Source organism: Lederbergia galactosidilytica (genome assembly GCF_017873565.1).
Classification (GTDB): domain Bacteria; phylum Bacillota; class Bacilli; order Bacillales; family Bacillaceae_C; genus Lederbergia; species Lederbergia galactosidilytica.
Genome location: NZ_JAGGKH010000002.1, coordinates 1 through 115,343, shown reverse-complemented (window position 1 = coordinate 115,343; position 115,343 = coordinate 1). Strand labels below are relative to the sequence as shown.

107 protein-coding genes, 3 pseudogenes, 1 riboswitch and 2 other annotated features are annotated in these 115,343 nt (G+C 35.7%); of the genes and pseudogenes, 49 read left to right on the top strand and 61 right to left on the bottom strand.

Annotation, left to right across the window (positions count from 1 at the left end):
- Window positions 1-165 precede the first annotated feature (165 nt).
- Window positions 166-1,506, bottom strand: a complete 1,341-nt coding sequence (locus J2Z23_RS02455; RefSeq protein WP_209973147.1) for a hypothetical protein — start codon at window positions 1,504-1,506, stop codon at window positions 166-168.
- Window positions 1,507-1,864: 358 nt separating this feature from the next.
- Between J2Z23_RS02455 and J2Z23_RS02450 the strand changes: the two genes are divergently transcribed.
- The gene (locus J2Z23_RS02450) at window positions 1,865-2,140 is read left to right on the top strand and encodes a CotD family spore coat protein (protein ID WP_057988961.1); all 276 of its coding nucleotides are present in this window, start codon (window positions 1,865-1,867) and stop codon (window positions 2,138-2,140) included.
- A 148-nt stretch (window positions 2,141-2,288) separates the two neighbouring features.
- On the opposite strand, the gene J2Z23_RS22870 is transcribed toward J2Z23_RS02450, so the two are convergent.
- Window positions 2,289-2,465: a DUF8096 family protein gene (locus J2Z23_RS22870; RefSeq protein WP_476629902.1), complete on the bottom strand. Its 177-nt coding sequence runs from the start codon at window positions 2,463-2,465 to the stop codon at window positions 2,289-2,291.
- A 749-nt stretch (window positions 2,466-3,214) separates the two neighbouring features.
- On the opposite strand from J2Z23_RS22870, the gene J2Z23_RS02445 reads away from it, so the two are divergent.
- The 8 genes from J2Z23_RS02445 to J2Z23_RS02410 all read left to right on the top strand — a co-directional run bounded on the left by J2Z23_RS02445 (window position 3,215) and on the right by J2Z23_RS02410 (window position 12,169).
- Entirely contained in the window at window positions 3,215-3,481 is a 267-nt protein-coding gene (locus J2Z23_RS02445; RefSeq protein WP_064467958.1) for a hypothetical protein, read from the top strand.
- Window positions 3,482-3,638: 157 nt separating this feature from the next.
- Complete coding sequence (gene miaA / locus J2Z23_RS02440) at window positions 3,639-4,601, top strand: tRNA (adenosine(37)-N6)-dimethylallyltransferase MiaA (protein ID WP_057988957.1); 963 nt, start codon at window positions 3,639-3,641, stop codon at window positions 4,599-4,601.
- A gap of 28 nt (window positions 4,602-4,629) precedes the next feature.
- Complete coding sequence (gene hfq / locus J2Z23_RS02435) at window positions 4,630-4,857, top strand: RNA chaperone Hfq (RefSeq protein WP_057988954.1); 228 nt, start codon at window positions 4,630-4,632, stop codon at window positions 4,855-4,857.
- A 403-nt stretch (window positions 4,858-5,260) separates the two neighbouring features.
- The gene (spoVK, locus tag J2Z23_RS02430; protein ID WP_057988952.1) at window positions 5,261-6,202 is read left to right on the top strand and encodes a stage V sporulation protein K; all 942 of its coding nucleotides are present in this window, start codon (window positions 5,261-5,263) and stop codon (window positions 6,200-6,202) included.
- Window positions 6,203-6,667: 465 nt separating this feature from the next.
- Window positions 6,668-7,918 (top strand): GTPase HflX, encoded by a 1,251-nt coding sequence (hflX, locus tag J2Z23_RS02425; protein WP_238456114.1) that lies wholly within the window; start codon window positions 6,668-6,670, stop codon window positions 7,916-7,918.
- A 47-nt stretch (window positions 7,919-7,965) separates the two neighbouring features.
- A complete protein-coding gene (locus tag J2Z23_RS02420; protein ID WP_420798608.1) occupies window positions 7,966-9,198 on the top strand; it encodes a methionine gamma-lyase family protein in 1,233 nt (410 codons plus the stop codon).
- Window positions 9,199-9,330: 132 nt separating this feature from the next.
- Complete coding sequence (gene glnA, locus J2Z23_RS02415) at window positions 9,331-10,665, top strand: type I glutamate--ammonia ligase (protein ID WP_057988947.1); 1,335 nt, start codon at window positions 9,331-9,333, stop codon at window positions 10,663-10,665.
- A gap of 1,318 nt (window positions 10,666-11,983) precedes the next feature.
- A complete protein-coding gene (locus tag J2Z23_RS02410; protein WP_209973145.1) occupies window positions 11,984-12,169 on the top strand; it encodes a hypothetical protein in 186 nt (61 codons plus the stop codon).
- A gap of 49 nt (window positions 12,170-12,218) precedes the next feature.
- On the opposite strand, the pseudogene J2Z23_RS22160 reads toward J2Z23_RS02410, so the two are convergent.
- Window positions 12,219-12,456: pseudogene (locus J2Z23_RS22160) on the bottom strand (hypothetical protein).
- The gene (locus J2Z23_RS02405) at window positions 12,431-12,631 is read right to left on the bottom strand and encodes a hypothetical protein (RefSeq protein ID WP_209973143.1); all 201 of its coding nucleotides are present in this window, start codon (window positions 12,629-12,631) and stop codon (window positions 12,431-12,433) included. Before J2Z23_RS02405 ends, J2Z23_RS22160 begins: the two are co-directional and overlap by 26 nt.
- Before the next feature lie 453 nt (window positions 12,632-13,084).
- On the opposite strand from J2Z23_RS02405, the gene J2Z23_RS02400 reads away from it, so the two are divergent.
- On the top strand, window positions 13,085-13,486 hold the full coding sequence (locus J2Z23_RS02400; RefSeq protein WP_057995736.1) for a hypothetical protein: 402 nt from the start codon (window positions 13,085-13,087) through the stop codon (window positions 13,484-13,486).
- Between the two features lie 128 nt (window positions 13,487-13,614).
- Here J2Z23_RS02400 and J2Z23_RS02395 read toward each other — a convergent pair whose 3' ends face one another.
- On the bottom strand, window positions 13,615-13,845 hold the full coding sequence (locus tag J2Z23_RS02395; RefSeq protein WP_238482582.1) for a CotD family spore coat protein: 231 nt from the start codon (window positions 13,843-13,845) through the stop codon (window positions 13,615-13,617).
- A gap of 510 nt (window positions 13,846-14,355) precedes the next feature.
- On the opposite strand from J2Z23_RS02395, the gene ppc reads away from it, so the two are divergent.
- Together ppc and spoIIP are read left to right on the top strand one after the other, a co-directional pair.
- The gene (gene ppc / locus J2Z23_RS02390) at window positions 14,356-17,106 is read left to right on the top strand and encodes a phosphoenolpyruvate carboxylase (protein WP_057988940.1); all 2,751 of its coding nucleotides are present in this window, start codon (window positions 14,356-14,358) and stop codon (window positions 17,104-17,106) included.
- 390 nt (window positions 17,107-17,496) lie between these two features.
- Window positions 17,497-18,387 (top strand): stage II sporulation protein P, encoded by an 891-nt coding sequence (gene spoIIP / locus J2Z23_RS02385; RefSeq protein ID WP_238456118.1) that lies wholly within the window; start codon window positions 17,497-17,499, stop codon window positions 18,385-18,387.
- A 71-nt stretch (window positions 18,388-18,458) separates the two neighbouring features.
- Here the strand turns inward: spoIIP and lexA are convergent, their stop codons facing one another.
- Window positions 18,459-19,082 (bottom strand): transcriptional repressor LexA, encoded by a 624-nt coding sequence (lexA, locus tag J2Z23_RS02380; protein ID WP_057988935.1) that lies wholly within the window; start codon window positions 19,080-19,082, stop codon window positions 18,459-18,461.
- 164 nt (window positions 19,083-19,246) lie between these two features.
- On the opposite strand from lexA, the gene yneA reads away from it, so the two are divergent.
- From yneA to J2Z23_RS02350, 6 genes are all read left to right on the top strand, one after another.
- Complete coding sequence (gene yneA / locus J2Z23_RS02375) at window positions 19,247-19,570, top strand: cell division suppressor protein YneA (protein ID WP_057988933.1); 324 nt, start codon at window positions 19,247-19,249, stop codon at window positions 19,568-19,570.
- A gap of 12 nt (window positions 19,571-19,582) precedes the next feature.
- A complete protein-coding gene (locus tag J2Z23_RS02370; RefSeq protein WP_057988931.1) occupies window positions 19,583-20,242 on the top strand; it encodes a YneB family resolvase-like protein in 660 nt (219 codons plus the stop codon).
- Between the two features lie 92 nt (window positions 20,243-20,334).
- Window positions 20,335-20,574 (top strand): DUF896 domain-containing protein, encoded by a 240-nt coding sequence (locus J2Z23_RS02365; protein WP_057988929.1) that lies wholly within the window; start codon window positions 20,335-20,337, stop codon window positions 20,572-20,574.
- Between the two features lie 165 nt (window positions 20,575-20,739).
- Entirely contained in the window at window positions 20,740-22,746 is a 2,007-nt protein-coding gene (gene tkt / locus J2Z23_RS02360; RefSeq protein WP_057988926.1) for a transketolase, read from the top strand.
- Between the two features lie 340 nt (window positions 22,747-23,086).
- A complete protein-coding gene (gene sirA, locus J2Z23_RS02355) occupies window positions 23,087-23,524 on the top strand; it encodes a sporulation inhibitor of replication protein SirA (RefSeq protein WP_057988924.1) in 438 nt (145 codons plus the stop codon).
- A gap of 78 nt (window positions 23,525-23,602) precedes the next feature.
- The gene (locus tag J2Z23_RS02350; RefSeq protein ID WP_057988922.1) at window positions 23,603-23,821 is read left to right on the top strand and encodes a YneF family protein; all 219 of its coding nucleotides are present in this window, start codon (window positions 23,603-23,605) and stop codon (window positions 23,819-23,821) included.
- A gap of 284 nt (window positions 23,822-24,105) precedes the next feature.
- Here the strand turns inward: J2Z23_RS02350 and J2Z23_RS02345 are convergent.
- Together J2Z23_RS02345 and J2Z23_RS22155 are read right to left on the bottom strand one after the other, a co-directional pair.
- Window positions 24,106-24,791, bottom strand: a pseudogene (locus J2Z23_RS02345) (Tn3 family transposase); the annotation flags it as partial.
- A gap of 2 nt (window positions 24,792-24,793) precedes the next feature.
- Window positions 24,794-24,919, bottom strand: coding sequence for a DUF4158 domain-containing protein (locus tag J2Z23_RS22155; RefSeq protein ID WP_165589666.1), 126 nt, complete (start codon window positions 24,917-24,919; stop codon window positions 24,794-24,796).
- 156 nt (window positions 24,920-25,075) lie between these two features.
- On the opposite strand from J2Z23_RS22155, the pseudogene J2Z23_RS02340 reads away from it, so the two are divergent.
- The 5 genes and pseudogenes from J2Z23_RS02340 to J2Z23_RS02320 all read left to right on the top strand — a co-directional run bounded on the left by J2Z23_RS02340 (window position 25,076) and on the right by J2Z23_RS02320 (window position 30,359).
- Window positions 25,076-25,640 (top strand): annotated as a pseudogene (locus tag J2Z23_RS02340) (recombinase family protein).
- A gap of 63 nt (window positions 25,641-25,703) precedes the next feature.
- Window positions 25,704-26,666: a helix-turn-helix transcriptional regulator gene (locus tag J2Z23_RS02335; RefSeq protein ID WP_057988920.1), complete on the top strand. Its 963-nt coding sequence runs from the start codon at window positions 25,704-25,706 to the stop codon at window positions 26,664-26,666.
- 74 nt (window positions 26,667-26,740) lie between these two features.
- Window positions 26,741-27,373, top strand: coding sequence for a type 1 glutamine amidotransferase family protein (locus tag J2Z23_RS02330; protein ID WP_057988918.1), 633 nt, complete (start codon window positions 26,741-26,743; stop codon window positions 27,371-27,373).
- A gap of 231 nt (window positions 27,374-27,604) precedes the next feature.
- The gene (locus J2Z23_RS02325) at window positions 27,605-27,829 is read left to right on the top strand and encodes a hypothetical protein (RefSeq protein WP_128738525.1); all 225 of its coding nucleotides are present in this window, start codon (window positions 27,605-27,607) and stop codon (window positions 27,827-27,829) included.
- 1,819 nt (window positions 27,830-29,648) lie between these two features.
- On the top strand, window positions 29,649-30,359 hold the full coding sequence (locus J2Z23_RS02320) for a cytochrome c biogenesis CcdA family protein (RefSeq protein ID WP_057988913.1): 711 nt from the start codon (window positions 29,649-29,651) through the stop codon (window positions 30,357-30,359).
- A gap of 76 nt (window positions 30,360-30,435) precedes the next feature.
- On the opposite strand, the gene J2Z23_RS02315 is transcribed toward J2Z23_RS02320, so the two are convergent.
- Entirely contained in the window at window positions 30,436-30,864 is a 429-nt protein-coding gene (locus J2Z23_RS02315) for a DUF2621 domain-containing protein (RefSeq protein WP_057988911.1), read from the bottom strand.
- 170 nt (window positions 30,865-31,034) lie between these two features.
- Between J2Z23_RS02315 and J2Z23_RS02310 the strand changes: the two genes are divergently transcribed.
- Window positions 31,035-31,229: a hypothetical protein gene (locus tag J2Z23_RS02310; RefSeq protein ID WP_057988910.1), complete on the top strand. Its 195-nt coding sequence runs from the start codon at window positions 31,035-31,037 to the stop codon at window positions 31,227-31,229.
- Between the two features lie 150 nt (window positions 31,230-31,379).
- Here J2Z23_RS02310 and J2Z23_RS02305 read toward each other — a convergent pair whose 3' ends face one another.
- A complete protein-coding gene (locus J2Z23_RS02305; protein WP_128738527.1) occupies window positions 31,380-31,595 on the bottom strand; it encodes a hypothetical protein in 216 nt (71 codons plus the stop codon).
- Between the two features lie 261 nt (window positions 31,596-31,856).
- Between J2Z23_RS02305 and J2Z23_RS02300 the strand changes: the two genes are divergently transcribed.
- The 3 genes from J2Z23_RS02300 to J2Z23_RS02290 all read left to right on the top strand — a co-directional run bounded on the left by J2Z23_RS02300 (window position 31,857) and on the right by J2Z23_RS02290 (window position 33,992).
- Window positions 31,857-32,615 (top strand): 3D domain-containing protein, encoded by a 759-nt coding sequence (locus J2Z23_RS02300; protein WP_057988906.1) that lies wholly within the window; start codon window positions 31,857-31,859, stop codon window positions 32,613-32,615.
- A 98-nt stretch (window positions 32,616-32,713) separates the two neighbouring features.
- Window positions 32,714-33,118 carry a general stress protein gene (locus J2Z23_RS02295; protein ID WP_057988905.1) on the top strand — a complete coding sequence of 135 codons (405 nt, stop codon included), beginning with the start codon at window positions 32,714-32,716 and terminating at the stop codon, window positions 33,116-33,118.
- A 229-nt stretch (window positions 33,119-33,347) separates the two neighbouring features.
- Entirely contained in the window at window positions 33,348-33,992 is a 645-nt protein-coding gene (locus J2Z23_RS02290) for a lytic transglycosylase domain-containing protein (RefSeq protein WP_057988902.1), read from the top strand.
- A gap of 40 nt (window positions 33,993-34,032) precedes the next feature.
- On the opposite strand, the gene J2Z23_RS02285 is transcribed toward J2Z23_RS02290, so the two are convergent.
- A complete protein-coding gene (locus J2Z23_RS02285; RefSeq protein WP_057988901.1) occupies window positions 34,033-34,296 on the bottom strand; it encodes a GlsB/YeaQ/YmgE family stress response membrane protein in 264 nt (87 codons plus the stop codon).
- A 394-nt stretch (window positions 34,297-34,690) separates the two neighbouring features.
- Between J2Z23_RS02285 and acnA the strand changes: the two genes are divergently transcribed.
- The 7 genes from acnA (at window position 34,691) to J2Z23_RS02250 (ending at window position 39,557) form a co-directional block, all read left to right on the top strand.
- A complete protein-coding gene (gene acnA, locus J2Z23_RS02280; protein WP_057988899.1) occupies window positions 34,691-37,408 on the top strand; it encodes an aconitate hydratase AcnA in 2,718 nt (905 codons plus the stop codon).
- Window positions 37,409-37,770: 362 nt separating this feature from the next.
- Window positions 37,771-37,899 (top strand): FbpB family small basic protein, encoded by a 129-nt coding sequence (locus J2Z23_RS02275; protein ID WP_082881278.1) that lies wholly within the window; start codon window positions 37,771-37,773, stop codon window positions 37,897-37,899.
- A 58-nt stretch (window positions 37,900-37,957) separates the two neighbouring features.
- Window positions 37,958-38,101, top strand: a complete 144-nt coding sequence (locus J2Z23_RS02270; protein ID WP_057988897.1) for an acid-soluble spore protein N — start codon at window positions 37,958-37,960, stop codon at window positions 38,099-38,101.
- A gap of 29 nt (window positions 38,102-38,130) precedes the next feature.
- Window positions 38,131-38,370, top strand: a complete 240-nt coding sequence (gene tlp / locus J2Z23_RS02265; protein WP_057988895.1) for a small acid-soluble spore protein Tlp — start codon at window positions 38,131-38,133, stop codon at window positions 38,368-38,370.
- Between the two features lie 127 nt (window positions 38,371-38,497).
- A complete protein-coding gene (locus J2Z23_RS02260) occupies window positions 38,498-38,938 on the top strand; it encodes an acyl-CoA thioesterase (RefSeq protein ID WP_057988893.1) in 441 nt (146 codons plus the stop codon).
- Complete coding sequence (locus J2Z23_RS02255; protein ID WP_057988891.1) at window positions 38,939-39,247, top strand: hypothetical protein; 309 nt, start codon at window positions 38,939-38,941, stop codon at window positions 39,245-39,247.
- Between the two features lie 22 nt (window positions 39,248-39,269).
- Entirely contained in the window at window positions 39,270-39,557 is a 288-nt protein-coding gene (locus tag J2Z23_RS02250) for a HesB/YadR/YfhF family protein (RefSeq protein WP_057988889.1), read from the top strand.
- Window positions 39,558-39,695: 138 nt separating this feature from the next.
- Here the strand turns inward: J2Z23_RS02250 and J2Z23_RS02245 are convergent, their stop codons facing one another.
- Together J2Z23_RS02245 and plsY are read right to left on the bottom strand one after the other, a co-directional pair.
- Window positions 39,696-40,835: a CapA family protein gene (locus J2Z23_RS02245; protein ID WP_238482576.1), complete on the bottom strand. Its 1,140-nt coding sequence runs from the start codon at window positions 40,833-40,835 to the stop codon at window positions 39,696-39,698.
- Between the two features lie 103 nt (window positions 40,836-40,938).
- Complete coding sequence (plsY, locus tag J2Z23_RS02240) at window positions 40,939-41,532, bottom strand: glycerol-3-phosphate 1-O-acyltransferase PlsY (RefSeq protein WP_057988887.1); 594 nt, start codon at window positions 41,530-41,532, stop codon at window positions 40,939-40,941.
- 190 nt (window positions 41,533-41,722) lie between these two features.
- On the opposite strand from plsY, the gene J2Z23_RS02235 reads away from it, so the two are divergent.
- The 11 genes from J2Z23_RS02235 (at window position 41,723) to J2Z23_RS02185 (ending at window position 57,088) form a co-directional block, all read left to right on the top strand.
- Complete coding sequence (locus J2Z23_RS02235) at window positions 41,723-42,142, top strand: CoA-binding protein (RefSeq protein WP_057988885.1); 420 nt, start codon at window positions 41,723-41,725, stop codon at window positions 42,140-42,142.
- A gap of 209 nt (window positions 42,143-42,351) precedes the next feature.
- Window positions 42,352-44,334: a DNA topoisomerase IV subunit B gene (parE, locus tag J2Z23_RS02230; protein WP_057988883.1), complete on the top strand. Its 1,983-nt coding sequence runs from the start codon at window positions 42,352-42,354 to the stop codon at window positions 44,332-44,334.
- Window positions 44,331-46,772: a DNA topoisomerase IV subunit A gene (parC, locus tag J2Z23_RS02225; protein WP_057988881.1), complete on the top strand. Its 2,442-nt coding sequence runs from the start codon at window positions 44,331-44,333 to the stop codon at window positions 46,770-46,772. The genes parE and parC overlap by 4 nt, the downstream gene beginning before the upstream one ends.
- 276 nt (window positions 46,773-47,048) lie before the next feature.
- Entirely contained in the window at window positions 47,049-48,083 is a 1,035-nt protein-coding gene (gene argC / locus J2Z23_RS02220) for an N-acetyl-gamma-glutamyl-phosphate reductase (RefSeq protein ID WP_057988879.1), read from the top strand.
- 25 nt (window positions 48,084-48,108) lie between these two features.
- A complete protein-coding gene (argJ, locus tag J2Z23_RS02215) occupies window positions 48,109-49,338 on the top strand; it encodes a bifunctional glutamate N-acetyltransferase/amino-acid acetyltransferase ArgJ (protein WP_057988878.1) in 1,230 nt (409 codons plus the stop codon).
- 16 nt (window positions 49,339-49,354) lie between these two features.
- Window positions 49,355-50,140, top strand: coding sequence for an acetylglutamate kinase (gene argB, locus J2Z23_RS02210; RefSeq protein WP_057988875.1), 786 nt, complete (start codon window positions 49,355-49,357; stop codon window positions 50,138-50,140).
- Window positions 50,137-51,282 (top strand): acetylornithine transaminase, encoded by a 1,146-nt coding sequence (locus J2Z23_RS02205; protein ID WP_057988873.1) that lies wholly within the window; start codon window positions 50,137-50,139, stop codon window positions 51,280-51,282. Before argB ends, J2Z23_RS02205 begins: the two co-directional genes overlap by 4 nt.
- A gap of 71 nt (window positions 51,283-51,353) precedes the next feature.
- Complete coding sequence (locus J2Z23_RS02200; protein ID WP_209973140.1) at window positions 51,354-52,415, top strand: carbamoyl phosphate synthase small subunit; 1,062 nt, start codon at window positions 51,354-51,356, stop codon at window positions 52,413-52,415.
- On the top strand, window positions 52,399-55,500 hold the full coding sequence (locus J2Z23_RS02195; RefSeq protein ID WP_209973138.1) for a carbamoyl phosphate synthase large subunit: 3,102 nt from the start codon (window positions 52,399-52,401) through the stop codon (window positions 55,498-55,500). Before J2Z23_RS02200 ends, J2Z23_RS02195 begins: the two co-directional genes overlap by 17 nt.
- On the top strand, window positions 55,500-56,447 hold the full coding sequence (argF, locus tag J2Z23_RS02190; protein WP_057988969.1) for an ornithine carbamoyltransferase: 948 nt from the start codon (window positions 55,500-55,502) through the stop codon (window positions 56,445-56,447). The genes J2Z23_RS02195 and argF overlap by 1 nt, the downstream gene beginning before the upstream one ends.
- Before the next feature lie 179 nt (window positions 56,448-56,626).
- On the top strand, window positions 56,627-57,088 hold the full coding sequence (locus J2Z23_RS02185; RefSeq protein WP_057988866.1) for a staygreen family protein: 462 nt from the start codon (window positions 56,627-56,629) through the stop codon (window positions 57,086-57,088).
- Between the two features lie 338 nt (window positions 57,089-57,426).
- Here J2Z23_RS02185 and J2Z23_RS02180 read toward each other — a convergent pair whose 3' ends face one another.
- From J2Z23_RS02180 to J2Z23_RS02160, 5 genes are all read right to left on the bottom strand, one after another.
- On the bottom strand, window positions 57,427-57,903 hold the full coding sequence (locus J2Z23_RS02180) for a mycothiol transferase (RefSeq protein WP_209973137.1): 477 nt from the start codon (window positions 57,901-57,903) through the stop codon (window positions 57,427-57,429).
- A 137-nt stretch (window positions 57,904-58,040) separates the two neighbouring features.
- The gene (locus tag J2Z23_RS02175) at window positions 58,041-58,427 is read right to left on the bottom strand and encodes a VOC family protein (protein ID WP_209973135.1); all 387 of its coding nucleotides are present in this window, start codon (window positions 58,425-58,427) and stop codon (window positions 58,041-58,043) included.
- Window positions 58,428-58,719: 292 nt separating this feature from the next.
- Window positions 58,720-59,781: an undecaprenyldiphospho-muramoylpentapeptide beta-N-acetylglucosaminyltransferase gene (locus J2Z23_RS02170; RefSeq protein WP_057988859.1), complete on the bottom strand. Its 1,062-nt coding sequence runs from the start codon at window positions 59,779-59,781 to the stop codon at window positions 58,720-58,722.
- Between the two features lie 154 nt (window positions 59,782-59,935).
- The gene (locus tag J2Z23_RS02165; RefSeq protein ID WP_057988857.1) at window positions 59,936-60,733 is read right to left on the bottom strand and encodes an HAD family hydrolase; all 798 of its coding nucleotides are present in this window, start codon (window positions 60,731-60,733) and stop codon (window positions 59,936-59,938) included.
- A gap of 172 nt (window positions 60,734-60,905) precedes the next feature.
- On the bottom strand, window positions 60,906-62,111 hold the full coding sequence (locus J2Z23_RS02160) for an MFS transporter (protein WP_057988855.1): 1,206 nt from the start codon (window positions 62,109-62,111) through the stop codon (window positions 60,906-60,908).
- Between the two features lie 362 nt (window positions 62,112-62,473).
- Here J2Z23_RS02160 and J2Z23_RS02155 point away from each other — a divergent pair, with 362 nt between their 5' ends.
- Both J2Z23_RS02155 and J2Z23_RS02150 read left to right on the top strand, forming a co-directional pair.
- Entirely contained in the window at window positions 62,474-63,154 is a 681-nt protein-coding gene (locus J2Z23_RS02155) for a TerC family protein (protein WP_057988853.1), read from the top strand.
- A gap of 164 nt (window positions 63,155-63,318) precedes the next feature.
- A complete protein-coding gene (locus J2Z23_RS02150) occupies window positions 63,319-65,109 on the top strand; it encodes a cation:proton antiporter (RefSeq protein WP_064467989.1) in 1,791 nt (596 codons plus the stop codon).
- Window positions 65,110-65,154: 45 nt separating this feature from the next.
- On the opposite strand, the gene J2Z23_RS02145 is transcribed toward J2Z23_RS02150, so the two are convergent.
- The 10 genes from J2Z23_RS02145 to J2Z23_RS02100 all read right to left on the bottom strand — a co-directional run bounded on the left by J2Z23_RS02145 (window position 65,155) and on the right by J2Z23_RS02100 (window position 75,910).
- Window positions 65,155-65,859 (bottom strand): hypothetical protein, encoded by a 705-nt coding sequence (locus tag J2Z23_RS02145; protein WP_057988849.1) that lies wholly within the window; start codon window positions 65,857-65,859, stop codon window positions 65,155-65,157.
- Window positions 65,856-66,662 (bottom strand): ATP-binding cassette domain-containing protein, encoded by an 807-nt coding sequence (locus J2Z23_RS02140; RefSeq protein ID WP_057988846.1) that lies wholly within the window; start codon window positions 66,660-66,662, stop codon window positions 65,856-65,858. The genes J2Z23_RS02145 and J2Z23_RS02140 overlap by 4 nt, the downstream gene beginning before the upstream one ends.
- Window positions 66,663-66,796: 134 nt before the next feature.
- Entirely contained in the window at window positions 66,797-67,864 is a 1,068-nt protein-coding gene (locus tag J2Z23_RS02135; protein WP_209973133.1) for a helix-turn-helix transcriptional regulator, read from the bottom strand.
- 191 nt (window positions 67,865-68,055) lie between these two features.
- A complete protein-coding gene (locus J2Z23_RS02130; RefSeq protein WP_057988842.1) occupies window positions 68,056-69,222 on the bottom strand; it encodes a TraB/GumN family protein in 1,167 nt (388 codons plus the stop codon).
- 338 nt (window positions 69,223-69,560) lie between these two features.
- Window positions 69,561-70,538: an SPFH domain-containing protein gene (locus tag J2Z23_RS02125; RefSeq protein ID WP_057988840.1), complete on the bottom strand. Its 978-nt coding sequence runs from the start codon at window positions 70,536-70,538 to the stop codon at window positions 69,561-69,563.
- Between the two features lie 83 nt (window positions 70,539-70,621).
- Window positions 70,622-71,419 (bottom strand): TPM domain-containing protein, encoded by a 798-nt coding sequence (locus J2Z23_RS02120; RefSeq protein WP_238456122.1) that lies wholly within the window; start codon window positions 71,417-71,419, stop codon window positions 70,622-70,624.
- Entirely contained in the window at window positions 71,416-72,444 is a 1,029-nt protein-coding gene (locus J2Z23_RS02115; protein WP_057988829.1) for a TFIIB-type zinc ribbon-containing protein, read from the bottom strand. Before J2Z23_RS02115 ends, J2Z23_RS02120 begins: the two co-directional genes overlap by 4 nt.
- A 285-nt stretch (window positions 72,445-72,729) precedes the next feature.
- Window positions 72,730-73,410 (bottom strand): PspA/IM30 family protein, encoded by a 681-nt coding sequence (locus J2Z23_RS02110; protein ID WP_057988827.1) that lies wholly within the window; start codon window positions 73,408-73,410, stop codon window positions 72,730-72,732.
- Window positions 73,411-73,668: 258 nt separating this feature from the next.
- Window positions 73,669-74,856 carry an MFS transporter gene (locus J2Z23_RS02105; RefSeq protein WP_209973131.1) on the bottom strand — a complete coding sequence of 396 codons (1,188 nt, stop codon included), beginning with the start codon at window positions 74,854-74,856 and terminating at the stop codon, window positions 73,669-73,671.
- Window positions 74,857-75,109: 253 nt separating this feature from the next.
- Window positions 75,110-75,910, bottom strand: coding sequence for an RDD family protein (locus tag J2Z23_RS02100; RefSeq protein ID WP_057988823.1), 801 nt, complete (start codon window positions 75,908-75,910; stop codon window positions 75,110-75,112).
- A 124-nt stretch (window positions 75,911-76,034) separates the two neighbouring features.
- Between J2Z23_RS02100 and J2Z23_RS02095 the strand changes: the two genes are divergently transcribed.
- Window positions 76,035-77,015 (top strand): stage II sporulation protein M, encoded by a 981-nt coding sequence (locus J2Z23_RS02095; RefSeq protein WP_057988821.1) that lies wholly within the window; start codon window positions 76,035-76,037, stop codon window positions 77,013-77,015.
- A gap of 197 nt (window positions 77,016-77,212) precedes the next feature.
- On the opposite strand, the gene J2Z23_RS02090 is transcribed toward J2Z23_RS02095, so the two are convergent.
- From J2Z23_RS02090 to J2Z23_RS01995, 20 genes are all read right to left on the bottom strand, one after another.
- A complete protein-coding gene (locus J2Z23_RS02090) occupies window positions 77,213-78,571 on the bottom strand; it encodes a DUF58 domain-containing protein (RefSeq protein WP_064467992.1) in 1,359 nt (452 codons plus the stop codon).
- Complete coding sequence (locus J2Z23_RS02085; protein WP_057988818.1) at window positions 78,522-79,451, bottom strand: AAA family ATPase; 930 nt, start codon at window positions 79,449-79,451, stop codon at window positions 78,522-78,524. The genes J2Z23_RS02090 and J2Z23_RS02085 overlap by 50 nt, the downstream gene beginning before the upstream one ends.
- Window positions 79,448-80,596 (bottom strand): DUF4350 domain-containing protein, encoded by a 1,149-nt coding sequence (locus J2Z23_RS02080; RefSeq protein ID WP_057995710.1) that lies wholly within the window; start codon window positions 80,594-80,596, stop codon window positions 79,448-79,450. Before J2Z23_RS02080 ends, J2Z23_RS02085 begins: the two co-directional genes overlap by 4 nt.
- Window positions 80,597-81,018: 422 nt before the next feature.
- Window positions 81,019-81,657, bottom strand: a complete 639-nt coding sequence (locus tag J2Z23_RS02075; RefSeq protein ID WP_057988814.1) for a DUF4129 domain-containing protein — start codon at window positions 81,655-81,657, stop codon at window positions 81,019-81,021.
- A gap of 28 nt (window positions 81,658-81,685) precedes the next feature.
- Window positions 81,686-82,588: a hypothetical protein gene (locus J2Z23_RS02070; protein ID WP_057988812.1), complete on the bottom strand. Its 903-nt coding sequence runs from the start codon at window positions 82,586-82,588 to the stop codon at window positions 81,686-81,688.
- A 350-nt stretch (window positions 82,589-82,938) separates the two neighbouring features.
- Window positions 82,939-83,514 carry a peptide deformylase gene (gene def, locus J2Z23_RS02065; RefSeq protein ID WP_057988810.1) on the bottom strand — a complete coding sequence of 192 codons (576 nt, stop codon included), beginning with the start codon at window positions 83,512-83,514 and terminating at the stop codon, window positions 82,939-82,941.
- Complete coding sequence (locus J2Z23_RS02060; RefSeq protein WP_057988808.1) at window positions 83,507-83,698, bottom strand: helix-turn-helix transcriptional regulator; 192 nt, start codon at window positions 83,696-83,698, stop codon at window positions 83,507-83,509. The genes def and J2Z23_RS02060 overlap by 8 nt, the downstream gene beginning before the upstream one ends.
- A gap of 135 nt (window positions 83,699-83,833) precedes the next feature.
- Window positions 83,834-84,745, bottom strand: a complete 912-nt coding sequence (gene murB / locus J2Z23_RS02055) for a UDP-N-acetylmuramate dehydrogenase (protein ID WP_057988806.1) — start codon at window positions 84,743-84,745, stop codon at window positions 83,834-83,836.
- Between the two features lie 195 nt (window positions 84,746-84,940).
- Window positions 84,941-86,635, bottom strand: a complete 1,695-nt coding sequence (gene argS / locus J2Z23_RS02050) for an arginine--tRNA ligase (RefSeq protein WP_238482574.1) — start codon at window positions 86,633-86,635, stop codon at window positions 84,941-84,943.
- A 218-nt stretch (window positions 86,636-86,853) separates the two neighbouring features.
- Window positions 86,854-87,061 (bottom strand) — a binding site (T-box leader).
- A gap of 71 nt (window positions 87,062-87,132) precedes the next feature.
- The gene (locus J2Z23_RS02045) at window positions 87,133-87,642 is read right to left on the bottom strand and encodes a mismatch-specific DNA-glycosylase (RefSeq protein WP_057988804.1); all 510 of its coding nucleotides are present in this window, start codon (window positions 87,640-87,642) and stop codon (window positions 87,133-87,135) included.
- A 6-nt stretch (window positions 87,643-87,648) separates the two neighbouring features.
- A complete protein-coding gene (locus J2Z23_RS02040; protein WP_238482573.1) occupies window positions 87,649-88,500 on the bottom strand; it encodes a dimethylarginine dimethylaminohydrolase family protein in 852 nt (283 codons plus the stop codon).
- Window positions 88,501-88,657: 157 nt separating this feature from the next.
- On the bottom strand, window positions 88,658-89,728 hold the full coding sequence (locus tag J2Z23_RS02035; RefSeq protein WP_209973127.1) for a branched-chain amino acid aminotransferase: 1,071 nt from the start codon (window positions 89,726-89,728) through the stop codon (window positions 88,658-88,660).
- A 19-nt stretch (window positions 89,729-89,747) separates the two neighbouring features.
- Window positions 89,748-90,995 carry a glutamate-5-semialdehyde dehydrogenase gene (locus tag J2Z23_RS02030; RefSeq protein ID WP_209973124.1) on the bottom strand — a complete coding sequence of 416 codons (1,248 nt, stop codon included), beginning with the start codon at window positions 90,993-90,995 and terminating at the stop codon, window positions 89,748-89,750.
- A 20-nt stretch (window positions 90,996-91,015) separates the two neighbouring features.
- Window positions 91,016-92,107, bottom strand: coding sequence for a glutamate 5-kinase (gene proB / locus J2Z23_RS02025; RefSeq protein WP_064467995.1), 1,092 nt, complete (start codon window positions 92,105-92,107; stop codon window positions 91,016-91,018).
- Window positions 92,108-92,155: 48 nt separating this feature from the next.
- Window positions 92,156-92,371, bottom strand: a binding site (T-box leader).
- A 669-nt stretch (window positions 92,372-93,040) separates the two neighbouring features.
- Complete coding sequence (locus J2Z23_RS02020) at window positions 93,041-93,328, bottom strand: DUF6509 family protein (protein ID WP_057989379.1); 288 nt, start codon at window positions 93,326-93,328, stop codon at window positions 93,041-93,043.
- Between the two features lie 15 nt (window positions 93,329-93,343).
- Window positions 93,344-93,949, bottom strand: coding sequence for a DedA family protein (locus J2Z23_RS02015; protein ID WP_064467996.1), 606 nt, complete (start codon window positions 93,947-93,949; stop codon window positions 93,344-93,346).
- A gap of 440 nt (window positions 93,950-94,389) precedes the next feature.
- The gene (locus J2Z23_RS02010) at window positions 94,390-94,818 is read right to left on the bottom strand and encodes a cell wall hydrolase (RefSeq protein WP_057989374.1); all 429 of its coding nucleotides are present in this window, start codon (window positions 94,816-94,818) and stop codon (window positions 94,390-94,392) included.
- Window positions 94,819-94,997: 179 nt separating this feature from the next.
- Complete coding sequence (locus tag J2Z23_RS02005) at window positions 94,998-96,044, bottom strand: HIT domain-containing protein (protein ID WP_238482572.1); 1,047 nt, start codon at window positions 96,042-96,044, stop codon at window positions 94,998-95,000.
- A gap of 84 nt (window positions 96,045-96,128) precedes the next feature.
- Window positions 96,129-96,977 carry an SDR family oxidoreductase gene (locus tag J2Z23_RS02000; protein ID WP_057989372.1) on the bottom strand — a complete coding sequence of 283 codons (849 nt, stop codon included), beginning with the start codon at window positions 96,975-96,977 and terminating at the stop codon, window positions 96,129-96,131.
- The gene (locus tag J2Z23_RS01995; RefSeq protein WP_209973122.1) at window positions 96,977-97,729 is read right to left on the bottom strand and encodes an exodeoxyribonuclease III; all 753 of its coding nucleotides are present in this window, start codon (window positions 97,727-97,729) and stop codon (window positions 96,977-96,979) included. The genes J2Z23_RS02000 and J2Z23_RS01995 overlap by 1 nt, the downstream gene beginning before the upstream one ends.
- Before the next feature lie 434 nt (window positions 97,730-98,163).
- Between J2Z23_RS01995 and J2Z23_RS01990 the strand changes: the two genes are divergently transcribed.
- Window positions 98,164-98,796, top strand: a complete 633-nt coding sequence (locus J2Z23_RS01990; RefSeq protein ID WP_057989368.1) for a metal-dependent hydrolase — start codon at window positions 98,164-98,166, stop codon at window positions 98,794-98,796.
- Between the two features lie 234 nt (window positions 98,797-99,030).
- On the opposite strand, the gene metE is transcribed toward J2Z23_RS01990, so the two are convergent.
- The 13 genes from metE to metA form a co-directional block, all read right to left on the bottom strand.
- Window positions 99,031-101,316, bottom strand: a complete 2,286-nt coding sequence (metE, locus tag J2Z23_RS01985; protein WP_064467997.1) for a 5-methyltetrahydropteroyltriglutamate--homocysteine S-methyltransferase — start codon at window positions 101,314-101,316, stop codon at window positions 99,031-99,033.
- Between the two features lie 26 nt (window positions 101,317-101,342).
- Window positions 101,343-103,187 carry a bifunctional homocysteine S-methyltransferase/methylenetetrahydrofolate reductase gene (locus J2Z23_RS01980; protein ID WP_209973120.1) on the bottom strand — a complete coding sequence of 615 codons (1,845 nt, stop codon included), beginning with the start codon at window positions 103,185-103,187 and terminating at the stop codon, window positions 101,343-101,345.
- Window positions 103,188-103,340: 153 nt separating this feature from the next.
- A riboswitch (SAM riboswitch) is annotated at window positions 103,341-103,447 on the bottom strand.
- 132 nt (window positions 103,448-103,579) lie between these two features.
- Window positions 103,580-105,304, bottom strand: a complete 1,725-nt coding sequence (cysI, locus tag J2Z23_RS01975) for an assimilatory sulfite reductase (NADPH) hemoprotein subunit (protein WP_209973118.1) — start codon at window positions 105,302-105,304, stop codon at window positions 103,580-103,582.
- Window positions 105,305-105,327: 23 nt separating this feature from the next.
- Entirely contained in the window at window positions 105,328-107,139 is a 1,812-nt protein-coding gene (locus J2Z23_RS01970) for an assimilatory sulfite reductase (NADPH) flavoprotein subunit (RefSeq protein WP_209973116.1), read from the bottom strand.
- A gap of 44 nt (window positions 107,140-107,183) precedes the next feature.
- Window positions 107,184-107,330 carry a YezD family protein gene (locus J2Z23_RS01965; RefSeq protein ID WP_082881281.1) on the bottom strand — a complete coding sequence of 49 codons (147 nt, stop codon included), beginning with the start codon at window positions 107,328-107,330 and terminating at the stop codon, window positions 107,184-107,186.
- Complete coding sequence (locus J2Z23_RS01960) at window positions 107,323-107,940, bottom strand: NAD(P)-binding protein (RefSeq protein WP_057989357.1); 618 nt, start codon at window positions 107,938-107,940, stop codon at window positions 107,323-107,325. Before J2Z23_RS01960 ends, J2Z23_RS01965 begins: the two co-directional genes overlap by 8 nt.
- Window position 107,941: 1 nt before the next feature.
- A complete protein-coding gene (locus tag J2Z23_RS01955; RefSeq protein WP_209973114.1) occupies window positions 107,942-108,697 on the bottom strand; it encodes a sirohydrochlorin chelatase in 756 nt (251 codons plus the stop codon).
- Window positions 108,698-108,715: 18 nt separating this feature from the next.
- Window positions 108,716-109,492, bottom strand: coding sequence for a uroporphyrinogen-III C-methyltransferase (gene cobA / locus J2Z23_RS01950; RefSeq protein ID WP_057989352.1), 777 nt, complete (start codon window positions 109,490-109,492; stop codon window positions 108,716-108,718).
- 31 nt (window positions 109,493-109,523) lie between these two features.
- Window positions 109,524-110,666, bottom strand: coding sequence for a sulfate adenylyltransferase (gene sat, locus J2Z23_RS01945; protein WP_209973112.1), 1,143 nt, complete (start codon window positions 110,664-110,666; stop codon window positions 109,524-109,526).
- Window positions 110,667-110,689: 23 nt separating this feature from the next.
- Window positions 110,690-111,415: a phosphoadenylyl-sulfate reductase gene (locus tag J2Z23_RS01940; protein WP_209973111.1), complete on the bottom strand. Its 726-nt coding sequence runs from the start codon at window positions 111,413-111,415 to the stop codon at window positions 110,690-110,692.
- A gap of 129 nt (window positions 111,416-111,544) precedes the next feature.
- Entirely contained in the window at window positions 111,545-112,144 is a 600-nt protein-coding gene (gene cysC, locus J2Z23_RS01935; RefSeq protein ID WP_057989346.1) for an adenylyl-sulfate kinase, read from the bottom strand.
- Between the two features lie 691 nt (window positions 112,145-112,835).
- Window positions 112,836-113,906, bottom strand: coding sequence for a dual-specificity RNA methyltransferase RlmN (gene rlmN, locus J2Z23_RS01930; RefSeq protein ID WP_057989344.1), 1,071 nt, complete (start codon window positions 113,904-113,906; stop codon window positions 112,836-112,838).
- Window positions 113,907-114,318: 412 nt separating this feature from the next.
- On the bottom strand, window positions 114,319-115,224 hold the full coding sequence (metA, locus tag J2Z23_RS01925; protein ID WP_057989342.1) for a homoserine O-acetyltransferase MetA: 906 nt from the start codon (window positions 115,222-115,224) through the stop codon (window positions 114,319-114,321).
- Window positions 115,225-115,343: the final 119 nt, after the last annotated feature.

The window sequence follows — 115,343 nt, the reverse complement described above, 5'->3', positions numbered from 1 at the left end:
AGGAGAGATAATTGCTTCTATAACCGTGATAAAACATCTAAACAAATATCTTCTTTGTAAAAAAAAGCCTTTTTTTAGGCTGATGAATTGATAATATTTTGCTATTTTTTATATTATTGAATAATTACTTCTAATTCGTACTTCTGGGACAGTTGATCATAATCCCTAGCCTTCTATATTTAACGGTTTTCCCAATTGAATAGATATAGCTTTTGCGGAACGATCATCTTTAGGTTCAACGCCGTCAGCTGTTTTTATCCAATGTTGATTTCTTTCCGGGTCAATGAAGTTAGGGAGTTTATCTACAACATTTAATATTTCCTCCATTGAAAAGGCGGGACAGTGGATATAAGGTTGGGAATACTCTTTAATTCTATTTAGAATGGCCGTTTTATTGATGAGCCAAATTCCGTTTGCGTTAAAATTCCCAAAGGACCACCAAGGGTGATTAAAACTACTTATTTGGAGTCGGTGACAGCCAAAGGGGTTTTTTGTAAATTCACTTGCACCATAACAAAAATCCGATTTACCTATCCTTAACTTATCTCCATAGCAATAATTAAGTCCACCAACAATTTTTCTATCAACAATATCGCCATTGATATTCACAAAACAAGATTTCCAATTGTTAATTATTTCGTATAAACTGATAAAATTTAAATAATCCGTGCGTTTATCCGAGTAAACCGCTTGATGAATAATATTGTTGTTACTGTCATAAGACTCAATATATTGAGGAGCTGATTTCGCCAGATTAACTGCTTTAGTATAATTTTTCGAACGAGAATGTCCAAAACTAATTGAGATATACCATGCTGGGAAGGATGTGGAAAGTTTATTCTGTAATAATAATTCATTGGCTAGATCTGCTTTTTCTTTGTTTAACTTATTTTCAGTAATAGCGCGTTCTACAGAGGAATTTAAATCTTTTTCTGATACGTCATCTTTACTCATCCAAATACTATAAGATGATTTGGTTTTTAGTTTATAAATCGTTTTTGAGTTAGCGAGATACCATTGCATTGCTTTTTTATCGGCGTCAGGTAATATTGCGTATATCTCCTTTTGAAGAGTACCAGGGGATTCTCTAATTCTTTCATACAATAAATTACGTGAGTCTTCGACTTTATCAATATACTCCAATTGTTCATTTACCTGTTCCTCATTCCATGCTTTCGCCATTAACGCTCGTTCAACAACATTTTTAGCCAAACTAAACTTATCTGTCATTAAGTAACAGTCGATCAATACGTCTCTACATAAAATACTTAGTGGAGGAAATGGAGCTGCGAACTCTTCCTCAATTTTAATTTCCTTCAGATATTGATGAGTATGGAATGCATTAGTATTATTTTCCTTGATAAAGAACTTGAGGTTTTCCATACCTTCTTCACACAAAGAGATGCATTTATTTATATCCCCACTCCCGTCTTTTCTAGGTATGACCTCTTTAATCTTGTTATGCAAGTCAAAATGTTTTTCACTAGCCTTCTTTTCTGTAATCATCTTTCTCCTCCTTATCTAATAAGAAAAATCATTAATAAATTACTGATATAGAGACGTGATATTTTTCTTCTTATAGATCTTCTACATTCTCCTGCGGTGTTGTGGAACGATTGATAGTGATACTATATTGATTTTACTTGTGGTGGTAAGTAGGCAAACAATTTGGCGATACCGATAATATCGGGTAAAGCAATAAGCAGCTGTAGTCAATTTATATTATCTAATTGAGGTGTAAACATTTATTCGCCAAGAAAATAGTTGATAAGTGGATTTTTTAAAAAAATGGCAGAAATCTAGGACAACCATTCATTTTTCGACATAAGCTATACTAAGTCTTTGGTGAAGGGAGGGATAGGTTATGAGCCAAAATCATAATAAAAAAGGTCACCATAATGATGTAGAAACAGTATTCTATCCCACAAAAAATGTTGTAAATACTACGACCAACAGAAAAACGATTAGACGTGTTCATCCAACTCACGTAAAAAATATAAATAAGAACATCACTAGGGTAGAGAATTATTATCCTGTAACGGAATCTGAAAAAGATATAAATATTGTTGAGAACTATAATTGTGGAAATGATTTAGAAAATCCACGTTGTAGACCTATTAATGACAATGATGACTGTTAGTAAATTAAATTTGCATCCTTCGGGGTGTTTTTTAATACGAAGGTGGCCATCCAGTTAATTTTCTTTAGGTAAATCTTCTCACTATCCACCGTCTTTGAAGCGAGCTGTTTCTATAATAAAAGAATATAACCCTATCTTATGATTAGGGTTATATACTTTTCATCATTCCGCAATTTTTGCATTTGCGGATCAGTTTACCTTCTTGTATGTAACTATGAAAAGCAGCATGATTACAATTGTCACAACGGCCACTTTTAATATCAGGGTGCTCTTTTAAAATATAAATGGTATTGAGGTCATATTTTTCCGTGTCTATGGTGATCATATCCTTTCCTGATGCCTTATATATATTAGCATAAATAACCCTCCTTATAATTAGGTCATTTTACCTATATGATAAAATGATCAACCAAAAAATTTAGTTGTTAGTAGTGTGAGTCAATTTCATCATTGCTTATTGATGATCAATACACGAACGTTATTGTTAACGGAGATTGAATTGTTAGTCAATGTATTTCCTTAACTGAGTTGATTGGAGCGGAAAGCGTCCACCTGAAGCGTAAATCTCTATTATGAAATTGATTCAAATAAAAACCAGAAAATAATCATTTTTTTAATTAAGTCTTTACTCGTTATGTATTTAATTATTCGGAGACATTCCGTTCTAAAAGTTTTATAGTGCATTTAATTTTGTGCTTGTTTTAGGAAAGAACTTTTGCATTCGCATTCTTCTTTGTGAAAGAGGAAAAATTGTGTTCCTTCATTTTGTAAATTTGATTTTATTATAGTAGAAACGCCTTGCTAATAGAAATGCCCTTAAAAAATAGAGGTGATCCAGTTTGCATTGATGGTATATACTAGTATAATATTTAAGTAGTAATTGACCAATTCCCAATCGCCCTAACAGATTACAACTTTTCTAGATGAATATATAATGATACGAAAAATATTCGAATGGAATTTACCGTAATGGCGTTTTAAAAAATTATGTAATGTAATTGTCATATTTATCTTAAATTTTTGGAAATAAAATAAGTTAAAATGGAAATGATGAAAGTCTATTGGATAGGAGTAATGATAAAAGTGTATGCATTCATGATTATTGCTGTTATTCTTGTTTGTGTAATTGCTTTAATTGGTACGCTATTAGTTGGGAAAGAAGTAAGTACCAAGCAAAAACAATATGAAGTAGAGGGTAGTACATTAAATGACGAGATTGCTAGATCTCATGAATATGAAACAAAATCCCTAAAAACTAATGTCAAATCTTTAACATGGATTTATATTGGCCTGACAATACTTATATTAGTTACTTCGATTGGCATTATGATTTTCTTTTAAATAAGACCATCTGGATTATTTTCCAGATGGTCTTATTTAAATAAACTATAATATTTTTATGTAAACTTGGTGTAGAGATCATAATACTATAAGCCAGTGGTAAGGTATGGTACTATTGTTTAAAAAATGAGATGTTTTAAGAAAGCAGTGAATCAAATTGCAAACTAAACAGAAAAATAAAGTGATTTCTATTATTGGTCCAACTGCAGTAGGGAAAACAGAATTGAGCTTACAAATTGCAAAGCGATTTAATGGAGAAATTATCAGCGGGGACTCAATGCAAATTTATAAGGGAATGGATATTGGGACAGCAAAAATTAAGCCTAGTGAGATGCAAGGAGTACCTCATCATCTTATAAATTTGAAAGAGCCATGGGAGTCATTTTCCGCAGCGGAATATCAAAAAATAGTTAGGGGAAAAATTCAAGAGGTTCATAGTCGTGGAAACCTACCAATTCTTGTTGGTGGAACTGGGCTCTATATTCAATCTGTCTTATACGATTATCAATTTTCAGATGCCCCAGCTGATATTTCTTTTCGAGAGCGAATGGAGGAAAAAGCCCAGTCAGGGGAAGCGTTGAATTTGTATAATCAGTTAAAAGCAATTGATCCAGAAGCCGCAGACAAAATTCATCCGAATAATCACCGTAGAGTAATACGAGCATTAGAAATCTTTCATTGTACAGGAAAGACAATGACAGAATATCAAAAAAACCAACAAAGTATCCCGCTATATGGAGATATATTAATTGGGTTAACAATGGATAGAGAAACATTATATCAAAGAATTAATCAGCGAGTGGATCTAATGATTGCAGAAGGGCTAGTGCAAGAGGTAAGTGATCTAATGAATAAAGGACTCAGCGCTGAGCATCAATCAATGAAGGCAATCGGTTATAAGGAAATAGCAAATTATCTTGAGGATAGAACATCATATGAAGATGCTGTTACTTTACTTAAAAAGAATTCGCGTCATTACGCAAAACGTCAATTAACATGGTTTAGAAATAAAATGAATGCGGAATGGTTTGATTTAACCGATAAAAGGGAACACTGGAAAAAAATAGCCGAAATTATCGATTTTATTGCAGGAAAGCTTGAATTAAAATCGAATAATTAAATATAGAGATAAAATAGGAGGCCATTTTATGAAATCATCAGTCAATATTCAAGATCAATTTTTGAATCAACTTCGGAAAGAAGCAATCCCAGTTACTTTATTTCTACTAAATGGGTTTCAACTTCGCGGGAATGTAAAAAGTTTTGATAATTTTACTGTCCTTTTTGAATCCGAAGGGAAGCAACAATTAGTGTTCAAACATGCGATTTCAACATTTTCACCGCAACGTAATGTTCAAATCAATTTAGAAGAATAAATCAAATAAAGAAAAGCTATTTGCAAAACAGGATCCATATCAGTAGTGATCCTGTGGCAAATAGCTTTTTTGCGTAATAACTGATCAATCACTACAAAGATACTCCTTGAATCTCATTCTATTGCCCACTAAGAACGTCATTCTTTCTCAATTTCAATCTTTCTCAGTAATGGTCATGATTAAGAATGAATATACTGAAATAATCCTTTATCAAAGAATAGGCAAACATAAATTTCGGCTTATAGTGACTTTACCTTCAAACCCTTCCTCTCTGAAATTAAAGTTGTTGCCGGTGAATCTGGCAATAGTCATTTATAAAAATCTTGCCGTTTGCTTTTTTGAATTGATCTGGGCACAAAATGTAGCAATGGGCGTATACTGTTTTTAATGTGAGGTGATGAGGATGAGTGAACCAATTAGAATGAAAAATAATGGACAGATCAGTATTATGCTTAATGTGAACAATAGAGAAAAGATACCTGATTTACCAAAAAGCATTTCACCAAAACCTTTATCACAAGAGCATGTAATCTTGAAAGAAATTGAAAAAGAAATGAATTCTTTGGTGGGAATGACGCAAATAAAAAAAATGATGAAAGAAGTATATGCTTGGATTTATATAAATAAAAAACGTGAAGAAGCTGGATTAAAATCCGGTCAACAAGTCTTGCATATGATGTTTAAAGGAAACCCCGGGACTGGGAAAACGACTGTTGCCCGCTTAATTGGAAAATTATTTCAAAGGATGGATATTTTACCTAAGGGCCACTTGATTGAAGCAGAAAGGGCAGACTTAGTAGGAGAATATATTGGCCATACAGCACAAAAAACTCGTGATTTAATTAAAAAAGCTACAGGAGGAGTTTTATTTATTGATGAAGCCTATTCGTTAGGGAGGGGTGGGGAAAAAGATTTCGGGAAAGAGGCTATTGATACATTAGTAAAGCATATGGAAGATAAACAAAATGAATTTATTCTCATTCTAGCTGGATATTCCCAAGAAATGGATTATTTCCTTAGTTTAAACCCTGGCCTCCATTCACGTTTCCCACTTGTTTTTCACTTTCCAGATTATACAGCTAATGAATTGATGGATATTGGAAGACGTATGGTGGGAGAGAAAGAATATATTTTAAGTAAAGAAGCTGAGGCGAAATTGAAAGATCATTTGCTTTATGTGAAGGGAATAAAAGGTGAGCATTTTTCAAATGGACGTTATGTGCGCAACCAAATCGAAAAGGCCATTCGCTCACAAGCTATGCGGCTTTTAAGTGAGTCGCATTTAGATAAAAATTTATTAACAACTTTAATTAGTGAAGACTTTAAGTTTTCTAAGCAAAGTTAAATCGCAAAGATTCCAAACTTTGAATGAACGGCCAAAAACACCTACCTAAAGCAACGCCGTTCTAACTTGCTCCAAGTAAATGTTGCTGAGCCAGTGAGGTATTTTTTTCTTTTACATTGGCTCAGTAACAGTCTCGTCTTGACATACAATGCCAATGACTTCTGAGCGGGACAACTCCTTAGCTAATCCACATGATATGAAGTCATTTTATAGTTTCTAACCAATAAAAATACTGTCATTATGCCTACTTGCCTACAATACAGTATTTGAAGTTTTTGTATATAATCATACATATCGTGCCGTTTTTAGGCAGTATATTTTAAAGGGATTATTTGTAATCCTTAATTTTAATTGTGTTTCCTCCTAGCAACATAATAAACGTTTAGGAAGAAAACGATAAATTCGTTTTTAAAATCTGTTTTTGTTATGATAAAAATATGACGTATGAGGAAAAGAGGGAAATATTTGCAGAAACCCGGTAAAGAGAAGGTTATCATTGTAGGAAGTCAGACAATTGAATCAGACTTACATTTTCAATATTCTATGTCTGAGCTTGAGTCATTAGTTTCAACTGCTCAAGGAGAGACCATTGCGTCATTGACTCAGAAACAGGAAAAATTACATCCTTCTACTTATATTGGAAAAGGAAAATTAGAAGAACTGCAACATTTAGAGGAAGAACTTGAACCAGATTTGACTATTTTCAATGATGAATTATCTCCAAGTCAGCAGCGTAACCTGCAGGATAGACTTAATTCAAAGGTCTTAGATCGTACTCAATTAATATTGGATATCTTTGCACAACGAGCTCGCTCTAAAGAGGGGAAGTTACAAGTTGAGCTTGCGCAATTACAATATCTTTTACCAAGATTAGCGGGACAAGGAATTCTCCTCTCACGCCTAGGTGGTGGAATCGGAACAAGGGGGCCTGGTGAAACAAAGCTAGAGTCTGACAGACGGCATATTCGCCGTAGAATTGATGAGATAAAAAGACAGTTGCAAGTTGTTGTTCATCATCGAGAGCGATATCGTGAGAGAAGAAGGCGTAATAAAGCTTTTCAAATTGCCATTGTTGGCTATACAAATGCGGGAAAATCAACATTGTTTAACAGATTATCTACCGCACAAGCTTTTGAAGAAAATCAATTATTTGCGACCCTTGATCCTCTTACGAGAAAATTGGTACTACCTAGTGGATATAATGCAATCCTAACAGATACTGTAGGATTTATTCAGGAACTACCTACAACATTGATTGCTGCGTTCCGTTCAACCTTGGAAGAAGTACGAGATGCCGATCTTTTACTTCATGTAGTAGACAGTTCCAACCCAGATTTTGATAATCATGAGAATACTGTTTTACATTTATTAAAAGAGTTGGAAATGGATCATTTGCCTCAATTAATCGTTTATAATAAATCGGATCAAATCACTCCAGAGTTTGTGCCTCGCTCTGGTGAACATTTTATCATGAGTGCCTTTAGTGATACTGATCGCCAAAAACTAAAGCAAATCATTGAAAAAATGGCCACCGAAAATATGGATTATTATCATGTCGTTGTTCCATCTGATGAAGGAAGACTTTTATCCGTTTTGAAAAATGATACTATATTACGGGAATTTATATTTTTAGAAGAGGAACAATCCTACAAATGTAAAGGATATGTTTTAAAAGACCATCCTGTTAATGCGGCGTTGAAATTATACGGAGTTTAAGGGAGTTTAAAGGAGTTAGAAAGAGAATGAATGCAGAATTACAACATATGATTGACAATATTGAAGAACAAATTTTACCCATTCATAGAAAAGTTGACCAAATGATTGAAGTGAATCAACAGCGAGTACTAGAAAGCTTTCAGAAACATCGAGTAAGTGAAATCCATTTTACAGCTTCGACTGGGTATGGATACGGTGATATGGGGCGAGAAGTATTAGAAGCTGTGTACGCCGATGTTTTTGGAGGGGAAGCAGGTTTGGTTCGTCCTCAGATCATCTCTGGGACACATGCAATTTCCATTTCGTTATTTGGTGTGCTAAGACCAGGTGATGAATTATTATATATGACTGGAAAGCCATATGACACATTGGAAGAGGTAGTAGGTTTAAGAGGTAATGACAATGGCTCATTAAAGGAATATGGTATTAGCTATAATTGTGTAGATTTGTCTGAAGACGGTTCTATTGATTACGAAGCTGTGCAAAAAGCAATTAAGCCCAACACAAAAGTGATTGGAATCCAGCGTTCTAAAGGATATGGTGACCGTCCATCGTTTACTATATCTGAAATCAAGATGATGATTGAATTTGTAAAAGAGATAAAATCGGATGTCATTGTGTTTGTTGACAATTGTTATGGCGAATTTGTTGAAGAATTAGAACCTTGTCATGTCGGAGCAGATTTAATCGCTGGATCTTTAATCAAGAATCCAGGTGGCGGAATCGTGAAAACAGGCGGTTATATAGTAGGGAAAACAAAGTTTGTTGAAATGTGTGCCTATCGAATGACCTCACCCGGCATTGGCAGAGAGGCAGGAGCTTCTCTTTATAGTTTGCTTGAAATGTACCAAGGTTTCTTTTTGGCGCCCCATATTACTGGCCAAGCGCTAAAGGGAGCCATCTTTACATCTGCATTATTAGAAAAAGTTGGTCTAGAAACATCTCCAAAATGGAATGCTGCACGGACAGATCTAATCCAATCTGTACAATTTAATAACAAGGATATGATGATCGCGTTTTGCCAAGAGATCCAAGCGGCCTCCCCAGTGGATTCATTTGTGACGCCTTATCCAAGTTTAATGCCTGGCTATGAGCATGAGGTTATTATGGCTGCCGGAACGTTCATTCAAGGGGCAAGCATCGAATTATCTGCTGATGGTCCGATCAGACCACCTTACACAGCTTATGTTCAAGGCGGATTAACGTATGCTCATGTGAAAATAGCAGTATCTAAAGCTTTAAATTGTTTAGTCGAAAAAGGTTTAATTAGTATAAAATAAGTGTATATAACTAAGTGAGTAAATTTATACTTTATTTTTCGCGAAAAATTTTATAAAATCTTGAAGTGCATATATTTTGCAAGAGGATAGAAATATGCAACTTTGAAATTACGGGAGGACTTTTAGATTAGTATGGGTAGATATACCAAAGAAGATATTGCGCAGTTAGCAAAAGAACAAAATGTTAAATTTGTAAGGTTGCAATTTACGGATATTCTCGGCACAGTAAAAAATGTGGAAATTCCAATTACTCAACTTGAAAAGGCTCTGGACAATAAAATGATGTTCGATGGTTCCTCGATCGAAGGTTTCGTTAGAATTGAGGAATCGGATATGTATTTATATCCTGATCTAGATACATGGGTTGTTTTTCCATGGTCTGCAAGTAAAGGCAAAGTTGCTCGATTAATTTGTGATGTGTATAATTCAAATTTTGAACCTTTTGCGGGGGACCCACGAAGTAATTTAAAAAGAGTATTAAAAGAAATGGAAAAGTTTGGCTTCACAAATTTTAATTTAGGACCTGAACCTGAATTTTTCCTATTTAAATTAGATGATAATGGGGAGCCAACACTAGAATTAAATGACCATGGTGGTTATTTTGATTTGGCCCCTACTGATCTTGGCGAAAATTGTCGTCGAGATATCGTGTTAGAATTAGAGGAATTAGGGTTTGAAATTGAAGCCTCTCATCATGAAGAAGCTCCAGGACAGCATGAAATTGATTTTAAATACGCGGACGCAATAACGGCTTGTGACCAAATCCAGACCTTTAAACTAGTTGTCAAAACCATGGCTAGAAAACATGGACTTCACGCTACCTTTATGCCGAAGCCACTTTACGGGGTCGCGGGTTCTGGGATGCATTTTAATTTATCGCTATTTAATGATGGAAAAAATGTTTTCTATGATCAAAATGGGGAACTACAAATGAGTCAAACTGCCTATCATTTCCTAGCAGGAATTATTAAGCATGCACCAGGCTTTACGGCAATTACAAACCCAACGATTAACTCTTATAAACGTTTGGTACCTGGGTATGAAGCGCCATGTTATATTGCTTGGTCAGCACAAAATAGAAGTCCACTTGTTCGTATCCCTTCTTCACGTGGGCTTAGTACACGAATTGAAGTAAGAAGTGTAGATCCTAGTGCCAATCCATATTTGGCAATGGCAGTTTTGCTTAAAGCTGGTTTAAGTGGAATTGAAGACCAATTAACACCTCCCCATGCTGTAGATAAAAACATCTACATTATGAATAAAAGTGAAAGAAGCGAGGAAGGTGTCATAGATTTACCAGCTAACTTAGCAGAGGCCTTAGACCAACTGAAACAAGATGAAATTATTAAGGCCGGCCTAGGAAATCATATTTATGAAAATTTCATTGAGGCAAAAGAAATAGAATGGGATATGTTCCGGACACAAGTCCACCCGTGGGAAAGAGAGCAGTATTTGAAGCAATATTAATGTGGTGAAACCGTTGAAGCTATTAGCTTTGGCGGTTTTTCTTGTGTGGGGACTTTAATACTTGTTTAGAAGGTTTTTGGCACTGTCCTTTATTACATCTAATGTAGAGTTTTTGCTAAAAAATTTATGCAGTCGCAAATCCTTGTTTGGTTATACAAGCAAGGTTCTAGTGTTAGTCAACATGGTGCGAGCAAATGTGATTGATCAAATTTTGGATTTAAAACGGGATGGTGGCATATGCTACTGTCCTTTTTTATATCGCGTATAGAGGGGCTATCCAGTACAGTGAACTGGTCCAAAAGGGTGTATTAGTGCCTCAGAATATAGCAGAGAAGTTAAGTACATAGAAAACACTAAGACGTTACCTGAAGATCCTTTTGAACTTTCGTGTAATCCTCCTAAACTGTGTTTAATCGAATCATTTTTTTGCTTTTCTTTATAGGCTCCTATAATTATAGACGTCTAAAAGTCAAGGTAAGGTTCGCAGTTTAAAAAACATTTCATTACTTTTGCCCCTTATTCTGAGGGTTTATAAATAACTGATCTACTTAAAGTTATGCTGAATATATTGGAAGATAAAAAATAAAAGTGAAAATGAGAAAACCCAATCTTAAATTAGGGAGTTAGCGCAGGTACCAGAATTAAAAGACAAGTGATTTATCGGGCAGGAGTGAAAATATCACGCGGTTATAGTGTTGTTGTTTTTCTTGCCTTAATCAGACTTACATATAGTCACAAATTAGATAAGCAATTCTAGGAGATAGTAATTGCGTTTAAATTCATTTAATAAAAGTAATTAAATAGTTTTTAATTCCCTTTACATCATGTAAGGTTTAAGGGATTTTTATTGCGAAAAACGTCTGTTTTCATAAAATGTATAGAACGAATGATCGAATATTATCACCGTGAGTAATCTTCTGAAAAGAGCATAAGACAATAAAACTCCACTAAAAATTATCTACATAAACAGTCAGAATCAAATAAGTCAGATAAAAATAAAGTCTCAGCCATCACCAATACGACTATAAAAGCTACTGCTACCCCATAGAGCAATTCGATACGTTTAAATTAAGGAGGAGATCGTAATGTTTACGCAGGAAACAACCGAAGTCGCACGATCTTACCAACACTACGGTTATTACTATAGATGAGCTTGATATGGACTATGTCTGTTTGCTGTTATTGCAGCTGTGGAATTGCCAATTAAGAAAATGCTCATTTTCACCAGACAGTTTGTCCAAACAAATATGGCATTTTTCAATATTATATGTATTAAGGTCGGCCGGCTTTAATATATTAGAGGAGGTGCTATGAGCATATGTCTTATTATGAAGATGATTTTTTTGGTGGAGAAAGAGACAGGCGGAGACGAGAAAGATTGATTTGTAGGTGTCGCGAAGTGAGGCATAGGGATGATCGTGACTGCGATCATGACCGTGATCGTGACCGTGAGAGATTCATTTGCCGATGTAGAGAAGAACGCCGTCGACGTGATGATTGGTAGGTAGCACCTCCCCTTAGGCCAAGCCCCTCTACGAAAGGGAGGGGCCGTTTCAAGATAAAAAAGCCCTCACTCTTGTGGGGGCTTTACTTAAATATCTTTTTAATGACTTAACTAGATCAAAAGTAGTACGATTATAAACCTTGTTATAAGCATACTTCTTCGGGTCCCTCACCCAGCCATAACCCCGTGGCATTTTTACCCCAGCACGATGGATCACTTGTCTTTTAATGCTGGTACGTGCGCTGACTCTCTTTTTTTAGACTAGGTTTCCTCATTCCGATTTTCACTTTTCAGCACATTTTCACGCTCTTTAAGCAGCTGTATAAATTCTTCAATATCCTCTAATTCAGCTTGATTTCTTATAAAGCTTCTCGCCCTAGAACGATCGCTTAAATATTTGGCTTTCTTCTTATTTTTCTCCTGCCATTTTTTATTCGCTTCAGTTTGTTTGTTCTTCTCCAATTTGTTCAGCTTCCTTCATTAAGGAGCCTCTGCAGGCATAATTCTCTGCCAAGAAGCCAGCTTTTCCTTTTGCTGGCATCGCCGAATGAGGCTATCATGCCTGCCACTCCATGTAAAGCCGTGACTTCGATGTAGGTTTAGTGGTTACGCTATGCCCCTTAACTTTTTTGTGTCTAAAATATTGCCTCAAATCCAATCTGTCTGATTGTTTGTTATATTGATTAGCAAAGTCTAAAGTAAGTCTTAAGTAATGTTTTATATTTACATAACATAGTTATAGTGAACTTATTTCCTGTAAAATAAACTGCTGTTTTTCCAAACCATTCAATATTTAATGTAGTATAGATAATAGGTGTGGTAATAAATAGCAATCTATTCAATAACCCAATAGGTATTAAAATAAATTGGATACTTTCCCAATGTATCAACTTTTATTAAAGGAGTTTTATCTTCATGAACAATACTTTATATTATTTATTGGTAATTCTTGTTTTTTTATTAGTGATTATTGGATTTACAACACTTGTGATAAAAATAGCGAAGGGACCTAAGAAGCTATATTTAGGTAAAAGGTACTTTGGATTTACTAAAATTAGTTTGACTTTTACATTGTTTAATACGTTCTATATTAGAAATTTCTTGATTCAGCCAAGTATTACCTATGAGGTGGTATATAAGTTAAAAACAGAGGCGGGAAAAATTACAGTGTCACTTGATAATCAACTTTTTAAGGAAACAACTAATTCAGTAGAAGGTACTTGTCTAATGACGTTTAATAAAGTTAAACCCATCTTAAAATTAGAGGGTGTGCATGCCAAGAACGGTTATGCTGAGGTTAAATTAATAAAGCGATAATAGTCAACTATTTAAACAATGATAAATTCAAGATCGTTCTGCTATTTGAAAGCTAAAAATGGCTATTAAGCATAATGACAAAGTATCAAAAAGGTAAAAGGCCCGACGCATGCCGAGCCGAAAAAATGTTAACGCCAATAATTTGACGGGTTACAACTGTAATGATGCTTTGGCGGACAAACACAATAGTGTTGCTCAGATACCGATTTAACGACTGATTGGGTGTGTGGATAAGAATGCATATATTTATACATTGTATGCCGGTGTTGCGTTGTATGAGATGGATGGACGATAGGAACATAAACATCTTGCCCTTGGTATTCATTGAGTTGCTTTGTTGGGCTATATTTCGCTGGCATAGTTTGTGCTGGTGATTGTTGTGCTGGTTTGACCTGAGGATATCCGCAATTGCACTTTCCAATACATCCACAAGGTTTTTTATGTCTCATTATTATAGCCTCCTTTTCACTACTTAATTCATCCTAAGAAGTGTCCATCATGTGTATGTTCAAACACCTAGATTTAGCTTTGTTGTAATTTGTAGAATTTATTGGAAAAATAAATTGTTTAGCATATTTTAGCTTATTTTATTCGCCAATATTCCAAAAAATTTGCCAGTTATTTTTAACTATGATAAAATTATATGTACTTTCAGGCGGTACATATTCTATCAAGAAAGGACAGTTTATACCCGTAGGGAGGTAAACTGTCTTTGTTTATCTGGCCTGTACTTCTTTAAAATTAATCTATTATAATTAGCAAACAGAATAATATATTTAGCTTATGCCTAGTAATGTGAATTTTTCTTTAATAGAAAAATTTTAATTATTTAGGTGATTATGTATTTAAGCTAAAAGAAGGAGGATTTTATGAATGAGACAATCGATCGAAACGCTCTATTGCGTAGCGATGTGAAAAAATTAGGTAATATTCTGGGAGAAATTCTTGTTCATCATGGTGGTATCGAATTATTTAATGAAGTTGAAGCAATCAGAGAAATGGCGAAAAAACTACGACAAGAATATGATGCCAATATTTATCAACAACTAAAAGAAAAAATTCGCCAACTTAAACCGCCAATGCGCCAAAATGTTATAAGGGCATTTTCTATTTATTTCCATTTAATTAATATTGCTGAACAAAACCACAGAATACGGAGAAAAAAGCAATATAAATTAAAAGAACAGAAAGCGCAACCTTTTTCAATAGAAAGGGCAGTAACAAAAGTAAAAGAGTACAAAATGCCTAATGAGGCTTTGCAAAATGTCATCAATGATCTGTCAATTGAGCTTATTATTACTGCCCATCCGACAGAGGCAACAAAACGGACAGTATTAGAGATTCAAAAAAGAATCTCAACTATTTTACAAGATTTAAACAGTCCTGCTGTTACAGATTTAGAGAAAGAAAACTTACTAGAAAATCTTTATAACGAAGTGACCACTTTATGGCAGACTGACGAATTACGACATAGAAAGCCTAGAGTATTAGATGAAGTTCGTAACGGACTTTACTACTTTGACCAAACTTTGTTTGATGTTATTCCGGCTGTACATGAAGAACTAGAATTACAATTGGAGAATCAAATAGATAATTTTGATTGGAAAGTTCCTAACTTTCTTCATTTTGGTTCTTGGATCGGTGGAGACAGAGATGGAAATCCAAACGTTACACCTGAGATTACATGGCAAACATTATTAATGCAACGAGAGTTAGTAATAAAAAAATACGATGAATCCATTAATGAACTGATGAAAAGATTTAGTCAATCTACAGCTCGAATTGAGGTAAGTGAAAGCTTATTAAAATCTATCGCTGAAGAAGAGCCTGTTTATTTAAATGAAGAGGAAAAATGGCCGATTACATCCGAGGTTTATCGTAGAAAATTTGCTATTATTTTAAAAAGGCTTCATGAAGTTGGTAAATCAGATTTAGGTTATAAAAATTCACAGGAATTAATAGATGATTTGCACTTGATTTTGGATAGTGCGGAAAAACATCAACCACGAGAAAAAGCTTTTAAATCTTTGCGAACCCTTATCAGGCAGGTAAAATTATTTGGTTTCCACCTAGTAACATTAGACATTCGTAACCATAGTGGAGAACATGAATTTGCTGTTAAAGAAATTCTCAAAGCCGTTAATATTACACAGAACTATTCCGAACTGAATGAAGAGGAAAAAATTAAAATTTTGGCAGAAGCTTTAAATAATCCTCGGCCATTATTATTATTTGAGGAAGATTATTCAAAGCAAACACGTGATATTCTGAAAGTCTTTCATTTAATTAGAAGAGCTCATAAAGAGTTTGGAAAACGTTCCATTGAAGTATATTTAATTTCTATGACTCAATCTGCTAGTGATTTACTAGAAGTTCTACTACTTGCTAAAGAGGCAGGAGTATATCGTCTATATGCCGACGGCACAGTACAATCTGATATTAATGTAGCTCCGTTATTGGAAACGATCGATGATTTAATCGCTGGTCCAAAAATTATGAAAACTTTATTTGAAATGGATGTCTACCGCAATCACTTAAAGGAACGTAGTAATCATCAGGAAATTATGCTAGGTTACTCTGATGGAAGTAAAGATGGTGGAACTTTAACAGCCAATTGGAAGCTCTTTAAAGCTCAACAAGAAATTCATAATATGGCAAAAGATTTCGATATTCATCTTAAATTTTTCCATGGACGTGGCGGTTCCTTAGGACGTGGTGGCGGCTCCTTGAACACAAGTATTCTTTCACAACCTGTGGAAACATTAGGAGACGGTGTGAAAATTACGGAACAAGGTGAAGTTCTGTCTTCAAGATATCTGATTTCGGATATTGCTTTTCGGAATTTAGAGCAAGCCGCATCAGCATTACTTGAGGCATGTGTTCGGGTTTCTAGTGAGTCCCAAGTTGATTATTATCGTGATAGAGAATGGGAATTAGCAATGGAGGAAATTTCCAAACATTCATTAAAGAAATATCAATCACTAGTGTTTGGTGATCCAGATTTCCTTACTTATTTTAATCAAGCAACACCACTTAATGAAATTGGTGCCCTTAATATCGGCTCACGACCAATGAGCAGAAAAAATAGCCAACGTTTTGAAGATCTTAGAGCTATTCCTTGGGTCTTTGCCTGGACTCAATCACGTCATATGTTACCAGCCTGGTATGCAGCTGGAACTGGATTAGAAACATTTATCAATCAAGAACCTAAACATTTAGAGATGTTGCAAACAATGTACCAGAAATGGCCATTCTTCCGTTCGACGATTAATAATTTGCAAATGGCTCTTATGAAAGCAGATATGGCAACAGCGAAGCAATATTTACTATTAGTTCATTCTTCTGATATAGCGGAAAGAATTTATAGTAATATATATGATGAATATCAGCGGACAAAGAAAGCTTTATTGCAAATATCCAGAAATGAAGAATTACTAGATCATGCTCCAAATATTAAAGAATCTGTTCATAGAAGAAATCCATATGTAGATCCTTTAAATTTCTTGCAAGTCTATTTAATTCAAAAATTAAGAGAAACAGATCAACCATCCGAAGATTTAGTTACGGAAGTATTGCTTACCATTAATGGGGTGGCTGCAGGCTTAGTCAATACGGGCTGATCATAATACCAGTACCCGAAAATTAAATTTTACTCATCAGAAAAACCTTGAGTTTATACTCAAGGTTTTTTGTTGTTTTTTGTAACTATAATAATTTTCTTTCATAGTCTATCAAATTTGTTCATAAAGATGAGTAAAGCCAAATTTTATAAAGGACTGAAGTCAATGTTTCGATTTGCAGCAAAATCTACCCTAACAATCATAGCAATATTCTGTCTGACCTCGGCGATTGCTTTTTCAAGTATTAAAGTTAGCTTTTTGTCATTTATAGGAAATGATTTTTCCAGAACTGAATCATTCTTCTATCTTATGAGCCTAGAAAATCATTCACTTACCTCTGTCTTAGATACTCAGAAAGAAAGCTCCTTAGGAGAAGTGGCTTTGGAATTTATGACAAATATTAATTTAACAGATATGAAAACATTTCTAATTACGGAGATCCCTGGTTTACGAGCAGTCACACCACAAATCTTGATAGCCGGAAAAGGAACGGATTTTACAAATCTACCGATTGAATCACCGCCTCCAGAAAATTTTGATTACTGGGAAGAGGAAGGGGAGGACCAACCAGAACAACATAAGGATGATACTAAACCTCAACAAGATAAAACTGAGGAAAATTTAACAAAGGATTATAAAGTATATATTTATCATACACATACGTATGAATCATTCTTTCCTATGCTCCCTAATGCCAAGGTAGCAAATGAAACATTCCATAAAGAAAAAAATATCACATTGTTTGGAAATCGATTGGGAAATAAGCTAAAGGAAAAAGGGATCAACACTTTAGTAGAAAAGAAGGATATTCAAGCTTTATTAAATGAACGAAACATGCAGTATGGGCAATCTTATGTGGCGTCCAGAGAAGTTGCTGTAGAAGCCTTGAATCAAAATAAGGGAATCGACTTTGTGTTTGATATCCATCGGGACGCTGCTCGAAAAGATACAACTACTACTGAAATAAATGGAAAATCTTATGCCAAAGTCATGTTTATTATTGGGACAGGCCATGATCATTTTGACAAAAATTTTGCTTTTGCCAATGAGATACATCAATTGTTAGAGAAAAAGTATCCAACCGTTTCAAGAGGAGCATTCAAAAAACAAAAAACGATGGGAAGTAATGGGGTTTACAATCAAGATCTAGCTGAAAAGTCAATTATTATAGAAATCGGGGGAATCGATAATACAGAAGAGGAATTAAATCGTACAGTAGATGCACTAGCAGATGTAATAGGCGAATATTATTGGGACGAAGCTAAGGAAGTATCAAAATAATAAAGTGCTGCTCTTATTCTAGCTAACAACTAAACAAGCCTTAACTCATATGGTGGTTAAGGCTTGAGGGATTAATGAATAACATTTCGATAAAGGCCGATCACTTTCCCTAAAATAGAAACATCTCTTAAAATGATAGGCTCCATACTTGAGTTTTCTGGCTGGAGACGGAAATAATCTTTCTCCTTAAAAAAACGTTTTACCGTTGCTTCGTTATCTTCTGTCATTGCCACAACAATATCATTATTATTTGCCGTTTGCTGTTGACGAACAATGACATAATCACCATCTAAGATACCAGCTTCGATCATACTTTCACCAACAATTTCAAGCATGAAAATTTGCTCTTCATCTGGTGCTAGTTGTTCAGGAAGGGGAAAATATTCTTCAATATTTTCAATTGCTGAGATAGGCAGTCCAGCAGTTACCTTACCAACTATGGGAACATTAATTGTTCTCTGACGAGGAATATTATCTTCATCCACCTGTAAAATTTCTATTGCTCTAGGTTTAGTAGGGTCGCGTCTAATCAAGCCTTTCTTTTCTAGTCGAGCAAGATGACCATGAACTGTTGAGCTTGAAGCTAATCCAACAGCTTGCCCAATTTCACGAACAGATGGGGGATATCCTTTGCTTTTAACTTCATCTTTTATGAACTCTATAATATCTTGTTGTCTCTTAGATAACTTTGTCAAATGTTTCACTCTCCCTTATATAAATATATCTTGTTTCAATTATAGCATGAAAATATATGGACAACAAACGTAAGTTCGAAAAAGCTGTTGACAACAAACTCTTGTTCGCATATAATATTTTTAGATGAGAACAAACATTCTGAGTAGAAGAGGGGTTGCTAGGTATGTTAACTTTATGGAGAAAGTATTCATTTATCCTTGTATTTGTAGCCATTATTTTTCTTATGGGAATTTATATATTAAGTAATAACGCTAAAATTGATCAAAAAAATTTAACTGTTACTGTTCAAGATGGGGATTCCATATGGTCGATTTCTCAGCAATATGCAGAGGAGTACGGGATATCAACAGCCGAATTTGTGCGAATTATTGAGAAGGAAAATCAACTTTATGGAAAAGTGATTAAAAGTGGGGAACAGATTACGATACCAGGTGAATATATTAAAGCTTCACCATCACAACTGAAAATGGCATTAAAGGAAGAATAGGGAAGTGAAAAAATGAAAGCTTTAATCTATTGCAGAGTAAGCACAGATAAAGATACACAGGTCACCTCCCTCTATCGTCAGCAAGAAGAATTAGTTTCGGCAGCAAAAAAGTGGGATTTAGAAGTTCACTCAATTATTTGCGATCAAGCAAGTGGCTATGATATGGAAAGACCTGGCATTTTAGATATGTTCGAGAGGATTAAAAATGATGAAATTGAGATTATTTTAATTCAAGATGAAACAAGGTTAGGTAGGGGCAATGCTAAAATAGCGTTACTACATTGTTTAATGAAAGAAGATGTAAAAGTTTATAATTTGTCACAAAATGGGGAACTTCAGCTGTCCGAAGCTGATTCAATGGTCCTTAATATCATAAGTATTGTTGAAGAATATCAACGAACCTTACATAATTTAAAAATAAAAAGAGGGATGAAGCGAGCTGTCGAAAAGGGGTATCGACCTGAGAAAAATTTAAGAAATCGTGGGAATTCAGACGGTAGAGAAAGAATAGATGTCCCGATCGAGGAGATTATAAGACTAAGGAAGAATAAATTGACTTTTGCTGAAATTGCTGCAACGCTAAGGGGATTCGGCTATGATATTTCTAAAGCAACAGTCCACAGAAGATTTCAAGAATATACTTCACAGTCGGAAACAGAAATAAAAACTTAATGAAGATGATTAGATGAAGGCAGATCATTTGTGGTCTGTGCTTTTTTTTAGTAGGATAATATAAATTACGCCAAGTTTAAAGGAGTTTCTTTATGTTATCAAAGGAAAAAATTTCAAGAATAAACCAATTGGCCAAGAAAGCAAAAGAATCAGGATTAACCAATGAAGAAGCAAAAGAACAAACAAAGCTTCGTGCTGAGTATCTAAAGCAATTTCGGTCATCAATGAGACAAACAATTGAAAATGTACGTGTTTATGATACGGAAGGTCAAGATGTAACACCAGAAAAGGTCAAACGTATCCAAGCGGGGAAAAATAATAAACTTCATTAAGTCAGGAATTTTAACAAGGTAGTAATGAAATGATCCCAAACTTTTTGATTCTTTAACCTTCTCTATCAATTGACAATTGTTTCAATTTTTTATTAAAAGAATTTGATGCAAGTTTTTCAAAATATGGTAGAATATAAAGCAGATTGAGCGAAAGGAAGTTGAGAAATGTTTACGAAAGAAGATCAATTAGCAATAAATACAATTCGAACATTGTCCATCGATGCTATTGAAAAAGCTAATTCAGGACATCCTGGTTTACCGATGGGTGCTGCACCTATGGCCTACACATTATGGACAAGATTTATGAATCATAATCCTAAAAACCCAGCCTGGTTTAACCGTGATCGTTTTGTGCTTTCAGCTGGTCATGGCTCGATGTTACTTTATAGTTTATTACATCTATCCGGTTATGGCGTTGAAATGAATGATCTAAAAAATTTCCGTCAGTGGGGAAGCAGAACACCAGGGCATCCGGAATACGGATATACTCCTGGAGTGGAAGCAACAACGGGGCCACTTGGTCAAGGGATTGCGATGGCCGTCGGTATGGCTATGGCAGAAAAGCATTTAGCTGCTACCTATAATCAAGATGGTTATAATTTGGTTGATCATTATACATATGCATTATGTGGTGATGGCGATTTAATGGAAGGTGTTTCATCTGAGGCAGTTTCTTTGGCGGGACATTTAAAATTAGGCAAAATGATCTTGTTATATGACTCCAATGATATTACGTTGGATGGAGAACTTGATAAATCTTTCTCTGAAAATGTAGGAGATCGTTTTAAAGCATATGGCTGGCAATATCTAAGAGTAGAAGACGGCAATAATCTTGAAGAAATTGCTAAAGCTTTGGAAGAAGCTAAAGCTGAAACATCTAAGCCAACTTTGATTGAAGTAAAAACAGTTATTGGTTATGGATCTCCTAATAAATCAGGAAAATCGGCTGTACATGGTGCGCCATTAGGTGAAGATGAAATGAAGCTAACGAAAGAATATTATAAGTGGACATATGAAGAAGATTTTTATGTGCCAAATGAAGTCTATGAATTATTCGAAAAAACGATAATTGAAAATGGACAAGAAAAAGAATCTGAGTGGGAAAATCTTCTAGCAAAATATAAGGATGCTCACCCAGAACTTGCAAACCAATTTGAACAAGCTATTGCTGGCAAGCTTCCTGAGAACTGGGATCAAGATATTCCTGTCTATGAGGAAGGAACAAGCTTGGCTACAAGAGCATCAAGTAGTGAAGTTTTAAACTCAATTGCTAAAAATACTCCTTCCCTTATTGGTGGTGCAGCCGACTTAGCCGGCTCAAATAAAACGATGATCTCTAATTCTGCTGATTATAGTGCAGAAAATTACTCCGGAAGAAATATTTGGTTTGGAGTAAGAGAATTTGGAATGGGTGCAGCCATGAATGGAATGGTGCTTCATGGTGGGGTTAATGTATTTGGTGGAACGTTCTTTGTGTTCTCAGATTATCTCCGTCCTGCTATTCGTTTAGCTGCATTAATGGAATTACCTGTTACTTATGTATTTACTCATGATAGTATTGCGGTTGGGGAAGATGGACCGACCCACGAACCAATTGAACAATTAGCGTCGTTGCGTGCAATGCCTGGTCTTTCAGTAATTAGACCGGCAGATGGTAACGAAACAGCAGCAGCATGGCGTGCGGCATTAAATTCGAAACACCAGCCTACAGCTCTTGTGCTAACAAGACAGAACTTAGCAACTATGCCTGGAACTGTTAATAGAGCGACTGAAGGAGTAGAAAAAGGTGCTTACGTTGTTTCTCCTGCAAAAGAGGAAAATGTGGACCTACTTCTTCTAGCAACAGGTTCGGAAGTAAACTTGGCTGTCGAATCCCAGCAAGCATTAGCTGAAAAAGGCATTCAAGCAACAGTTGTAAGTATGCCTTCATGGGATCGTTTTGAAAAGCAATCAAAAGAATATAAAGAATCAGTATTACCTTCTTCTGTTAAAAAGCGCCTAGCGATTGAAATGGGCTCCTCTTTCGGCTGGGAAAGATACACTGGTGATGAAGGAGCAGTTATTGGAATCGATAAATTTGGTGCTTCAGCTCCAGGAGAAAAAGTAATGGCAGAATACGGATTTACGGTTGAAAATGTAGTAGCTCAAGTCGAAAAATTACTAAATCGCTAATCTCGAAAGCCATGAACACATGTTGAAACTTAAAAGAGAGGGGCTTCCCCTCTTTTTTTTAATAAAGAGAACGAATTTTGATTTGATTGAGGACTTTAGCATAGTTTCAATCAAACTCTAATGCTTGTGTTAGGACGCTTGTTTTCAAGTAAAGATCATTGTCCCGTTGTCTCAGCAGTAATTCCATGATAAAAAGTCAAGCTTTCTTGAGAATGACAGATTATTGTTTAGCTGCATATGATAAAATGAATTATTTTGCTGAATAAAACAAGATTAGACAAAAAATTTATAAAACCTCATCTATAATAGATTAAAAATAAGGCTGAGGAGTGAAGGGATCATGAGAATTTATTTGATTTATTTAATAGAAGATGAATTTGCCGAATATTTCTATGGACGAGAAAGCAAGATTGTCGAATTGTTCAGAGCAGAAAAACAATCAAATGGCGATTTATTAGAAGCTATTAGAAACCAAATTAAATACATAACGAGACCATTGCCTTATTTAGATCTACATAAACATTTATCACATTCAGTGGAAAATAGAGAGTTTTTTATCAAGGGAAAAACATATTGTAAAGAATCTTCCCATAAAAAAGATAGAGCAGAATTATCTATTGAAGAACGCTTTTTACAATTAAAAGCTTGGGGTGGTTATGATAGCGAATCCAGCTTTTTTGAAGCATTACGCAAATTTGATGGTAGGTTTTTAGCAATGGACATGAAACATAACCATTATGGATGGGTAAAACCTATTAAAGAGAGAAAATATGTATGAAAATGGTTGCCCAATATTGTATAATAATCAAGGATTTAGTAAACTGAATGATAGACAACTTGAAGGAGGATCACACATATGTGGTGGCAATTTGTGCTAACAGGCTTTCTATGCCTACTGGGTGGACTAGCCCTTGGCTTTTTCATAGCCCGAAAATATATGATGGATTATCTTAAGAAAAATCCACCAATCAATGAACAAATGCTTAAAATGATGATGATGCAAATGGGAATGAAACCATCCCAAAAGAAAATCAATCAAATGATGGCAGCGATGAATAAGCAGATGGATAAATAAACGTTGAGATAACAACGTTTCTAATCACTTTAAGAACTTGTCCAGCCGATTAACAATAACCATTTGATTAATTTTTCTTAACAATTATATCAATAATATGGTTGATTTTTCACAAACCACTTTTTCTGTTAAAGATGAAGCAGAAGGAGTGGTTTTTTGTGTTTTTAAGTATATTTTGGTTATTTTTTCTTCCTAATTTCTCGTCTGAAAAGTTAGGCAAAGGTGGTGGTAATTCATGTTATTAGAAGAAGTTTTGATAGAGTACATGTATCATTGCCAAGCAAGAAATTCCGCAGGTGAGTCATCAGGCAATTTTCGCTTTCCGGATTCGTTCATTCCTCGGATAATCTCAACAACAGCCTGTATAAGTTGCATTTGTAGAATGAAATTCCAATACTCTTAATAGCGTTGGCGTATATTTTCTAAGTAAATAAAATCGTTATTTGCAATAAGTCTAAATAATCATAGTCGGCAGGACGTGCAAGCTCCTGACCTTCTTTTATCGAAGAGACAAAAAAGTCCATTCGATAACGGATTCTAAAACCTAAGTAACGTCTAATTTTTCCTGTTTTGCCTTGATCAAAGCTTGTCTCATGTTCGTAAAGTGTATAACTTTCTCATTCAGTTTTTTACCGTTTTGTTACTAAATTTCCTCTTAATCCTTATGGCCTTTTGTTAACAGACTAAGTATTTGTCTGTCATGAATTTCAAAAGCTTTATCCGTTAACTCCTGAGTAAGATGTTATAAATAGACGGTTAATATTGAATATCGTTTATTTTCTTGAAAATTATGGAATGCGTAAGGGTCATATCTTGAACCTAAGAGATAGTTGTAACAGGCGATTGCGAGCAAATGGATAATTTGCACTGTTTCTAATTCCATTCCTCGTATGTGTTCGAGTCGTTCTATTACTTTCAGAAAAGCTTCGGGTGAAGGATGACCCGGTGGCTCCTTTAACCAACTCAATATATTTATAATTCTAACTCCTGATTTGATAAAGTATAGTAGGTTACTAGTACCCACTCATCCTTAGGAATTTGCATAAGTGCCTGTCGCTGTTCTGATGTAAGCAATTCCCTACCTCTCGCAATTTTCATTTGATACCATCTTATTTCTGTAATTTTTCAATTTATTAGTCTAATTATATTATCTATAGAGTGTACTCTATTGATACAAGTGTAGGTCACTGATAAACTCATAGTTAAGAGCGCCTCATAAGCTTTGTCTCAATAATAAGGTGATATTTTGCGAAAATCGGTTATATACGTGTCCGTTCGACTAGCAAGAATCTTTCAAGGCAATTTTAGCAACCGAACGAAATTAGAATGGCTATTATTTTTGAAGAAAAGGTTTCCGGAGCAACAAAAGATCGTGAGCAACTTCAAAAAATGTTAGAGGATATACAAGAAGGTGACATCATTTATGTTACGGACTTAACTCGGATTATTCGTAGTACACAAGATTAATTTGAATTAATCGATAACATACGGAGTAAAAAGACAAATTTAAAATCCTTAAAAGATAGATGGCTAGATTTATCAGAAGATAATCCCTGCAGCCAATTCTTCATTACGATTATGGTGGTGTAAACCAATTAGAATGTGATCTTATCCGTATGCGGCAGCGTGAAGGGATTGAACTGGCTAAGAAAGAAGGAAAGTTTAAAGGTCGGTTAAAGAAGTACCATAAAAATCATGCAGGAATGTATTATGCAGTAAAACTTTATAAAGAGGGAGATATGACTGTAAATCAAATTTGTGAAATTACAAATGTGTCTAGGGCATCATTATATAGAAGCTATCGGATAGGAACAATTGAGGAGTTATACCAAAAATCGGAAATGTATAATAGAAAATAAATTTCATATAGAGGTGGAATTATATGCCAAAAATTGACAATATGTTAGCAATTCTATGGATGCTTCGTTCAGGTGAAAAAATTACTGCAAAACAAATTTCGGAAAAGTTAGAGATGAATATAAGGACTGTGTATCGTTATATTGATTCAATTTCAACAAGTGGCGTACCTATAATTTCAGAACCAGGACATAACGGTGGATACACTTTATTGAACAATTTTATTGAGGCTCCTCTTTTTTTTGATTTCGAGGAGCAAACTTCACTGTTTCACGCCGCTGTTTTTGCGGAAGAAGCCGGATATTATGGAGGTGAAGCACTAAATAGGGCCATTTCAAAACTAAGTAAATACTCAAATCAAGAGCAGGAAACAAAGATAAACCAACATTTAACTAGTCTTGAAGTAATAAGTCGATTAAGTTCACGCTCTATAGAACCTTTTTTAAAGGAGTTGGAGCAGGCCGTAACTGACGGATACTCAGTAAAAATTCTTTACCATAAAAGTGGAAAAAAGCAATTAAATTATAGATTGATTGATCCGTACAGAATTATCTATTGGAATAATAAGTGGTATGTGATTGGATTTTGTCATCTTAGGAATGATATCCGCAGTTTTAGAGTAGATCGAATTGATAATCTAATGCTAACCGAAAATAAGTTTAACCGGCCAGAAAATTTTTCAGCACGTGACTTTTTTATAAAAAATCTTCTTCCAACTATAGAAGATAAGGAAGGGATTATTTCTCTGGTTATTAATGGGGATAAAAATGTATTGGCTGATATTTGCCAACATTGGTTTTTAGGACATTATTTACAAGAACGGACTTCAAATCAAGCAGTTTTTCTTCTCGAAAAAGATATAATACATACATATGTACCTTATTTACTTTTACCTTACAATAAATCTCTTAAAGTTATTGAGCCAATAAGTCTTAAGAAAAGACTTATTGAAGTTCTGTCGGAATTAATAAAATTTCATCAAGTATGATAACTTCCCTGACGTTAACTGTCAGGGAAGTTATCTTATAATAGCTATATCAATTGGGATTGGAGTGTTATTGGATGCAAACAAAAAAAGTTTTTCTATATGTATTTAATACAATGTCGGACTGGGAATATGGATATTTAATTGCTGAACTAAACTCAGGAAGATATTTCAAAAAAGATTTAGTACCTTTAAAAGTAATGACAGTAGGAGCTAATAAAGAAATGATTACTACTATGGGAGGATTGAGCATAAAACCAGATATTACCCTTGATGAATGTACTCTTGAGAGTAAAGATCTTATAATTTTACCAGGAGGGACTACTTGGAGTGAAGAAATTCATCAACCTATTTTGGAAAGAATTGGCCAAGCTTTAAAGCTTGGTACTATTGTTGCTGCAATTTGCGGTGCAACTGAGGCTTTAGCGAATATGGGATGCTTAGATTCTAGAAAACACACAAGCAATGACTTAGAGTATATTAAAATGGTCTGTCCTAATTATAAAGGAGAAAAATTTTATGAGATGAGACCTGCGGTATCTGATAAGAATTTGATTACTGCATCAGGAGTAGCACCTCTGGAATTTACGATGGAAGTACTGAAAAAATTAGATGTATTTGCACCCGACACATTACAGTCATGGTATAACCTAAATAAGACTCATAAACCTGAATACTTCTTCCAGTTAATGAATTCAATAAATAGCTAAGATAAAAAATCAACTTAGCAGTTTTATATTAGTCAAATAAATAATGAAGTAACTGAAAAGCTCACTTTCTCTATTTTGTTTTGCAGAGAAGTCGGGCTTTTTAATTTGGAATTTCCTTATCATTGTAAACCCGCATTTTCCTGACGGTACCCAAAAATAAAAATTGATTATGAAAAGATTGAGAGATTGACTAAAAGAAACTGATCGTTAGACTGGACTCTAACTTGCGAAATGGATACAGGTTTGTATTTAGATCAAGAGTTATTGGAATTAAGTCAAGATCAGATAGATACAGTTTTTGCTGGGTATTATGAAGAAAATGCAAATGGAAACTTTTATGAAATGAAAAAAGTAGTATTGGCTAAAATCGATGAAAAATGGAAAGAGGTACTAAGTGATTGCTTTGATTTGTATGAACAAGGTAAAATATATAGCTACCATCCCATTCCTAATTAGGATTATTGGGGGCACATTACTAAATTTGCAGATAGTGATTTAAGCTACTTAAAGAGTGGGAAGGGAAAATTTTAGAGGAAAAAGAAAAGATGTTAATAATAATCACAAAAGGCAATGAGAAGGAAATATCTCAATCCCAAAAAATTTCAAGGTTTGAATTATATAGTCCTAACTAATCCTCAAACGGATGTATACACAATCAAACTGGAGGTTTCGGTAAGGTTAATTTCTATGCTCCAAATCTACTGGAGCTGTAATTAAATAAATGTAAAACCACATACAACTAAGGTGTCGTTATAATTTATTCGATACCTAGTTTCTTCATTAATATATCTTCTAAATATATCTACCTCATAAACTTTGGAGCTTTCTTATAGGATGAATGCCATAAATAAACAGATGGATAAGTAAACGTTGAGATCAATGCTCTAATCCTTGCTACAAAGTGAGCCACAATGATTTAACCACTACAGGTTAATATCTCATATAGTTTGATGAAAATGAGTTGATTAATCATTAAAAATCGCTTTTCTGATTATCCGTCAGAAAAGCAGTTTTTTTGCATTTAAGAAGTGAAGTCATTTGGGGAGGGGAATTCACTGGAGGGAGCTGTAGGATTGTAGGTGAACCAAATTAAGGATTACTGTACACGCACGGTATGAGAAGAAATTCTGGCGGTAATAGGGGGGACAATACACCTTCATGATTTTTGGGGCTAAGCGAGAATATAGAACGGTTTCAAATGTCTTTATTTTTTTGTTTCTATAGATAACGATTTCATTACTGAGTGTGATAGGAGAAACAAGGAAACTAAGTCAAGTATATATGTCCAAATTGATCATAAAATATATAAAATGGAGGGATCAATATGAAGAAAATAAAATACTGGATCGATTGTAGGTTTAGGGGAAAACACAGATATTCCTATTATACAGGTAAATGTATAGTTTGTGGCAAAGCCAGAGATTAACTTTTTTATTTTCCAAGTCTTGACCCAAAGGAATTTTATCGTAAAATTTAGGAAACGCCGAAAGCCTTGATACGGATGAGATTTTTAAGCAATTTGGACATGTTAAATAATAATCGTGAGATATGCTGACATTAAATAGAATAATTAGGGTTTAGGATGAATGTTACTGTAGAATGGTATGAAAGGAATAGAATATTCTCAAAGAGGGGCATGGATATTGTAGCAACTCGTAATTTGCATCATTGCGCAGGAATGGATCTTTCTTATTCCACAAGGATGAAGATTAGCGGTTTGAGGAAATTATGGATCCTCAGAGTGGTGGAGCAATTTTAATGCGAAGCCACAGTAAATACAATGGGATTATATACTTTAATCCTGATAGGTGGAATGCTAAATTTTCGTATTAGGATTTTATCTAGTTTTATCATCAGATTACGTTGCTTGAATTGATAGGACTTTTCGGAGATTAGTGTAAGAGCTCGGGAGATGAGGAAGCTTGCCGCACGGACTCCCTACAGCGGAAATTAAAAGTAATTTTATAAGATTCCTATTACTATCACGTAGGTATAACATTTTAAGCTAGTGGATAATTTCTAATATGGTGTGTGCTTTGACCGGTCAACATCGATTAATCTGTTCCTTTAATGCGGATGAACAGGAAGTTAATAGGTACGGATTCCACCGTACATGGATGGAATAGTCGACAACACCAAAGGAAGTTGCATTTTTGTTTGATGTTCATTATTTTGTAACGAATAGCTTTTTTCTTATCATGTTCATAGCAACTTGGTGCCTATAGGGTTAATTATTTGTTAGAATGGGATTAAATCAATATAGGAGTTGCATGCAATGTCTGGTGATATTAATTTATTTTTAGCCTTTGGGGCGGGTTTTTTGAGCTTTATTTCACCATGTTGTCTACCTTTATACCCTGCCTTTTTATCGTATATTACGGGGATGTCTGTCAGTGAAATAAAAAGTGAAAATGCGATGTTTAAGCGCAGAAGCATGTTACATACGCTCTTTTTCCTGCTAGGTTTTTCTATTATTTTCATCGTTTTAGGTTTTAGTACTACGTTTATCGGCCATTTTTTCATCCAGTATCAAGATCTTATTAGAAGAATCGGCTCGATATTTATTGTATTTTTTGGCTTGGTGATTACAGGGATCATTTCATTTGATTTTATGATGAAAGAGAGACGTTTTGAATTTAAAAATCGTCCAGCTGGTTATCTTGGTTCTACCTTGATTGGAATGGCGTTCGCAGCTGGTTGGACACCTTGTACTGGACCGATTTTGATGGTTGTACTAGGCTTGATAGCTTCAAATCCGGGAGCGGGAGTTATCTATATGATCGCTTATACATTAGGATTCGCGATTCCATTCTTCATCCTTTCCTTCTTTATTGGTCGCATGAATTGGATTCGTAAACATAATGTGAAAATCATGAAAATTGGTGGAATTATTATGATTTTAGTGGGCATCTTGCTCTTTTTTGATGGATTGACTTTTATTATCGGGATTTTCCAGTTACTATTTGGAGACTTTATTGGTTTTTAAGTGAAAAAGTAGAAATAAAAATAGGTTTTAATCTATATGATTGAAACCTATTTTTCCATTCTCCAAGGAAACAATTTTATTCAAAAAGATGTTCATAAGGAGAAATATCAATATTTAATTGCTCTAGTTTCTTCCGCAAAAATTTATGGTCACGTTTAGGTGTAGCGAGAATATAACCTCTTATTAATACATCTAAATCGATCTTTTTCACCTTTTCTTTCAAAGCCAATTCCCCAATTTTCCCAGCGATTTTTTGCCTAGCAACATCGCGAAATAATTCGGGCACAGGACTGACTAATTCATCGAGTAGAGCTCTATTATCTGGTGTCCATAGTTTTTTAGTTTTTTTAACGAAATATTCTTCCCAGTCCATATCAGATTTTCCGTCTTCCTTAGGCAAACGTTTAAGGAACTTTCTAAACATAAAAAATCCGCCAATCCCCATAATAGTGATTAGGAACACAACCCAGAATAGGATAAGCCACAAAAACCAACCGTGAAGCATGTTTTCACCCCTTACAAGCGTATAGCGTAGTACATTACATCATTCTATTAATTATAACGAATATAAAATTATAAAAACAAGCACTTAGGTTGTTTGTCATAATAAATTCTTAATTCTACTTGATCTTCGAATAAGGAGAAACGTAAAATGGATATAGGGTGGTGATCCAAATGGAGAAGACATATTATATAGCAACCTTGGTTTTTGCCTGGTTTATCACTGTAAGCTTATTTGTCTTTTCATTTTTTGCTTTTAAACTTACGTATTATTTTTTTGGAGTTCTTATTCTATTGATTTGTATAGCAGCAACTATGGTAAACATTTTACTCTTTCGCAATATAAAAAAACAGCCACAAAAAGAATAGTCAGCATAAAAGAACTCCAACTTGTATCTGGAAATAACAGCAAGTTGGAGTTTGAATTTTTCACAAGACATTTGGCCAGTGTAAACCCTTGCATGGTGTCCACTTCTTGAGAGGTTTATTGCCTGCATACACTTTTCTGAAAAAATATGGTTATTGTTTGATAAAGGAACTAAATAAGGAAAATAGTCCTTTTAGGATAATAGCTGCCGCGAAAAGTAAAATCAATATTACGGACATTGTCATGAGGATACTAGCTACAGGGCCGAGCATACCTGATACATTTGGCACAAATAGCAATCCGATTACAGCAAACCCAGCTAATATACTAGAAAAATACATTGGGATTTTACTTTCGAGAAAAGTCATATTGATCCCTCCTTATTCTAAATTACGTTTAAAAGGATATCTTGGTGTCGGCGTGAAGAACGCTTTTGCCAAAATAGGAGCTTACACTAACTATATCGAGTGATGAATACCCTGCCACTATTTTGAATTGATAAACAGTAATCATAATGTGAAATAGGATTGTAAAGAAATGAACATTGGTTTGTTACTGCCTTGTTATAATCCTCTGTTAGGATAAGACATGTTGGTTCGAATTGGACTGACGAAAAGGAGGATATAAATATGAAAAAGTCTTTAATCGCTATGGCAGCCGCCATTACTGTAACAGGCATTGGAGTAAATAGTGTTTCTGCGGCTACATACAAAGTCCAAGAAGGTGACAGCTTATGGAGTATTTCACATAATGAAGGGACGACAGTCGATCATTTAAAAGAGCTAAATAATTTATCATCCGACATTATTCTACCTAATCAAACATTAGCATTAGATGCTCAAGGAGCAGAGGAAATATATAAAGTTAAGGCCGGAGATTCACTTTGGGACATTGCCCGCGCCTATAATGTAACGATTAAACAATTAAAAGAGTGGAATAAACTTGATTCAGAAACGATTCATCCTGGACAAGAACTTCATATACAAGTGAAAAATAAAGTCGGAGACAAGAGTGAGCCACAATCAGAAACAACCCAAACAACTGCTCCTGTTCAATCAGTAAAAGCTCAACCAGTACAAACGAATGATGAACAAGCAGGAAAAGAAATGACAGTAACGGCCACAGCTTATACAGCTTCTTGTAATGGTTGTTCAGGAGTTACAGCAACAGGCATTGATTTGAATAAAAATCCTAATCAAAAAGTAATTGCTGTTGACCCTAAAGTTATTCCATTGGGCTCAAAAGTACATGTTGAAGGATATGGTACCGCCATTGCAGGTGATACTGGGGGCGCTATTAAAGGAAATAAAATTGATTTATTTATGCCATCTAAATCCGATGCATCTAAATTCGGTGTTCGCTCTGTAAAAATAAAAATACTTAATTAAACCTACAGCTTATCTAAGTGAATTTACCTTCACTTAGATAGGCTTTTTTGTTTCATTTAGACATTCGATGGGTATTCTAAAAAAAAGGAGGTTAACTTATGGATACTTCTAAAGTGGTGGGTGTATTTGACAATGAAGATGAAGTCATTGAAGAAATAAAAAAGTATGAAGAAAAAGGCGTAGCAAGGGATAATTTTTCCGTACTTGCTAAAGATGATAAGAAAACAGAGTATTTAACGGAGAAAATGAATGTAGATGATGAAGATTCAAGTGGACCATTTGGATTTTTAAGTGGCTTTTTAGCTGGTGCTGGTCCGGCTGCCGGAATTCCCACGGGAACTGGTACTGGCACAGGCTGGACATCTGGTGCTGGTGTTTTAGCTATAGGACCCATTGTGACTAGACTCCAAGAAGGGGCCACATATGATTGGGGTAATAACTTATCTGATGAGTTTATTGAAGAACTTGATCGTGGTAAAATTCTTTTATTATTAAAGGAATAAAAATTTTAGAAGATCACAAAATAGACCTTCCTTCCAATAAGAAGGGGGGTCTATTTGCTCGTTAAGAGATCATTTGAAATCATTGCTTTTTTGAATAACTTTGTTTAGAGTAAAGTAAGTTATTTCTTATGAAATTTTTATAAGTGGACAAAATACCGCTTTATAGTTCTGTTTTTAACAACATGTTACTTTCATTTAAATTACGAACTATGATAAGGAGAATACTTGGTTGAACAAAGTTTATAAAAAGAAAAAAAAGACAAAGCAATCATTTAGAAGGAGAATTGTGTTACTGGTTGTCCTGATCCCTTTCACCTTATTTTTTGCAATGATTTTTTATATTGGTCATTTGTTTAGCGAAAACAATCAAAGGATTGAGCAACCACTTATACCAGAAGAATTTATTCCAATTTATAAAGCGGCTGAGGAGGAGTTCGGTGTTCCTTGGTATTTATTAGCTGCTCATCATAGAGTAGAAACAATTTTTTCTACTATGGATCCTATGCTATCACCTGCGGGTGCTGAAGGACCGATGCAATTTATGCCATGTACATTTGTTGGTTGGGCTCATCCAAGTTGTGATGGTCTGGGGGAGGGAGATATCCCGGAAAAAGACAAAGTAGATCCCAATATTATAAAAAAGTATAACGGTTATGGTATAGATGCGAATGGTGATGGAAAAGCAGATCCCTGGGATATAGAAGATGCGATTTTTAGTGCAGCTAATTTTTTAGCCCATTCAGGAGCTGCAAAGGGAGAATTTGAAAAGGCGATTTTTACTTATAATCATAGTGACCAATATGTTGAAGATGTACTTTACTACATGAATTTATATGAAGAAAAATATAAGGCGGAAGATAATGAGCAACCATAAAAAAACCAGGAGCTTAATAACTCCTGGTTTTTTTGTCTACTTAGGCATTGTCTCTTCCCTTAGATACAGCTCCGAGAATTAAACTCATAATAAAGACAAGAATCAATGATCCGATTAAGGCTGGTACGATCGCCATTCCGGCCACCTGTGGTCCCCAGTCTCCAAGCAAAGCTCCACCAATCCAAGCCCCAATAATACCAGCGATTATATTTCCAATGATCCCTCCTGGGATATTCCTTCCAAGGATTAGGCTTGCAATCCAACCGATAATCCCACCGATAATAAGATATAAAAGAAAGCTCATTATATTCATCTCCTTTGAAATGTTAGTTATAATTAAGAACTTGTTTTTATTATTACCGAAAAGGTTGATGATAAACATATTGGAAGAATTTGAAAATAATCTTCCTTTTTAATGTAGGTCTTAACTCCTTAACTCTCAGCCATTAATATAGATAAATTTATAGTATTCCCAAAATAATCATTTTTATTTCATTCCCAACTCTTTTTTGATATGATGAACAATGGCTTGGATATTAACAATTTTATGAAGTCATAAGTTTTATTTATTGAAAACCATAACTTTCTTAATATTTACTTATAACAATAATTATTATAAGATAATATTGAGGAAAAATTGGAGGTTGGAAACCTATTTATACAAGTAGGTTTGGTAATTTGGAAATGGGGGTATTCTTGTGGGAAAACAATCGAAAAATGATGTTTTTAAAGCGCGTTCTTCCTTTGAATTAAATGGTAAACGGTATAATTATTACCGGTTATCAGCTTTAGATGAAGCTGGTGTGGCAAAAGTAGGCAGATTACCTTACTCTATTAAGGTATTGTTAGAATCTGTACTTCGCCAAATGGATGGACGAGTAATCAAACAATCACATGTAGAAGATCTAGCAAAATGGTCTGAAGAAAGCGAAGTTACAGGAGAAGTTCCATTTAAACCATCCCGTGTTATTTTGCAAGATTTTACTGGAGTTCCAGCTGTAGTGGACCTTGCTTCACTTAGAAAAGCAATGTCTGATATGGGCGGGGATGCTGAAAAGATTAATCCTGAAATTCCCGTAGATCTTGTTATTGACCACTCTGTACAGGTAGACTCTTATGGAACACCTGAAGCGTTACAAACAAATATGGACTTTGAATTCGAAAGAAATGCTGAGCGGTATGAATTTTTAAGCTGGGCACAAAAAGCATTTGAAAACTACCGAGCTGTACCACCTGCTACAGGTATTGTTCACCAAGTGAATCTTGAGTATCTTGCAAATGTTGTACATGCTATTGAAACACCAGATGGAGATTTTGATGCATATCCAGATACGCTCGTCGGAACAGACTCACATACAACTATGATAAATGGCGTTGGTGTACTTGGTTGGGGTGTAGGCGGAATTGAGGCTGAAGCAGGAATGCTTGGTCAACCATCTTATTTTCCAATTCCAGAAGTGGTTGGAGTCAAATTAACTGGTGAGTTACCAAATGGAGCAACAGCAACTGATTTGGCCTTAAAAGTTACGCAGGTCCTTCGTTCACATGGGGTTGTTGGGAAATTTGTTGAATTTTATGGCCCTGGAGTATCTAGTTTACCATTAGCAGATCGTGCAACTATTGCTAATATGGCTCCAGAATATGGTGCTACATGTGGATTTTTCCCTGTAGATGATGAAACTTTAAATTATTTACGTCTTACTGGTCGCCCTGAAGAGCAAATTCAACTTGTTGAAACATACTTAAAAGAAAATGATATGTTTTTCACAGTTGATAAGGAAGACCCAGTATACAAAGATATTGTAGAATTGGACCTATCGGAAATCGAAGCGAATCTTTCAGGACCAAAACGACCTCAAGATTTGATTCCGCTATCGAAGATGAAAACTTCTTTTGAGGATGCACTTCAGGCTCCTGCCGGAAATCAAGGCTTTGGTTTAACTGCGAAAGAAATTGATAAAGAAGCAACAGTTAAATTTAATAATGGCGATGAAGTTACAATGAAGACAGGTGCCGTAGCCATCGCGGCGATTACAAGTTGTACAAATACGTCAAATCCATACGTGATGCTTGGTGCAGGATTACTTGCGAAAAAAGCGGTTGAAAAAGGTTTGGAAGTACCGAAGTATGTCAAAACATCTCTAGCTCCTGGTTCCAAAGTTGTAACTGGTTACTTACGTGATGCTGGCCTAATGCCGTTTCTGTCAAAATTAGGTTTCGACCTAGTAGGTTACGGATGTACAACCTGTATCGGAAATTCAGGACCTTTGAAAGAAGAAATTGAAAAGACAATTATGGATAGTGATTTACTTGTTACTTCTGTTCTATCAGGAAACCGTAACTTTGAAGGACGCATTCACCCACTTGTGAGAGGGAACTATCTAGCTTCACCTCCACTTGTTGTGGCATATGCACTTGCAGGTACGGTTGATATTGATCTTAATAATGAACCACTTGGAAAAGATCAAGATGGAAATGATGTGTTCATGAAAGATATTTGGCCATCAAAAGAGGAAATAGCTGAAGCTGTACGTAATACCGTTACACCAGAACTATTCCGTAAAGAATATGAACATGTTTTCGATGATAACAAGCGTTGGAATGAAATTAAAACAAGCAATGATCCACTCTATAAATGGAATAATGATTCAACTTACATCCAAAATCCGCCATTCTTTGAAGATTTGTCTAATGACTTAGAGACAGTTCAACCACTTACAGGATTAAGAGTTGTTGGCAAATTTGGAGATTCCGTTACAACGGATCATATCTCTCCAGCCGGAGCAATTGGTAAAGATACACCAGCTGGAAAATATTTAATAGAAAAAGGTGTAAAACCACGTGATTTTAACTCTTATGGTTCTCGTCGTGGTAACCATGAAGTTATGATGCGCGGAACATTTGCTAATATTCGCATCCGTAACCAAATTGCTCCAGGTACAGAAGGTGGATTTACAACTTATTGGCCTACAGATGAGATTATGCCCATTTATGATGCATGCATGCGTTACAAAGAAGATGATACTGGTTTAGTTGTTCTTGCTGGAAAGGATTATGGGATGGGTTCATCTCGTGACTGGGCAGCAAAAGGAACGAACCTCTTAGGTATTAAAACTGTTATTGCTGAAAGTTTTGAAAGAATTCACCGCTCGAACTTAGCTATGATGGGTGTGTTACCATTACAGTTCAAAAAGGGTGAAAACGCGGAAACTTTGGGCTTAACTGGAAAAGAAGTTATCAATGTGCATGTTGATGAAACAGTAAAACCACGTGATACTATCAAAGTCACAGCTGTTGCCGAAGATGGAACGAAGAAAGATTTTGAAGCATTGGTTCGCTTTGATTCGGAAGTAGAAATTGACTACTACCGTAATGGAGGCATTCTACAGCTCGTTCTTCGTGGGAAGCTTGCATAATATTTAGGATCTCGCTAAAAACGGTCCACGCCCTGTGGGCAGTGCGGAATTCAGGAGGTCCTGCATTGGAAAACACTTTGCCATTAATTAGGCAAAGTGTTTTCTTTTACTTAAGAATAGGTAAGAACAAAATTCGCTAATATTGGCTAGTTCAAGTGCTCAGTGATGTGCAAACTTTTCTTTTCTACCTGTGTAAGTCAATATTTTCTCATTTCAAGCTCATGGAGCTATCTTATCTAGACCGCCCTCCCTGTATGCAAGGTGAATATTCCTTTTCTATACAAAAAAGTTTGAAAATTTGGTTTAGTCAGTCGCCTTTTGGTAAATAGTATCAATAGTACATTGTGAAGGAGTGATACATAATGAGAAAAATGCATAGAAAAACTTTCTTAGATCTTGTACAAGAAAATAAACAAGCGTTAATAAATGATTCTAAAGCACTTGAGAAGATAGAAACCAAATTGGAAGAAAAGCACACAAAAAGAGCATAAATAATTCTCATAAATCTCCCCCTTTTCGCTAAAGATATGATGGAAAGGGGGAGAAAAAATGAGTAAACCAAAACATAGCCAACAGAACTTTACCCCAGATCATCTTGGAGAAAAAAGTGTGGCAATTGATGCAAATAAAGGGAAAAAGATGGCCAATAAAACAAATAAAAGTCCTGATGTAATACAAACTAAAGGGGAATAATATTACATTGAGAGAAAGGGTGTTTTATTATGGCAAACGATAAATACCAACCTAAACCTGATGATCGTAGTGATAATGTGGAGAAATTACAAGAAATGATCCACAATACCATCGACAATATGGAAGAAGCGGAAGAGACAATGGAATTCTCCGATGGTGAACAAAGGGAGAATATATCCAGAAAAAATGAAAAAAGACGACAAAGTCTCGAAGGCATGCGAGAAGAATTAAAAGATGAAGCGGCAGCCCAAGATAATCAATATGAGTAAAAAAAAAGAAACCGGCTTATAGGCCGGTTTCTTTTTTTAGCTAGAAGCATTAATTTAAGTCCATATTCTTTTTAGAAAATGAAGCAATGTGATAGAATGAACATAAGAAAAAAGAAGGTGATAGCATATGTTTGTGTCAGAAACTAATTTAGAGGTTCGATATGCAGAAACAGATCAAATGGGCATCGTATACCATGCAAATTATCTTGTGTGGATGGAAATTGGAAGAACAAAATTAATTGAGGATTTAGGATTCCGTTATACAGAAATGGAAGAGGACGGAATTTTAGCTCCGGTCGTTGACATTCAAGTGTCCTATCATAAGCCTGTTAAATATGGTCAACCAGTAAAAATAAGAACATGGATTGAAGAATATAATGGGCTTAGGACAACTTATGGGTATGAAATTTATACAAACGATAGGGATTTGGCCGTAACTGGCTTTTCAAAACATGTATGTGTGAAGAAAGAGAGTTTTAAACCTGTTTCCCTCCGTAAGCTTTATCCAGATTGGCACACTACTTATTTGAAAGCAAAAAAAGATTCTGAACTAGAAGGAAATCAATAAATGGCTTTTGGAATAACCAAAACCGAATTAAATAACTGGAAACAGGCAATTGATCAAGGACAAATAGCGTTTTTAACACATTATTGGCTAGATGATCGCTTTCCTGATTGTAATTCTGTTACAAAAGTCGGGTGCTGTGATCTAGCGAAACTGGCTAAGTGGGGCAAAAAATATCAATTAAAAGAAAGATGGATTCATCATCGTAGAGATGGTTATTCTCATTTTGATTTGCTTGGGGATAAACAGCTAGAGGTATTGGCAAAAGAAGGTTTGCTTGATCAAGTAAAAGGAAAAATACAAATAGAATAATACATGAGTGGAGGTCTTAGAAATGGAGATAAAATTAACCGATAAAGCGGCAGAATGGTTTGAATCGGAAATGTTTTTACATACAGGTGACTATGTACGTTTCTATGTTCGATATGGTGGATCAAGCCCTATCCAACAAGGGTTTTCTTTAGGAGTGAATAAGGAAGAGCCCATGGATCCAGGTATTGAAATGGAGAAAAACGGGATAACCTATTTTATCGAAATGCGTGATATATGGTATTTTGATAACTATGATCTAATTGTTGATTATGATGAAAAGCAAGATGAACCAATATATAATTATCAATGAAATGGAAGAAAATACTCAGGGACAAATAGAGAAATAGAAGTCAGTCAACCATGACCACAAGTCTTACTGAGTTACCCATTAGTTATAAAGTTTCTAAATAAAACAGCGCTTATCTGATTAATGCAGATAAGCGCTGCTTTATTTAGGAAACATGAATTGCTTTAAATCCCTTCGAGTATAATGAGTAAAGCCTTCTTTTTTTGCGTCATCAATAGGATAAACTCGATAATTTTTAAATTGTGTACTTGAAGTGTACGTGGGATGGAAATCAACATCTTTTATCTTTGTGTAGCTACCTTTACCATCTATTTTTTTTCTGAGTGAAACTTCTATCATTCCGCCAAGGTCCTTATAGGGATTCTCTGTTTTCTGGCCAGAGATAAAATTCCCTAAGGAATAGACCACAAGTCCTTTTTCACCGTTAGGTTTATCAATCCATTCAATTGGTTGTAAGACATGAGGATGATGACCAAAAATAATATCAGCTCCAGCCTCAATAAATTGGTGAGCTAACTCTTTCTGCGTTTGATTAGGTGTTCTTGCATATTCGTCACCCCAATGTAAAGCAAGTAATACGATATCTGACTCTTCCTTAGCTTTGTCAATATCTTGAAGGACTTGCTTTGGCTCTAACATACTCACCAAATAATCTTTATCCGCCGGAATAGGAACACCGTTTGTTCCATAGGAGTAAGCTAAAACAGCGAGTTTAATTCCATTTACGTTGGCAATACGTATTGTGTTTTTGTCTTCTGGACTTTTAAAGGTCCCTGTGTATGGTAGATCTTTTTCTTCGTAATAACCTATGGCACTTAAAATTCCGTTTTCTCCCTTATCCAACATATGGTTATTTGCAGTTGTGACCATATCGACACCGGCATTCATTAGAGCGTCAACAATTTCATGAGGACTATTAAAACTAGGGTAACTTGAAATTCCTAACTCAGTACCACCTGGGATAGATTCTTGATTGGCAATTAAGAAATCAGGCTTGTTTAGCAATGAATAAACGGGTTTAAACAAATGATCAAAATTATATTGATCATCCACTGTCAAAGCTTCATTATAAACTGTGTCATGGATTAAAATATCACCAATTCCTGCAATGACAGCTTCTGTTTCAAAGTGTTTAGGAGTATGTTGGAGTGTATTCTCAGCATTTAGCATTATTTTCTGGTTAGAAGGAAAAATTAATGTTTGCAAGAGCAATAAACCAATAATACCGATCAATAAAAAAGCAAGAGAGATCATCCACTTGAATATTTTGTTTCTTGTCAAATCTCTCCCCCCTCTGCCAGTTTATTATTTTTGGTAATGAGTCTAGGTTTTGATTTTGAAGAAATAAAGATTGAATCAACATTGTTCTCATCAATATCTCATCTTATAGCCATTTCACCTTAGGTTCTGTTTTATCTCGAATTCTTATGATGTTGGCTCGATGTCGAATAATAACGAAAGCTGCTAAAAGTATAACGACAAGAAATAAAAGGTAATCCTGGGTAAACAGCATCTTGATTAATGCATATATAATCGCGAAAATTGCTACAATAATCGAAGACAAAGAAACATATTTTGAAATCTTTAGGCTAATTAAAAAGACAATTACTAATGATATAAATAGAATTGCATCATAGCCTAATAAAATTCCTCCAGATGTTGCAACAGCTTTCCCTCCACGAAACTTAGCGAAAATAGGGAACATATGACCAATAACAGCAAAGATTCCAGGGATTAATGAATGAAGATCAATTGCAAACATCATTGGTAAAAAAATCGTTACCGTTCCTTTTAAAATATCCGCTAAAATAACGACTGTTCCGGCTTTTTTTCCTAAAGTTCGAAATGAATTTGTTGCTCCAAGATTACCACTTCCATGTTCTCGGATATCTATTCCATAAAATACTTTACCAACAATCAAGCCGGAAGGGATGGACCCAATTAAATAGGCCACTAAAAGTATGAATACATATTGCATAGGCATAGCTCCTTTTAAAGTGCGTCAAATGTGTCCAGATGGGACAACCACTGCTCACTTATTGTACCATGAAGAAACTGTAAATGAAAAAACAATTTTCCGTTAGCAACCTTCTTTCAGACGCTTTCACTTGAATCTTTCTCGGGATTAAATTAACATTTAAGTAGTACTAATGCTGAGGAGGTTGTGTATGTCCATTCAGAATCCAGATCGTGGACAAATTGCTGAAATTCTTCATAATGCGAAAAGAATTGCCGTTGTTGGTTTAAGTAACCAACCAAATCGAACATCCTATTCGGTAGCCAAAGCTATGAAAGATTCTGGTTATGAAATCATTCCAGTCAATCCCACAGTAGACGAGGTCTTTGGTATAAAAGCGGTTCCTTCCTTAAAGGAAATCAATGGACATGTTGACATTGTAAATATTTTTAGACGGCCGGAACATTTGCCAGAACTTGCAAGAGACTTTTCTGAGATTAATGCAGACGTATTTTGGGCCCAACTCGGTATTGAAAACCAAGAAGCTTATGACTTTTTAACAGAAAAAGGATATACTGTTATCATGAATCGCTGTATAAAAGTGGAGCATGCAATGACGAAAGAAAAATAAGCGCAAAGTGGCGCTTATTTTTCTTTTACATAAAGTAAATCATTGAATACTAACAGCTATTTGCCAAAATCGATCATTCAGTTATATTATAAGACATATGTGCTATATTATGATACGATAGATAAGGGAACGTATGTTTTGTTAAGGGGTATGAAAGTAGATACCTCCACGATTTTCTTATTTGTGCCGTTTTGAAAGGGGAATATTGTATGACCAAGCTTAATAATAAAGAGTTTGCATATAATGATGATTCTATACAAGTATTAGAAGGCCTAGAAGCCGTTAGAAAACGTCCAGGAATGTATATTGGTTCAACTGATGCACGAGGACTGCATCATCTTGTTTATGAGATCGTGGACAATTCCGTCGATGAGGCATTAGCCGGCTATGGAAATGAAATTATAATCACACTTCATCGTGATCAGAGTGTCAGTGTAGAGGATAAAGGTCGGGGAATGCCAACAGGGATTCACCATACGGGAAGACCAACAACAGAAGTCATTCTTACAGTTCTGCATGCTGGAGGGAAATTTGGACAAGGTGGTTATAAAACAAGTGGAGGACTTCATGGAGTAGGTGCTTCTGTGGTAAATGCCTTATCAGAATGGTTAATCGTAACTATTAAACGGGATGGATTTATTTATGAACAAAAGTTCCATCAAGGCGGTAAACCGGAAACAACGTTAGAAAAATTAGGACCCACCAAACAAAATGGAACGAAAATCCAGTTTAAACCAGATCCAAGTATTTTTAGTGTAACCGAATTTAATTATGATACTTTATGTGAAAGGTTGAGAGAATCGGCCTTCTTATTAAAGGGTTTGAAAATTGAAATCATTGATCAACGTTTTGATCAAAAAGATGTTTTTTTGTATGAGAATGGAATTGAAGCTTTTGTTGAATATTTAAATGAGGAAAAAGACAGTTTGCATCCTGTTGCCTATTTTGAAGGTGAAGCGAATGAAATTGAAGTAGAATTTTCGTTTCAATTCAATGATGGATTTTCCGAAAATATGCTATCATTTGTCAATAATGTAAGAACAAAGGATGGGGGCACTCATGAAGCAGGAGCTAGGGCTGCCATGACAAGAGTGTTCAATGATTATGCTAGAAAAACGGGCTTATTGAAAGAAAAAGACAAAAATCTTGAAGGATCAGATATACGAGAAGGATTGGCTGCCATTATTTCAGTTAAAGTTCCAGAAGGAAAACTTCAGTTTGAGGGGCAAACAAAAGGGAAACTTGGAACTGCAGAAGCTAGATCAGCGGTGGATACTGTTATATCAGAACATTTATCCTATTTTTTAGCAGAAAACCATGATGTAAGTTCATTATTAACTAAAAAAGCGATAAAAGCTTTTCAAGCAAGAGAAGCGGCTCGGAAAGCTCGCGAGGAAGCGCGTAGCGGAAAAAAACGCCGTAAGACGGAAACAATCCTTTCTGGAAAGTTAACACCAGCTCAATCCCGTAATCCACAAAAGAACGAGCTTTATTTAGTTGAGGGGGATTCAGCAGGTGGTTCGGCTAAACAAGGTCGGGATCGTAAGTTTCAAGCTGTTCTTCCTTTACGCGGAAAAGTTATCAACACAGAAAAAGCTAAGCTACAGGATATATTTAAAAATGAAGAGATTAATACAATTATTCATACGATTGGTGCCGGTGTCGGACCGGATTTTAATTTAGAAGATGTAAATTACGATAAAGTCGTCATTATGACGGATGCTGATACAGATGGAGCCCATATCCAAGTATTATTACTAACATTCTTCTATCGTTATATGAAACCATTAATGGAAGCAGGTAAAGTGTTCATTGCTCTTCCACCCCTTTATAAAGTAAGTAAAGGTAGCGGAAAAAAAGAAAAGATTGAATATGCTTGGACAGATGAAGAATTGGATAGTGTGATCCAAAAGGTTGGAAAAGGTTATATGTTGCAAAGATATAAGGGTCTTGGTGAAATGAATGCAGATCAATTATGGGAAACAACGATGAATCCAGATACGAGAACGCTAATTCGCGTGCGGATTGATGATATTGCTCGGGCTGAAAGAAGAGTAACAACATTGATGGGTGACAAAGTAGAACCACGTCGAAAATGGATTGAAAATAATGTTCAGTTTGGTTTAGAAGAAGACCATAGTATCTTAGAAAATGATAATTTGATGGTAGATGGAGGCCCTGGTTTATCGTGAGTATTCAAGAAAAATTTCAAGATTTAGCTTTAGAAGAAGTCATTGGCGACCGCTTTGGTAGATATAGTAAATATATTATTCAAGACCGAGCATTACCGGATGCAAGGGATGGATTAAAACCAGTTCAACGACGTATTTTGTATGCCATGCATATGGAAGGTAATACATCTGAAAAAGGCTTTCGGAAATCAGCTAAAACAGTCGGAAATGTTATTGGTAATTACCATCCACATGGCGATACTTCAGTCTATGATGCGATGGTGAGAATGAGCCAATCATGGAAAGTTCGCAATATGCTCGTTGATATGCATGGAAACAATGGAAGTATTGATGGAGACCCTGCTGCTGCAATGCGTTATACAGAAGCAAGATTATCAAAAGTTTCTTCAGAGCTTTTAAGAGATATTGAAAAACGAACAGTTGATTTTGTTCCTAATTTTGATGATACCTCTTCAGAACCGATTGTCCTCCCAGCTCGTTTTCCCAATTTACTTGTCAATGGGTCTACTGGAATTTCTGCCGGTTATGCTACAGATATCCCACCACATCATCTAGGTGAAGTGATTGATGCAGTTATCATGCGCATGGAAAAGCCGACCTCTCAGGTCGAAGATTTAATGAAAGCTATCAAAGGCCCTGATTTCCCAACTGGCGGGATTATTCAGGGGGTTGATGGTATTAAGAAGGCCTATGAAACAGGTCGAGGAAGAGTGATCGTGCGAGCGAAAACTGAGATTGAAACCATCAGGGGAGGAAAGGAACAGATTGTTGTTACAGAAATCCCTTATGATGTAAATAAAGCTAGTCTTGTCAAGAGAATGGATGAGTTTCGTATTGATCGCAAACTTGAAGGAATCGCCGAGGTCCGGGATGAAACAGATCGAACCGGATTAAGAATTGTAATAGAATTAAAAAAAGAAGCCGATTCCGAGAGTGTTTTAAATTACTTATTCAAAAATAGTGATTTACAGGTGAATTACAACTTCAATATGGTAGCAATTGATCAGCGTCGCCCTAAATTAATGGGACTATGTGATTTGTTAGATGCTTATATTGCCCATCAAAAGGAAGTCATTACTAATCGCTCTCGATTCGATCTTGAAAAAGCCAAGGAAAGACATCATATTGTCGAAGGACTAATGAAGGCACTTTCCGTATTAGATGAAGTGATCGCGACCATTAGAGCTTCTAATGATAAACGAAATGCGAAGGATAATTTAATCGCTAAATTCTCTTTTACTGAAAAACAGGCAGAAGCTATTGTTTCATTGCAACTTTATCGCTTAACGAATACCGATGTCACGGCTTTACAAGCTGAGGCAGAAGAGCTACTACAAACGATCAGTAAGTTATCTGCTATTCTTGCTAGTGAGCAAAAATTATTATCGGTAATCAAAAAGGAATTAAAAGAAATTAAAAAGAAGTATCAAGATGAGCGACGAACAGTTATTGAAGAAAAGATTTCTGAGATTAAAATAAATCTAGAAGTGATGATCCCTAGTGAAGATGTGATCGCAACTGTGACTAGAGAAGGTTATATTAAACGAACGAGTCTCCGTTCTTTCGCTGCTTCCAATGGTCAAGATCTAGCTATGAAAGAAACAGATCGACTTTTATTGCAAGAGGAAGTAAATACAACAGATACATTATTACTCTTTACGAATAAAGGGAATTATTTATTTTTCCCTGTTCATGAATTGCCTGATATTAGGTGGAAAGACATGGGGCAGCACATTGCTTCTCTTATCCCAATTGAACGCGATGAAGAAATACTTAAAGTTATTCATGTGAAAGAATTTGAGGAAGCAACCAATCTTGTGTTTGTGACGAAAAATGGGATGGTAAAGAAAAGTTCCCTTGCATCCTATAAAGCGATGCGTTATTCAAGACCACTTGTTGCCATTAATATAAGGGAGGGAGACGAGTTAATTGAGATCTTTTTAACGGATGGCCAGCAAGACCTTATCTTTGCGACACACTTAGGTTATGTTCTTTGGTATCCCGAATCTGAGGTAGGCATTGTTGGGCCAAGAGCGGCAGGAGTTAAAGCGATTAGTTTAAAAGAAGGTGACTTCGTCGTTGGAGCTGATCATACTTCAACAGATCGTTCGCCATCTGAACAAGCAATCTGTGTTGTCACTCAGCGAGGAGCAATTAAGAAAATGCGCCTAGCCGAGTTTGAGCGGGCCACAAGAGCCAAACGAGGTCTAATTACATTGAGAGAATTAAAAAATAACCCCCATCGTTTGATTGGCATGAAGATCGTAGATGATCGAGACGAACTTATTATTAGGACAGAGAATGGAAAAGAAGAAATAATCTCAGTATCTACCCTGAGGTATAATGATCGGTATTCAAATGGATCGTTTGTCATTGATGAGAAAACAGATGGAAAAGCCAATCTTCTTTATAAAAAAACCAGCTCCAAGGACGATTAGTATCCTGGGAATTTTAAGACATCAAGTACATTATAATTAAGTGTGCTTGATGTCTTTTTTCTATTGATAAATAGATCAGGAAAAGATAAGTAAAAAAAGATATTTTTTCAAGAAAGTTATAAATATACTATTGTATTTATTTTTATTCACAGTATAATAATAAATATCCAATAAAGTTCAAGATTATCAAGATAAAGACACAGATTAGCTGAATATAAACATTGTAAGTTATACTTTAAATATACAGTTGCGGACGAATTTATAGGAGTGAAACTAATGAAAATAGGAATTGTGGGTGCGACAGGTTATGGAGGAGCAGAATTATTAAGGATATTGCAGGCACATCCAGAATTCTCGATTACATCTTTATACACCTCATCACAACAGGGGAAAAACATAGACGAACATTATGCCCATTTAACTGGGTTATTCCCACAAAAGTTAGAAGAGATAAATCCCAAAAAAATGGCGGAAGAAACAGATCTTATCTTTTTAGCTACACCATCAGGAATTTCTTCTAAATTAGCCCCAGAGCTTGTAGAGCAAGGCTGTTCAGTCATTGACTTATCTGGAGATTTCCGTATTAAAAATCAAATGAAATATGAACAATGGTACAAGAAAAAAGCAGCTGATCGATTTTGGCTAGAAGAGGCCATCTATTCTTTACCAGAACTGAATCGAGAAAAAGTAAAGGGTGCAAAATTCATTTCAAATCCAGGGTGTTATCCTACTGCTACCTTATTGGGGCTCGCGCCATTAGTGAAGAAAGGGTTACTAACGGAGAATTCAATCATCATCGATGCTAAATCTGGTGTTTCTGGTGCAGGGCAATCAGCGAGCTTAGCCACCATCTACAGTGAATTAAATGAAAATTTAAAAGTTTATAAAGTAAATCAACATCAACACATACCAGAAATTGAACAAATGTTAGAAAGTTTAGGTTATGTAGCTCCTATTACATTTCAAACACATTTAATACCGATGACAAGAGGAATTATGGCGACGATATACGGAAATATAGATACCAACATAACGAAGGAAGAAATATGGGATATTTACCAACAATCCTATTCAGATGAGCCCTTTATTAGATTGAGAAAGTTAGGTAATTTCCCGACAACAAAAGAAGTGGCGGGTTCTAACTATTGCGATATCGGACTAGATTTTGATGAACGAACTTCCAGGGTAACGATTGTCTCAGTGATTGATAATTTAATGAAAGGAGCTGCTAGTCAAGCAGTTCAGAATGCAAATATTATGTTCGGGTTTGATGAAACATTGGGACTTCAATTCAGTCCTGTATATCCATAGATCAGTTTTTAGAGGAGTGTTCAAAATGAAGATAGCTAGTAAACAGCCGATTTCTAAAGTAACAGAGGGGAGTATTGTATCACCTCAAGGTTATTCTGCCGCCGGTCTTCACACGAAGGTAAAGCGTAAAAGAAATGATTTAGGAGTTTTATATAGTGAGGTTCCTGCAGAGGCAGCTGCTGTTTATACGCTGAATCAAATTATTGCTGCTCCTCTCCTAGTTACAAAAGAAAGTATAGCGAAAGAAGGCAAGATTCAAGCGGTTGTCATTAATAGCGGGAATGCAAATGCATGTATGGGAAAGCAAGGATATTTGGATGCGGAAACGATGAAAAAATCTGTTTCAAAACGTTTTTCTATCCAAGATCATTTAGTTGCAGTCGCATCTACAGGTGTAATAGGTGAAAAAATGCCGATGGATAAAATTATTCCTGGGATTGATAGCATTACCCCTAAAAAAACTAATCAGGCAGCATATGATTTTAATGAATCTATTTTAACGACAGATACTTGTATGAAATCTACTTGTTATGAAACTTATATTGATGGCAAGAGGATTACTATGGGGGGATCGGCAAAAGGATCGGGAATGATTGCTCCTAATATGGCAACAATGCTTGGATTTATAACGACTGATGCTAATATTTCCCATCCCCACTTACAAACAGCTCTGAGAGATATTACAAATGAAACTTTCAATCGAATTACTGTTGATGGAGATACATCTACAAATGATATGGTGCTTGTAATGGCGAATGGTTTAGCAGAAAACAAGCCACTTTCACCGACCCATCAGGAATGGGAAACGTTCAAACAATTATTAAAACAAGTTTGTGAAGAACTTGCGATTATGATTGCGAAAGACGGAGAAGGTGCAACAAAATTAATAGAGGTAAAGGTTAAAGGGGCAATTTCTTCTGCTGATGCTGGAAAATGTGCCAAAACCGTAGTAGGTTCAGATCTGGTGAAAACGATGGTCTATGGTTCTGATCCGAATTGGGGACGGCTAATGATGGCAATCGGGAGAAGCGGAATTACTTTAGACCCGCATACTATTGATATCGCTATTGGGCCATATGCACTTCTTTCAAAAAGTGAACCAGCTAATTATAGTGAAAAATTATTAAGTCAGTATTTAGATAATGAAAAGGTCGAAATTAATATCAATTTAAATATGGGGAATGGTTCTGGTAAAGCATGGGGCTGTGATCTTACCTATGATTATGTCCGCATCAATGCTAGTTACCGCACATAATTGGAGGGAAATCAAAATGGAAAAAATTATTGTCATCAAATGCGGTGGCAGCATGATTGATGACCTATCTGATAAATTCTTCATGGATATAAAACAAATGCAAGAAAATGGATTTAAGCCCATTATCGTCCATGGTGGAGGACCAGCTATTAATCGTCTACTAGAGAATTTACAAATACAGTCAGAGTTTATTAATGGTTTAAGAAAAACAACTCCGGAAGTAATGGAAGTTGTAGAAATGGTTTTATCTGGAAGTATTACAAATAAACTAGTTCGTTCCATGCATACCTATGGGATCTCCGCAATTGGAATGACTGGATCTGACAGCGGACTAATTCAAGCCGAAGCAAAAGACTTTGAGAATCTAGGTCTTGTCGGTGAAGTAACAACTATCAATCGAGAGTTATTACTTAAATTACTTTCTATGAATCTAATTCCTGTCATTTCACCCATTGCGATTAGTGAAAATTCGAATGAATATTATAATGTTAATGCAGATTCTGCAGCAGCAGCGATCGCGGTAGCTATGAGTGCTGAAAAGATTTTATTTGTTACAGATGTACCGGGGATTTTAAAAGATCAACAAGTTATAGAGACTGTTTCTCAAAATGAAGTCCATTCTCTTATTGAAGAGGGGGTTATTACAGGGGGAATGATCCCGAAAGTATTAGCCGCTCTCAAAAGCCTTGAAGGAGGAATGAACCGCGTTATGATTGTCAGTGGGAAATCTCCATTATATAAAAAAGGGCAATTTATTGGGACAACGATTTTAAAAGAACAGAAAGTGGTGAGCTTTGGATGACCTATTTATTTGAAAATTACGGCCGATGGGATTTAGAACTAGTAGCTGGTAAAGGGACGAAAGTTATTGATATAAACGAAAAAACATACTTGGATTTCACATCAGGGATTGGTGTTTGTAATTTAGGTCATTGTCACCCAGAAGTTGTAGCAGCTTTAACAGATCAGGCTAATACTTTATGGCATACTTCCAATTTATTTAAAAGCTCTTTACAAGAAAAGGTAGCAGAACAACTCACAAATAATTCTGCAGGAAATGCGGTTTTCTTTTGTAATAGCGGGGCTGAAGCCAATGAAGCTGCGATAAAATTAGCTCGTAAATATACAGGGAAAACAAAGGTCATTACATTTTATCAATCCTTTCACGGACGCACATTTGCGACAATGGCTGCAACAGGTCAAGATAAAGTGAAACAAGGATTCGGTAACATGCTAGAAACATTTGTCCATATCCCATTCAATAATATTGAAGCATTGGAAAAAGAGATTGATCAAGAAACAGCGGCTGTGATGCTCGAAGTTATTCAAGGAGAAGGTGGCGTTCATCCAGCTACCGAAGAATTTTTACAAGCGGTAGAGAAAATATGTAAAGAATATGGTGCATTATTGATCATCGATGAGGTACAGACAGGGATTGGAAGAACAGGCAAACCTTTTGCATATCAACATTATTCTATCTCTCCAGATATTATAACTTTAGCAAAAGGGCTTGGAAATGGAATACCTGTTGGCGCTATCGTTGGTAAAGAAAAATTAACAGAGGCTTTTACACCAGGAAGTCACGGTTCTACATTTGGTGGTAATCCACTGGCGATGTCTGCCGCTAAGAAAACATTGGAACTTATTTTCCAAGCAAATTTTCTTAAAGATGTGACTGAGAAAAGTGATTATTTAGTAGCGAAATTGAAAGAAATATTGGTAAATTGCCAAACGTTTAAGACCATTCGCCACAAGGGACTTATGGTTGGTATAGAGTTTTCTGAGGAAGTAGCCCCCTTAATGGCTGAACTTAGAAAATCGGGATTAATTGTTTTAAATGCGGGGCCAAATGTTTTACGTCTTCTCCCGCCATTAACAGTAACTAAAGCCGAAGTTGATGAGGCAATTGAACTTATCAATCAAACATTAACACAAACTGTATAAAGGGATTTTTTTAAGCTAAAATGTATAAAAATCCATTTTTAACTATAAAGATACAAAGGGAGTCGGTATGAATGAAAGGTATAATCCAATTAGCAAATAAAAAACAATATACCGGCCTATGGCACGGGGATGTGACCCATTGCAAAGGAGAAATTATTTTTTATACAGGGATGGGAAACTTTTTAGAATTTATGACAGATCCTGAAACAAAAGGGAAAATTGTAGTGGCCACTTATCCAGGAGTCCTTCATTCCCACTTTGATCCTGCCAAGTTTGAAAGTGAAGATTTGCAGTTGAGCGCTTTAATCACTCAACAAGAAATATTAGTTCATTCTGATGTTGAAGAAAGCTGGCTATCCTTCTTTAATGAAAGAGGAATTCCGATTATGAGTAGTATGGATACCCGGACTATCATTAAGGAGTTATTAAAAGATGGAGAAATGTCTGCAGAGCTGACTGCTGAAGATCATAAATTAGATTCCCAAGCCGACTGTCAAAAGACAAAAAGTGAAGAAAAACCTATAGTGTTGAATGCGAATGAGAAAAATAATCTAGTTGTACTTAATTTTGGCATTAAAAAGTCATTACTTAATTGGTTAAAAAGTTTCCATTGTAAACTGACGATTCTTCCTGCTGGGACAACGGCTTCTGCCATTACTGAAATTGCACCTGATGGAGTGATCTTTTCTGGAGGAAGCGGCCATCCAGGTGAATATCAACAGTATTTTGAAGACTATGCTAAGGTAGCAAAGTCATATCCCACAATGGCGTTTGGTTTGGGACATCAAATTCTCGCTCTTGCTTTTGGAGGAAATATTGAAAAAATGAAATGGGGACACAGGGGTTGTAAACATGCAATCTATCACACTTCCTCTAAGCAGGTATATTTAACGAATCAGAATCATGGGTATCATATTTCTTTACAAGACCTTGAAGAGACTGGTTTTAAGCCATCGTTTCTTTCCGTGCAGGATGGTGATGTTGAAGGGTTAATTCATCAGGATTTCCCTATTACTACTTACCAATTTCATCCAGATGGAACTAATTATAAGTTAGAGTCATTTATAAAAACTGCTTATTTTAAACAATTGGAACAAAGTAAAGGGGAAAAGTTGTATGCCGAAGCGAAATGACATCAAGAAAGTACTCGTTATTGGTTCAGGGCCCATTATGATAGGGCAAGCAGCGGAATTTGATTACGCTGGTACCCAGGCTTGCCTAGCTTTGAAAGAGGAAGGAATCAAAGTTGTGTTGGTCAATAATAATCCAGCTACCATTATGACTGATGAGCAAATTGCTGATATCGTTTATTTTGAACCAATGACAGTGGACAGTATTGAAAAAGTTATTAAAAAGGAAAAGCCAGATGCGATTCTAGGAACCTTAGGCGGACAGACAGGACTGAACTTAACGGTTAAATTATATGAAGAAGGTATTCTTCAACAAAACAATGTCGAAGTATTAGGAACATCGCCAGAATCAATTCGTGAGGGAGAAGATCGAGAGGCATTTCGTAGTTTGATGCATAAATTAGGGGAGCCAGTTCCGGAGAGTGAAATTATCCATACAGTTGAAGAAGCGGTGAATTTCGCCACTAAGATCGGCTATCCTGTTATTATTCGACCAGCCTACACACTTGGAGGTGGGGGCGGTGGAATTGTTTCCACCGAGAAAGAGCTAATCTCCGTTGTTAAAAAAGGCTTAGAAGCAAGTCCAATTACACAATGTTTAATAGAAAAGAGTATTGCCGGATTTAAAGAATTAGAATTTGAAATGATCCGTGATAACAATGATACTTGTATTGCTATTTGTAGTATGGAAAACTTTGACCCCGTTGGTGTACACACAGGCGATTCCATTGTCATTGCTCCGCAGCAAACATTAAGTAGCGATGAATATGCGACCTTATATGGATCAGCTGTTAAGATTATTCGCGCTTTAAAAATTATCGGCGGATGCAATATTCAGTTTGCACAAGATCCACATTCTAGCCAATACTACTTAATTGAGGTTAACCCTAGATTAAGTCGTTCATCAGCGTTGGCCTCCAAAGCTACTGGTTATCCGATTGCGAAAATGGCAGCAAAGCTATCTCTAGGTTATCAATTACATGAATTAACTAATCCAGTTACCGGGATTACTTTTGCTAGTATGGAGCCGGTTGTCGATTATACAGTGGTAAAAATGCCTAGATGGCCATTTGATAAGTTTCTTGAGGCTGACCGTAAATTGGGAACCCAAATGAAAGCAACAGGAGAAATCATGGCCATTGATCGTCACTTACCAGGAGCTCTTCAAAAAGCGATCCGTTCATTAGAAATGCCTACGTTAGGACTCGAATTTAAAGATCTTTCAAACTATCCAATTGAAAAGTTGTGGCAATCTGTCTTATTACCCGATGATATCCGTCTTTTCTCTATTCTAGAACTTATGAGACGTGGCATTTCAGTTAAAGAGATCCATGACGAAACATCAATTCAACCTTTTTTCTTGGAAAATCTGGAACTACTTGTCCAAATGGAGAATAAAATAAAGGAAACCAATTTATCTGAGATCGAAAAAGATTTCTATAAGAAAGTGAAAGGACTTGGTTTTTCCGATGCCTGGTTAGCAGATACTTGGCAAACAAGTTTAAAGCAGGTTAGATTAAAACAAAAAGAGTTAGGAATACAGCCTGTATATAATATGGTTGATTCCTGTGCAGGTATATATCCAGCTGCGGCCCCTTATTTTTACTCAACATGGAAGGGAAAAGGGGATACATTTACTAAAAAGGATAAACCTAAAATCGCTATTATCGGTTCAGGTCCTGTTAGAATAGGGCAAGGAATTGAATTTGATTATTGTACGGTACATGGAGTTTTAGCTTTAAAAAAAGCTGGCTATGAGGCAATATTAATTAATAATAACCCAGGGACTGTAAGTACTGATTTTCAAATAGCAGATCGTTTGTACTTTGAACCACTTTCTGCAGAAGATGTACTAAATGTACTTGATTACGAGCAACCTGATGGCGTGATTATTCAATTAGGAGGTCAAACTTCTATTAATTTAGCCCAAGTTCTAGAAGAAAATGGCATTCCACTTCTTTCTATTTCTCAAGAGCAAATTGATGTTTTGGAAGATCGCGATCGTTTTTATACCTTATTACAAGAATTGCAGATACCTCACATACCTGGTGTATCTGCGGGAAATGAAGATGAATTGTTAGCTAAGATAGAAGCGGTAGGATACCCACTTTTATTACGTCCTTCTTATGTTATTGGTGGGCAAGGGATGTTGATTATAGAGCGAGAAGAACAGTTGCAAAATCATCTACACAAAATAGCCTATCCTGTATTATTGGATGCTTATTATAAAGGGAAAGAAATGGAAATAGATGTTCTTTCAAATGGTCATAATATTTATGTTCCTGGCTTCTTTGAACATATTGAAAAAGCAGGTGTCCATTCAGGTGATAGTATGGCAGTGACACCTCCGATAACAGTTTCTCAAGAAGATCAACAAAAAGCTTATCATTTTGCTGAACAAATTGCGAAGAAACTCAGCTTTAAAGGTATTTTTAATGTACAGTTTGTCGTGTACAATGATGAAGTGTATGTTTTAGAAGTTAATCCTAGGGCTTCGCGTACAGTACCAATTATTAGTAAGATGACTGGGGTAAACTTGATCGAAGAATGTATTAATATCCTAATTGGAAAAGATATCATACAGGAAAAACCAATTAAGCAAAATTATTATGCTATTAAAAATCCAATCTTTTCTACTGGTAAACTTGATGGAGTAGACCCTATTTTGACACCTGAAATGAAATCGACAGGAGAAGTGATTGCTTTTGGTCATAGTTTTAATGAGGCCCTAACGAAAGCGATAAATTGGGATGGTCATTCTATCCAACCCGATTCAGCAATCTATGTTGATGCTGATGAAACGGATTTTGCTAATATCCAAGAGATTCTAAATCAATATGGTATTGCCATCACCGATGCTCCTTTTAACGAGTGGCTAAAGAATAGTAGAGGTTCTATCCTTGTCAGCTTCTCAGAGACGGATGTTTCTGCAGACAAAAGAATGGCTGCATCTGCGGCCCAACATAAAGTGATCACAGAAATGGAGACTTTGATAGCAATTCTAAAAGTAATAAAGCAAGAGATTATTCCTCCTGTATCTTTACATGAATGGCATCAGATAAAACAGAAAAAAGAGAAGGTGATGTAATGGAAACGATAATCAATCAGTTAAAAGGAAGAGACTTTTTAACATTAGCAGACTTCTCATCAGAGGAAATTATTCAATTAATAGAAAATGCGATTGAGTTAAAAAAATTACAAAAACAAGGGATTACTCACCATTATTTAAAAGGAAAAACATTAGGAATGATTTTCGAAAAATCATCTACTAGAACACGCGTTTCTTTTGAAGTTGGAATGAATCAACTAGGAGGCCATGCCTTATTTTTAAGCAGCAATGACATTCAATTAGGAAGAGGAGAGACAATCGCCGATACAGCTAAGGTCTTATCGCGTTATGTCGATGGCATTATGATCCGCTCTTATGAGCATGCTGGTGTTGAAGAATTAGCAGCTCATGCCGATGTCCCTGTAATTAATGCCTTAACAAATGATTTTCATCCTTGTCAAGTCTTAGCAGATTTAATGACATTATATGAAGTAAAAGGGGAGTTGAAAGGCAGAAAGCTAGCTTATATCGGTGATGGCAACAATATGGCCCACTCACTACTGATTGGTTGCGCAAAGCTTGGAATGGATTGCTCGATTGCCTCCCCAATAGGATACGAGCCCAAACAAGAGATTGTTAATTTAACTTTAAAAATTGCCACAGAAACGGGAGCTAAGATTCTTATCACGAATGACGCGAAAGAGGCTGTTCAAAACGCTGATGCCGTATATACAGATGTTTGGACGAGCATGGGATGGGAAGAGGAAGAGACAGTTCGTTTAGAGACTTTCCAATCATATCAAGTAAATAGTGAGCTAATGTCATATGCAGACCAAGAAGCGATCTTCCTTCATTGTTTACCTGCCAAAAGAGGGCAAGAGGTAACTGCCGAAGTGATTGATGGTCAACAGTCTTACGTCTTTGATGAAGCGGAGAATCGTTTGCACGCTCAAAAGGCTCTTATGGTTGCTTTAATGAGCGAATAAAGTCTTTAAACTAATTTTTCAAGATGAAATCATTCTTAGATTTCATCTTTTTTATATGGAAGGAGGAAATAGGGAATTATAGCAGTCGCCTAGAACTTAAGGATTAATTCTAAACATTCACCCATATAGGCCTTTTCCATATAATGAAGTAATAACAATTATTAAGGAGGAGTTGGAAAATGGAAAAGCTACAGGTAAACCAGCTTACTGTGATCATCGTTCCTCCAGCAACAAATTTCGCTCCGGTGGATGGACGACAATATATAATTGATCCGCTGTTTGGTACAAATCGCGTTTTAACAATAGGTTTGTCATCTAATCGTTGTTGTGAAGATAAAATCGAAAAGCCATTCATACTAGAATGGATGCCAAAACTAGGGGAATATGTCCTTACAGGAAAACTTAATTATTTCGAAACAACTTTACGAGAGAAAAATAGCAAGCCAGTTCAGCAATGGAGAAATAAAATCACGCAAGTATTAGCACTAATAATAAAGTCGGACTATTATTTATTTCAACATGTGCCATGGTTATTGGATGCACCAATTTTGCTTGAACTGTATAATCGACAATCTCAATTGATAAAAATAGAAAATTTCGGCACACCACGAAAATATATGTTAGAAGAAAAAGCTGAATAATAATTTTAAGTTGACCGGATATTAATATTCCGGTTTTATTTTCGAGTAAAACTGAAAATAGTTTAAAATTCCAAAAAAATAATTTTGTCTCATTAATAATAGTATACTTGAGCTATGAGACCTATTAATTTAGTACAGGTACAACTTCCGATAATATATATTATGTAAACTAGAAAAATAAAACATAATATAATAACTACCACCATTCTTCTCTAGGTTGTTCATACAATAAGAAATTTCTAGACGCGTTTGTTATAGTTATACTTTTACAGATGAATTTCCAGAAATTAACCAAGCAACTTACATTAGCCTTTATAGTCGGTTTCTTCTTTTTTACACTAAATCATTCTCCTAATGAGATTTATTTGTCCTCTATGAAACCATTTAAAAAAACGATTGATTGGAATTCCATTATAGTGCTCATCGATCATGTGGAGCCACTCATTATCTACATCTTTAAACCTTTTTAAAGTATTACTTCTAACATCATTTAAGTTCTGAATATAATAACATAAATCATTACCACGTATCTTTTCTCTTCCTTCATCGCCTAATCGGATAGCTGCTCCCCATTGAATTTGTTCATCTTTGTTTAGTTCTCTTTCCTCAAATGTATTAATGAAGTAGGCATATTCAATAGCAGCAATATGTAATAAAAGGGCTCCGATCGAATTGCTATTTACATCTAACAATGAATCTAGCTGTGTTTGGGTTAATCCCTGGACACTGCTAAGGGTAACATTTCTAGTATAATTCATCATGCAGATTAAGTAGCTAACCTGTTCTGCATGGCCATCAATTTTCGTGATAATCATCTTATTTCACCTCCCTTTGTTATTATTTAATGAAAAAGTTTGGTTCCTTAGTAGATTGAAAATTCAGAATGGTCTTGATATTTAATCAATAATTTAGCATCTATTTACCAATCAATTCCTGACTAAATATCCTTATATTAACAAAATATCTCATGAATATTTCCATCAGGATCTGCAAAAAAGGCGGTTGTCTGACCCCATGGCATTTCCGAAGGTTCTTTTATCGGGGTTGCGCCCTTTTTAATTATATCTTTATAGGAATTCTCAACTTCTTTTGGTGTTTCACAAGGAAAAGCCAATTCAAACGATTGTCCTTTCTTTGCCTCTTTAAAAGAACTATGGCCATCAGTAATATCTGACATAATTTGTCTCGAACATATTGAAAACCTTACTCCCTCATTATTGAACTCAACATTACTTGGAGATTCGCTTTGAATTGTAAATCCTAAGACATCTCGGTAAAAATTAGTCATTACTACTATGTCATCCGTTACTATAGTTATCAGATTTACTTCAGCTCTCATTTTATCTTTTCTCCTCACTTTCTTTTCAATTTTGAGCGTCTTGGAACAGAACTGAACTCCTATGTATCATCGTCCCGATACATTTCCAAATCTTGCCTCCATCTTGATTCCAATTTTAATTTTAGATTTAGAAAATAACATTTGCAAAATAAAAACTTGGTAAATATTTAATACGACAAATATCAGTTTTTATCCTTTAATTTTTTTATTTTTTATTCAATAGTTGGCTGATGAGGAAGATCTGACCGTAATATCTAATTAAAATGTTCCCTCAGTTAGATTTATAGTAATTTTAAAGACTATTAATCTCACTCAAAAGTATATCTAGTGCTTCACTCTTTTGTGAGGACTTCATTTTTTCTTGAAAACTTATCTTATTTTTATAGATTTTATCTACATGTGCCAATAATGTCTCATTATTAAGGTTTTCTTCCTCCAAGGTAATGGAATACCCTTTATTTTCAAAGGCTTTGGCGTTTAATATTTGATCACCCCTACTTTGATCTAATCCTAAAGGTATAATGAGCATTGGTTTGCGGAGGGCTAAAAATTCAAATATCGCATTAGAGCCACCTCTTGTCATGATGATATCTGTGGCAGCTAAAATATCTGGTAATTCATCATGCAGATATTCAAATTGACGATAACCAGGAAACATGGAAAACTGCTCATCTTTGTTCCCCTTTCCACATAAATGAACAATTTGGTATTTCTTAGTGAGTTCTTTTAAAGATGATCTAACGACTTCATTAATTGTTTTTGCGCCTAAGCTACCGCCCATTATCGTTAAAATAGGGAGCTGAGAATGAAATCCAAGGAAAGATCTTGCACGTCTAACTGAGCCTTTCATAATTTCTTTTCTAATTGGTGAACCAATCGTAATCGTTTTATGTTCTGGAAAAAATCTTTTTGCTTCATCGAATGAGGTAAAGATTTTCGTAGCAAATCTTTGTGAAATTTTGTTAGCCAGTCCAGGTGTCATATCACTTTCATGAATAAAGACAGGAATTTTAAGTGTTTTTGCAGCTAAAATTACAGGTACGGAAACAAATCCACCTTTTGAAAAAACTAGATGGGGGTTTAAATTTTTAAGAATTTTTTTCGCTTCAAAATATCCTTTTAAGACATGGAAAATGTCTTTCACATTTTGAACATCAAAATACCTTCTCAATTTTCCACTATGAATGCCGTAATAAGAGATATTCAGTTTTTGGATCAATTCTCTTTCAATGCCTTTTCTAGAACCAACATAAGATATATCCCAATCTTGGCCTAGTTCTTTTATGATCGCGATATTAGGTGTCACATGTCCCGCTGATCCACCACCAGTAAAGACAATCTTTTTATTTTTCATAGCTTCTCCTTTATAGCTAGCTTATTTTATTTCTTGTGGGAAGTTCTGTTTGCATTTCGGTTTTTCATCGGTGAAAAGTATTACGGTTCGCATTAACAGAAAATAATCTTTTCTAAAAAGCCGTAGATAGTGAATACATCTCTACGGCTTTTTCTTATAGCTTCACTTTATTCAATTCATCTAAAAGTTGATGCAAATCACCGAGTTGTTGAATTTCAAAAGTGGGAATCACTTCTGTTCTCTCTTTATTTTCACGATTGATCCATACGGACTTCATTCCAATCCGATTAGCCCCAAGTATATCGGTCATTAAATTATCTCCCACCATAATCGCTTCTTCCTTATGTAACGACATTAAGGATAAAGCATGTTCAAAAATGGTTGGATCTGGTTTTCCTTTCCCAAAACCACCAGAAATAACGATTTGCTCAAAATAAGGTGTAAGTTCAGGTGTAATGGTAAGCTTAGTTTGCTGCAAATCAGGAGATCCATTTGTTAGAAGTAAAAGCCGATAATCTTCTTTTAAACGGTCTAATACAGCAAAAGTATCTTCATATACAAACGGTAATTTCTTTCGCTCTTCCGGAAAACGTTCAGCCAATTCAAAACCAAAATCTGTATCATTAATACCGAGAGATTGTAATCCTAATGTCCATGCATCTTTTCGGTAAGTTGGAACGATGTCCTTCATCTTCCTGAATTCATCATGATCATCACGAAAGTTTCCCCAAAGTCCTTCAAATGGATTAATGCCGATCATTTGTGTAAAAGGGTATGTTTCGTACGAGGCATAAAGCTTTGAAGCATGCTCACGGACCGCGTCCTCAAGTTTCTCCGCTTCTACCCCATAACGTTCTTCCGCAATTTTACATGTAGACTTAAAAGCTTCTCGTATGCTTTTTTTGTCCCATAGTAACGTATCATCCAAATCAAAAAAAACAGCTTTAATCATGTTGAACCTCTCTCCATTTATATGTAATTTATATTATGAGTTTACCATAATATTAATATAAGAAGTGTTTGATAAATGAAAAACTTGCATATTAATGAAAGACCTTACCATAAAAAGTAAGGTCTCCAACATTTAATAAGACAACGAAACAGATGCCAATTCGTTACTATGACTATGATACTTTGCTTTCAATTTCTACTTGCTCTGATTTATTCTTAAGGTAAAAAATAACACCCATTAAACTTACTAAAATAAAGGCAAAGCCAACCATTGTCCATAACGTAACAGAAATAGCGAAACGATCGATTAATTCACCTACAAGCTTTGGTAAAATTGCGCCACCTAACCCACCTAGCGCAACTAAGAGACTTGTTGTTCTCTCTTCATGTCCTTTGGAAGTATCATTAATAATCAGCAAGCCAATCGAGAAAATTCCGCCCATTAATAATCCAGTAAAAAAGATCGCCCCATAACTAATCCAAATGGATGGGGATAAGGCAAAAACAATTAATCCTAAAAATTGTCCAATACAGCTAACTACGAATAGCTTTGTATAACCAATTCTGTCAACAATAAATGTCATAAACATACGCCCAATTGTCATCGCCAACCAAAAAACAGTAATACTTAAAGCTAGGGAGGAAGCTTCTAATTGCGTTGTTTTATGTAGGATGGTTGGTAAATAGTTGGGTAAAACCATTTCAGCTCCAACGTACATAAAGAAAAAAACGGCCCCGATGATTACTATTGGAATTTGATTCCGAGTATACCGAAGTTTTTCGGGTTTCCTGCCATTTTCATCTACTTGCTTAGGCTGCTTTTTTAAAACAGAATCCATCTCACCAAAGGAGGAGAAAAGCCAAAACAGCAATGTTATCGTCGTGACACAGGCTACAAAGGAAAAGGAGACATTCCAGATATTCTTGGCAATAAGAAAGGCAGAAATAATCGGGATTAACAAGGCTCCCACACCAAAGAATACCTCAACAAGTATTAACGTAGATGCCTTTTTTTCTTTTAAGTGAGCAACAATTAAGGCAGCAACAACTGTTTCACCGATACCTATCCCTGCTCCAGCAAATGGAGCAACAAATAATAATAAATTCCAATTTGGTAGTGAACCAAAAATAAATTGGGAAATAGCAAATGACAGTAAGGCAATGGCTAAAGTAATTCTTCTACCCAATCGATTTACTAGTAACGGTGCCACTAATACCCCTACCAAAAAACCTAAAAATTGATTCATGATCAGTTGTCCACCATCACCATATTGAATTCCATATGATGAGACCATTGGTTCTAAGATCGTACCAATAATAATATGGCCAAAACCATTCAAACAATAAATAAGACAGGCAATCCAAATAAACTTTTTCATTCTATGATTCTCCTATGTATTCTTCTGCTGTATTATGCATCCATCCCATATTATCAGGAATCCTGCATAAGGTCTAATAGTTTTCATAAAAATAAAATTTTTTAATTAAAACTCCATCTCAGTTGTTCAGAGATGGAGTGAGCGCATGTCGGCAGCGTTCCAAGTTATTTAGCGAGAAACTTGCCTGCACTGATACAATCTTCTGCACAGCGCACAAACACCCGATAATTCTCAGCCAGGAAGATCCCAATAATCAAGGTTAAGCCAAAAAAATTATTGTTTAGTCAATAAAAAGATATTATGTTTAATGATTGCTAAATCCTTGCATACAGATAGTGAAAAGAGAAAAAAGAGGAATTCTAATGAATGAAATCATAAAAGTATTTTTCATTACCTTTATAAGTGATTTGGATAATTTCATTATTTTAGGGGCGATTATTCGAAAACATCCTCAAGTCAACATTGTTTTACCTGCGGCTGTCGTTCTTACATGTGCACGCTCACTTTATATTGTCGTAATGGATACGCTTCTAACTATGCCAGTTATCCACGTCATAATGGGCATGATTTTACTCTTTATTGCTTTAAAACTTGTTACAAAATCATTTACCAATGAAACCTTCTCCCCTCCTTTTAATCGCTCAATTTCCATTAGGGTGAAAGTTTTATTGCTCTTAGCAGCAACAGATTTTTTGATTTGTTTAGATAGTGTGGTTATCATTTCCGAGCTCTCAGAAAATATGTCCATGGCTATTATCGGAATTTTTTTAAGCTTACTTGTTTCTCTTTGCTTTTTACCGTTCATAATAAAAATAGCTTCAAAATTCGCGTGGATCAACATTATTGCGGGTGCCTTTATTGCCCAAACAGCGGTGATCGGAATGATTGGTGATCCATGGTTAAAAGGATGGATATTATCGCTAAATTCTTTTTTTCCTAATGTTAATCTCATTCATATTTCAGCTAATATTGTCATCATTTTGGTGATCTTGGTTGGATGCTACTCCTATATAAATAGTATTCGGCAAAATCATTTAAAATAAAGTCAAACGCTTCTCAGTAAGTAAAAAATCGATTGCACCAGCTTTCTTACTTATTGTTTTACCACAAAATCACTCGGATAGCTTTGTCGCTGTCAATGAATAGATCTATTTGGTAGACTAACCCTATAGTTGTAGTGAACCATTAGATTGAAGAGGTGAGTGATTTGGAGCAAACAGCCTTAATTAGTATCGTCATTATTCTTGGAATTGGGATTTTTTCACAATGGTTAGCATGGAGGATTCAATGGCCTTCTATTGTTATTATGTCCATAGCTGGAATATTAATTGGACCCGTGTTTGGCTTGATCAATCCTCAGGAAGCTTTAGGTGAGCTTTATAGTCCGATGATTTCCTTAGCTGTTGCCATTATTTTATTTGAAGGTAGTTCAAGCCTTGATGTGCGCGAGATTCGCGGAATCTCAAAATCAGTGTTTCGAATTGTCACAGGAGCCGCCTTCTTAGCATGGATCGGAGGTTCATTAGCCGCGCATTTTATTGCTGGCTTAGATTTAGCCATTGCATTTATTATTGGTGGACTGTTTGTTGTCACCGGTCCTACAGTTATCATTCCGCTTTTGCGAAATGCGAAATTGAAACCGCGAACGGCGGCTGTATTAAAATGGGAAGGAATTATCGTAGACCCAGCTGGTCCTCTTCTCGCCCTGTTTGCTTATCAAGTTATTAAAGTATTGACGAATGAAAGTTTATCAGCGTCCTACTTGCTAAATTTCTTCCTCGGTGCCCTGTTTGCGATTATTTTAGGATACCTAATCGGATTACTTGTCGGGTATATGGTGAGTAAAGGGCTTTTCCCAGAATATTTAAAGTCCCCGATTATTTTGTCATTTGTACTTATTTGTTTTACGATCGCTGAAGTGACCATGCATGAAACAGGGATGCTGGCTGTCACCGTAATGGGTCTAGCAGTAGGACGAACTAAAAAATATGTTTCATCGATTGGAAATGTCGGACATTTCGTTGAAAATATATCGGTCATTTTGACGTCAACCGTTTTTATTTTATTAACTTCATCATTAACAAGAGAAACTATTGCAGAAGTGTTTACATTACCAATTATTGGTTTTGTCTTAGCCATGCTATTTTTGGTGAGACCCCTATCCATTTGGGTTTCTACAATTGGAACAGAATTGACCATTCAGGAAAAAACGTTAATCGGCTGGATTGCTCCTAGAGGAATTGTTGCATTAACGGTATCGGGATATTTTGCTACTATTTTAGTGGAAGATGGGTATCAAGGGGCCTCTCTTCTAACCGCGCTTACGTTTGCACTTGTGTTCATTACAGTTTGTGTTCACGGTTTCTCCTTAGGACCCTTAGCTAAAAAACTTGGACTAGCTAGTAATGAACCGCCTGGTATTTTAATAATTGGAGCAAGTAGTTTTGCTGTTGCTCTCGCTGATTATTTTAAACAAATAGGGATTCCTGTCCTGATCATTGACTCATCTCACGAGCGGCTACAACCAGCAAATGAGAAGGAAATCGGAACTTTTCAAGGTGAAATTCTTGCTGAACATACCCAGTTTGAAATTGATTTAACACCATATGAAACGATACTAACGATGACAGGTGATGCCGCATATAACGCATTAGTGAGTCAGTCATATGCACCTGAATTCGGCTTTAATAACACATTTGCCTTGCCAGTACGCACTAGAAATGGAGAAAAACATATGCCTATCCCCACGGCAATGAAGGCTCATTTATTATTCTCTGAGGATGCTGTGTTTACAGAATTGAATCGAAAAATCAATATTGGCTATCAGATCCAAGCGATAGAAATAGATAAAAAAGGAATGATTGAAAAGGATATACTACCGGAAGATGTGACACCTCTATTCATCAAAAAGAAGAATGGAACCATTGTATTTGTTACAATGAAGCAAAAATTAATTTTCGATGAAGGAGATCAAATGGTCGTTTTAACTAATAAATAGTCTGCTCTCTCCTACTAAAAAGTCATTAGTAGGAGAGTGTTACACTTATCTTTCTTTTTGCAAAAATAATTTAATAATAAGGAGAAAACCAAGAGAGATATAGACCACTCCCCCAAAAATTAAAAGAACCACGTCATTTTTCAATACAATTTCATCTTCACTTTGAAAATACTCTAGTAACTTTCCAATAGGAGGAAATAAAAACAACGGCCACTTTAAGCTAGTAAATTTCTCAATCATTCCTTCCGATGTAATGGAGATGATATTAACAAGCATTGCTCCCAACCAAGAATACCTTTTTTCTGCTAACGCAGTTACGCTAAATAAGCTTCCGACAAAAATCCCAGTAAGGACGAAGTAACAATGACCATACAACGAGAAGCTATAATGATTCAGCTTCATAGGACTATTAAATGCTTGAATAAGAATCGGATAAAAAATTGAAAATATAATAAGAGATGTGGCCAGGAAAAAGCAAACACACCATTTCCCATATATATATCGAAGTTTACTAGATAATTGAACAAATAGTAATTGTTTTTCAGTTTCATTATCTATTGAAAAAATCCCCATAGTCATCCAAGTTGAAATAAATAATAATACAGTGCTTGTAACACCATAACTACTTAAAATAGGAACCCCTCGATATGTATAAAAAATAAAGACCCAGATGAAATAAAGAACTACAGGGGGAATCCATTTTAAAGAGCGTAAATAGCTTAAAGATTGATAAACAAAATAACCTTTCATCTATTCTCCTCTTCCCTAACTTCTAAAATTGAACATTGGTTGTTTAATAAATGAAGTAATTGTTGATCACATTGATCAGAATTAACAATTAGAACAGCTGTTCTTTCAATTGGATCATGTGTCACTAAATGAAGATTATGTAAACTGTCGACTCCCTTATATTGAAACTTTATTTGTTTTTTACCACTTCTCTTCATATTGGATTTAATTAATCTCCCTGCTTCAAGAAAATAATGTTCATCAGCCATTTTTTCCATTAGCTGTTTTTCATGGGCTGTGAAAATTATCATCGATTTTCTTTTCTGTTCATTCAACAGCTGGATTAGAACCTGTTGTGACTCTCGATCTAATCCAGTAAGCGGCTCGTCTAAAAGTAATAGATCTGGTTTGCTAATCAGCGCTTGGATAATGCCAACCTTTTGTTTAGTTCCCTTTGAACATTGTTTAAGTGGAGTGTTGAGAAAAGCATCTAAGGAAAATAATTGGGTATAATACTTTATTTCTTTTTTTACATGACTATGAAAATTTGTAATATATGCAAAGTATTCATTTATCCGGAAAGGTAGCCCTTCTGGAAAATGTTCAGGGACATAGCCGATTTTATGTGTATTCCGTTCTAGAATCCCTTGTGTTGGTTCATAAATTCCTGCTAATAACTTTAATAAGGTACTTTTTCCCGATCCGTTACGCCCTTGAATACAAAAGGCTTTATTTCCTTGCAAACAAAAGGAGGTTTGCTTTATGATTGTTTGTCCAGCGATAACTTTGCTTATGTCCGTTGCTTTAATTAAGCGATTTTCCATCGTTGCCCCCCGTTCAGTTGGGAATTTTTCATATATATAATGCAGTAAATATTTCCATAGGTTCATAAAAACGTAAACATTATTCAATACAACTAGCAAAATTAATATATGCTTTTATAAAGACACCCTCATTTTCACTTGATTTTATCTATAAGCTTCAAATATTGTAAATCTCCATACCCAATTGTCGGAAATAGATCAAATAACTTACTAATTAGTTCTGTTGTAGGCAAATCTTTATTTTTAGAAATATACTTTACGACTGCATTATTTTCGTTCAGCATCTTTAAATAGATGTCAATTGCTTGATACATCACTGGCAGTAGCTCCACTTGTGGTTTTTTATGATTTATCAATACTTCTTTGTAGACAGAATGATAGTTACCTAATTGAAGTTCAATTTGATTCACTTTAAATTCATCCTCTCCGAAGCTATTTAAGAACACTTTGCCTTTATACTCCGACTGTTCAAGATAGGCAAGGATTGTCAGGAGATTCATTTGACAAAACATATCTTCGCCAAACCATAGTACGATCCATTTATATTTTTTATTAAAAAGATTTTCTAATGGTACTATAACCTTTTTTATATAATTCTCTACTAGTTCACTATGTCCTGATGCTCGTGTATCGACAAACTCTTGGTCAAAAACTTGCTTTGTTGTCATGTTGACGCACATCGCCTCATTAAAAGGAGCATAATCAGCCTCACCCATGAGTTTTTCTGTCTTAAACTCATCATACATCGCTTGTCCATTCAATATATTCAGTACGTCTTTATCAAACAACTCATTTTGTAACTGTTCAATTTCCGCTCTTTTTGAAATATTCATGTCACACCAATCCTTCTCTTTATGTATAGTAAGTTTAGCAAATGATTGAACAGGCAATTTACGAAGTTGGAACTCCCCTGGAGTGATCCCGAAAACGGTTTTAAAAGCTCTGCTATATTCTTCTTGTGAAGAATAATTATAATTAAAAGCAATATCCATAATTTTTCTGCCATTTATCAAATCTTCTGTAGATAAATACAATCTTCGGAGGAGAATATAACGTCTTATACTAATACCTGTTATTTGGTGGAATTTAAAAGAACAATAATAAGGAGAATACCCCATGTAGTTAGAAAGTTGTTCTAGGGAGAATCCACTTTTTAAATGCGCCTCAACCCAATTAATCATCCGTTGGATATATTCATTCATTAACCTCACTCCTAAGCACCATTATACTAGGAAATTTTTTTCATTTGATATTTCTTGCGTTTTCTATCAAATGCCTAAGTGCAAACCCGAACAAACTTATGTCATTGGAGAAAGATTGGTTGTTTTTAAGTCCTATGTTTTTTAAAAATGAAAAAGGCCCAGAAGTACTCCTAGACCAGTTTTTGTAAATCCTATATATGCTTAAAGAATAAACGAATAACATCTGCTCCACCGATAAAGGTTCCGATTGAACTACCGAGATTTGCTAGGATAACGACTAATAAAACCCGTGTAACTTTATTATTCCAAAACCCTTTTACATGGAACACATCCTCTGCAAGCGTTTCAAAATCTCTTACACTTGGGCGGCGAATATAAGCTTGGACAATTCCAGCAAACCAGCCTGCGGCAAGTAGTGGAGTTAAAGAGGTGATAGGAGCTGCGATAAAAGCTGTAATAATCGCTAGTGGATGACCAAAAGCAATTGCAGTCCCAATCGCTGATAATGATCCATTCCACAAAAACCAGCTAATGGTTTGCTGTAAACCAGCTGATGGGTTTGCGATAAAGGTATATAGAATCACTGCCAAAATCAAGACTGGAATGGACCAGCCAATAATTTTAGGAGCTTTAGATTTAGGAGGTAGTTGTGTCAACTTCTCCAAATCATGTTCTTTTTCTATTTCATTAGTAATTCCAGGGACATGGGCAGCGCCAAGTACAGCCACAATTTTATCGCCTGGTGCATCTTTAATCTTTTGCGCCAAATATTGATCCCTTTCATCGATCAGTGGCGTTTTTAATTTTGGGAAGGCTTGAGTAAATTCTTGAAGCATGGAATCAATCATATCTTGAGATTTCATTTTTTCAAGCTCTTCTTCTGTTATCGTTTCTCGACTAAAAATACTGGCAATCACTTGGGATAGAAGGAGTGCTTTTCCTTTTAAACCTACATTTCCCCAAATACGTGAAAAAGTAATTTGGATATTGCGATCCGCTAATACGAGTTGTGCCCCTGTTTCTTTCGCCGATTCGATTCCTTGGATCATTTCTTGCCCTGGATGAATATCGAATTGTTTGGCCATTCTCCTTTGAAAGGAAGATATTGCTAAGTTCATTAAAAGTAAAGATGCTTTTTTGTCTTTAATGACTTGGAAAATATCCATATCTTTCCATTTATTTCCATCTGTTATCGATTTGTATCGTCCTTCATCAAGCTCAATACAAACAGCATCTGGTTTTTCTCGATCGATCACTTCTTTTACAAGTTCAGCACTACTCTTGGAAACATGAGCCGTCCCAATCAATATGTATTCTTTGTCATTTAATTGAATTCTTGTTATATTTTCTTCCGTCATTCTCATACCCCTTTAAACTAGGACTCGATCACATATATAATACTATCATAAACCAGTTTCACTAGATGTAAAATTTTCAACAATATTAATCTTATATAACGGTTATATGTAGACTTTTCTTTTCTCTTTTCGTAATTTTATCATTTAGAGACTTAAAATGACAGAATAAAAAGTTAGCGTCTCTCCAAAGCCATCATGAGAGGGATCTTACAGCTCAACCATAAAATAGTATGAAGGAATGTTCCTTATACAGAAGGCGGTGTAAATGAAGCTCCAACCCATTCCTAAATAGAAAAAAGAACGAATCAGAGCTAAGCCTGATTCGTTTCATTTTTTTATTACACTAATTTATGACCACAGTTTGAACAAAAATTACCACCACTCGTTTTTGTTCCACAATTTGGACAGAAATTAGGGATTGTTCCGTCTTTGGCCTCAGGGCTTGATTGAGAAGGGGCTGATTGTTCTTTTTTTGGATCCATATTTTTCATCATTTCTTTTGCCATACCCATGCCCATCATCATTCCAGCCATGTCAGAAGCAGTGCCTCCTCCTTTTACTTTCCCAGAAGATATTCCATCTGTCATCGAAACCTGCTGGTAACGACTCATATCACCAATCATACCGTGAGAGGCGGTTTTCGTAATCATATCTTGAATTTCTTTAGGATAGTTGAAGCTCATAATATTAAAGCCAGTGATAGTCATCCCACTATCAATAATTTGCATATCCAAGTCTTCTTGAATCCCCTTGGCAATTTCAAAAGCATTCGCTTGGAGATTAAACATATCCTTGCCTTCGCGTGTAATCCACTTCATCAAAAGCTGATCAAGGATAGCTGTAATTCGAATTTTAACATCTTCCACTAAATAGCGATCTTTGACCCCGGCAATTTTATCCATGAGTGCTATATAATCATTTACTTTGAAGTGAAAGGTTCCATTCGCGCGAACGGGTAAACCACCAGGTAGTTGGGGAGTCGGAATATTAATTGCATTTTTTGTTCCCCATTTGACAGTGAATTCCTTCGTGTTAACAAACAATACTTCTACTCGCAATCCACTATTAAAACCAAATTTAAAACCTTTTAATGTTGAAAGAAACGGGATAATTTGTGATTCAATATTATAATCGCCTTCTTCTTCAAAAATTCCTTCCAATCTTCCGTTATTAAAAAAGACAGCATCTTGCCCGGGGCGAATAATCAAGCGACTACCTTTTTTAATTTCCTGATTACTCCATTTCCAAAAAATCATATCATCACGGAATTCTTCCCATTCAATTACATTAGCAAATTGGTTTCTAAAAAAACTCATATGCATCCTCCTCTATATCATTGATCAGTAGCCTTCTTTTCAACCTGTACGAGTATAGTGGGAAGGTTTAGTGTTACAAAACCTTAAAAACTTCCCCTGCTTCCGCTATGTGAATGGCCGCCACTCGTCCTTCCGCCGCCACCACCACTTGAACCACCACCACTATTACTTTGAGGTTTTCTTCGCTTTGTTGTGGTTGTGCGAATATATTGGTCCCTTCTATTTATAACACGAGAAGTATTCGCATCTTCATAGGTTTTACTATTAATTGTTACTCTTCCCCCTGAATTATAAGCCATAGCACCAACTATTGCTGTTCCTAACCCAATGGCAACTGCTGCTTGAAACCAGAGCTGAAAGATAAGATTATCTGGATTAAGGCCGAATCGAATCCCCATATATTTACTACCACTTACAATGAATGTTTGAAAAGCTTCATAATAATTACCATTGGTCATATCTGGTGTAATTTTATTTCGCAGTGAATCAAGGCGTTCATCATTTAATAATTCCTTCGCTTTGTAAAAACCGGCTAAGTAGATGTCACGATGTTCCATATCAATTGTTAAAATAGCTGTGTTTCCATGTTCCTTATCAAACCCTAGACCTTGTTCATCATAAAAATCTTGCATATATGGAATAATATCTTTTCCTTTTGTATCATTGGTCGTTAAAATAATGAAGTCTGTTTCGCGTTTTACACTATATTCTTCTGCAAGTGATTCTAGCTTTTCCGTTTCTTCATCTGTGAGCAACTCTGCATAGTCATAGATTCTTTGCTTTGTTGGAGAAGATGCCATAACCGGACTAATAAAAAGAGGAAGTATGATACAAAATGTAAAAAGCATAAAAAGTGTTGCAATAATACTCGATCTTTTCACCAAAGTCCGCCTCCTAACAACAAAGCAATTAGTTTCAGGGTGATAAAGCTTCCGCCAGCAATCCCACTGAACCAACCCGCTATCTTGCCATAGCTAAGAGGTGGCTTTCCAACAATTTTTCCTGTTTGCCCATTCATAGCAAAAGTGTGTTCAGATTTATCATAATCATAATAAACCATCCAAATTGGAAAAAGTACATATGCACTTTGTTTCTTTTTTGTATGAATGTCTTTTGTTCGATAACTTACTGAAGAATACCCACCCATTGTAGAGGAAATATAGGAATCAATAAATCCTTTTATTCTGTCTTTTACTCTAGGAAGTAATTCAACATCATTATAATTATATTTTTCTGCAATATAACCTGCGAGATAAGGAGTTTTAAATTCCTTTAAATCTTCATAATGAAATGGTTCTAATTTATCCATTATATCATCTTTCATTTTTTCGGAAGCATCAGTAGGTACCCTTAAATAATCAAGATTAATATCCCGCATTACGTCATAATATTTTGTTTCTGTATAAATATAATCGCCTCGTGTATATTCTCTTACTCTCGTTCCAGTTGCCTCTACATGGACCCTACTATTTAAATCATATAACCAAAAAGGGACATACATCCCAGTAATAGCTTTTACACGATCCGCAGTCATGAAGCCTTTTGGTGTTAAGCGTCCATTTTTACACCAAGTTCGAAATGCATCCATAGCTTCTTCCTTACTAATTTTAAATGGGATCACCATATTTGGGGCTAATACACCTGATAATCGATCGGCTAGCACAACACCAGCTCCACAGAAACTACAGGTGGTTGCAGTTGTGTCTGCATCTGTAAGAATGACAGCCCCACAGTTTTCACAGTGATATTCTTTCGCCTCATCTTCCGAGAAAGTTGTTAAAATATGTTCATCGGAAAAATCTTCTATATTATCTTTTCTGCCACAACTGGGACAGGAGAGAGTTCCTGATTCGCTATCAAAAACCATATCACCGCCACAATTGGGGCATTTATATTGAATCACCATCATGTTCACCTCACTTGAATCTCTATTAAAAAATGGCTAATATTAGAACTAGCTTTAGCGCCTGGCGACTAGCAAACTAACGGTGGTGCCTAGCATAAGTCCAATCTATTTTCCCCTTGGATTGAGCATATTTACTTTATCAAGAGGATAGTAGGTAGGTAAGATCACTGTCTCCACAGGACATGGGAGCCTAATCTTTCAACCTTATTCCTCAGTTTGTGCAGTCTCTAAGTTTACTTTCCTTATTCATTAGGAAAGCTGTAGCTTAAGCTACAGCTTTTAAGATTAATCTTCCTTGTTTTTCATTTGTGCTTTCAAGGCAGCTAGCTCGTCATCTACACCATTATCAGTATCATATTTTGTCATTAGATCATCAATACCATCTTTTGGATTTGCATTGAGTTCAGCCATCGCATTCGCTTCATCCAAAGCTTTATTCACCTTTTCTTCCATTCTACCAAAAGCAGAAACAGAATCATTCGCTCCTGTAATGGATGAACCAATTTTATTTAATCTTTCTTGCGTTTTAGCGACAGCCATTTTTCCTTTGATCATCGTGCGACGTGCTTCTAACTCGCCAATATCTGAGACAAGTTTATCATGCATTTCTCTCATTCGAAGTGCATTAGAGGATGCTAAACTATAAGCAGATTGTAGTTCCGCTTGTTGTGATGTTAAAGTCGCCTTTTTCTCTAAGAATTTTCTTGCATCTGCTTCATTATCAGCTTCTAAAGCTTTAACAGCGTATGCTTGCATTTTATCAATTTCTTTTACACATTCATCTAAGGCACGTTTTGATCTTTGTTCTTCAGCCATTACAGATGCCGTCTCAGCCTTCACTTTTCCTAAATCGCTTTTTAGATTCCTCATGTATTGATCAATCATTTTTTCAGGGTTTTCTGCCTTGTCTAAAAGTGCGTTAATATTACTTGCCATTATATCTTTAAATCTAGATAAGATACTCATAATGGAACCTCCTGTTTTTTTGTATAGTATATATACTGCCTTCCCTCTTAAAAAGTTTCACTTTTTTATAAAAATAAACAATTAAATTGTAACATTTCCTTAGAGATTACGTCCAATCATGAATCAAGTCATAATTTTTGATTAGTCATTCTAGCTGTCGTACTTGCTAATTACATAATTTTTAGTTGCTTGGCAATCTTTAGGGAAAGAAAAACACACTTCACCTGAATAAAATTTACATTCAGATGAAGTGTGTTTTTATATGGATTTTTTTGTTTTCATTAAAAGATAAATATATAACAGTACGGATAACATAACTGAGCCAGCAGAAGTAATGTAAATAACATTATACCCATATAGAAAAGCCAATTGACCAAATGTCATAGCTCCTAATCCAACGCCTAAATCGAAGAAAGAAAAAAAAGTGGCATTGGCCATTCCTTTACGATTATTTGGAGATGCATCAACTGCCCAAGCTTGTAAGGCTGGCTGAACACTACCAAAACCTAATCCATATAAACCCGCCGCGATTAACATAATCGTAATATTCGGAAGCCAAGACAAAAGAATCATTGCGATAAAGACTAGAATTGTTCCAGGGAGGAAAACATAGAGATGGCCTTTTTTATCGTAAATTTTCCCGGCAAATGTACGGGATAGCATCAGAAATATTGCGTAAACAAGAAAATATAGTTCAATACCTGCGATATCTTTCTCGGCCGCATATAGTGGCAAAAAGGAAGCAATCCCACCAAATGTAACAGTAATAAAAAACAACAATAACGATGGTTTAATCGCTGACTTTTCAAAAATGTCAAACTTAGGCACTGCTGCTTTGTTAGGTGATTCCTCTACCTTCTTATATCTAATTTGTGTAGATAATAGTAGGGCTGCTAATCCCATTGCTCCACATATTAAGAATAAAGAAGTAAACGAGATTTTTCCAACAAGAGTTAAACCAAGTGAAGGACCAAAAGCAAGGGCTAGATTACCTGATAAGCCAAAGTACCCCATTCCTTCCCCTCTACGTGTTGGCGGAATCAAATCTGTGGCAATTGTTCCACTTGCAGTTGTTGAGAATCCCCAACCCACTCCTTGGATAATTCGCATTATAAGCAAAAAGGCGATGCTAGCAATAAAAGCGTAGGATCCAACAGATAGAACAAAAATACATAATCCAAGCATATAAACAAAACGGCGTCCCTTAGACTCCAAAGAATGTCCAGCATATGGTCGGAACAGTAATGCGGAAAAAGTAAATATCCCGACAATAATTCCGATCATTTGGTCACTGCCCCCTAGCTCTTTAACAAAAATCGGCAGAGTGGGTAGTGTCATCTGAAAGCCAAGAAAAACGAAAAAGTTAGCAAAGCAAATTAAAACAAAGTCTCTCGTCCAAATTTTTTCTTTTACATTGCCCTCTAGCAATTTCCCTTGTGAATCCATTTTAATTTCGCTCCTAACCTTAACATAAATGTATTATAAGAATAGCTCACATTCTAACATAACAAAGTAATTACTTTAAGAGAAAACGATTAAAACATGTTAATAAATCTTATCAAGCAAATACTTAGCTTCACGAAACAACTTATACAATGTAGCATAATCTCCTAATTTATGTCTAGGCTCATTATGCCTGTGTTTATAAAAAGAAAAGAATGTCTTCTAGAATCTGAGACATCCTTTCTCTTTCATATCGTTATCCTTCATATTCCCATTCTTCTTTTAAATGTAGATAAACGACTAATAGCATGTTTTCTAATTCTTGTTTATCCTTATTTTCCCACTCCAACCCTAGTTTTGGAAAAATAATTTCTGCTACTTGATCTGTTAATTCTAAACGATCTTTCACATCTAATTGTTTAAAACGGTTTGCATAAGTACGAATTAAATTCCAATCTTTCATATCCATTGATTTTAAATTCCAAGTATCTAAAGACAGACTTTCTTTGGTTAGCCCTCTTTCATGAATTTCTTTTTCAATTAATGATTGTTTCTTTTTAGATTGACTGTTTTCATCATAAACAACAATCGTTCCAGCTAATAAATCCCCTAATCTTTTCTTTTTTGGATGGAAGAAAACCATTAAGAGTCCTACCAAATAGTACGGTAATGAATCGATGATAAGTAATAGATTACGAATAAAACTAGATAAGAAGGTAATACTTTGGCCATTTTCCTGAATAACCCTGATTCCCATGATTTTCTTTCCGATTGTTTTGCCACCCCAAAAGAATTCAAGAACGACAAAATAACCGTAGTTGAGAAGAAACAAGCCGATGATCATGAAAACAAATAAATATGATATTGCGTCAGACATAAAGGGTATCTCTGAAATGGCATATACTAACAGAAAGCCCACAAGCATAATGATCACCATAGCAATCGATATAATAATATTATCTATAATGAAAGCGACCGTTCTAGATCCTAATCCTGCAAGCTGAAATTGCAGGGAAATATATTCTGGAGTTTTCACTCCTACTTTTTCTTTATCCAATTGTATCCCCCCAAAGTCTTATTTTTATGAAAATGTTTCTATTTAGATCAATTATTATTATAATAGTAACCATTGATTGGATTTACTTACATTTGAACACACACTTAAATAGGTAGGTGCAATAATGAATATTAAACAATTTACCCAAGCATATCGCGAGAACTGGAAAGAACTTGAACAATTAACGAATAAAATTGGCAAAAGTAAAAGTAATGTAACAGCCAAATCAATGAAGGATTTTTACCAGTTGTATCAAAAAGCTTCACAAAATCTCTCTTATAGCCAAACTAATTTTCCTAATGAACAATTAACAGGCTATCTTAACGAACTAGTCTCTAGAGCTCATAATGTCTTATATAGAGACCAAACAACAAGCATGGGACAGTTCCGTCACTTTTTTACGATCACTTTTATTGGTTTATTAATAGAACAATGGAAAGCGATAGTAGTAGCAATGGGTTTATTCGTATTAGGAATGTTAGGTAGCTTTTTCTCAGTAATCGCTGACCCACTTCATATGTACACGATTTTGCCGAATGATATTGCGCAATCTGTTGATCCTAACCAACTGGGAAGCAGCGATGGAATGGTTGATTCACCAACCATGTCAGCCGCCATAATGACAAATAATATTCAAGTCGCTTTTTTAGCTTTTGCAGGTGGCATCACATTTGGTCTACTGACAGTATATGTAATGGTTTATAACGGTATTATTGTCGGCGCACTTGCGGGTCTTTTCTGGGCCCATGGAAAAACCTATGATTTTTGGGCTTATATTGTTCCACATGGTATGATCGAATTAACTGCTATTTTCATTGCAGGTGGAGCTGGTTTATTAATGGGTTATAAACTTTTTGTACCAGGGCATTATTCCAGGGGTTTTCAATTAAAAAGACAATCCATTCGCTCTATACAATTGATCATCGGTACTATTCCCCTGTTCATTATTGCCGGTGTGATAGAAGGATTTATCACCCCAGCTGCAATTTCATTAGAAGCAAAGTATTTTGTAGCTTTTCTAACGATTATTGGCTTAATCCTATATGTTTTAATCGGGAAACAATTATTAAATCGCCGCGATATTAGAAAAGCTCAGGCATCTTGAGTAGCTCAGACAATCATATATTCTACACCTTTGAATGGCTCAGGTTATCAGGGGAACAACGTCTAAAGTCTTCTCCTCCTGTTATTCAACCGAATTAGTTACGTCTACCTCCGATGCACCCACGTCCTGTGAGCTTCTCGGAGGTAGACGTTTTGAGCTAGATCTAACAAATTCGAAATTTATATTTTCCAATTGTACTATAAAAGATGTCGATTCATAATATCGATATAGTGGGAAACAGCTGCTGTGGCGAGATATTCTCCTTGGGCCTCCATCAATTGGAGTCCTTGACTTTCCCATTTATTTTTCTCCTTTTGAATAAAGAGAATTTCTTGTTGGGCAATACTTTTTTCCATCGCTATATCTGCATAGGTTGGCTGCATTTTCGCCTTTTCTTCTAATTGCGGATCTTTAATTCCGATCATGAAAAATAAATGGCGTCGCCGAAGTCGTTTTAAATACATTAAAGCCGATTCCTCATGTAAAAACGTACGTATATCGCTAAATAACAGAATAAGACTTCGTTTCTTCTGCATCGTATCTAAGAAAGAAAACACGGTTCCGTAGTTAGATTCAAAAGCATCGACTTGCAAATCGTAAATAGCATGCAGGATCGTTTGCAAGTGTTCCATACCTTTTGCGGGTGGAATGTATTTTTTTACATCCTTTGAAAAGGCTAGAACAGAAACATAGTCCCCTTTTTTTAAGGCAGCGGCTGCTACAGTAATTGAAGCCTCCAATGTTTTTTCAAGCTTATTCCCTGTTTCCAGTTCAGCTCCCATAATCCGGCCACAATCGATTAAAATCGTAATATATTTCCCATGTTCTGGTTCATATTCATTTGTCATCAACTCGTTTAGCTTAGCTGTCTGTCGCCAATTGATTTTCCGTGGATCATCGCCGACAACATAATTTCTGATCTGGGAAAAGTCCCCCATCCCACTTTGGTACCTTCTAATTTTTTCCCCATCGTATAATAAAAACTTTTGGGCATCTTCTAGAAATGTTTTTGTCTCCGTTAAATCGGGGATGACTTTTAAAGGCTTTTCTAAATCGACAAGCATTTGTTTTTCCCATAATCCCCAGCTGCTTCGATAACGCATATATAGATGTTTTAGCTGATAATTTCCTCTTACACTTGCTTTTGTTTCGTATGTAATCTGGCTAACACTTTCCCTTTCGACCTTTCCTTGAACAGGGAACGGGCGTTGAAAGGATAAGGGTAATCCATCAACAAAGGAGTATGTAAAAGCATAATTCGAGCTGTTTTTTATTTCAATCAACATCTCGTATGATAAATCTCTTTCCAATTCCTCTGCGATATTACGTTGAAAGTGAATTTGCTTCCGCTTAGGAGTTAAAAAGAGATCTATAAAGCTTAACAACAAAACAAATACATTAATTCCTATAACAAAACGCCAAGAAATCCCCCAAAAACTAAATAATAATAAAACTACACTTAATATTCCATAAACAAGAAGTAATCGTTTCGATGGTAAAATTCCTTTATCTTGGAACAGGAACCGACCCCACCAGCTCTTGGATGACTTGATCAATGGACGCTCCCTCCAATTCTATCTGTGGAGATAACTGTACTCGATGGCGTAAAGCAGGTTTCGCTACCATTTTCACATCATCGGGAGTAACATAATCTCTACCCTCCAAATAAGCCCAAGCTTTGCTTGCTTTTCCGATGGATATAGCTGCTCTCGTACTTGCTCCAAAACGAATAGATTCGACCTCCCTCGTTTTACGGACGATTTTCATAATATAATCGAGCACACCGTCTCCCAATGTAACTTGTTCAATTTCCTTTCTAATCTCCAAAAAGGAATCTAATTGCATTACAGCTTCTACCGCTGTTTTTAATTGTGTAGATTCTATCATTTGTTGAAGGACTGCTTTTTCTTCCTCAAAGGAAGGAAACTCAATATAGAGTTTAAATAAGAAGCGATCTTGTTGGGCTTCAGGTAATGGATAGGTTCCTTCAAATTCAATTGGATTCTGTGTCGCCACAACGAAAAAGACTTCTGGCAAGGAATATGTTTCCCCTTGAATCGTTACCTGCTTTTCCTCCATAGCCTCTAATAAAGCTGCCTGGGTTTTGGCGGGTGTTCGATTGATCTCATCTGCAAGAAGAATATTGGTAAAAATAGGACCACGGATTGTCTCAAATTTCCCTTCTTGCATATTGTAAATGCTGCTTCCTGTGATATCACTTGGCAGTAAATCGGGTGTAAATTGAATTCGATTAAAGCGGCCATTTAACAGTTCTGCTAATGTGCGAACTGTTTTTGTTTTACCTGTTCCTGGAACACCTTCCAAAAGCACATGGCCATCTGTAAGAATGGCGGATAGTAATAATCGTAAGTTCGTTGTTTGCCCTAATATTTTTTCTTCATATTTTTCTAATAAGGATGCTAATTCTGGTTTCATCCTTCCTCCACCTCTTTCCTTAAACGATCAATATTTTTCGACCAATATACATATTCTTGTTTACTTATATTCTTTTTGGATAATATGTTTGTTAACCGTGTTATAAGCGTTGAAAGCTCTGAATCAGGTATACTTAAATCTCGACGTAACAGTTCTTCTAAAATGTCAGACCAACCTTTTGTAGAAGCTATTCCCCAACGTTCCTGCATTAATGCTTTGACATATTCCGCCTGTGTCTGCAAACTGTCATGATACAGTTTGCCTTTTAAATACCAAGAAGATAATGCTTTTAACCTTTCATCACTAAAACGAACAGATTCTTCTCTTGGAATGAAAATAGGACCAAATCTTTTGCCAGTATTCCATAGCCATAATATTGATAAAAATGTCGCCTGAATCATGATTAAAATAAACCATTTAGGATAGGTATGCATAGTCGAAATAGGAGATTGGTTTCCATGCAAAAACTCATCAAATAATACATCATTTGGTGAAATCTCATTTAATAACGAAATGATAATAGGAATATGGTCACCATCTAGTATTTCTTGATTTGATAGCCATTTTGGAGAGTTCATCACATACAACTGCCCACTACCAAAGGAACGCTTTATACTTAGTGCTCCTTCTTGATCGTGGAGGAGAATTTGATCATCCTGATTGGTTACGAATCGTAGTGGATTAGTTACGGTTGCCTGGTATTCCCTATCCTGTTGATCGATTATTGTCTCAACTTCCCCCTTCTTGTTCACACTTGCAGGGTCAGTGGACTCAGTTGTTAGTCCAAAGAAATCGTCGGGGGTCTCTGAAATGAGCAAAATAGTATTTCCTGCTTCCATATAAGCTTGATATTCTTCCATTTCATTACTGTCTGGCATAATAAATGGTTCAATAATAATGAGTAACTGATTTTGATCTGTCATTGGTAATTGGTCTGCAGAATAATGGAATCTCTTGACTGAATCAAACTCTTGTTCTAAATATGTATAAAATGCCTTCACTCCAGTTGGAGAAGGTGACTGGGAAACGAAATCTGGATATTCCCTTTGATTAGGTGTATAAAAGAGATAGCTTAGGATGATAAAAATAATAAGTAAAATAATCATCCATACCCATATTCGTTTATGACTGGATTGTGACTGCAATTCGTATTTTCCCCCTTTCTCTTATTCTTCTAAAACGTTATGTTTTATGTCAAAAAGTAAGGATCAAATGGATGAACAGTTATATGCACGCCGTCTTGTCACCATGCTGTTTTGAGCAACATAACATTGGCTTCCGGTAAAAACGACACTGCAAGATAATTGATCTCCGACTAAGGATAGACATATCCTGCGTCGAACGCCGAAATCAGACAACACGCATAAGCCGTTGGCTTGCTTCTACGCTCTTCGGGAAAGAAAACCCCTTTGCCTTCATGTGTTGCAGATTTGTGGAAGCATTCCTTGTCCTTATGAATCCGGAGAATGATCTTCGCCACATCGTAGGCAAGCCTGCTGCTCAAAGCCTGTGCTACCTCGATTTCGATGTACTTGGATGTCTGCCCCCTTAGCCGACCTGATTCCTTCTATCCTTCTTTTTGAACACGCGCTTCTAATCCCACTATAATATCTTTCTTATAATCCTCATATTCTGTTTTTTCAATTTGATGTTCCCCGTATGTAACTTTATCGAAAAAATGAGCTAAATTGTAAAACTTTTGTGCCCATGTAGGTTGAGTCTTTTTCAATTCAGCATAATATTCCCAATTGGTTTTCCACATTTTTGCTTTTAACCAACCACATTGATTAAAATATAAAAGCAGAGCTAAAAATAAATGACGGGTAGCCTTCTCGTAATCACCTATTTCTTCTAGTTTTTTTACTTCGGTGATATGAGTTTGATAAGACCATTCCATCTCGGATAACTTCTGTAATGGTCGTTTATTTCGAAATTTTGTTTTTCGTACACTATAACGGATGATCAATATTACAATAACTGTTACTAGTAGAACGACTAAAGCAATAAAAATTATAAGTAATATGCTTGCTGATGTTTCCACCATACCCGCAGAGGGAAACAAATTCTCAAGTTGGTCCATTAACCATTGTTTCGCCTTTGACCACCAAATTTGCAATGTATTTTCTTTTTCGATGTTATATACTTGATATTCCTTACTATCCAATATTTTTTCTAGATCTTGTCTCGCTTTATCTGGTTCTAACATATGCCATCACCTAACCTATTCAGGTCCGTTATGGACGAACATTATATTCACTAATCAAACTTTTTAAATCTTCTGCTTCAAATCGTAATTTTAAATCAAAATACATAACTGAATATCCAACAGCAAAAATCATGCTAGTAAATAGGCTTACAACCCCGGTAATTAAAGTAACCACCACACTATTTCCTAATAATAGCATTAATGAAATCTCAACTGAATAAACAATACTAGAAATAATCAGGAAAAAAACAATATATAACCCCAATAATGCCCATACGCGGCTTTTTGTCATTTTCCAAGATTTGGAGAAACCTAGAGTTTCTTCCCCAAGAATAACGGGACCAAAATAAAAACTCCATCTTGTTAATAAATACCCTACTCCAACAAACATTCCGAGTATCAATAGAATAGCTAGAATAACTCCAACTACAGGGTGGATAAGCCCCCCGACAATACCAACGATGCTGATGAAAAAGATTGGAACAAAGAACGAACCAAATGAAATTAATCCAAACAAAAAGCTACTAGCTAATAAATAGCCGTATCGAGGAAAAACTTCCTTCAATACTTGCCCTAAAGTGTATGTTTCGTTTTTACGGATATGGTTGATCATTAGCATAATTGCTCCAAATGCAAGTGGATATAAAAATACACTAATGAAACTTACAAGACCAATACCAAGGTCAGCCAAGACATTGGCCGGGGTATCTTCATAACTCATTATGGTTTGCTCGAACCAAAACTCCCCTTCACCTGATCCTTTAAAAAAGGCTGCACCTGATATAAGCTTAATAAAAGCTTGCAACAAAAAAATAGGACCCATAAAGATTAAGAAGACTGTGAAAAATTGCGCAAAATTACTTTTGCCTAAACTAAAAGAATGATCTAAAATTCTTCCAAATCCCTTTGGACTGTTAAATTTAGTATCCAATGAATATCCTCCCACCATATAAAATATCATAAGGATTATTTTATCATTAAACACTCATAAGGAGGTAATCGTTTCTAATTTTAGGATAAAGTTCCTGTTTAAGCTTTTACTGGTTGCCATAAATTTGCAGTCCTCTAGGTCTAACTTCATTTAAATTCATTAAAAAAACAGCGAAGTTAGCAAATGCTTATCGACTAAAATACATTTTTTTATTTAAGGTTATTCATCTTCACTAATGTTTCTCATAGAAAAAAAGATTGTGGTTAGAATATCCTCTGACCAACAATCTTATATAAGTAGTTTTCATAATCCCATCTTTTAAACTTAAACATAACAATGATCGAGGTGATTTAATACAAACTTTTGCAGTTTTCCGGTAATTTAAAAGGGTTTTCTTTATTAATACGATCATAAAACATAATTCCATTTAAGTGGTCTATTTCATGTTGCATAACAATAGCGGCATATCCGCTAAACTTTAATACTTGTTCTTCCCCCATTAAATTAAATCCTCGCACCTTAATCCGTTCATATCTCGGAACAAATCCGTTTATTTCCCGATCAACAGAGAGACATCCTTCGCTAGGCGGTAAATAAATCATCGACATAGAATGACTGATTATTTTTGGATTTATGAAGATATATTCATGTTCCTGGCCTTTTGTATCAGATATATAGGCAACAAACATCCGTTTATTTAAACCAATCTGATTCGCTGACAAGCCTACTCCTGCTCGTAATTTATATTTCTTAGCTAAATATGGATCTTGGCTATTTTTTAAAAAATTCATCATACATATAAGTGTTGCTTTATCTTCTTCAGAAGGAGGAATCATTACTTCATGTGTGGGATGATGTAAAGTCTCGTTACCTTCCCTGACAATATCATTCATTGTAATTATATAATCTGCTTTAAATTTACTCATAAATAAACAATTCATCTACCTTTACTTTTAATGTTTTTGATAATTTGAAAGCGAGTTCCAATGTGGGGTCATATTTGTCATTTTCGATACAATTTATTGTTTGTCTAACGACGCCACACTCCTTCGCTAGTTGTTCTTGTGTCATCCCTAATTTCTTTCTTATTGCTTTAATTTTATTTTTCAAAAGGATCACCTACGTCAAAGAGATTAGACATTTTTATTGTAACAAGCTCCAGCAAGATGTCAATATCTTTGGACATTAGCATAAAAAAATCAGACAAGTGTATGTTTTACCTTGTCTGATTCTATTATTTGCAGTTTACTCATCACCGATAATTTTCACTTCTGTTTCTAAATCTACTCCAAATTTATCTTTCACTGTTTTTTGTACATGTTTTATAAGCTGGATGTAATCTGATGATGTTGCATGATCGACATTCACAATAAAGCCTGCATGTTTCGTAGATACTTCAGCACCACCAATTCTAGTTCCTTGTAAACCACTGTCTTGAATTAATTTACCTGCATAATGATTAGGTGGTCGTTTAAAAACACTTCCACAAGAAGGGTATTCTAATGGTTGTTTAGATTCGCGTAAAAATGTATTTTCATCCATTTTTGCTTTAATAGCTGTTGGATTCCCTTTGGCTAATTTAAATTTAGCGTCGACGATGATATATTTTTTCTTTGCAAACACACTATTTCTATAAGCAAAATCAAACTGCTCTTGTCCTAATGTCAAGACTTCACCTGTAGAAGTAATTACTGTTGACTCGTACAACACTTCTGAGATTTCTCCACCATACGCACCAGCATTCATAATCAATGCTCCACCAACTGTACCTGGAATACCGCAAGCAAATTCAAGACCAGATAATTGCGATCTTAGAGCTGCTTTTGACACATCAATAATACTGGCGCCACTTCCGCAATAAATCTCTTCATTTGTTACAGTTATTTGATTAAACTTCTCTAAACTTATCACTATTCCACGAATTCCTGAATCTTTTATAATTACATTTGTGCCTTTTCCCAAAATCGTTAAAGGGATAGCATGTTGATTGGCATATTGGACAATCACTTGTAATTCCTCAATTTCACTAGGGATAGCAAAAATATCACTATTACCCCCGGTTTTAATAAAGGTATGTCTTGATAAAGGTTCCGCATGTAAAAACTCAACAAACGGTAATTTTTTTTGTAATTCTTTCATTATGTCTTTCATAGTTATTCTGCCTCTTATATATTATTTGCGAAAATTAATTTACTCTTACTAAAAATGGATCCCGCTCGCAACGGTTCATGATTCATTATACTAAAAATAGCGAAATGAATGCAGTATAAAATATTGAGCCTGGATAGGCGATCCATAATTAACATATTCAGTCATCTATATTTCGTTCAAAAGTACTTTTGAAGCATGCTTTTACATATGTTCAGGTGCCTGCATACCCAATAGTCTGAGTCCCTCTTCTAACACAATCGTTACCGATTTGACAAGCGCCAATCGAGTGACAAGGTAATGATCATTATGCAAGATTTTAATATGAGCATAATATTTATTGAAATCTTGAGCAAGTTGGATTAAATATTTCGAGACTTCAGATGGTTCATTACGCTCAAAGCTTTTTTCGATGATAGAAGGAAACAAGATAAGTTGTTTGATGATCATCCAGCTCTCTTCTTCGATTTTCCCTGTTAAGTCTTTTGCGAAGTTCACTTGTCCTGCTTTCCTTAAGATCGAACAGGCTCTTGCGTGTGTATATTGAACATATGGCCCAGTATTCCCTTCGAACTTTAACATATCCTCAAGCGAAAACTCAACATTATTTTGCTTTTCGTGTTTTAAATCATGAAAAATAATGGCTCCAACACCAACCATTTTAGCTACTTCTTCTTTCTCCAGTAAGTTCGGATTTTTTTCTTGAATATTCTGTTTAGCAAGCATAACAGCTTCTTCTATTACTTGCTCTAATAACACAACTTTCCCTTTTCTTGTGGACATTTTTTTCCCATCTTTTAGAATAAATCCAAATGGGATATGTGAGATATTATTAGCCCAGGGATACTCCATTTTTTCTAAGACATGAATGATTTGTTGAAAATGGAGACTTTGTTCTTGACCAACTACATAATATGCCTTGTCAAATTGATATTGATTGTAACGATAAATAGCAGCGGTTAAATCTCTTGTGGCATACAAGGTAGCGCCATCTGATTTCTGAATTAAGCAAGGGGGTAAATTAAACTCTTCTAGATTCACCACTTGTGCACCGTCTGAGTATTCGAGTAACTTTTGTGCGTTCAACGTTTTTATCGTTTCGTTCATTTGTTCATTATAAAAGGCTTCTCCATGATAAGAATCAAAATGAACATTTAATAAATCATAAATTTTAGTGAATTCATGGAGAGATTCTTCACGAAACCATAACCATAAGTGATAAGCTTCCTCATCTCCATCTTCTAATTTCTTAAACCACAATCTAGCTTCTTTTTCCAATTCGGTATTTTTTTCAGCTTCAGTATGAAATTTGACATATAAGGCTAATAATTCCGTAATTGGATTTTGTTTTACCTGTTGCACATTTCCCCATAGTTTATAAGCTACAATTAATTTACCAAACTGTGTTCCCCAATCACCAAGATGATTAATACGGATTACTTTATAGCCACATTTTTCGGCAATATGTGCTAATGAATTACCGATTACTGTTGATCGTAGGTGTCCCATTGAGAAAGGCTTGGCGATATTAGGTGAGGAAAAATCCACTACCACATTTTTTCCGTTACCGAAGTTCCATGAACCATAATTTTCTCCGTTTTTAAGAACTTGAGCTAACACATCCTTTACAATTGTTTCTTTATGTAGGAAGGCATTTATATACGGACCTACAGCGACAAATTTGCAAAATAAAGGATCTGTTAATTTTTCAGATAAATCTGTTGCAATTTCTTGCGGAGATTTCTGCCACTTTTTAGCAAGGACAAAGCACGGAAAGGCTAAATCACCTTGACTCGTATACTTTGGAATTTCTATTTGTTTTTCTATTTCTTCAACCGATAAAGTATTATCAATTTGTTCAGTAATTTTCGTTGCATAGTCTTTAATAAATTGTTTCAATTACCTTTCACTCCTTTGTTTTAAAAGAATAAAACCGACCACCGATCTGATCTCATATTCACATAGATTGCCGGTTGACTAGCAATCTATGGTGCAAGTTATAAACACCGCGTTTCCGCGTAAACTTACTGCCAATGATCTTCTTAGATCTAGCACTTGATGCTCTAATACACCACCAAACAGATTATCTTTATGGCATAAAAAAACCCGCCTCTAAAATAAGAGACGAGATGAATCGCGGTACCACTCTTTTTGTTCATATTGAACCTGCTTGGGTTTTATAACGGAATCATCCGGCAATAAGCCCTACTGCTTTCAGGCAGCTCCTTAGAAGTGCGTTTCATGAACAAACAGACTGCTAGGCTCACACCAACCCTAACTCGCTTAAGCTGTGATGATCACTACTCTCTTCATCAAAGGATTTATCAGTTAATTTTCGTTATTATAATGGATTCATTTTTAAAAAGCAACTTTTTATTAGAATTTCTATAGTTAGATCAATCAAGTAGATTCGTTAATTGGCTATATATTTCTTTCATTTCCTCAAGACTCATTCGAACGAGACCACTTGTTGATGGAGCTACAAAATCAATAACACCGGGAACCGTTTGTTCTGGCTGGCGCCCCCAATCAGCCTTTTTCTTACCAGAAAATTGTAGATAAACCCCTTTACCTACAAAACACACTATTTTTGGTCGATAAAAACGAATTTTTTCTTCTAGTACCTTTTTCCCTTGCCGATATTCTTCCTTAGTAATTTCTGCAGCATTTCTCGTTGGTCTTGGAACAATATTTGTAAATCCAAACCCTTTTTCAAAAATGGCATCACCTTCGCTAGGAAGATATCTTCGTTCTGTAAGCTCGGCTTCAAATAAAATCTTCCAAAATTTATTTGTGGGATTCGCATAATGATGACCGGTTTCACTTGAACGAATACTAGGGTTAAACCCAACAAAAAGTAATTTTAAGCCTTTTTTTAAATGATCTGGAACAGGTTTTAGTGTCACTTGATTTTACCTCCTTAAAATAGGTAAGGTGCAGCACCGAAAAGAGCCTCCCGATTTTATAATTTCAGATAAATCTATCTCCATAACGGAATACCCTTCATTTCTTAAACGTTGATTGACCTTTTGGTTAACAGGTAAACTAAATACTTGTTTGTTTCCAATCGATAGTACGTTTGTTCCGAGTGTAAATTGCTCTTTTTCCGATACTTCAATAAGTTTAAATTTTTCATTTAACATTACAATTGTATCTTCTTCAAATGCCTGTGGAAAAAATAAAGCTTCTCCCTCGGATAAAATATTAAAGACACAATCAAGATGTAAGTACTTATCTTGAAACGGAATAGGAACAATATGATATTCGGGCAGAGCCTCTTCTAAATAATCAATCGCTTGCATATTCGTGCGACTACTAACACCGACATAAACTGTCGTACCAGCAATCATTACATCCCCACCTTCAATCATTCCTTCTCTTATATCCAAGTAAGGCATTTGATGATGAGATAATCTGTTTTTTAATTCTATTTCTTCGCCTTGACGCACCCTTCTAGCCATCCTCGAAACGCAAACTTGGTCGCCAATCGTAAAACCAATGTCCCGTGTAAAAACTTGTTCAGGATATGTTTTTTGTGCGGGTATTAATAAAACTTCTACACCGCATTGACGCAATGCGTCTATAAATTGACTATGTTGCTTGACAGCAAGCTGATGATTAATTTCTTGTTCATTATAATATTTTTGGGTTTCGTTAATAATTTCGCGAATAGCCATATACTTTGGTTCACATAAAATAACCTTTTTTAAAACTCCATATTCATTATTGCAAAATACATTCTTATGCTCGTCTTCAAATGTCATCATTTTTCTCCTTAATAAACTAATAATTGGATGTAGACAAAATTTAAAAATAGTTGGTAACTAAAATAATGATAATTAGCATACATACTTCAGCGTTGCTTACAACGCAAAAAAAGTAACTAATCAGCCTGTTGACTAGTTACTTTTTTCAGCTTTATTATCCTTCCACTTTCATCACCCAGTTTAATGGATCTTCCTCTTTTCCAGTTTGGATACCTGTTAAAGTATCATAAAGCTTTTTGGATAATTCTCCAGTAGCTCCATTATGAATGGTGATCTTATAATCATTCCAGAAGAGCTCTCCAATAGGTGATATCACTGCTGCTGTACCAGTACCAAAGGCTTCTTCTAGTTTACCTTCTTTATAAGCTTGGTAAACCTCCTCCATAGAAATCTTTCTTTCTATCACCGGTATTTCCCAATACTTTAATAATTCTATGACGGATTTTCTTGTAATTCCTTGTAAAATACTTCCATTTATTGCTGGGGTGATAATTTCTCCATCAATTTTAAAGAACACATTCATACTGCCAACTTCCTCAATATATTTATGTTCTTTTCCATCTAGCCATAGTACTTGTGAATAGCCTTCTTTTTCGGCTACTTCCTGTGCTTTCAAAGCACTTGCGTAGTTTCCTGCTGTTTTAGCATCCCCTGTGCCACCCTTGACAGCACGAACATATTCACTTTCTACCGCAATTTTAACTGGATTCATTCCTTCTTTATAATAAGCACCCACCGGAGATAAAATGATCACAAATTGGTAAGTTGTCGATGGTGCTACACCTAAATAGGGCTCAGTTGCGAAAACGAATGGTCGAATATAGAGTGATGTTCCTTCTTGTGTAGGAATCCAATCACGGTCAATGGAAATTAACTTTTTTAATGCCTCTAAAGCTAAATTCTCATCAATTTCCGGTATGCATAGCCGGTGATTGGAACGATTCATACGTTTCATATTTTCTTCGGGCCTAAAAAGTAATACATCCTGGTTTGTCGTTACATATGCTTTTAATCCTTCAAAAATAGTTTGGCCATAATGAAAGACAATAGCCGCAGGGTCTAAAACAATCGGTTGGTACGGAATAATTCTAGCATCATACCAACCCTTTTCTTGTGAATAATCCATTACAAACATATGATCAGTAAAATAACGGCCAAAAGGTAGTTGTTCATCTGTCGGCTTTTCTTTTTGATTGTCGGTTAGTTGTACTTTAATTTCTTGCATATGGCGTTCTCCCTCTCGATTAATTTCGTATTTGCCCTTCACCGTAAATAAAGAATTTACTTGAGGTAAGTGCTTCTAATCCCATCGGACCACGAGCATGCAATTTTTGTGTGCTAATCCCTATTTCTGCACCATAGCCAAACTCGAATCCATCTGTAAATCGAGTAGAAGCATTATGATAGACAGCTGCTGCATCGACACTATTTAAAAATAATGCGGCATGTTGATCATTGTGTGTTATGATGGATTCCGAATGTTGGGTTCCATAATAATTGATATGGTGAATAGCTTCCTCAACATTGGAGACAACTTTAATACTAATAGTCAAACCTAAATATTCGGTTGCCCAATCCTCTTCTGTTGCAATAAGCACATTAGGGCACTTCCCTCTAACGATTTCATCACCGTAAATTTCCACGTTTTTATCTTGGAATAATTGAATGAGTTCTATTCCGTATTCTTCAAACCATTTTTCATGGATTAATAATGTTTCGATTGTATTACACACAGAAGGACGTTGAGTTTTTGCATTCAAGGCGATGTTTTTTGCCATCTCCCATTCAGCGGATTCATCAATATAAACATGACAATTGCCTGCACCAGTCTCAATTACTGGAACTGTTGATTCACGGATAACCGTTTCAATTAACTGTTTACCGCCTCTTGGAATCAGCACATCTAAATACTCATTTAAGCGGAATAACTCTTTCGCTGTTTCACGGCTTGTATCTTCTAGTAATTGAACTGAATCTTCGGGTAAGCGACTATTTTTTAAAGCTTGATGAATCACTTTTACAAGTGCCATATTAGAGTGCTTTGCTGAGGAACTTCCCCTTAGAACAACTGCATTTCCAGTTTTTAAAGCTAAAGTTGCCGCATCAATCGTGACATTTGGTCTAGCCTCATAGATCATGCCGATTACTCCAATAGGTACGCGTTTTTTATAGATACGTAGTCCATTTTCTTTTTCGATTTTTTCGATTGTTTCCCCAATCGGATCTTTTAATTTTATTAAGAGTTCAATAGCCTGTGCCATTGCTTGGATACGTTCTTCATTTAGCATAATTCGATCCAAAATGGCAGGCGAAATACCACTTTCCTTGCCATTTTGCAAATCTTTTTCATTCGCTGTAAGTAACTCTTGCTGTGCTGCTAATAAATGATCTGCAATTAACTTTAGTGCCTGATTTTTTTCCTCTGTTGTCACATTAACTAAAGCGTAGCTTGCTTGCTTCGCTGCCAAACCTTTCACATGTACTTCACTCATTAGTCTGTACCCCTTCCTATTTAAATTTGTACCCAGCGGTCACGATGGATCACTTCTATAGTTGGTTTCATTTCCTTGTCAGATTGCCGTTTTTCAATGGTTCTTTTTAAGTCATCAGAGGAGTAACTTACTTCACCTTTTCCTAATAAACCATGATTGCCGAAAACTTCCACTACATCTCCCTTCTGGAAAGTACCTTGCACCTTAAACACCCCAGCAGGTAACAAGCTTTTACCGTTATGGAGGATTGCTTCTTCTGCACCTTGATCGACATAAATTCGGCCTGATAATGCCGAATGGAGGGCAATCCACTGGCGATTGGTATTAATCGGAGTAATAGAGGAATTTGAAATATATGTTCCATCCCCCTCGCCTTGTAAAATAGTAATCAATTTATCTGGTCCTTTTCCTTGCCCGATGAAAACAGGGACGCCTAAAGAATGAGCTGTTTTAGCTGCTAGAAGCTTGGAACGCATACCACCAGTTCCCACTTTTGACCCTATATCATCAGCGGATTCCATTAGCTCATCCGGAATTTGCTCTAAATAATCCAATCTCTTGGCGTCTGGATATGTACGAGGATTGGCTGTATAGATTCCATTAATATCTGTCAGGATTATTAATTGATCGACATGAAGAAAACCACTGACAAGAGCAGATAACATATCGTTATCTCCAAAGGTTAATTCCTCAACTGAAACTGTGTCATTTTCATTAATAATGGGGATAATACCTCTCTCTAGTAGTTCAGTCAGCGTTGCGAAAGCGTTGCGATATCTTTCCCGATCGGTAAAATCTGATCTTGTTAATAAGACTTGCGCAGGAATAATATCAAATTCTTTAAACTTTTCAATATATAATTGAATTAAGCGACTTTGTCCAACAGCGGCAGCAGCTTGCTTACCTTTTAAAGTAACCGGGCGACTCGGATAGCCCAGACAAGCAAAGCCAGCAGCGACAGCCCCAGAAGAAACAAGGATCACCTCATGCTTTGCTTCTCTTAATTTAGCGATGGCATGAATATGATCTGAAAACTTTAAATGATCAATTTCTCCCTTATCATTTGTTAAAGAACTACTTCCAATTTTGACCACAATACGTTGCCTTTTCATTTTAATCACCTATATAAATAATATAAAAAAAGCTCACTCATCCTTAAGAATAAGGACGAAAGAGCTTTTAGCTTCCGCGGTACCACCATAATTGGATGTCATGATTGCATCCCACTTTTCCTATAACGCTAGGGTGTGCGCTCATGTTTTGCATGAGACTCAAAGGTAGGTTCTGTAGATTGATTGTGGCAAAATTTTCCAGCTTTTAAATTTCGCTCTCTTTCACATCAAAGCCCACATACTAATCCTTTTCTACGTTCAATGATTTTCTAATATTATGACGAAAACAATCAAAATTGTCAAGAGGTGAAAACGGAACATTCCTTTTAAGTTCAGTAATTGTTAGATGAATAAGAGTATTTATACAGGGTGTTTCTTAACAAAAAGGGAAATGTTTTTCATGCTCGTTAAATGTCTGAAGACTATCTTGCGACACATCATAAACATTCGATTATTCTCATATAAAGGAGATCGTCTTATTCCTGTAATCCTATTTCTCATCAATATATAAATCCAACAAAAGCGAGTATTCATATAGAAAAACTAGATAAGTAGTCAATTCAACTAAATCAATTATATATGCCTACCGCTTAGGAGGGGGGGCGATTTTTATTGTATGGAGTGATAGAAATGACTTTAAAAAGGCTTGTGTGAAAAAACTTACAATTTTCTAGAAGGAATCCATATTTTGATTTACCACAGAGGAATATATATTTGGGCGCCTGCATTTAATCTCTTATGAATGAATAGCCGTTCTTTAGTTGATCAAAAGGTTTTTGTGTCAGTGTAAATAATCAGAGAAATTTGATGTGAAAAAGGCAACAGCTTACAGGGAAAGATTTTAATTGGGAATTTAATGGGGCTACGCTAGTGATGGAGTCTATGGGGAAAAGACAGTTCTATTGAGCCGCCTTTTCCAAGCTCATTATCTTTCTATGCTTCTTGATAATGTTGAATACAGAAATCAAGTACAAGTTCTTCCTCGTCTTCTTCAAGAGCGAAGTCTAAAATATTGTTTGTATTTCTTTCAATAAATTCATAATGAAGGATGTTTTTTTCTCCATTTGCTTCGGCGAAAATCACCCTTAATAACAAACCATCCTCAGAAAATAATTCATCACCTTCTGGTACTTCGATTTCTAAAAAAAACTCATATCGATGACCTTCAAGAATTCCGGTAGGATCGTGTAATTCTTCTATTGTATATTCAGTTATGTTCATGAATTTATCCCTCCTTCATATCCGTTTTTTCTTTAAAAAAATGCCAATCACGATTATTAATAATATAGCTAATCCAATATAAACGATATAGGAGTAAACGTCCATTATTTCAACAATTTTTGTCCATGATTCTCCGACAGCTGCTCCTATACTTACTAAAACCATATTCCAAATTAAAGTCCCCAAAGCTGTTAATAAAAAGAATGGAATAAATGGCATCCGTGCCATTCCGGCTGGAATAGAAATTAAACTACGAATTAAGGGGATAAACCGACAAAAAAATACCGTCTTACTACCATGTTTTTGAAACCAAATCTCTGCTCTTTGAATATCTTCTTTCTTTAAACGCAAAAGATATCCCCAACGATCAACCGTTTTTTCAATTCGGCTAGGATTCACTAAAAAGCCGACCCCATATAAAATCACAGCTCCAATAACTGACCCTAATGTAGCAAACCATACAACCCCCATAATAGTTAAGTCAGAGGATGTTGTCATAAAGCCGCCAAAAGTTAAGATCACTTCAGAGGGAATCGGTGGAAAAACATTTTCTATTGTAATTAAAAAGAGAATTCCAACGTAACCAAATTTTTCCATAATCTCAATAATCCAAGTATCCATTTGCCCACTCCCAAATAAAAAACTTGTCTATTTAATCATACAAGCATTTTTTGGTAATTATCACTTATTAACCGAAAATTTCAAGCTTTATATTGGAATGTATAAATATACACTCTTTTTTATCTAGATTTTTTAACAAAGAACTGCCGGAAAAATTTCAGAAAACCAAATTATTTCCCAGTGTATTTATACCTGGTCCTAAGAGCGTTTCCTTTAATTAAGAGTTGGTGCTAATTAAGTGGATGAGTTATTAGAATGTAGTTTTATAGTTTTTTAAAATACTTTTTAAATATAGCTTTTACAGAATGAAAAAACAAGCATCAATTTTAGATGCTTGTAGATCACCTCCTAGGGAGGTCTTTGTGCTTATTATTATCGGCAAACTTCATGAATAAATAATATCACAGCTGTATTCAATTAAGATGGTGCTTGAATATCTCTTAAAAAGTTTGATAAACATTTTCACATTCTTCGCCAGTTGGTTCATAGAAACAATGGAGTTTGTAACGAGCTACAAGAGGCTGCCCATACCAAGTTGCTGGACAATCTCCTTCAGGTCTAAAATACCATAAACTATATTTCGCTGGCCAAATCCTTTCTCCGTTAACCGCACGTCTTGCTAATTTTCGTTCGCTCTCTCTAGCTCGTTGATAAAAATAACCATGGGTAACTGCTTCAAAAGCATGGGGTTGATAAACCATGTCCGGAATCGTTCGCAATCCCTTGAAATCGGAACAATTTGCCCGAATACGATTGATCCCCACATTTCCGACCATCATCATCCCTTGTATCCCTTCCCCTTCAGCTTCAGCTCTTAATAATCTCGCTAACAAATCAATATCTGCTGTCCGTGCTTTTACAACTGCCATTTCGCCACCTCCAAAAAATTCTATATCCACATCATATTGGAGGATGCAGTGATTGTTGACGATAAAGCTGGGAATTCTTATTGATTAGTAAAAGTGATAAGTTTGCTAAATAATGAACAGAAGCAGTTCCATTTCTTCACTTCTCATTTCTTCATCGGGACAATCGTCAACAACTCTTATTAATTAAAATATTTACGTGCTATTTCCGCGATAGCTTCTGGATATTTATAACTTAATGGTTCCTGATGTAAAGCTTGGAAATAATTAATATCACTTGTATTTAATCCCCCAATAGTAAAACGAGGTATTATGCGCATATGAGGAGTTTGTTTCGCGTTTGGATCGACTGATAAATGGGTTAGCAGATTAAAGCTTGTAAAGCCCTGCTCTTTAAACACATTGAAAATTAATTTTAGTCCAGTAGCAAAATGCTCCCAATCATCTTGTGAAATATCAAAAATAGACTGCTTATTTCGGAATATGGCTAGAAAGTCATTATGCCCCTTTGGCGCAAAAGCATGCATCCAAGCGACCTCACCAATTTCACCAATCCATCTTTCACCTATTTTCTTTTCAACAACACTAAGCTGCTCGAAAAATGCATGGCCATTCGTTTGTTCAAAGGCCTGTACAGCATTATTCACTTGCTGCTGATAATTCGTTGCTGTTTCTGACCCAATGACATGTAAATGGGGATGCAGGATACTTCCTCCGGCTTCGGGCAAATAATTCCAATTTATAGATACGTATTTTACAGCGGAATCTGTTTCAATAATCTTTTGAATATAATGTTGAGCAGCTAAAAAAGCATTCTTAATCATCTCGGCCGTAAAATCCTGTAGTTTGACATAATGTTGGCCAGAAAATACAACAACACCATTATGTTTGCTATACGGAAACAAATTTGGAAAGACAATCGCCTCACCATGCTGAATTCGACCTTTATTAGTAATATTATTAGGGAAAACAGGTGTCATATAAAAAATGTTTTCAGAACAAAACGGACAGTTTTTACCACCTGTTTGTCTGGCAGCTTCGGAATAATCTGGCGGTGTTAGCGTTAATCCAGCATCAAAGATAATTCGAGAGGTTTCTCCCGTTAGTGGATCAAATCGAATTTCCGTTTTTCGATTAATTGCATCTCCATTTCCACTATAAAAAGAAAAAGTTTCTTCTTGTTTATTAAACTTAATTTCCATTTCACCATCCCTTTCTATTCCCAACATTTCATAGGAAGAGAAAACTCTTCCTCATATCTTGAATATAACAATTATTTTCAGTATTTTCCAATAAATAGCGAAGATTTTCCATTATAAATTTAACTTAACTAACACAAGCTTTTCCCATAATTTCCATGGGATAATTTTCTTAAAAAATAATAATCCCTTTACCCCTTTACCGACCGGATACCTTAGCTTGCTTAGTTTTTGTTTTGTGCAAAGTTCAGCGATCATAATTGCCACAATACGTGGATCTTCATAGTTTGCGCTTCCTTTGTCCATCTCAGCTTCTATGGCTGTCATTATTAATGCATATGGGGAGGTGGAAAGAAGTGATTGCTTAGCAACTTTTTTCCCCTTAGTCCAAATATTCGTTTGAAAAGAACCTGGTTCAACGAGAGCCACATCAATTCCAAATGATTTAACTTCCAGTCTTAAACTTTCTGTCCAGCCTTCTAAAGCATGTTTTGAAGCTACATAAGGTGATAAGCCGGGAAAAGCTATTTTTCCGGAAATGCTGCTCATATTTATAATCTTTCCACTTTTTTGTTCGCGCATATAGGGAAGAATCGCTTGGGTTAATGCAATTGCCCCAAAGAAATTTGTTTCAAATTGCTCTTTGTATTCACGCAAACTGACTTCCTCTGCAAATCCCCCTAACGCGAAACCAGCATTATTAATAAGAATATCTATTGAGGGCAAATGAGCAATATGGGCACTCAGATTATTTATGGAAGCAGATTTAGTAATGTCTAAGGGAAAAAACTCAATCAATTCAGTTTCTAAACCTTCCTGTTTACATAACGTTATTATGTTATCCTTTTTCTTTAAATCTCTCATTGTGGCGATAACATGGAACTTTCTCTTAACTAACTCCATTGTCATAAATAATCCAAACCCACCTGATGCCCCTGTAATTAACACCGTTTGCCTATTCATTACGTCATCTCCAACATAATTGGGCAATGATCGCTCCCCATAATATTGCAATGAATATGAGTATCTATTAGTCTAGTTTTTAATCTTTCAGACGTAATAAAATAATCGATTCTCCAGCCGATATTTCTTTCCCTCACTTTATTCATATAAGACCACCATGTATATGCCCCTATTTGATCAGGATAAAAATATCGGAATGTATCTAGAAATCCATTATTAAGTAAATCGGTAAATTTTCCTCGCTCTTCGAGAGTAAAACCTGAATTTCCTTGATTTGATTTAGCGTTGCGTAAATCAATTTCTCTATGGGCGACGTTTAAATCTCCACAAACAATAACCGGTTTAATTTGATCCAATTTTTTAATATATAGAAGCATCCTATCTTCCCACTGTAAGCGATAAGGCAAGCGAGCTAAATCTCTTTGTGAATTAGGTGTATAAACATTTATTAGGAAAAAATCTGTAAATTCAAGTGTAATAATTCTACCTTCCTCTTCTTCTTCTGCCTCTCCTACTCCATATTTAACAGAAATTGGCTTGATCTTTGTAAAAATAGCCGTTCCCGAATATCCTTTTTTTTGTGCGTAATTCCAATACTGGTAATACCCATTTAAATCTAATTCGATTTGTCCTTCTTGTAATTTCGTTTCTTGCACACAAAAAATATCCGCATTGATTTCATGGAAAAAGTCCAAAAATCCTTTGCGAACACATGCCCGCAACCCATTTACATTCCAAGATATAAGTTTCATTATCCGCTACCCCTTTATGTCGTGTTATTTGGTCATAATCTCCGTCTCGAAGTATTGTAGGTCATCTGCCAAAATTATTGGTAGTTTCTTAGGATCTAAAAATACAAGTCATCGAAGGCAGATGGCACTCCTATAGTGCTAATCGCCAGTAAAGTCATCTTATTTTGAGTTTGGCCGTCTAGTTGCCGGCTACGAAGCAGGTCAATGGCATTACATCAAATGTTATGTATTTAGTCTTCGCCATACTGCTTTTTGAAAGACTATAGAGAATATCATAGGCTTAATGCAGGTTTTCCTCTAATTCTCTCTACCTGAATACCTATACATGCCCAAAAAGAAATTTCACTTAATTTATATTGTGGCATTTTTCTATCTATCAAACAAGTGATCGGCTTGTTATAATAGAATAATTGTTTAAGAAAGGAAAGAGTAAGATGGATGGAAAAACACATTTTATCACAGGATGTCTGACTGGATTTGGAGTTGCACAATACTCAAATGCAGATTGGCTCACAACAGCTTCCTTCACCCTGTTAGGTGGATTTACTGGCCTTGTACCAGATCTAGATGTCTCTGGCGTTTTAGCTCGAAAACTATCGATTAATAAAAAATGGGCGATTCTTCTTCTAGGTTTCATCGGCCTTTATTTAATGTCCTCTAGTTTTACGAGCCCACATACATACTGGTCAAAGCAATTAGGGGTTTTATTGGGGAGTGGCCTTCTGATTTTCCCTCCCCTTTTTATTAAACAAAAATGGATGTTAACATTAACGGGTATCCTCGTTGGAATTCTCGGTCTCTATTATGAAAGTATATGGGTAATCTTGCTAGGAATCTATATAGTGATCGCTTCTCTCTTATCCCATCGTTCCCTAACTCATTCACTTCTAGGCTTATTTTACTTTTCTATTCTAGGTTACTTTTTGGAAAAAGAAATCTTAGTGGATGGGCTGATGTTTGTGTGTGTGGCTGCTTATGCAAGTCATCTTATTTTAGATATGAAGTGGCTACCAAAAAATCGAAAGGGTGTTAAACTATTTTTACCTTTTTCAAAAATAGAATTATAAAGATGGATACAATTTTCAGATATTCATCCGCTTATGAAAAATGTGAAAACCCTGTTACATAACTAACTGGACTGACAAATAGAGAACAATATATTAGAGAAGGTGGGGGAATATAGAAAGGCGCAACTAGCCGCCAATGGAAATGAAGTACATTTCCAAAGCGGCTTATTTGCGCCAACTAATTAATAATTCTAGTTTTTAATAAAATGACGGTAGTTTACTCTTAAGTACATCTTATTTTTTCAGAGTTTGCAGCTGTTCCGCTCTAATTTCTTTGGCAACTTCAACCATAACTTTTAGAGCAGCCACTGTTTCTTCTTCTTTTCTCGTTTTTAACCCACAATCAGGATTAATCCAAAATTGTTTTGCTGGAATAGTAGCTAATGCACGATGAACATTTTCTTTTAATTCTTCTTTAGCTGGTACTCTCGGACTATGAATATCATAAACTCCTAATCCAATTTCCTTATCATAGGTATTTTCTTCAAATGTCGAAATCAGTTCGCCATGACTTCTTGATGTTTCAATCGAAATGACATCTGCATCTAAACGATTTATCGCATCATAAATATCTCCAAAACTCGAATAACACATATGAGTATGAATTTGGGTACTATTTTCCACTGTTGCTGTCGCTAGCTTAAAAGCATGGACAGCATGATTTAGGTAAGTACTCCAGTTTATCTTCTTTAACGGCAGTCCTTCACGCAATGCTGGTTCATCTACTTGAATGATTTTAATATTTTTGGCCTCTAGTTCTTCAATTTCCGAGCGTAGCGCAATAGCAATTTGATTTAGTACATCAAATTCAGAAATATCGTCGCGGACAAATGACCAATTTAAAATGGTAACCGGACCAGTTAGCATTCCCTTTACATGCTTATCTGTCAATGTTTGGGCGTAGCTAACCTCCTTGACTGTCATCGGACTTCGGAAAGAAACATCGCCAAATATTAATGGAGGTTTTACACAGCGTGATCCATAAGATTGAACCCAGCCGTATTTTGTTACCTGAAACCCATTTAACTTCTCACCAAAATATTCCACCATATCAGTGCGTTCGAATTCTCCATGAACAAGTACATCAAGTCCAATATCTTCTTGAATCTCTATCCACTTCTTTATTTCTTTATTGATAAATTGCTCGTACTCTGCATTAGATAGATCGCCTTTTCTCCAGCGTAATCTTTGTTTCCGAACTTCAGCTGTTTGCGGTAAACTACCGATTGTAGTGGTCGGAAGTAATGGAAGCTGTAATGCTACTTGTTGTTCTAAAATTCTTTGAGAGAATGCAGCTTTCCGGTCTGCTTGAATTTCATCTAAATCAATCTCTTTTGTATCACCTCGATAATTGGACTCATTTAATCGCTGAATGGCGAGCGTACTTTCTTTTATTTGATCACGAATTTTCTCTTTACCGCTTGTTAACCCATCTGCTAGTATCGCAATTTCTTTTAATTTTTCATCTGCGAAAGACAAGCTTGCTTTGATAATGGGATCTAAAGTTTGTTCCAAATTTTTACTAATTGGAACATGTATTAATGAGCATGATGGCTGGATAATGATCCGGTCTCTTTCAACAATTTGTTGAATGATCTCGAGCATCCCCCAAGTTTGCTCCAAATCGACTCGCCAAACATTCCTTCCATCAATAATACCGGCAAATAGAACTTTATTTTGCGGGAAGCCAAATTGCCGGATTACTTCTAATGCATCACCATGAACAAAATCTAATCCAAAACCAGCAACAGGTAAATGTATTAGTTTTTTATAATGATGAATGGACTCAAAATAAGTTTGTAGCGCAATTTTCAAGCTTGGCACTGCCTCGGCAATCTTCTGATAGGTTTGTTCTATTAAAGGGACCTCTCCTTCAGATAACTCTGTTACTAAAATCGGTTCATCTATTTGTACCCATTCTACCCCTTCAGCTTCCAATTCTTTTAAAATTTGAATATATAAGGGAAGAAACTTTTCCAATAAATTCGGGAAGTCTGTTTCTTTGTATCCTTTACCAAGTTTCAAAAAGGAGATAGGTCCCAAAACAACCGGTTTTCCTTTTATTCCCAGTTCTTCTTGTGCCTCTTTGTACAATTGAAGAGGTCGGTTTTCTACTAAAATCGGGTTCGCGTTATCAAATTCGGGTACAATATAATGATAATTTGTATTAAACCATTTAGTCATTTCAGAAGCGAATGCTTCCCTTGTTCCTCTAGCAATCGCAAAATACGTGTCAAGTGATGACACAGATAATCCACTATTTTGAAATCGTTGAGGAACTATGCCAAACATTAATGCTGTATCCAACACGTGATCATATAGTGAAAAATCTCCTACGGGAATTAGATCAATCCCCAATTCCTTCTGCTTTCTTAAACCATTTAAACGAATTTCCTTAGTGATCTTTAATAATTCTTGTTGAGAAATATTTCCATTCCAATAATTTTCTAATGCTTTTTTCCATTCGCGTTGTTCCCCAATTCTTGGATAACCAATATTGGATGAAGTGATTTGAGTCATATGAGCATCCTCCCTGTTCCTTCTTTTCAGTGTAGTAATTGCTTTTTTTGCTTGTTTTTCGTTTTTTCTTGAATATAAGTGGCTAATTCAACAGATAAATCGTATTGGATAAAAGGAGTAATTAAATAAAATCCTTTAAAATAACCAAATGCAGAATCAATTAACTCTTTGGCAATCGCAAGTCCCTCTTCCTTCGCCTGCCTTGGCTTTCCTTCTGTTTTTGCCATTCTTCTTCTAATATCATCTGGAAGTTTGATACCTGGGACTTCGTTATGCAAAAACTCAGCATTTCTGGCGGAAACCAGAGGCATAATACCAATGTAAATAGGTGCTGTTATATGTTTAGTTGCTTCTCCAACTTCCAGGATTTTTTCTAAAGAAAAGACCGGTTGGGTTAAAAAATAATCTGCTCCATACTTTATCTTTTTTTCCATTCTCTCGACGGATTTCCCAATATTTCGAACATTCGGGTTAAAGGCCGCTGCAACTTTGAATTGTGTTTTTTCTCTCAGAGACTTTCCAGAAAAGGAAATGCCTTCATTAAACTGCTTTATAAGTTTAATTAATTCAAACGATGTTGCATCATAGACCGATGTTGCGCCCGGAAAATCTCCAATTTTCGTCGGATCACCTGTAATAGCTAAAATATCACGAATTCCAGCAGTATGTAGACCCATGAGATGTGATTGTAATCCGATTAAATTTCGATCCCGGCAAGTAATATGAACAAGCGAGTCTAAACCAACTTTCTTTTTAACAAGCGAAGCCATAGTAGCATTACATATTCTTGGTGAAGCTAATGAATTATCTGCTAAAGTTAATCCATCGACCCCAGCTCTCTTCAAGGCGTCAGCGCCTCTAAAAAAAGGTTCTGTATCTAAATGTCGAGGCGTATCTAGTTCGACAATAATAGACCGATCAGATTGAACTTTTTCAAAGATAGATGGTTCTTTGTCGATAGTTTCAGTTTTTATCACAAATGGTTTTTGTTTAATGATTTGCTTCTCTTCAAGCGGTGTTAAATATTGGCGTCCTGTTGCCAATGCCTGGATATGTTCAGGTGTAGTTCCACAGCAACCCCCAATTAAACGTACTCCTTGATCACGAAACTTGCGTACAATTTCGGTGAAGTAATCAGGCTCTGTTTTGTATATAAATTTACCATCTTCATATTCTGGCAAACTGGCATTAGGATAGGCTGCTAAATAAGCTGTTTTAGAAAGTGGTACAGATTCTAAGGCTTTCACCATGTGATAAGGGCCAAGACGACAATTAATCCCAACAACATTAGCACCTAAAACATCGAGCTGTTTCAAAGCTTCTTCAAGCGGTGTACCGTTCTGAAGTACACCTGGTTCATGCATCGAGACATTTGCTATGATAGGCAAATTGGTTTCATCACGGGCCATCCTTAAAACAGTCGTCAATTCATCTAAATCATAATAGGTTTCTAAAATAATTCCATCTACTCCCTCAAGTAGTAATGCATATAGCTGTTCGCGAAACCCCCGTTTTATTTCTTCTGACACACTAGAATGAAGACCTGCCCCATGTATACCGCCGATGGTTCCCAGTACAAAAGCTTCGCCACCCGCAGCCTGCTTTGCAAGCCGGACTGCGGCTCTATTTATTTTTGTCACTTCCTCTTCTAATCCATACCTTGATAGCTTCAGATAATTGGCCCCATACGTATTCGTTTGTATTACATCAGCTCCTGCATCCACATAGGCCTCATGTATCCTAACAACTTGATCAGGTTTGGAAAGATTCAATTGATCAAAGCACCGATCAATTCCATATGAATATAAAAGCGTTCCGGCAGCACCATCTCCAATTAAAATTTCCTTTTTGAGACGTTCTAGTAATCCCAATAAACAACCCTCCCTAAATATGATAAAAAACTGTTTGGAGTAATGGCTTCTTAAAGACATTCAATCATTTTCTTGGTGTCAACTACTTATGCTCCTGCATGCAAAAAGAGCCTACTCCGACAAGAAGAAGGCCCTTTTCTATAAAAAGGATTCTTCTTATCTTTCAAGTTGTCTCCAACTTGCTGGATTTAGCACCTTTCCATAAAATGGTGGTTGCTGAGGCGTCTTAGGGCCATTCCCTCGACCTCTCTTGATAAGAATGAAATCATTTATTCAATTTTTTGTTTCTTAATCCGTTAAGGGTTAAGAATTAACTCTACTAATAGTATAGGATTAATCCGCTAAAAATACAAGGGTAAATTTAAATTATTTTTAAAATTTTTATTTATCTATTAATCGTGAAAATCTAAACCTGAATGAACCTCTTTTACATATCCTGCGCGGATGACAAAGTCTCCAAATTTTTCTTTTTCTTTCCGTTCTTTCGCAAATTGGTGGATAATTGGTTCTAATTCGCTTAATATTTCCTTCTCACCGATGTTTTCGCGATACAGTTTATTTAAACGATCACCAGTAAAGCCACCACCTAAATAGACATTATATTTCCCAGGGGCTTTTCCGACAAAACCAATTTCTGCTAACGCGGGTCTAGAACACCCATTCGGACACCCAGACATACGAATAACAATTTCTTCCTCGCGAAGTCCTGCCTCATCTAATATCAGATCAATTTTATCAAGTAAAGATGGTAAATACCGTTCAGACTCAGCCATCGCCAGCCCACATGTTGGAAAAGCGACACAGGCCATTGAATTTCTACGCAATGCACTATAATGCTCTCCGTCTGTTAAACCATATTGTTGAATCAACGTTTCTATCTGTGGTTTTAAACTTTCTGATATATTTCCAATAATTAAATTTTGATTCGGAGTTAATCGAAAATCTCCTGTATGAACTTTTGCTATTTCGCGTAAACCGGTCATAAGTTTATAGTGCTCCCAGTCTTTAACTCGGCCATTTTGGATAAATAAAGTAAAATGCCATTGGTCATTCAGACCTTTAACCCAGCCATAACGATCCCGATTATGATCAAACTGAAAAAATCTTGCTGGTTGTAATTCCCAGCCAAGTCGCGAATGTAATTCGTCAATTAACCAAGGGATCCCCCGTTTATCAATTGTATATTTAAATCGTGCATTTTTCCTTACAGAACGATTACCGTAGTCCCGTTGAATCGTAACAATCTTTTCTGCAACATCAATTACTTCTTCAGGCTTACAAAATCCAATGACTCTCCCAATTTGGGGGTATGTTGCTTTATCCCCATGTGTAGAGCCCATCCCTCCACCAACAGTTATATTGAAACCTTGAAGTTGCTGCTTCTCAACAATGGCAATAAATCCAAGGTCCTGTGAATATACATCCACATCATTAGATGGCGGAACAGCAATACCGATTTTGAATTTTCGTGGTAAGTAAGTGGGACCATAAATCGGTTCAACTTCTTCAGAGTTCTTAGAGGTATCTACAACTTTTTCATTGTCTAGCCATATTTCGTGATAAGCCTTTGTTTGCGGGGAAAGATATTGACTTAATTTCTTCGCCCACTCGTATACTTCCATATGGACTTCTGAAATATATGGATTTGGACTACACATCACATTTCGATTGACATCTCCACATGCAGCAAGGGTTTCCATTAATGCTTCATTAATTTCTTTAAAAGCTTTTTTCATATTCCATTTCAAAATCCCGTGCATTTGAAAAGATTGTCTTGTCGTAAGTTTAATGCTTCCGTTGGCATATTTATTTGCTAGTTCATCGATCACAAGCCATTGATTGGCTGATACAACACCGCCAGCTGCTCTAACTCGTACCATAAATTGATAAGCTGGTTCTAATTTTTGTTTCTGCCTTTCAACTCGAAGATCTCGATCATCTTGTAAATAACTTCCGTGAAATTTCATTAAACGATTATCATCATCAGGAATGCCTGCACTCATTACATCTTCTAGTGTTTCTGCAAGAGAACCCCGTAAATAATTACTCTCTATTTTAATTCGTTCCACATCGCTAGGTGGTCCATCTTGTGTAGATGGGTATCGATCTTTTGTCAAGTGATCCCCTCTCCTTTCAAGTATTAATAAACATCACGTTGATAGCGTTTATCTTTTAATAATTGAGCGAGATATCCATCTGCTTCATCTGCTGTCATTCCACCTTCCTCTTCTAAAATCTGCAGAAGTGTTTTATGAACATCTTGTGCCATATGTTTCTCATCCCCACAAATATATATATAGGCACCTTCTTTAAGCCATTTATAAATTTCCTGTTTGTTTTCTAACATACGATGTTGCACATAGACTTTTTCTTCAGTGTCACGAGAGAAGGCTATATCCATCTTTGTGAGTACACCTGTTTTTAGCCATCTTTGCCAATCGACTTGATAAAGAAAATCTGTCACATAATGTTGATCACCAAAGAACAACCAATTTTCCCCTGGAGCTTCGAGTGCCTCTCTTTCCTCAAGAAAGGACCTAAAAGGAGCTATACCCGTACCAGGGCCAATCATAATAATTGGATCACCCGGATTTTCTGGTAAATGAAAATTAGGGTTTTCATGAATATAGACAGGTAAATAATCCCCAGGTTGAATACGCTCTGCACACTGAATAGAACAAACTCCATGACGGGCTCGGTTATGAGCATCATAGCGCACCGCCCCAATCGTAAGATGTACTTCTTCAGGGTTTGCTTCGTAGCTACTTGCAATTGAATATAAACGTGCTGGGATTTTTCTTAAAATGGTAACAAATTGGTCGGCTTTTAAATCCCATGGTGCAAAGTCGTGAATAACATCAACAAGATCTCGCCCTTCGATATAAGTTCTAAGCTCCTGTTTGTTTTCTGGATGAACAAGTTTTGTCAGTCTTTCATTTGAATGTATCTGTGATAACTTTTCTAGTAAAGGTTTTGTTAAAACAGTCAACTCATAATGATGTTTTAAAGCTTCTTCAAGGGAACAAGTTTCCCCTTGTTGGTTGAACGGAACTAAATCATCTTGGTTCCATCCCATTTCATTTATAATTAGCTCAACAATTTCAGGCCTATTTTCTGGGTATATTCCTAAACTATCTCCTGGTTTAAAAGTAAAACCAGATCCTTCGATTGATAATTCAAGATGTCGCGTTTCTTTATTTGAACCACGACCATTTAAATTTATATTCTCTAACACTTCTGCCTTAAAAGGATTTCTTCGCGAATAGGTTGAGCTACTAGATAAAATTGAATTTGAACTTAAGGATTGCGGTAAATTGGAGGAGGATTCTCCAGTTTCATTTAAATATTTTACAACTGTACTTAGCCATTCAGCTGCTGGGTCATCAAAATCTAAATCACAATCAACCCTTGGAGTTACTCTTTTCGCCCCTAGCTCTTCCAATCGTTGATCGATTTTTTTCCCCGTTTCACAAAAGAACTCATATGAGCTATCTCCAAGAGAAAGAACAGAAAAGGATAAATCATCCAATTTCGGAGCTCTTCGACTAAATAAATGCTCATAAAAGGAAATCGCGTTATCCGGGGGATCTCCCTCCCCTTGAGTACTGACAATAAGAAATAAATATGAGAGCTTTTTTAAGCGATTTGTTTTAAATTCATTCATAGAAGAAAGGGTGATTTTATACCCTTGACTCCCTAATGTTTCTGATAGCTCACCTGCCAATCTTTGGCAGTTTCCTGTTTGGGAACCATAAAGGATAGTCACTTCTTTCGTACTGGTTTGAATCTGAGTTGCTATTCCTGGTTTCACTTCTAACGCTGTATTGCCATGATATGCAGTTAAATATCCACTTAACCATAATTGTTGTCCTTCTGTTAAGGTAGGTAGAATTTGATTCAATACCTCAATTTGCTCTTGGCTAAAAGGACTATTGATTGCTTGAAGTTGCAAAAAACATCCACCTCACACATTAAAATCAAATACTTATTTTCTCGCTATTTCAAGCGAACTTTTTCATTCTTTTCAATTTGTACTACATGTTGATCTTGTACAATTAATGTTATAGAACCATATTTCATCGTATTGAGGTATTCTTTTACAACCTCAATCGCTTGTTCCAAATTTTCCTTTTGCTTACTCATTGGAATCACTCATCCTTTCTAAAAAAACTTTTTGCTTTTCCGTTGAGTTGCGATAATCTTTATGTGTTATTTCTTTTAATAGTGCTTTTCTTCGTCTCATATCCTTCACATGCTTTTTAACGATTCGTCGAGCTTGTGAAAGAAACTTAAGATATCCTTCCATTGACTGATCATAAATTTCACCAATCTCGTTGCGGATTGTTTTGGAAAGATAAGGACTGGCTCCATTCGTTGAGACAGTAATGATTAAATCTCCCCTTGATAATTTTGCTGGAATATGGAAGTTTCCATCTTCTTGTTGATCTACTACATTAAGCAACTGCCCATCTGTTACAGACATGCTGACTTTTTGATTTACCAGCCTTTGATTCGTGGCTGCGATCACGAGATAAGCATTATCTATATCCGATGGAATAAATTCCCTTTTAATCCATTGGATTTTTTGGCCCTTATAATAGGGATAAAGTTTGGAGTGAAGGGAGGGACTGACAACTTTTACACTAGCATTCGCTTCTAGTAGATCTATCACTTTACGCAAAGCAACTGAACCACCACCAATAACTACAGCATGCTTACCTGATAATTGGAGCATAATTGGATAGGAAGCCATATTACATCACCCATTGCTTTTCTTTATACTGAAGCAATTCATCTATACGCTCTGAGAGAATATTAGGTACAACTGGATGATGCCCTAGTGTTTTACAAAGAATTAATTGTTTAGAATCATTATCTGCTTCCGCAATCTTTTGTTTTATCCCATTCATTAGCAATCCACTAAAAAACAAATAAGGTAGGATAAATATCTGTTTTTTTTCTCCCTCGATCAGTTTCAGCAGCGCATCATCAAATTTCGGGCTTGCTCCATAAAGAAAACATGTATGAACATTGGGTAAATCATACATTTGTTCAAACTGACTAGCGATTTCAGTTAAGTCACTCTTAACAGCTGGGTCACTACTTCCTCGGCCAACAAGTAGGATTGTTGAATCCCTAAGACCCTCTTCTCTTTCTTGTTCTATTTGATCATACAGACATTCTAGTAATCGCGGATGGACTCCCAATGGTGAGCCATACGAAAACTCAATTTGGGGATAAATCTTTTTTGCTTTCTCCAATGCAACAGGGATATCTTTTTTAGCATGAACCGCCGTTAACAAAAGGATAGGAACAACCGCAATATGAGTTGCCCCTCGTTTAACACATCTTGAAATCCCCTCGGCTATACTTGGACTAACAAGCTCTAGGAAACAAATTTCTTGTATTTTCAAATTTACTTTCTTGCGGCATTGATCGATAAACTTGATAGCCTCTTGTACTCCCTCTTGGGAACGGCTTCCGTGACTGATATAGAGGACAGCTTGCATAATATTCAATCCTCCTTTTTATCCAATGACTGGTAATTGATCATAAGATTGTAGTGTTTGTTCGAACCATTGAATGTTATCACGCAAACGAACAACTTCACCGATTATAATCATACTTGGATTCTTCATTTTTTCATCAATAGCTATCTCGTTTATTGTGGCAAGTGTTCCAGTTATTGTTTTTTGTATATTGGTTGTACCCCAATAAATCATTGCTACTGGGGTATGCGGAGAGCGTCCAGCCCCTATGAGTTGGTGACAAATATTGGCTAACTGTCCAACACCCATATAAATGACAAGTGTATCTACCCCAAGAGCTAAGTATTTCCACTGTATCGTATCGTCATTGCCTGGTCTTGTATGCCCGGTAATAATGGCAAAACTAGAGCTGAAATCACGATGGGTGACCGGAATTCCCGCATACGCGGGAGCCGCAATCCCTGAAGTTATCCCAGGCACTATTTCAAAAGGAATTTTGTGTTTAGCCAAAGTTTGCGCTTCTTCTGCCCCACGGCCAAAAATAAAGGGGTCTCCTCCTTTTAAGCGTGTAACCATTTTTCCTCTTTTCGCAAATTCTACAAGTTGCTGATTGATTATTTCTTGTTTATTTTGATGGAATCCGGGAATTTTACCAACGAAAATAAGTTCAGCACCTTTTTTAGCATGTAATAACAGCTCTTTATTGATTAGGCGATCATACAAAATAACATCAGCTGTTTTAATACAATTAAGTCCTTTAACAGTGATTAAATCTATATCTCCAGGCCCTGCTCCAACAATAAAGACTTTCCCCATAATAGACTGAACCCCCTTCACTATCTTTTGCTTAAACAACTTTTTCTCGGAGCCCTGAAATTAAGATATCAACAACTTCCGGGCGACTAAATGTGGATGGGAGTGATTCGCCACTTCTTAGTTTTTCTCTTACTTTTGTTCCAGATAGGATTTCGTGGAAACTTGCATCATGTGGGCATGTTTTAGATGTAGCCATACTATCGCATTTCTTACAGAAAAAACTATGTTCAAAAAATAATAAAGTAATCCCTAACTCTTCTTTTGAAAAATGACTAAATATTTTTTGAGCGTCATAAGTACCATAATAATTACCTACACCAGCGTGATCACGACCAACTATAAAATGGGTACATCCAAAATTTTTCCTTACCATCGCATGGAAAACAGCTTCACGAGGACCTGCATATCTCATTGCAGCTGAAAATACACCCAAAAACACATGATCCTTTGAATAGTAGTTATCTAGTAATACTTGATAACTTTCCAAACGTACATCTGCTGGAATATCATCTTGTTTTGTTTGCCCAACAAGTGGTTGTAAAAAGAGACCATCAACAATTTCTAATGCTGTCTTTTGAATATACTCATGTGCACGGTGAACTGGATTCCTAGTTTGAAAACCAACTACCGTGTTCCAGCCAAGCTCACGAAATTTCTTACGTGTTTCTGCTGGATCATATAGATAATCAGAAAAAATGCCCTTTTCACTTCGCCTAATTAGCGTGATTTCTCCACCTATATAAATGGCATCACGTTCAAATAGTTTTTTTACTCCCGGGTGTTCGCGATCAACAGTTTGATAGACAAGTTCAGCTTCCTTTTCTTTATCTGGTTGATAGATATCTTCTACTTGAATAACTCCATAGACAATCTCTTTTTTCTCAAGTTTTATGAATTGTCCGCGGTTTATATTTTGAGCGTTTTTTTCTGTTGTTGCTAAAGTAATAGGGATTGACCACGGTTCTCCTGTTACTAATCTCATGTCTGTTAAAACGGAATTGTAGTCTTGCTCACTTAAAAAACCTCTTAAAGGACTATAGGCCCCTACTCCTATTAACTCCAGATCACTTAAAGCTGTATCATCTAATTCTATCGATTGTTCAATATCAGTAATATCGTATGATGGATCCCAACGGTCAATCAGTTTTCCACCATGTGGCAGACTCAAACTCATTTTTGATCTCCTCCTATTATGCTTTATTTACTTGGATTATTATTTAGATGTAGGCCACACTCTGTTTTTCCTTGATTTACCCAACGACCAGATCTTGAACCTGTTTCCATATCACCCTGTACTGTGCATGGCCAGCAACCAATACTTGGATAGTCCTGATCATGAAGTGGATTATATTGCAATTGATTTTCCTTCACATAATTCCAAATATCTTTCCATGACCAATGAATAAGGGGGCAAATTTTTACTGATTGGAAAGTCTCATCTTTATTGATAAAGTTTGTATTTTTTCTAGTAGGTGATTGTTCTCTCCTTAGCCCGGATATCCAAGCAGTCGAATTGGATAAAGTGTCTCTTAGTGGAATAACTTTCCGCATATAGCAACATCGATCAGGTTGCCTTTTCCATAGTTCCTCTCCATATTGATCTGCTTGTTCTTGAACAGATAAGGCGGGTTTTTTCATTTCAATCCTGAGGGTAGGATATTTCCGCTTTACGGCTTCGATTAATTCATAAGTTTCTGGAAAATGTAATCCAGTATCTAAAAATACAATTTTAGCTGTCGGTTTAATTTTCGAAATTATATCAATTAGAACAATCCCTTCAATTCCAAAACTGCAAGAGTAAATAAGCTGTTCATCATACATCTCATAGGCCCAGTTTAGAACCTTTAATGCTCCTTTATATTGAGAGTCAACAATAAATTCATTTGTCGGTTCGACCCATGTGTCATATGTTAATTTTGTCAACGATCTCACCTCCGTTGCTTTTTGATAGAAAGTGATAAGAGATCATTGCCTCTATTTTCATAGTCAGCAACAGGTAACTACACCATTTTTCCTATAGGTTAAGTATGATTTAAAGTAAAATTTTTACCTTTATTTCTCACATCCTATATATCCATTACTTTGTAAATATTCCACGATAATTGCAACCGATTCTTTTACACCAATATTATTTGTATCTAAAACTATTTCTGGGTTTATCGGTTCTTCATATGGAGCATCTATACCTGTAAAATCTTTAATTTCTCCTCTGCGCGCCTTCTCATAAAGCCCTTTGGGATCTCTTGCCTCACATGTTTCTAAACTAGCTTTTACATAAACTTCAATCATTTCATCAGTTTCAACCATTCCCCGAACTAGATCCCGATCTGTTCTGTAAGGAGAAATAAAAGCTGTTAAAGTTAGTAAACCAGCATCTACGAGTAATTTCGATACTTCACCAATTCTCCTAATATTTTCTTGCCGATCTTCCTGCTTAAATCCTAAATCTTTGTTTAATCCGTGCCGAATATTATCACCGTCTAGGCGATAGGTGTGGATGCTCTTACTAAATAACTCCTTTTCTAAGGCAGATGAAATGGTTGATTTTCCTGCTCCTGAAAGTCCAGTAAACCAAATAATTGCACTTTTATGGTGTTTTAATTTTTGCCGATTTTCTTTAGACACTTCAGATTCATGCCAGATTATATTCATTGTTCACTCTCCCAAAACGAAACGTAATAAAATGTTCAAATTAGTCTATTTTTATAAATAAAGCACCCTTATAAACTGATCGATACCAATTTATAAAGATGCCTTTAGTTGACTAATCAGCATAATTATTCTTTTGTGAATATTAAAGTTGTCATTCATATTACAGGGTGAAAAGATGAATGTCAACAATTTTTTGAATTTATTTTTAAACTTATCACCTTACTTGGTTTTGTGGATATAAAATGCTTTAATAAGAGAATAATGATGAATGTTTTAGTAAGATCTTTTCTAATGCCCATGCTATGACAGACATCAATATATGTGACAGTAGGTATAGATATTTAATTCAATATAGAAAATAAAGGATCGTGGGAAAATAATGTGGAATGTGATATAGCTTATATAGTGGTTGATACTGCAAATGGATGCGCCTTTTCTCAGGGGATAAAAGAGCCTTTTCGTGCAATGAGGTTCCAACGTGGATACGAAGTTCTAGTTTCAGCGGTGGTCACAGGACGTAACGGGAACAGCCGACATCTCCATAAGTATTATAACTTTCATTTGCTTGAAGATTTATACTTCATCTTTTCAGTACGGTATCAGAATATATAAAAAGCAAGTGGACAAACTTCCCACTTGCTTGCTATAAAGTTAGGGCCTTTTTGCCCGTGTAGATTGGCCAGCATACCAATTAGATTGCACGAGCTTTGTTTTTCTTTATTTGTTTACTTCTTAATTGACCACAAGCTGCGTCAATATCAGCTCCCTGTTCATGACGAACACCACATTGAATACCATTTTTCTTTAAAGTATCATAGAAGGCCATAATATCTTTATGTTCACTTCTTTCATATTGAATATGTTCATTAACCGGATTATAAGGGATAAGATTCACATAAGTTAGATGGCGCTTATCATAAAGTAATTTTGCTAACTGTGTTGCTTCTTCAATATGATCATTAACATCCTTTAATAAAATGTATTCAATCGTCACCCTACGATTATTTCGTTCTAAATAATAATCTAGAGCGGCCATTAATTTTTCAATTGGGAACGCTTTGTTGATTTTCATAATTTGCGTTCTTAACTCATCGTTTGGCGCATGAAGAGATAGAGCTAAGTTCACCTGTAAATTTTCATCGGCAAAGTCACGGATTTTATGAGCGAGACCACTTGTTGAGACTGTAATATGTCTTGCGCCAATGGCTAGTCCTTTTGGATGATTGACTACACGCAGGAAACTCATCAGATTTTGATAATTATCAAATGGTTCGCCGATTCCCATCACAACAATATGGCTAACACGTTCATCTTTTCCTTTTTGATCAAGATGTTGTTGTACTTTCATAATTTGTTCAACGATTTCGCCGCTATTTAGATCTCTATTTTTCCTAAGCAACCCGCTTGCACAGAAACTACAGCCAATATTACATCCGACCTGAGTTGTGACACATACAGAGAGCCCATAAGAAAAGCTCATTAAAACTGTTTCAATTAAATTACCATCTTGCATCTCAAAAAGAAACTTAATAGTCCCATCCGCAGATTCCTGTTTAACTGATTGTTTCAATGTTTGTATTGTAAAATGTTCTTCCAATAATTGTAAGCATTCTTTATTAATATTTTTCATATCGGAAAAGTTGGTAACTCTTTTTCTATATAACCAATCCCATATTTGTTCAGCTCGAAACTTCTTCTGTCCTTTTTCTAATAACCATTCTGTTAGTTGATCGATCGTTAAACCGTAAATCGATTGTTTCACTATAAATACCTCTTTTCCAAAATTACATGTAGTTATTATAATACTAGGCTTTAGAAAAGGAAACAACCTTTCTATAATTGGTTTTTCAGGAAATATTTTTATGTGCTTAATCTGAAAGTAAAAAGCAAGATGCCCTTGGACAATTTTGCACTTTCCCGTCCTTAAGAATACTCGAGATAACGGGGTTTGAATTTAACTTCGCGAAAGATTTTATTGGGAGAGATATTAATGACATGGATAAGCATGATAAGTCTTAACAAGATGTAAATGGGGCTGGTTTATAACACTAATAAGTAAAAAGCAAGACTTGTCGTATGTGGGCGTATAAAATGCTGAAAAATAAAAAAAGCAAATGGAGAAAAACGATGCGTTTTTTCCACTTGCTTAATTGCATGAATTTTTGAAGAGTTTCTCATTTCCACTCATATGGCGTTTCCTGATAAACATAATAATTTAGCCAATTTGAAAAAAGTAAATAGCTATGTGAACGCCATGCATGAAGAGGCTTTTTAGTATGGTCATTATTTGGAAAATAGTTTTCCGGTGGTTGTATTGAAATACCCTTATTTAGGTCTCTTTCATATTCCTCTGCTAATGTTGTCGCATCATATTCTAAATGCCCTGTGATCATAATATTTTTCTCGTCTTTCGACATGATCATAAATGGGCCTGCTTCACCTTTTGAAACGAGCAACAACTCGGGATGCTCTTCAATTTCAATTTCACTGACGCTTGTATTACGTGAGTGAGGAGCTAAAAATATATCGTCAAACCCTCGCACCAATTTTAATTTAGGATACATTAATTCATGTTCATAAATCCCTGAACATTTTTCCTTTAATTCATATTTGTCGATGCCATAATGGTAATATAAGGCTGCTTGTGCCCCCCAACAGATATGCATAGTAGACGTAACACGGCTTTTTGTCCACTCCATAATCTCTTTTAATTCTTCCCAATATGTCACTTCTTGAAAAGGTAAATGTTCAATTGGGGCACCTGTAATAATCATTCCATCAAAATATTTGCTTTTTACTTCAGAGAACGTTGTATAAAATTCGTCTAAATGTGTTTTATTCACTGTTTTGGATTGATGCGTAGCCATATGTAAAAAAGATACATTAACTTGTAAAGGTGAATTTCCTAATAAGCGCAATAACTGTACTTCAGTCTTTTGTTTCTCTGGCATCAAATTCAATATTAAAATATTTAATGGACGGATATCTTGCGCCACTGCCCTGTCTTCATCCATAACAAATATTTTTTCTTCTTCTAATATTTCCCTAGCTGGCATTTTCCCCGGTATATTTATAGGCAAATCATATCCCCCCTTAACTATAAACGTATTGTCAAATAATCTATAGTAAAAAGTTAATAACCCCTTGATTTATAGGGGAATGAATGCAAAAAACTTGCCACCCCCTGAATTTTAAGGTT

Coding starts and splice junctions, on each gene's coding strand:
- J2Z23_RS02035 (WP_209973127.1), bottom strand. CDS start 89,728: ATGCAAGAAATTAAAGTACAACTAACCGACAATCAAAAAGAAAAGCCG.
- J2Z23_RS01960 (WP_057989357.1), bottom strand. CDS start 107,940: ATGGCTTCCTATCCAATTATGCTCCAATTATCAGGTAAGCATGCTGTA.
- sat (WP_209973112.1), bottom strand. CDS start 110,666: ATGAGTTTGAGTCTGCCACATGGTGGAAAACTGATTGACCGTTGGGAT.
- J2Z23_RS02260 (WP_057988893.1), top strand. CDS start 38,498: ATGTTTGTGTCAGAAACTAATTTAGAGGTTCGATATGCAGAAACAGAT.
- J2Z23_RS01965 (WP_082881281.1), bottom strand. CDS start 107,330: ATGAGTAAGCAAAAGGAAAATTTGGAACAAGCGATTGAGGTTGTAAAA.
- J2Z23_RS02195 (WP_209973138.1), top strand. CDS start 52,399: ATGCCGAAGCGAAATGACATCAAGAAAGTACTCGTTATTGGTTCAGGG.
- J2Z23_RS02205 (WP_057988873.1), top strand. CDS start 50,137: ATGACCTATTTATTTGAAAATTACGGCCGATGGGATTTAGAACTAGTA.
- proB (WP_064467995.1), bottom strand. CDS start 92,107: ATGAAAAGGCAACGTATTGTGGTCAAAATTGGAAGTAGTTCTTTAACA.
- J2Z23_RS02185 (WP_057988866.1), top strand. CDS start 56,627: ATGGAAAAGCTACAGGTAAACCAGCTTACTGTGATCATCGTTCCTCCA.
- J2Z23_RS02370 (WP_057988931.1), top strand. CDS start 19,583: ATGAAAGCTTTAATCTATTGCAGAGTAAGCACAGATAAAGATACACAG.
- J2Z23_RS02200 (WP_209973140.1), top strand. CDS start 51,354: ATGAAAGGTATAATCCAATTAGCAAATAAAAAACAATATACCGGCCTA.
- J2Z23_RS02250 (WP_057988889.1), top strand. CDS start 39,270: ATGGAGATAAAATTAACCGATAAAGCGGCAGAATGGTTTGAATCGGAA.
- J2Z23_RS02295 (WP_057988905.1), top strand. CDS start 32,714: ATGGATACTTCTAAAGTGGTGGGTGTATTTGACAATGAAGATGAAGTC.
- J2Z23_RS02020 (WP_057989379.1), bottom strand. CDS start 93,328: ATGAACATAACTGAATATACAATAGAAGAATTACACGATCCTACCGGA.
- glnA (WP_057988947.1), top strand. CDS start 9,331: ATGGGTAGATATACCAAAGAAGATATTGCGCAGTTAGCAAAAGAACAA.
- J2Z23_RS02010 (WP_057989374.1), bottom strand. CDS start 94,818: ATGGCAGTTGTAAAAGCACGGACAGCAGATATTGATTTGTTAGCGAGA.
- J2Z23_RS02410 (WP_209973145.1), top strand. CDS start 11,984: ATGTCTTATTATGAAGATGATTTTTTTGGTGGAGAAAGAGACAGGCGG.
- J2Z23_RS02140 (WP_057988846.1), bottom strand. CDS start 66,662: ATGGAAAATCGCTTAATTAAAGCAACGGACATAAGCAAAGTTATCGCT.
- spoVK (WP_057988952.1), top strand. CDS start 5,261: ATGAGTGAACCAATTAGAATGAAAAATAATGGACAGATCAGTATTATG.
- J2Z23_RS02170 (WP_057988859.1), bottom strand. CDS start 59,781: ATGAAAAATAAAAAGATTGTCTTTACTGGTGGTGGATCAGCGGGACAT.
- J2Z23_RS02455 (WP_209973147.1), bottom strand. CDS start 1,506: ATGATTACAGAAAAGAAGGCTAGTGAAAAACATTTTGACTTGCATAAC.
- J2Z23_RS02445 (WP_064467958.1), top strand. CDS start 3,215: ATGATAAAAGTGTATGCATTCATGATTATTGCTGTTATTCTTGTTTGT.
- parE (WP_057988883.1), top strand. CDS start 42,352: ATGACCAAGCTTAATAATAAAGAGTTTGCATATAATGATGATTCTATA.
- J2Z23_RS22155 (WP_165589666.1), bottom strand. CDS start 24,919: ATGAAAATTGCGAGAGGTAGGGAATTGCTTACATCAGAACAGCGACAG.
- cobA (WP_057989352.1), bottom strand. CDS start 109,492: ATGGGGAAAGTCTTTATTGTTGGAGCAGGGCCTGGAGATATAGATTTA.
- argJ (WP_057988878.1), top strand. CDS start 48,109: ATGAAGATAGCTAGTAAACAGCCGATTTCTAAAGTAACAGAGGGGAGT.
- cysC (WP_057989346.1), bottom strand. CDS start 112,144: ATGAATATAATCTGGCATGAATCTGAAGTGTCTAAAGAAAATCGGCAA.
- J2Z23_RS02320 (WP_057988913.1), top strand. CDS start 29,649: ATGTCTGGTGATATTAATTTATTTTTAGCCTTTGGGGCGGGTTTTTTG.
- argB (WP_057988875.1), top strand. CDS start 49,355: ATGGAAAAAATTATTGTCATCAAATGCGGTGGCAGCATGATTGATGAC.
- J2Z23_RS02275 (WP_082881278.1), top strand. CDS start 37,771: ATGAGAAAAATGCATAGAAAAACTTTCTTAGATCTTGTACAAGAAAAT.
- J2Z23_RS02125 (WP_057988840.1), bottom strand. CDS start 70,538: ATGAGTTTTTTTAGAAACCAATTTGCTAATGTAATTGAATGGGAAGAA.
- def (WP_057988810.1), bottom strand. CDS start 83,514: ATGAGTAAATTTAAAGCAGATTATATAATTACAATGAATGATATTGTC.
- spoIIP (WP_238456118.1), top strand. CDS start 17,497: ATGACAAATATTAATTTAACAGATATGAAAACATTTCTAATTACGGAG.
- J2Z23_RS02400 (WP_057995736.1), top strand. CDS start 13,085: ATGAACAATACTTTATATTATTTATTGGTAATTCTTGTTTTTTTATTA.
- J2Z23_RS02155 (WP_057988853.1), top strand. CDS start 62,474: ATGAATGAAATCATAAAAGTATTTTTCATTACCTTTATAAGTGATTTG.
- J2Z23_RS02165 (WP_057988857.1), bottom strand. CDS start 60,733: ATGATTAAAGCTGTTTTTTTTGATTTGGATGATACGTTACTATGGGAC.
- hfq (WP_057988954.1), top strand. CDS start 4,630: ATGAAATCATCAGTCAATATTCAAGATCAATTTTTGAATCAACTTCGG.
- J2Z23_RS02330 (WP_057988918.1), top strand. CDS start 26,741: ATGCAAACAAAAAAAGTTTTTCTATATGTATTTAATACAATGTCGGAC.
- J2Z23_RS02000 (WP_057989372.1), bottom strand. CDS start 96,977: ATGAATAGGCAAACGGTGTTAATTACAGGGGCATCAGGTGGGTTTGGA.
- J2Z23_RS02270 (WP_057988897.1), top strand. CDS start 37,958: ATGAGTAAACCAAAACATAGCCAACAGAACTTTACCCCAGATCATCTT.
- J2Z23_RS02075 (WP_057988814.1), bottom strand. CDS start 81,657: ATGTTAGAACCAGATAAAGCGAGACAAGATCTAGAAAAAATATTGGAT.
- J2Z23_RS02095 (WP_057988821.1), top strand. CDS start 76,035: ATGAATATTAAACAATTTACCCAAGCATATCGCGAGAACTGGAAAGAA.
- tkt (WP_057988926.1), top strand. CDS start 20,740: ATGTTTACGAAAGAAGATCAATTAGCAATAAATACAATTCGAACATTG.
- J2Z23_RS01995 (WP_209973122.1), bottom strand. CDS start 97,729: ATGAAACTTATATCTTGGAATGTAAATGGGTTGCGGGCATGTGTTCGC.
- J2Z23_RS02015 (WP_064467996.1), bottom strand. CDS start 93,949: ATGGATACTTGGATTATTGAGATTATGGAAAAATTTGGTTACGTTGGA.
- yneA (WP_057988933.1), top strand. CDS start 19,247: ATGTTAACTTTATGGAGAAAGTATTCATTTATCCTTGTATTTGTAGCC.
- J2Z23_RS02335 (WP_057988920.1), top strand. CDS start 25,704: ATGCCAAAAATTGACAATATGTTAGCAATTCTATGGATGCTTCGTTCA.
- J2Z23_RS02115 (WP_057988829.1), bottom strand. CDS start 72,444: ATGGTGATTCAATATAAATGCCCCAATTGTGGCGGTGATATGGTTTTT.
- J2Z23_RS02175 (WP_209973135.1), bottom strand. CDS start 58,427: ATGAGAGCTGAAGTAAATCTGATAACTATAGTAACGGATGACATAGTA.
- sirA (WP_057988924.1), top strand. CDS start 23,087: ATGAGAATTTATTTGATTTATTTAATAGAAGATGAATTTGCCGAATAT.
- J2Z23_RS02305 (WP_128738527.1), bottom strand. CDS start 31,595: ATGACTTTTCTCGAAAGTAAAATCCCAATGTATTTTTCTAGTATATTA.
- J2Z23_RS02085 (WP_057988818.1), bottom strand. CDS start 79,451: ATGAAACCAGAATTAGCATCCTTATTAGAAAAATATGAAGAAAAAATA.
- J2Z23_RS02145 (WP_057988849.1), bottom strand. CDS start 65,859: ATGAAAGGTTATTTTGTTTATCAATCTTTAAGCTATTTACGCTCTTTA.
- J2Z23_RS02310 (WP_057988910.1), top strand. CDS start 31,035: ATGGAGAAGACATATTATATAGCAACCTTGGTTTTTGCCTGGTTTATC.
- J2Z23_RS02315 (WP_057988911.1), bottom strand. CDS start 30,864: ATGCTTCACGGTTGGTTTTTGTGGCTTATCCTATTCTGGGTTGTGTTC.
- J2Z23_RS02030 (WP_209973124.1), bottom strand. CDS start 90,995: ATGAGTGAAGTACATGTGAAAGGTTTGGCAGCGAAGCAAGCAAGCTAC.
- argC (WP_057988879.1), top strand. CDS start 47,049: ATGAAAATAGGAATTGTGGGTGCGACAGGTTATGGAGGAGCAGAATTA.
- argF (WP_057988969.1), top strand. CDS start 55,500: ATGGAAACGATAATCAATCAGTTAAAAGGAAGAGACTTTTTAACATTA.
- tlp (WP_057988895.1), top strand. CDS start 38,131: ATGGCAAACGATAAATACCAACCTAAACCTGATGATCGTAGTGATAAT.
- J2Z23_RS02350 (WP_057988922.1), top strand. CDS start 23,603: ATGTGGTGGCAATTTGTGCTAACAGGCTTTCTATGCCTACTGGGTGGA.
- J2Z23_RS02005 (WP_238482572.1), bottom strand. CDS start 96,044: ATGTTGGGAATAGAAAGGGATGGTGAAATGGAAATTAAGTTTAATAAA.
- J2Z23_RS02110 (WP_057988827.1), bottom strand. CDS start 73,410: ATGAGTATCTTATCTAGATTTAAAGATATAATGGCAAGTAATATTAAC.
- J2Z23_RS02180 (WP_209973137.1), bottom strand. CDS start 57,903: ATGATTATCACGAAAATTGATGGCCATGCAGAACAGGTTAGCTACTTA.
- J2Z23_RS02285 (WP_057988901.1), bottom strand. CDS start 34,296: ATGAGCTTTCTTTTATATCTTATTATCGGTGGGATTATCGGTTGGATT.
- plsY (WP_057988887.1), bottom strand. CDS start 41,532: ATGCAATATGTATTCATACTTTTAGTGGCCTATTTAATTGGGTCCATC.
- J2Z23_RS01955 (WP_209973114.1), bottom strand. CDS start 108,697: ATGCAAGCTGTCCTCTATATCAGTCACGGAAGCCGTTCCCAAGAGGGA.
- J2Z23_RS02135 (WP_209973133.1), bottom strand. CDS start 67,864: ATGAATGAATATATCCAACGGATGATTAATTGGGTTGAGGCGCATTTA.
- J2Z23_RS02395 (WP_238482582.1), bottom strand. CDS start 13,845: ATGCCAGCGAAATATAGCCCAACAAAGCAACTCAATGAATACCAAGGG.
- J2Z23_RS02420 (WP_420798608.1), top strand. CDS start 7,966: ATGATTGACAATATTGAAGAACAAATTTTACCCATTCATAGAAAAGTT.
- J2Z23_RS22870 (WP_476629902.1), bottom strand. CDS start 2,465: ATGATCACCATAGACACGGAAAAATATGACCTCAATACCATTTATATT.
- metE (WP_064467997.1), bottom strand. CDS start 101,316: ATGACTCAAATCACTTCATCCAATATTGGTTATCCAAGAATTGGGGAA.
- J2Z23_RS02160 (WP_057988855.1), bottom strand. CDS start 62,111: ATGAAAAAGTTTATTTGGATTGCCTGTCTTATTTATTGTTTGAATGGT.
- J2Z23_RS02300 (WP_057988906.1), top strand. CDS start 31,857: ATGAAAAAGTCTTTAATCGCTATGGCAGCCGCCATTACTGTAACAGGC.
- J2Z23_RS02255 (WP_057988891.1), top strand. CDS start 38,939: ATGGCTTTTGGAATAACCAAAACCGAATTAAATAACTGGAAACAGGCA.
- J2Z23_RS02130 (WP_057988842.1), bottom strand. CDS start 69,222: ATGACGGAAGAAAATATAACAAGAATTCAATTAAATGACAAAGAATAC.
- J2Z23_RS02105 (WP_209973131.1), bottom strand. CDS start 74,856: ATGGATTCACAAGGGAAATTGCTAGAGGGCAATGTAAAAGAAAAAATT.
- J2Z23_RS01990 (WP_057989368.1), top strand. CDS start 98,164: ATGGATGGAAAAACACATTTTATCACAGGATGTCTGACTGGATTTGGA.
- J2Z23_RS02040 (WP_238482573.1), bottom strand. CDS start 88,500: ATGACATTTGAAGACGAGCATAAGAATGTATTTTGCAATAATGAATAT.
- J2Z23_RS02325 (WP_128738525.1), top strand. CDS start 27,605: ATGGATACAGGTTTGTATTTAGATCAAGAGTTATTGGAATTAAGTCAA.
- J2Z23_RS02235 (WP_057988885.1), top strand. CDS start 41,723: ATGTCCATTCAGAATCCAGATCGTGGACAAATTGCTGAAATTCTTCAT.
- J2Z23_RS02450 (WP_057988961.1), top strand. CDS start 1,865: ATGAGCCAAAATCATAATAAAAAAGGTCACCATAATGATGTAGAAACA.
- ppc (WP_057988940.1), top strand. CDS start 14,356: ATGAATGAGACAATCGATCGAAACGCTCTATTGCGTAGCGATGTGAAA.
- J2Z23_RS02365 (WP_057988929.1), top strand. CDS start 20,335: ATGTTATCAAAGGAAAAAATTTCAAGAATAAACCAATTGGCCAAGAAA.